Origin of the sequence: Blautia sp. HCP3S3_B11 (genome assembly GCF_052064435.1) — a bacterium.
GTDB lineage: Bacteria > Bacillota > Clostridia > Lachnospirales > Lachnospiraceae > Blautia_A.
In genome coordinates, this window is record NZ_JBQHVP010000004.1 from 1 (window position 1) to 115,343 (window position 115,343).

Here is a 115,343-nt window from a genome sequence, read left to right on the forward strand (position 1 = left end):
TTACCGGTTCTCTCCCCAGTTCTTTTTCCAGTTTTTCCCTTGCGCTATAAATCTTGACACAATTTTCTTTCAGGCTCCTGCTTACTTTTAATATTCCATCATCCCGAAGATATCTCTTAATCTCACCTGCGATCATCGGTACTGCATAAGTTGAAAATTTCACTTCAAATGAAGCATTAAAATGGTCTACTGCCTTAAGCAGGCCAATACTTCCTATCTGAATAAGATCTTCCATTTCCACCCCGCGCCCGACAAATCTTTTCGCCACACTGTATATCAATCCTGTATTTTCTTCAAACACTGTATCTCTTGCCTTTTTATCTCCCTGTTGCGATTTTATGATCAAAGCAAGAGTATGATCCATTATTACCTCCCGATTGTTTTTTTCATATGAACCGTTGTTCCATCCCCCACCTGTGATTCCACATTCACCTCGTCCATAAATGCTTCCATAAAGGTAAATCCCATCCCGGACCTGTCCTTCTCCGGCTTGGTAGTAAACATCGGTTCCATGGCTTTCGAAATATCTTCTATCCCTATTCCTTTATCAATTACATCAACCCATATGATCCGCCCCTGCATTCTGCACCGGACTTCTATTTTCTGCACTTTTCCTTCATAGGCATGAATAATACAATTTGTAACAGCTTCTGATACCGCAGTTTTCAGATCTGACACCTCTTCCAAAGTAGGGTTTAACTGAGTACAGAAAGCTGCCACAGCTACTCTTGCAAGTCCCTCATTTTCAGGCCTGCTGTCAAATACGATCTTCATTTCATTGGTATTTTCCATAATATCTGCCTCCCCCCTCATCTAAGTACCCATTAACATATTTCCACAAACTTATATACTCCGGACAAATGCAAAAGCTTCTCAATATAAGAATTCACCCCTGTCGCCTGTATGCAGTCACCCCTCATTCCCATCATCCGGTATCTTCCCATGAGCAGTCCGATACCCGAACTGTCCATAAATGTCGTTCCAGAAAAATCAAAAGTAATTGTCCGGATATATTTTTTTCTGATAATCTCATCAGAATCTCTGCGGATCTCATCTGTTACCATATGATCCACTTCTTTTGGCAAATGAATAATCAGACAGTTTCCCTGTATTTCAAATCTGTTTTCCATAAAACTTCTCCTCTCTATAACACAAAAGAGATGCATATATTACATGCATCTCTTTTGTATCTTTCCATATTATGATATCAGGGTCAAAATATCTTTTGTCCCTAACTTGATATTATCAGTAACCTGCATCGTCATAGGAACTTTCATCATAGTTTTCACTATCATAACTTCCATCATCGGAACCGTCGTCATAACTTCCGCTATCATAAGAGCTGTCATCATAGGAAGTGTCATCATAATTTCCACTGTCATAAGAACTCATATCATAGCTTCCTTCATCTGTCACATCCGAAGAAGAATCCCCTGATGTATCTACACTATCTCCATTGTCATTAACATCTGTACTGTCAGTTCCATCTGCTGATGTGCCATCCGTAGTTTCTTCGATTCCAGTCGTTCCCGTACTGTTACAGATAGTATTATAAATTCCCTTCAGATCCGCTGACAGCAGATCCGCATAGACATTCTGAATCTTAAGCGCCGCTTCATCCATATTCTGCTGCTGTAACGCCGCATATGCCTCGATCAGAGCTTCATAACTGCTGCTCTTTTTCTTCTCTTCTTCAATCTGCTTTGATGCCGCCTCTACAGTATCCCCGGACTCCTGCGCCTGACTCTGCGCTTTCGTCAGCTCTGCTCCCTGACTCGACACCGCATCACTATATTTCACGATCTGCTGATTCGCTTCTCTGTATATTCCCTGACGTATCGCAGGAACAGCCAGAAGATAAAACGCCAGTAAGCCTGCCGCAAATCCGGCAATCAGAGTAAAGAACAGAGACACGCTCGATTTCTCTTTATACTGCGGCGTGCGGATTACCATATCACTCTCACTGCTGTCCACCTGTTTTTTACTTCTTTTATTCTGGCGGTCCAGACGTGTTGATACACCGGTCTGTTCATCAATCTCACTTAAAAATCGAAGCGTCGTTGTATTTGTTTTATCAATCTTCGCAGCTTTCCTTAAAGTCCGCCTTGCCTTGTTATATTCTCCCTCTTTGATCTGCACCAGTGCAAGAAGGTGATAGCCCTTTATCAGCTTTGGATTCTGTGTAAGAATCTTCTTCAGCCTGATAGCCGCCATATCCTCATGACCTTCCCGGCAAAGATTCAACGCATCATTATATTTTCTGATCGTCTCATTGATTGCTTCAAGTTTATTGGAATTCGCCTGCAATTTATCAATATATTCCGATGCCAGATTTCTGGACGGCTGCAGATTCTTGCTGATTACCCATTCACTGAGTGCAGCCACAACTTCTCCTGTCTCAAAATACACCAGTCCAAGAAGATTTCTTGCCTGAATATTATGCTTATTATACATGAGGCTCTGCTTCAGACAGCTGATTGCCCCTGAAAGATCGCGGACACTGGCTTTCTCCAGACCCTCGTTATAGCACTTTCTGGAAAGATAATCTACCTTCTTCTGAATCAGTACATTACATCCACATTTCGGACAGTAATCCAGATCCTTGTCTATCAGGAACGCACCGCAATTCATACAATTCATGTGTTTCTCCTTATTTTACCCGTCTTCCGCTCTTCGCTTCCCGGAGAACCTCCTGAAGAACATCCAGAATATCTGTCAGTTCTCTGTCATAGATTGCGCCCTCCGCATCTGCCACGTCCAGACATGGTTCAAATTTCTTCAGTTCCTCTTCATAGTCTATCATTTCTTATTTCTCCTGATAATGTCTTTAATCTCACCAACAAGATACAGTGAACCCACGCAGAAAAGCATGCCATCTTCTCCCTTTGCTTCTAAAGCTTTGGAAAACGCCTGGTTAATATCCTCCACAGCTTCCACTGATGCAGTTCCTGCCTCCGTAAAAAGTTTTGCAAATCTCTCTGCCGGAACTTCACGGTATCCGCCTACAGAAGTCACCACCACATGGCGGAAAGTGATTCTGCTGCAGATCGTATGTATCATATCCGTATAGTCTTTATCATCTACCGCTGAGAAAAGTAACGTCAACGGACATTCTTTCTGGAAATGTTCCGCTGTTTCCACAAATTTCTCTACTCCATCTTCATTATGCGCACCGTCCACGATCACGCCAGGAAGTACTGTTTCCATTCTTCCCTGCCAGCGTGTTCTGGCTATTCCCTCATGAATCTTATCCACAGACACAGGAATCACACCCCGCAAAACTTCTATCGTCTTCAGGGCAAGCACACTGTTCATTACCTGATATTTCGCAATAAACGGAATTGAGAAAACTGTATCCCCATAATACTCATTTCGGAATGAAAAATCAATGCCTGCCGAAGTATTTCTGATAATTTCCGTATCTGTTCTCTTTACCTCATAAGCCGGACTTCCCATTTCTTTCGCCTTTGCAGAAATCACTTGCGCTGCATCCGGATCATTTCCATCATAGATTACCGGAACACCAGAAACAATAATTCCCGCCTTCTCTCCTGCGATCTTGGCAACTGTGTCACCCAGATACTGCATATGATCTAGACTGATAGAAGTAATGACACAGGCAACCGGATTCTCCACCGCAGTCGTTGCATCCATTCTGCCGCCAAGGCCTGTTTCCAGAGTTACATAATCCACTCCTGCCTCTGCAAAAATCACCATTCCCATCAGAAACAGCATTTCAAAATAAGTCGGATGATAGCTTCCCTCTGCAACCAGTTCATCTGCAAGTGCTTTTACTTTCTCAAAAGCTTTCAGAAATGTATCATTGTCAATATTTACTTCATTGATCTGGAATCTCTCATTGATCTCAACCAGATGAGGAGAAGTAAACAATCCACAGGAGTAACCCGCTTCCCTGAGAATAGATGTCAGGAATGCGCAGGTACTTCCTTTTCCATTTGTTCCCGCCACATGGATAACTTTAAATTTATCCTGTGGATTTCCAAGTCTTCTTAAACATTCTTTCGTGTGATCCAGACTGTTCTTCTTTGTAAATTTCGGAGTTTCATCAATATAAGCAACTGCTTCTTCGTAATTCATAAAAAATTCCACCACTTATCTATAATGTATTTGAGGTATCCAGGCTCCCAAGTTCAAAAAGTCGTTCGTGCCTGCACGATAAGACTTTTGAACTTGGGACCCGCCGGGATAATCCCGTAACTTTTCTAGTTACTCTAACATTATATAATAGTGGTGGAAGATGTCCAGTACCAATCGTAATATTTTATCCGACAAAATCTGGTTTCGCTGTTATTCCGTATCGGTATTGTTATTTAATTTCCATTTATTCTCTGAATAAAGCGCATAGCAGGAACGGTCATAACTCTTACTTAATGGTTTTCTTGTCGAACTGTTACTTCGCTGGATTACCGCCAGCCTGTCAAAATCATTCAGCTCTGTACCCGTAATCATCAGCGTAGTCGGATTGACATAAACCGTATCGTACCATTCTCCGTTCAGTTTCACTTCACTCGACGGTGTAAATTCCGTTCCCTTGATGTAATATGTATGATCTGTCTCCGAAATACGCTGAATAGAATCCAGTGTCACATCATAGATTCCCATACGCATTCTGGTGCGAAGATAAGGACTCTCACCTCCGTAAGAATAACGTTCTCCGTACAGCAGGTCATACTGTAAGGTTTCCAGATCCACCTGATAATTCTTGGTATTTCTTCTTGCCTGATGATAACGGAAAATCGTTCCCTCATGGATTCCCACACGGTCCATGACTTCTGCGGCCATCTGGTAGGCAGCCAAGTTTTCATTCTTCTTCTGAAGTCCAAAATTATCCCACATGACATATTCTGTCTGGAACAGATACTTATTATCCAGATCCTCGACAGTCAGTCCCATGGTCGGAAGATGGTCACCATACATAACCAGAACAACGTCCTCAGGATAATCTGCAAGCTTGTCTGTCAGCTCTTTGACAAAATTATCCATCTCATGGATCTCATTTACGTAATATTCCCATTTATTGTTCTCTTCCTCAGTCGGTGCACCGGAAACTGTGATCTCAGGATCCTCCAGAATCTGCTCATCCGGATATGCACCATGTCCCTGTACGGAAATAGTATATACATAATCCGGTCCCTCAGTGGAATCCAGACATTTCAGGATTTCATCTGTCAGAACCTCATCCTTTACCCAGCCATTTGGATTCTTCTCATTCTCTCTTGCCATGTACTCTTCGGAAGTAAAAGTATCAAATCCGAGATTCGGGAAAATAGATCTTCTTCCATAGAAGTTTGCTTCATTATTATGAACCGCATGAGTGGTATAACCCAGATTCTTCAGTACGTAAGGTGCACTCTCACAGGTAGTCTCTCTCAGAATACTCTTATAAGGATATTCCCCGGGTCCGAAATAATGCATACTCATTCCTGTAATGGATTCAAACTCTGTATTGGCAGTACCTGCACCGACAGAGGGAACCTTATAATATCCTGAAGAATATTCCTCCATCAGCTTACGGAATGTCGGAATCGGGTCTTCTGAAATATTCAGGTAATTAACCAGCGTAGGATCAAAGAATGATTCCAACTGCAAAAACAGAATATTCGGACGCTTTTCTTCCTGCGTTTCCGGGAGATTCTTTTCCGTCTTCTCAATTCTTTTGATTTCTTTCTCAGAATAATCTCTCGGACAACTGATTCCCGTATTAAAAATCGTAGTTGTCAGACAGTAAGGATATCCATAATCCTCATATGCAAAAGCAATATTTCCAAAGTAATTGGAAAGCACCCTCTTCTCTAACGCCAGCTGTGTACTTCCTACAAAAAGAGCAACTGCCAGCAGAATCAGAGGAATATTATAGCGGTATTTAATTTTGTTCTGATACTTCGGTCCTTTAATAAGCAGAATCAACAGTAAGATGACAAGAATCCCAAACAGGATGCAGACTGCCACAACACCTGCAGCAGGCAGGTATTTATTGGCAATCTTTAATGCATCTGTTATCAGATGCAGATCCGGCCCGGTAAAAGGTGTAACACGGTTCAGCAGAAGAACACCGTTGATAATGGCCAGTATCAGCCAGAACAACGTAACCAGTACTCTCCAGAATACTCTCCTGTGAAACAGATAAACAATCAGTGACGAAGTGAAAATGAAAGCTGCATTATACGCAAAAACCAGCGGTTTCTCAGTCATATAATTCCAGGCTTCTATAAACGAGTGACGGCAGATTGCCTCCATAACAAAATATCCCGCTGCGCTGGCAAGTACATGGAGTAAAAGGGAGATTTTGTTACAAATCTTATACAATTTCATCTAAACACTCCCTTATTTCTTAAGCTGCTCTAACTGTCCTTTAACCTTATCCATCATTTCTTTATATTTCGCAAGTTTGTCTTTCTCCGCATCCACCTTGGCAGCAGGTGCCTTGTTTACGAAGTTCGGATTATTCAGCATACCTTCACATCTTGCGATCTCTTTTGTGAGACGTTCTGTTTCTTTTGTAAGACGTTCAATCTCTTTATCTTTGTCGATCAGGTCTTCCAACGGCATATATACAACCGCATTGGAAACAACTACTGAAACTGCATCTTCACTGATTCCGTTCTTGTCTGTCTGTACCAGAATCTCTTTTGCAAATGCAAGATTTACAAAGGATTTCTTGCTGTTCTCATACATTGCTGCTGTTTCAGCATCCTTTGCCACAATATGCAGGCTTGTCTTGCGGTTATTAGGAACATTCATCTCTGTTCTGGTATTACGGATACCTCTTACAACCTCTTTGAAGCCCTCGATTGCTTTCTCAGCATCCGGGAAGTTTCTCTCTTCTCTGTATACAGGCCATTCGGAGATCATAATAGACTCTTCTTCAGGAAGAAGTGTGCAGTAGATTTCCTCTGTGATAAACGGCATATACGGATGAAGAAGCTTCAGACCTTCTGTCAGAGCTGTTCTTAATGTCCAGAGTGCATCATTTGCAGCCTTCGGATCTTCCTCTGCCTTCCACAGACGAACCTTAGCCATCTCAATATACCAGTCGCAGAGTTCATCCCACAGGAAGTCATAAACCTTCTGTACTGCAATACCAAGTTCATATTTTTCCATGTTCTCTGTAGCTTCGCGGATCACTGTATTTAAGTGAGACAGAATCCATTTATCCTCTGCACAGAGATCATTTAAGTTCTCCGGCTCTGTCACTGTCTTGCCTTCCAGGTTCATCATGATGAAACGGGAAGCATTCCAGATCTTGTTTGCGAAGTTACGGCTTGCTTCTACCTTTTCCCAGTAGAAACGCATATCATTTCCAGGTGCATTACCTGTCATCAGAGTAAGACGAAGAGCATCTGCGCCGTATTTATCAATAACCTCCAGAGGATCTATACCGTTTCCAAGAGACTTACTCATCTTACGTCCCTGGGAGTCACGTACCAGACCATGGATCAGTACATGATGGAACGGAACCTGATCAGTCTGCTCCAGAGCAGAGAATACCATACGGATAACCCAGAAGAAGATAATGTCATATCCTGTAACAAGTACATCTGTCGGATAGAAATATTCCAGTTCCGGTGTTTTCTCCGGCCAGCCAAGTGTGGAGAATGGCCATAATGCAGAACTGAACCAGGTATCCAGTGTATCCTCATCCTGATGAAGATGTGTACATCCGCATTTCGGGCATTTCTCAGGCATTTCTCTTGCAACTACTACTTCACCGCACTCATCACAGTAATAAGCCGGAATTCTGTGTCCCCACCATAACTGTCTGGAAATACACCAGTCGCGGATATTCTCAAGCCAGTGAAGATACGTCTTGTCAAAACGGGACGGAACGAATTTCAGATCTCCGTCATCCAGAGCTTTGATTGCAGCCTTTGCCATCTCGTCCATCTTTACAAACCACTGTGGCTTGATCATAGGCTCTACCGTTGTGCCGCAGCGGTCATGAGTTCCAACGCTGTGGTTGTGAGGAACTACTTTTACCAGAAGTCCAAGTTCTTCCAGATCTGCTACCATTGCCTTACGTGCTTCGTAACGGTCCATACCAGCGTATTTTCCACCAAGCTCGTTGATGGTCGCATCGTCATTCATAATGTTGATCTCTTCCAGATTGTGACGGCGTCCAACCTCAAAGTCGTTAGGGTCATGAGCAGGTGTGATCTTTACACATCCTGTTCCGAATTCTTTGTCTACATATTCATCAGCGATCACCGGAATCTCTCTGTCTGTGAGAGGAAGCTTCAGCATCTTGCCGATGAGATCCTTGTAGCGCTCATCTTCCGGATTTACGGCAACAGCAGTATCACCCAACAGGGTTTCCGGACGTGTAGTTGCGATCTCTACGAAACGTCCCTCTTCCCCTACGATCGGGTAATTGATGTGCCAGAAGAATCCATCCTGATCCTCATGCTCAACCTCTGCATCAGAGATGGAAGTCTGGCATACAGGACACCAGTTGATAATTCTGGAACCTTTGTAGATATAGCCTTTTTCATATAATTTGATAAATACTTCCTGTACTGCCTTGGAACATCCCTCATCCATTGTGAAGCGTTCTCTCTCCCAGTCTGCAGAAGCACCCAGTTTCTTCAACTGATTGATGATCTTTCCGCCGTACTCCTCCTTCCATGCCCATGCATGTTTTAAGAATTCCTCACGGCCGATATCGTGTTTGTCGATACCTTCTTTTTTCAGCTTGTCGATAACCTTAACCTCTGTAGCAATTGCTGCATGGTCAGTTCCCGGCTGCCATAATGCTTCATAGCCTTGCATTCTCTTGAAACGGATCAGGATATCCTGCATAGTTTCATCCAGCGCATGTCCCATATGAAGCTGACCGGTTACGTTTGGCGGCGGCATAACAATAGTAAACGGTTTCTTGTCCGGGTTTACTTTTGCATGGAAATATCCATTGTCCATCCATTTTGTGTAAAGACGCTCTTCGATTCCCTTAGGATCGTAGGTTTTTGCAAGTTCTTTGCTCATAATGTCCTCCTGATATTCTATATCTGTAATAAAAGTATCTGCGAATCACTCCGCTGTAAAGCAGCCCACGGCTCTATAAGCTTATTCGATTAAAAAACGCCCTTTACACGCATTATACGTGCAAAGGGCGATATAAATCGCGGTACCACCTTAGTTTGTCTCTCATTCCCTTAACGCGGGATACGTGAAAGCCTACCATGCGCGTATATGAATCTCAGTATTATCATACCACTCACTTCAGCCTCCCGGCTCCAAAGCTACCTTCAGCGCTTCTGTTCCCGGGAAACCTTCCAGCTTATAAGCTTCCCTCTCTGTGGGGCATTACCGCCTACTCCTCTTTTTCACAGCCTTTTTCTGGATTCTACTATAATGAAAAAAGGCTCTTTTGTCAAGAATGTTTGCGGGGATTTCACAAATATTATCTGTACCAATTCCACGGAAGTACATGATTGACAAAGTTTCCTGCGCCCATTTCAGTCCTTGCTTTGCTGCTTTTCCTCTCACACAATCTGATTACTTCACTTAGAAGCTTCCAATCACATCGGCATTTAATCTCTTAATAATTTCCACAGCCAGCTTCACACCGTTTTCGTAATCTGCGTAGGCAGAAATTCCGTAGTGGGTGTGTGCATAACGAACCGGAACACCGATAACGATGGTGGGAACGCCCTTGCCTGACAGGTGAATGTTGGCGCCGTTGGTGCTTCCGCCGGAGCGAACCGCATCCTGTACCGGAATGCCAAGTTCCCCGGCAAGCGCCAGTGCATAGCGCTGATACCGCGGATTGGTGATCATGCGGGCATCCACGTGGCGAAGCATCGGTCCTTTTTTGATGGCCGTCTGAACCATGTAGGCTTCCACACAGGTATCGTCTGCAGGACAGCCCTCAAACACAATGGCGATGTCCGGATTCACGGTACGACAGGTTACTTGAGAACCGCGGGTGCCGACCTCTTCCTGAGAACAGCATGCACCGACCACATCCACAGCCAGCTCTTCTCCCTGCAGCTCACGCAGAGTGCTGACAATGGAGGCGCAGCCGAGACGGCAGTCGAAGCTTTTTCCCACCATCAAATCATGCTTTTCATCGTAGGTAAAGGTTACATCCGGCACAACCGGCTCGCCGATACGGATATGGAACTCATTTTCCGCTTCTTCCTTAGACACTGCGCCCACATCTACCGTAATGTTTTCGAATACCAGCGGAGCCTTGCGCTCTGCCTCCGTCATATAGTGAGGAGGCTTGCTGGCAACGATGCCGGGAATGTACTCGCCCAGCGCATTTCTTACCCATACCTTATGGGCAGGTACATTGCTGGTCACCCAGCCGCCCAGGGGGATAATGCGGAGGTTTCCGTCAGGACGGATTGCCTGTACCATGAAAGCAACCTCATCACTGTGTCCGTCCAGCTGTACCACCGGACGGTTTCCTTTGTTTTCTTTGCGGTAAATATAAAAATTGCGAAGACTGTCTTCTCTGAGTTCTCCCAGTCCTTCTGCATGTCTGCGGATCTGCGCCACCACATCATCCTCAAATCCCGGTGCGCCGTTGGCATTGGAAATATCCGCAATCAATTCCAGATTCTGTCTCTTATCCATTTTCATCGAGCCTCTCTTATTTTCCTAATACGTTATTATGAATTACCTTTTCTAAATCTACTTTCTTGAATTCTTCTGCAAAATCCACAATATAATCCGCACAGGTCTGCAGCATTTCCTGTCCCCATTCAACGGTTGCTTTCTTCGGATGGTCTGGTCCGATCCAGCCATTGTCGGTTACGTTTGGTGTGCTGCGAAGCACTTCCACTTCAACACCTTTGAATTTCACGGTACGGAAGCCCGTAGCCACCAGATTTTCATTTAAGTCCTTTAATTTCAGAGGCTCCTCTGTGAGCTCGCTGTAATCAATCAGGTCAGGATTCACGCCCATGATGCCGGCTGTCTCTTCTGCGCCGCCATGGCCGCCCTTCCATTCCGGTTTCATATCCCAGGCCATCAGCCACCAGTTCAGCATAACCACCAATGCGCCCTTTTTCTCAAAATCCAGGCCCACACGCTCGATGGTCTTAATGTTTCCGCCGTGGCCGTTTAATACCAGGATTTTGCGTGCGCCATGGTTGTAAAGATTCTCAACAACCTTGTACAGCAGGTTATATAACAGCTCGGTTCCCAGGTTAATGGTTCCCGGATATGGCTCCAGGCACTCGCAGGCGCCGTATGGAATTGTCGGAGCAATCAGAACGTCACTTTTCTCTTCAATTAATTCAAGAAGACGGTCCGGAATCAGGGTATCGGTTCCCAGCGGCATATGTCTTCCGTGGCATTCAATACTTCCGATGGATACGATCACCATATCGTTTTCTTCAAAATATTTCTGTGCTCTTGGCCATGTAATATTCGCTAATCTCATGTCTTTGTTCTCCTTTGTCTTTGCTTTTTTATTTCATAATCGTTTGGCACTCTGCCAAGCAATTATTTACTTTTTAAATGAGGATGTCCTAAAATAAGACACCCCCACTCATTTCTTAATTCAATTATTCGGCAACTTTAACCTGATCCAGCTTGTGGTATCCGATTGGGTCGACCACGAAGTTCTCTACCTTGTTGCTTGCGCCTACTAAGATACTGCTGTAGTAAAGAGGAGCGTTGTTGTTGATTTCTTTTAATTTTACTGCCAGATCTGCGTAGATCTTTTCTCTGGCTGCAGAATCTGTATTGGAACGTCCTTCCTCAACTAATTTGTCAACATCCGGATCTGCAAGGAAGGAACGGTTTCCTGCAGCTCCCTGCTGAGAGGAGTGCTCCAGAGAGTAATAGGTATAGTCAGCATCGATGGTAGATGTTACCCATCCCATGAATCCCATGTCAAAGTCTCCGGCAGATGTCTTGTCGATGAAGCTTCCGAATTCCATAACCTCTACTTCACAGTTAATTCCAACCTCTGCAAGCATAGCCTGGATTGCCTGACATGCCTCTGTACGTTCCTGGTTGTCGTTTACACAGATGCTTGTGTCAAATCCGTCTGCATAGCCGGCCTCTGCAAGAAGCTCTTTTGCTTTTTCAGGATCATATTCGTATGCTCCCGGGCTGCTGTAGCCGAATACTGCCGGTGCGATGATAGCATCTGCCACCTGACCTGCACCGTTGATGATGGTATCTACCAGTAACTGACGGTCGATTGCCAGGTTGATTGCTTCACGAACACGGATATCATCAAAAGGTTTCTGTTTCATGTTCATGGTAACATAATAGCAGGACAGTGACGGAGCTTCCAGAAGCTGTAAGTCTGCATTGTCTGCAACTTTGTCTTTGTCATTTGCAATGATATCATAAGCCAGGTCGATTTCGCCTGTTTCCAGAGCGATGGTTCTCTGAGCTGCTTCCGGGATAACCTTCATCTGCAGGTACTTTGTTGCCGGAGCGCCTGCATAGTAATCGTCAAATGCTTCCAACTTCACAGAGTCACCCTGTTTCCACTCAACAAATTTGTATGGGCCGGAACCAACCGGATGGGTCTTGAAGCCTTCTTCGTCAGCTTCCACAACTGCCTTCGGAACGATGGCGGCAAACGGTACTGCCAGGTTTCTAAGAGTCGGTGCGTATGGAGCATCGGTTGTTACGGTTACAGTGTAGTCATCATTTACTTCTACCGTATCAATAAAGTCGACTACGTAAGAAACTGCGGCAGAGTTGATGGCTCTTTCCAGAGAGAATTTAACGTCCTCTGCTGTCAGGTCAGAACCGTCATGGAACTTGATTCCCTGTCTGATCTTGAATACGTAGGTCTTATCATCGGTCTGCTCCCAGGATTCTGCAATCTGCGGCTCAACCTCATTGGTCTCAGGGTTAACGATGGTCAGAGTATCAAAAATATTGTTTGTTACCTGAACTGCCGGTGTTTCTTTTCCCTGATGCGGGTCCATGGAGGTTACGTCAGCGCCCTGTCCCCAGACAATCGTGTCTTTGTAGCCGCCTGCGCTCTCCTGTGTGCTTTCTTCCGTTGTTGCCACAGCGTCTTCCTTTGGTTTTGCAGCGCCATCATCCTTTTTTCCGCCGCCGCATGCTGTCATAGAAACTGCCATAGTAGCAGCCAGTAACAGCGCCAGTGCTTTTCTCACATGATTTTTCATAGCTCTCTCCTTTTCATTCTTTATTTACATAAAAGCCATTTTTCTGACTTTCGTGTACTTATTTATCAAACTCCCCGATTCGCATACAGGATACGAAATGTCCCGGCTCCACCTCTGTCAGATGGATATCCGGACTGCCGCACACCTCCGTCGCATAAGGACAGCGCTTTGCAAAACGGCATCCCGGCTCCGGGTCAATAGGGGAAGTAATCTCACCCTTCATCATAATTCGTTCCATCGGATAATCCGGGTCCGGAATGGGAATCGCTGACAAAAGTGCTTTTGTGTAGGGATGTACCGGATTCTTAAAGAGCATCTCTGTGGGTGCCATCTCCACCATCTGTCCCAGGTACATAACCATAATCTGGTTAGAAAAATGCTTTACAACCGATAGGTCATGGGTAATGAACATATAGGTCAGATCCAGCTCATCCTGCAAATCCTGCATCAGGTTCAGAATCTGTGCCTGAATGGACACGTCCAGAGCGGAAACCGGCTCATCGCATACGATGAATTTGGGCTTCAATGCCAGTGCACGGGCAATTCCGATACGCTGTCTTCTTCCGCCGTCCAGCTCATGGGGGTAGGAGTTGGTCAGACGCTCTGCCAGACCCACCAGATTCATCAGCTCATGGACTCTTTTCTGAAGTCCTTCCTTATCCTTCTTGTCGTAAATCTTCTGAATCAGCAGGGGCTCCATAATCGCCTCGCTGACAGTCATTCTCGGGTTCAGGGATGCGAAGGGATCCTGAAAGATAATCTGCATTTCCCTTCTTAATTCCTTCATCTTATTCTTATCATAGGAAAGAATGTCATTTCCATCAAAATATACTTTACCGGAGGTCGGCTCATGCAGTCTTAATATGGCTCTTCCCATGGTGGATTTTCCGCAGCCGGACTCTCCAACCACGCCTAATGTCTCTCCCGCGCGGATACTGAAGGATACATCGTCCACCGCGTGAAGGACACCTCCGGGAGTATTAAAATATTTCTTCAGGTGTTCCACCTTCAGCAGTTCTTTGTTCTGATTTTCCATATCAATGCTCCTTTACTTCCGTGGCTTCCGGCAAAATGCAGCGTACCATGTGCTCTCCGCCCACAGACTTCATCTCAGGCACCTTCTCCATACAGGCAGCGGTTGCATATTTACAGCGGTCTGCAAACTTACAGCCCTTGGCCAGATTGGTCGGGTCCGGCATCAGTCCATCGATGGCCTGGAGACGCTCTACCTGCTCTACCAGGTTCGGGATGGATGCCATCAGTCCCTTGGTGTAGGGATGGCGGATATCCTTGTAAACCTCGCGGAGTGTACCGTATTCCACGATTTCCCCGGCATACATAATCGCCACATAATCACAGGTCTGTGCCACAACACCCAGGTCATGGGTAATCAGCAACATAGAGGTATTATCTCTCTTTTTCAGATTCTGAATCAGATCCAGTACCTGTGCCTGAATGGTAACATCCAGCGCTGTGGTCGGCTCATCGGCAATCAGAAGCTTCGGCTGGCATGCAAGAGCAATGGCGATGATTACACGCTGCTTCATACCGCCGGAAAACTGATGGGGATATTCTCTGCCGCGGGCTGCGGGGATACCGACCAGCTCCAGCATCTCATCCGCTTTTTTGACAGCCTCTTCCTTGGAAAGCTTATTATGCTGCAAAATAACCTCCATAATCTGGTCTCGAACGGTCATAACCGGATTCAGGGATGTCATTGGATCCTGGAAAATCATGGAAATCTGTTTTCCTCTGACCTCGCGCATCTCCTGAACACTTTTTTTCAGCAGATCCTCTCCGTCATAGAAAACCTCTCCGCCCTTGATTTTTCCCGGAGGATTGGGCACCAGCTGCATAATACCCTTTGCAAGGGTGGTCTTGCCTGCGCCGGTCTCTCCCACCAGTCCCAGTGTCTTGCCTGTATGAATCTGCAGGCTGACACCGTTTAATGCCTGTACCAGACCGTCATCGGTCTCATAATGAATGACCAGGTCTTTTACATCTAATAAAATATCTGACATGTCTTCTTCCACCTTTCCGATTAATTCTTCAGTCTCGGGTCTAATGCATCACGCAGACCGTCACCCATGACATTCAGTGCAAGGATGGTCAGCATAATTGCAAGTCCCGGAATAACGGTGATGTGCCAGGAGCTTCGGATATAGCTTCTTGCTCCGGAAAGCATCGCGCCCCACTCCGGTGTCGGCGGCTGAATACCAAGTCCCAGGAATGACAGACCGGCGATGGAAAGAATCGCACCTGCCACGCCAAGGGTTACCTGTACTATAATCGGCGCCATGGAGTTCGGAAGGATGTATTTGAAAATAATACGGAAATCACTGGCACCCACAGCCTTTGCCGCTTCAATATATTCCTGTCCCTTAACGGTGAGAATCGGCGCGCGGACGGTTCTGGCAAAAGTCGGCACATAGGAAATACCGATGGCCAGCAGCACGTTCACCAGACTGGTTCCGAAAGCCGCTACGATGGCGATAGCCAGCAGCATGGAAGGAATTGCCAGAAAAACGTCCATGATACGCATGATAACGTTATCTAATTTGCCGCCGTAATAGCCGGCAATGGCTCCGAGCAGACCTCCGACGATACAGGAGAGTGCAATGGATAGAGCTCCCATAAACAAAGAGGAGCGAATCGCCCAGAGAATACGCATCAGCATATCTCTTCCGAACTCATCCTGTCCGAAAATATGCGCCGCACTCGGCGGTGCAAGACGCTCTCTTAGGTTCTGCTTAATAACATAAGTCTCATAAATAGACGGATTCACCGCATCAATGATAATGGTGGCAATGGCAATGACAACCAGTGCCATCAGGAAAATCATTCCCGCAACCGCCAGCTTGTTTTTCTTAAAACGTCTCCAGGTCTCCTGCCATAAAGTACGCTGTTGGGAGGATGGCTGGACTTTTTTTGCTTTACTCATCTGGATACTCCTCCTTATTTCTTCTTATACAGTGATTTGATTCTCGGGTCTACGAAGGCGTATATGATATCTATCGTCAGGTTGACGATGGAGAACATGACCGCCATGAAAACAACCGAGCCGAGAACCATCGGAATATCCTTTGACTTAATGGAATCGACCATCAGTCGTCCCAGTCCTGGCCAGGAGAATACGGTCTCCGTCAGCATGGCGCCGCCAAGCAGTGTACCAAACTGCAGACCGACTGCCGTAACGATGGGAATCAGAGCGTTTTTGAGCATATGACGGAAGGTGATGGTACGCTCGGATACACCTTTTGCTTTCGCCGTATCTATGTAATCCTGATGAATAACCTCCAGCATGGACGAACGGGTCATACGGGTAATGGTTGCCGCACAGCCGGTTCCAAGGGTCAGTGCCGGAAGCACCAGGCTCTTAAGCAGCTCGACTCCACCCTCTCCCATACCCTGAGAAGGCAGCCAGCCAAGATTCAGAGCAAAGACAATAACCACCAGAAGACCAAACCAGAAGTTCGGCATGGAAACACCGATCAGCGAGAGCACCATCGACACATTATCCACAACGGAATACTGCTTCTTCGCCGAAATGATGCCTGCGGGGATACCGATTATCAGGGCCACCAGAATACCGGCCACCGCCAGTACTGCCGTATTTGGGAAACGCTCCATAACCTGATCCCATACACTTAAGTCATTCTTATAGGATGTTCCCAGGTCTCCCTGTACCATGTTGACAACGTATCTGCCGTAACGGACAACCAGCGGATCATTGAGTCCCAGCTCTTCTCTCTTCATCTCCAGGGCTTCCGCAGATGCCTGATCTCCGAGAATCATTGCAGCCGGATCACCCGGTGACAAATTCAGGATGAAAAATACGATGAATGTAACACCCAGAAGCACTGGGATCATCATCAATAGTCTCTTCAAGATATATTTGTACATCTTTTGTTCCTCCTCTTGTAAATTCTTGTGAAAATGTTCCAATGGCAAAACACATATGTCCTGCCCTGGAATACATTTTCCTAAAAAAAAAACGGCACATTCACCCTATCTGCGCCATTGCTTTACCTTATTATAGTAACATATCCGAATTTTGTCAATCTTTTATGTAATTATTTTCATTTTAATTACATTGTCAACAATCTCGTTTACACTTTGGCATATTTGTGCTATAATGTGATTACTAGAAATACACATTTTGAACAAATTGCACAGGAGGCATTTATGAGAGAAATTGGCGGATATTTTCCTTACATTGAAGAACCAGACAACAAAAATCACTATCTTGATGGGCTCTGTCCGCCGGAAGGCGATCTGCGTTTTCTGATGTCCGGACGCTGTGCCAACTATCTGGCACTGGAGGATTTCAAAAAACAACAGCCCCATCCGGTAGCGTATGTCCCCCTTTATACCTGCGAAACTGTCATTGACCCCTTCGTCAAGGCAGGCTATGAGCTTATTTTCTATGATTTCACCAAAGATATGATACCGGTTTTCGATGAATCGGTGCTGGATAAGATTCATCTGATATCCATCTGCGGTTATTACGGCTTTTCCGGCTATGACCGGGAATTTCTGAAGAAATGTGAGGAGCGCGGTATCTGTATCATCGAGGACACCACCCACTCTATTTTCTCCGCGGACGGCATTTACGAGGGATGCACCTACGTTGTGGGAAGCATGCGCAAGTGGCTGGGCGTTTCCTGCGGCGGCTTTGCCATCAAGAAAACCGGCAGCTTCACTCCGTTGATTCTTCCTCCCCACGAGGTCCATCTGAACATGCGCCGTCAGGGCCTGGCGGTAAAGACCGATGCCTTCCGTCATCCGGACACTGTGGCTGCCTCCGTATCCGAGGACGCCTCCAGACTTCTCTGGGATGCCGAGCTGCTTCTGCGTAAGGTTTACGATATCCACGGCTCCGATTCCGAATCAGTGGACATTATCGAATATTATGATTTTGACGCTCTCAAAAGGCAGCGCCGGGAGAACTATCGCTATATGCTGGAGCACTGTCCGAAATCCGATGCCTACACCATTGTATTCCCTTACCTGGACGATGCCACCGTACCAAGCCACTTCACCCTCTACGCCGCAGACCGCGGAAAATTTAAGGAATACCTGAGCCAAAACGGCATCCACGCCACCTCCTACTGGCCGGTGGGTCCCTATATCAATCTGGAAGGACATACGGACTGTGCCTATATTTATGACCATGTGATCTCCATCCCCTGCGACCAGAGATATACCGCCGAGGACATGGCATATATCTGCCGGGTGCTTAAGGACTTTTAACACCGCAGGATATTGATCTTCCGCATTTAACTTAAAAAGGACACCGCCGCTTTTTTTAAGTGACCGTGTCCTTTTTTTTAAAGTGTCTTCTTCAGAAGTCTCCTTCTCGATTCGATTTTATATATCCGCTCTCCGGTCTGTACATAGTGATTTCTCAGGCACAGCACTGCGCTCTCCAAATCAATGCCGCTGAGCTTCTCCAGCAGAAGCTTATGAGCCTCATAATTATCCCCGCGCCGGTAATTGCCGAAGATTTCCTCCGCAGTCTCTCCCTCACGCAACTCAAAGGTATCATTGACCTTCAAAAACATGGCGCCGTTTAACGGGCTTAAGCTCTCCCACATCCGTACCAGACGCTTCATATTCCCCGCGCTGACGATTTCTCTGTGAAACAGCTCATCCATCTGCACCATCTGCAGAAGATTCTTATCCTTCTGGGCGCGCTCCATCCCCTCCAGATAGCTTCTCATGGTTAAAAGGCTGGTATCCGGCAGCCTTCCCCCCGCCTGGCGAAGAGCCATGATTTCCAGATTGCCCCGCAGAAAGAATACCTCATAGGCATCCTCCATAGACAGATTCGTCACGCGGCAACCCTTATTGGATTCGTAGGTCACCAGACCTTCAAATTCCAGAATTTTCAATGCCTCCCGCACCGGTCCCCTGCTGACCTCCATACATTTTGCAACATCACTCTCAATAATCCTGCTGTCTGCCTGCAGCTCGCCGTTTATGATTTTTGCCCGCAGCATATCTGCAACCTTCTCCGACAGTATCTTTTTTTCGCCATTTTTCATATATTTATCCCCTGTCCTTGTAATGAGGACTAATGTCTCTCTGTATGATACAACCTTTTTGTTGTTCTGTCAATGTTTAACAATACTTTTTTCCTGTATTTGTGCTTTTTGTATGCTTTCCGGTGGAAAAGACCAAATCGCCTGCACGGTGGCAACTTCTGTAAAGGTAACCGGTCTGAAGGCTACTGCTTTATCCAAAGGCAGAATCCAGTTAAAATGGACCGGTTATCCTACCAACTACAAAAATGGATATTCCAGATATGTGATCGAGTACAAAACCAGTGCCAAGGGTGCCTATAAACGCCTGAAGTTATCCGGAGATTCCAATGGAAGCTATACCCTGAAATCCCTGAAAAAGGGTAAAACCTACTACTTCCGTATCCGCAGTTATGTAAAGGATACCAACAGCTATGTCAAAGCATACAGTTCTTATTCAAAGGTATTGAAAATTAAAGCAAAATAATATAAAATAGCCATACTGGAAATCAGAAACAGTGGAACAGGACGAAAGACAAGCTTCCGATCATTGGAATCGGTGCCGTATGTAATACAGACGGTACCTGGTATTCCCAGAACAATTTACCAGAGAAATTTCAGAAGCTGATGAATAAACATCACATTCTGGAATACAATAATCAATTTGATCAAAAACATAAAATCACAGAGTATTTTTCCATTGAAAAAAGGCCGCAATGAATGCGGTCTTTTTTGTAAAAAGGGATTTTATCTGCTATATTATTTACAGAGCTTTTTAAACTCATCTGCTACGAACTGAACTTTCGTACCGATTACAACCTGAACAGAATTTTTACCAGGTCTGATCACACCGGCAACACCGGCTGATTTGATTTTCTTTTCATCAACAGCTGTATAGTCTTTGATTTCCAGACGAAGTCTTGTAATGCAGTTATCGATAGATGCAACGTTTCCTTTTCCGCCAACACCTTCTAAGATAATTTTTGCAACTTCTGTAAAGTTATCGTTTGCAAGTTTTACAGTTGTTTCGTCCATATCATCATCTTCTCTTCCAGGAGTCTTCAGATCAAATTTAAGGATTGCAAATCTGAATACTACATAGAATACGATAAATGCTGCGATTCCCAGAGGAATGATCAGCCATGTTTTCTGTGCTGCAGGCAGAGATGCGGAGAACAGAAGGTCTGTTGCACCTGCTGAGAATGAGAAGCCTGCACGGAATCCCAATAATACTGTGACAAATGTAAAGATACCATATAATAATGCATAAATAACATAAAGTCCAGGAGCCAGGAACATGAAACCAAATTCGAACGGCTCTGTAACACCGCAGATAAATGCACAAAGTGCTGCGGAAGCTACCAGACCAATAGCAACTTTTTTCTTATTGTCCTTTGCACACTGGATCATTGCCAGAGCTGCACCAGGAATACCAAACATCATACATGGGAAGAAACCGGACATGTACATTCCAAGGCTCCAGCTTACATCTGCAGATGTTTCACCTGCCGTTTATTCCACACTTTTCAGGGATTCTACCATGTCAATCTTCTTTAATTTCTGATGCATAAACAGATTTACGATCATGGAGAATCCAATTGTCAGCAGTCCGCAGTACAGGAAACTGACAGGATTAATATTTCTTCCAAACATAACCGCATCCACTTCCACAGTACGGATAATATACCTGTGCAAAAAGATTCCGAATACAGCACCTGCCAGCACTCCTATGAAAGTAAGGATAACATTCTCCCTGTATACATAAGCAGAAACCTCAGTATCATAGAATCCCAGTACCTTCAGAGTTGCCAGTTCTCTCTGGCGCTCCGTAATGTTGACATTGTTCAGATTGTACAGAACCACAAAAGCAAGCATTCCCGCAGAAATGATCAGCACTATGATCACCGTATCCAATGCCCCCAGCATTCTGTGAAGCTGAGCCTCCAGACTGCTGGTATAGCTGATGCTTAACGCAGCCGGATGCTTCAAGATCTCATTTCCCACCTCAGATTCTGATTCTTTGTACTCCTCTTTTACCGTGAATACAGTTGCAGAATAGTTCGGCTTCTCCCCGAAGGTCTGTTCATAGACATTTCCTGTCATATAAATATAATGTCCCATGTAATTCTCTGTCACTGCTGCGATCTTTGTCTCATAATTTTTTCCATCCTTTGTGATAGTCATGGTATCCCCGACTTTCAGTCCTGTCAGAGTTGCCGTCTTCTCACTGATCACTGTACCTGCATCCGTCAGCTTATATTTCTCTTTTGTCTTTCTGTCCTGAAGAGTTACATCCTTATTAAAGGTCTCAAGATTCTCAGGCACATACACATATACGCTGATATTGGATTTATTTCTGGGAACACTCATTTTGGTAAACTGGACATGGGTATATCTCTCGATCTGGCTGTCATTCTTCAGAAACTCATCCAGCTCCTGTCTCTCCTTATCTGTGGCATCCTCATCATCAATGATCGTTCCGGTGTAATGCTGAAGCTCCTGATACTGCCGTCTGGCAATATCCATAATGGAATCCCTGAGTCCAAAGCCTACCAGCATCAGCGCCATACTTCCTGAAATACCGAAAATCGTCATAAAGAAACGTTTTTTATATCGGAAAAGGTTTCTCAGAGTAGATTTCCATGTAAAATTCAGATGCTTCCAGAAAAGCGGGATCCGTTCCAACAGGATTCTCTTACCCTCTTTGGGAGCAGGCGGACGCATCAATGATGCCGGGGTTTCCGCCAGTGCCCTGTAGCAGGAGAAAATGGTGGCTCCGACGGTACACACAGTTGCCGCACCTGCCGCTATCATTGCAAATTTAAATTCATAACGGATCTGGATATTGTTCATCATTCCCTTGTACATAATGCCATACCCGTTAATAATAACCAAAGGCAGGATCTTCTCTCCGATCAGAATTCCCAGAATACTGCCTCCCACTGTGGCAAGAAAGGCATACAGCAGATATTTGGAGGCAATCGCATACTTTCCGTATCCCAGCGCCTTCATTGTACCGATCTGGGTTCTCTGTTCCTCCACCATTCGTGTCATGGTAGTCAGACTTACCAGTGCAGCCACCAGGAAAAAGATAACAGGGAAAACCTGTCCGATACTTCTCATTCTGTCTGCATTATCCCCATAATCTGAATATTCCGGAAGATCATTGCGGTCCGTTACCATCCATTCCGGCATACTGATATCATCGATCTCATCCTGAGCATCCTGAATCTTCTTCTCACCATCTGCGATCTCTTTCTCTGCATCCTTCTTGCCGTCTTCGTATTCCTTTTTACCTTCTTCCAGATCCTTCTCTGCTTTCTTGATGTCCTTTCTGGAATCCTTCAGCTTCTGCTCATTCTCTGAGATTTCCTTCTCGCCATCCTTCAGCTTCTGTTCATTGTCGGCAATCTCTTTCTCGCCGGAAGCAAGCTTCCCTTCATTCTCCTGGATCTGCGCTTCTCCTGAAGCAAGCTCTGCCTCTTTCTCCTCTAACTGAGCCTGGCTGGAATTTAATTTTGCTTTTGCAGCATCAATCTGTTCCTGTGCTGACTCAAGCTGGGCTTCTTTTTCCTGAATCTCTTTTCTGGCTGGTTCCAGTTTCTTCTCCTGGGCCTTCACCTCTTTCCAGCCTGCATCAATCTTTGCCTGTGCATCGGGAAGTGCGGCCTCCTGCTGGTTTAATTCCGCTTCCTTTGTATCAAGCTGGGCAAGTCCGCTCTCCACCTGGCTTAAACCACTCTCCAGTTCACTTCTTGCTGCTGCGATCTGGTTTCTGGCTGCTTCCAGCTGGGCTGCCTGACTGTCCACCTGCTCCTGATAAGTGGAAACCTGTGCTGCCAGAGCTGCCAGGTCTTCCTCGGAATATGTGCCTGAAGCTTGTGCCTGCTCATACTGTGCCTGCAATGCTGCAAGCTGACTTCTGGCACTCTCTAACTGGGTCTCTCCTTCGGAAAGCTGTGCCTCCTGCTGCTCAATCTGCGCAAGTCCCTGATTACAGCTTTCCTTTTTGGCATTTAAGTCCTGTCTGGTTGCTGCGATCTGCTCTCTGCCGGACTGGATCTGTGCCTTGCCATTGTCAAGCTCCTGCTGGCTCTGGGTAAGCTGCGCCTTTACATCTGCAATCTGCTTCTCACCGGCACTTAACTGATTTTTTCCATCCTGCAGCTGTGCCTTGCCCTCATCAAGCTTTGCCTGGTTCTCGGAAACCTCTGCCCATCCGGCATTCAACTGTTCCTTTGCAGATGCGATCTGCGCTCTGCCGCTGGCAAGCTGCTCTTTCGCACTGGCAAGCTGGGATCTGCCATCCTCTAATTCCTTCTTTGCGTCTGCAAGCTGGGCTTTTCCGTCCTCCAGCTCCTTTCTGGCATCTGCAAGCTTTTTCTTGCCATCCTTATATTCTTTCTTTCCGTCTTTTAACTTCTTTTCGCCGTCCTCCAGTTCCTGTCTGGCATCCGCAAGCTTCTCATCAGCTTCCTTCTTTCCGTCTTCCAGTTCCTTTCTGGCATCTGCAAGCTTGTCATTAGCTTCCTCTACAATCTCATCATATCTGACCTGACACCGTTCTGCCTCAATCCCCTCCACTTGCTCCTGCGCTCTCTCTATCAGGGAATCATAAGCATCTGTATAACTGATCAGATTCTGTGCCCCATGAGCCTGCACATAGATCTGTGTATAAACCTCCTGATCAAAATCCTCAGGAAGCACATAGGCAAATCCATTAACCTCACCGGAACCCAGAGTGGAATTTCCGCGATTATAGGATATGTAGAGAGGACTTTTGCCTAAACCCACAACTGTGTAATCTGTCTTTTTCAGCAGTTCGCTGTCTCCATCCTGTTTCAGGGTAATCTGATCTCCCACCTGATATCCATTGCTCTCAGCAAAAATGCAATCAAGGAAAATCTCTCCGCTTTTTTCCGGTACTTTTCCCTCTGTCACTGAGATCCGGTTCATGGTTTGATTCACAGCTTCCACATGGAGTACCTTCTGCTTCTCGCCTTCTCCACACATTACATCTGTTCCATAAGCACCTTCTGCATTCTCTACTCCGTCCACTTGCCTGATGGCAGACACATCATCCTCCGTCAGTCCCAGAGTTCCCACTACTTTGATATCCATAAGATTGGTTTCATCATAATAAGCATCGCCTGAGAAGCGCATATCTGGCGACGAAGCCTGTATCCCGGAAAAGAATGCAACTCCCAGGGCAACGATCATAAATATAGAAATAAATCTGGCCTTACTTTTGCGTATCTCCATCCAGAAATCTTTATGCATTGCTTTCATATTCATCACCTACCTACCATTCTATCTCCTCAATCGGTGTAGGATGGTCATTCATCGTCATCCTGGAAACCTTACCGTTCTTAATCTTGATCACACGGTCTGCCATAGGTGTCAGCGCCGAGTTATGGGTAATGACAATTACCGTCATTCCACGTTCCCTGCACATATCCTGCAAAAGCTTCAGGATTGCCTTACCAGTCTGGTAGTCCAGTGCACCTGTAGGCTCATCACACAATAACAGCTTGGGATTCTTCGCCAGCGCCCTGGCAATGGAAACTCTCTGCTGTTCACCACCGGAAAGCTGTGCCGGGAAATTGGTCAGTCTGTCCTTCAGTCCCACTTCCTCCAGAACCTCCCTGGCATCCAACGGATTTTTACAGATCTGCAATGCCAGTTCTACGTTCTCCAGCGCTGTAAGATTAGGCACCAGATTATAGAACTGGAATACAAATCCAATATCATTTCTCCGATAACCGGTAAGCTGCCTGCTGTTATATCTGGCAATATTCCTTCCATCCACCAGAACTTCTCCGCTGGTAGCCTGATCCATACCCCCAAGAATATTCAGCACTGTCGTCTTGCCCGCACCGCTGGGACCAACGATCACTACAAACTCTCCCTTGGCAATCTCAAAGCTGATCTCATCCACTGCAACGATCTTTACTTCTTTGGTTCCATATATCTTGGAAACCTTATCCAGTTTTACATATGCATCTGTCATCTCACTCATCCGCATTTCCCCTGTAATTTTATTTTTGCTACACCGGTAATTTTATTTTGTTACAATTATTAACGATTCTTTTGACCCCGATTTATTTCCGTATTCATTTACAGGCAGGTCAAATTCTGACCTGCCTGGTAGTCTTAATGGTTATATTTATTGTAACACATTATACTTATAATTCAAAATAAAATATTCATAAACAAATGCAAAATCGTTACCGTCCGCTCCGTTCTCGGCAACACAAAATCACTCAATCCACGGAATCTCATAATTCCAGGATTTACGGATATCGTCCAAGATTTTCATAATCCTTATTGTCTCTGCATGAGGCATTTCCGGACACTCCATTTTTCCTTCCTGGATTGCTTTCATGCAGGATTCTACCTCATATTCATATCCTGAGATCTGTTCCGGCACAACATAAGAAGCCACTTCTTTATGGTCGGTATCAAACACTGTAATCTTTTCCGGATTATTGATATTCTGCACCTGCATATATCCTCTGGTTCCGAAAATACTTCCCATTCTGTCTGAGATTTCTCTTGCTCCACACTGAAGGGTTGCCATGCGGTCTCCCTCAAACACCATGGCAATGCTGTCCAGAATATCCACTCCATTCTGAAAGATTGCGGTAGCCTTTACATCCTTTACCTTATCGCCAAGCACCATAGCGGCAAAATTGATCGGATATACGCCTACATCCAGAAGAGCACCTCCCGCAAGCTCCGGTTTACGGATACGTTCCACATGACTTACTGTATAGCTGAGATTCGCGGTAACTGCCATAACTTCTCCGATCACACCGCTTTCAATAATATCGTTGATCATCTTTCTGGACGGCATATATCTTGTCCAGATTGCTTCTGTGATCAGAAGCTTTTTCTCTTTTGCAAGATCAAATAATTTCTGTGCCTGCTCTGCATTTACAGTAAATGCCTTTTCACAAAGCACATGCTTTCCTGCTTCCAGACACATTTTCGCATGCAGATAATGGTGTGAATGAGGGGTTGCGATATAAACCAGTTCAACCTCATCATCTGCCAGCATTTCCTCATAGGATCCATATGCTTTTTTTACTTCATATTTCTGTGCAAATACCCGGGCACGTTCCAGATCACGGGCAGCAACCGCATACGCCTCCACATCTTTCATTCCTGCCACTGTTTTCGCCATAGTAGAAGCAATGCCTCCTGCTCCCAGAATACCTAACTTCATTTTATTGTCCTCCCATATTTATAGCAGATAAAATTATCCACTTCGCTACTTGCTCTAATTTTACAGCATCATCGCCCGGAGAACAAGTTTATTCCGTTATATGTTTATCCCATATCATTCATTTATTTTTTCAGTTTCTCTTTTTTTCGTTTCGTCATCAGCCCTCCGATCCGTCCGGTCTCTTTCGCAGACAGACTTTTCCATCCATCACTCAATACCCTGTCCAGCAGTCCCATTTCCTCTGCAATTTCATACTTCATTCTGACCTCCGGCAATAATTCTCCATCAAGATAAGCTTTTATTTCCTTCTCTTTATCCAAAACAGCCCACACTCCTTTTCTTTGGAGTATGGGCTGTTTTCTTAATTTTTATACTGTATTTCATTCAAGAGGATATTCGCAATCCGCTTCGCTGCCTGATTCGGTTAAACTTCTGTCTATTGCAGATTGGATTCTGAGATTCTGTTATCTTTTGGGAATAATAATTGCTGCAATGATATATGCCCAGATTCCCGCACCGCCAAAGCAGGTAAGGATCACCCATGCCAGACGCACCAGCGTAGGGTCAATATCAAAATATTCTGCGATTCCTCCACATACACCGCAAAGCATACTGTTTTCTGATGATTTGTATAAACGTTTGTCACCCATGTTCCATTTCCTCCTTAAACCCAGATTAGTCGAGCAGATAAAATCATCCGCTTCGTTACTTACTCTACACCGAATGACTTCCTGATTCGGTTAAATACCACTTTTATTTCTGCACGTCAGAGTATATGCTCTTCAGGATATCTGCAAATCTCTGTGCTCTTTCCCGGAGAAATCTACTGATATATTTCCCATACCGCACTCCAGATCCAGTTTCCTGTCTGCGCCTTTATTGGAAATGGTTTTCTCCCGTCCAAGTCCACTGTAGGAATCAGAACCTACATCCAGATTTCCCACTCCACATTCCAGATCATAATTATAATCCTCCTGCGTACCGGTCAGTGTCAGATCCAGTTCACCCAGACCACATTCTCCATCTGTCTTCCTGGCGCTCAGATCTGCAAATGTCATACTTCCGGTTCCGATTTCCAGATCTGCCTCCCTTGCAGTCACCGGATTCTTACTTTCAAATTCCCCGGCTCCCATCTCCACACTCAGCTTCTCTGTCTCAATATCTCTGTTCAGATAAACAGTACCTGCACCCATCTCAATCTCCAGCTCCTGAAGCTTAACATCTTCCGGATAGGAAATATGCACCTTTCTGGTTTTAGACAGCTTTTTCGTGCTTCTGACCTTAAGAGTATCCGAACTCTCCTTCACTGTCACATTCTTCCCACTGTCATCATAAACTCTGACACAGAAACTGTCACCCTCTTCCAGAATCAGCTCATCGTACTTCAGCTCTATATCCAGCTTTGTGGGCTGATACTTCAACTGATATACAGTGCTATCTTCCTCATTCTCATCAACAGCGCGGGCATAATCCTCACTGTCGTCACAGTCGTCGCTGTCATCATAATCATCGCTGTCATAGTCATCGCTGTCATCATAATCACCACTGTCGTCATAATCATCATCGTCATCATAATCATCGCTGTCATCATAATCATAATCCCCGTCTGCCACCAGAAGCACCCTTTTCAGGCTTTTCACCCCTGTCAGTTCCGACATACTGGCTCCCATAACACCACCGGCAGCTGTCAGCCCGATTCCCACAGCACCAAAAATCCCCGCTGCGATCAACATTCCTTTTGTAAACTTCTTCATTTAACCTCCTCCTTTCTCTTTCTGTAAAGCACCCTGTTAAAAAAGTCAGTAATCTTCCGAAACCATTTCGGCACAATGCGTACTGCGATGCTGATCAGTCCTAATATCATAAGGATTGCCAGAGCAATCATCAGACATCCAATTCCTATGGTCATGATCCCGGTTCCGGTCATTACAGCCAAAAGCCCTGCTCCAGCCACAACAGCTGCGATTCCGCCAACCAGTAAAACCACAGCACCTATGCCCAATCCAACGATCAGCCAGAACGGAAGCAGTAAAATTCCAACTGCAAATGTCAGAATCCCACCAACAGCCCCCTTAACAAAAGGAGAAATAAAAACCAGCAGGATCACCGCAAGGATCAGCACCGCCTGATTCCCCTTTCTGAAAAAACGCTTCCCTGTTCCCGACTCTTCTCCATATTTCTCAGGCATCTGTCCTCTCTCTTTAGTCCGGGCATCCTCATAGCCATGCTCCGTATATTCTCCATACTCATAGCCTCCTGCCGAACCTTTCAGATCCGCCTTGATGATCGCTGCAACCTTCTCTGGACTTCCAAGTTCCCTGAGCACCGAAGCTTCATTCTCAGCTCCTGCATCATCGAAATAACTATTATAAAAATCAAGGGCATCCTGCCTCTCTGTCTCGGAAATATCAGCAAGCAGCTTCTCCAGCTCCTGCATAAACCGCGCCCTGTCCATCATCCTATTCCTCCCTCAAACATCCCGCTTATCTTGGATGCATAAATTTTCCATTCAGCTTTATAAAACTCCAGCTGCGCAGCACCTCTGTCCGTCAGCTTATAATAACGCCGGTTACGTCCCGCATACGCCATATCGTAAACCTCCAGACAATCATCCTTCTGCAGCCTCCTGAGCACCGGATACAAAGTAGACTCCGAAACATCCAGAACTCCACGCACATCCTGCGTGATCTTATACCCGTAAGTCCCTTCCTTCTCCTTAGAAACAACCGCCAGAACAACCGCATCCAGAAGCGCAGCACCCGTATTAAAAACCATATGCTCACTCCCTCGTTTCAATTATGCCCTGCATAAATATCATTATCTCTGCAATCCTGCCGTATGCTATATACTATACAGAACATTAATATTGTTTTGTTAACTATATTATATGATGTATAATATCATTTTGTCAATACTATTTAGCAAAAATCCATTATCATTTATAATTACCATGATATCTATCTATAAACATTCGACTAAACTACAGCAAAGGAAACTTACCCAATTATGAACAAAAATACAACACAACTTCACCCCGCATTCCTCTCTCGAATGGAAGAAATGCTCGGCAACGAATATCCAGCTTTCATCTCCAGCTTCAATGCCCCCCGAACCTACGGCCTGCGCATAAACACCTCCAAGATCACCTGCGAAGGCTTCGAAAACCTGTCTCCATTTCCAATCCGCCAGATTCCATGGATCAAAAACGGCTACTTCTACGATGAAGACATCCGCCCCTCCAGATGCCCATACTACCAGGCCGGCCTCTACTACCTTCAGGAACCCAGCGCCATGACCCCCGCCTCCCGCATCCCCATCGAGCCGGGTGACAGAGTCCTGGACCTCTGCGCAGCCCCGGGCGGCAAGGCAACTGCAGCAGGCGCAGCACTTCAGGGACAGGGACTTCTGGTAGCAAACGATATCAGCACTTCCCGCGCCAGAGCCCTCCTTCGCAACCTGGAACTCTTCGGCATCCCAAATGTCTTCGTAGCAAACGAAACACCTGCAAAGTTAACCAAAGCATTCCCCGAATTCTTCGACAAGATCATCCTGGATGCTCCATGCTCCGGAGAAGGAATGTTCCGTAAGGAAGAAGCCCTTGCCAAAGACTGGACTCCCGAAAAATCCATGGAGCTTTCCGAAATCCAGAAAGAGCTTATCCTCCAGGCAGCCGATATGCTCCGTCCCGGCGGACTGATGCTTTACTCTACATGCACATTCGCGCCTGCAGAAGACGAACAAACTGTTTCCTGGCTTCTGGAAAACCGTCCTGACATGGAACTGGCAGAAATGGAAGATTATGAAGGCTTCTCCCATGGAGTTCCTGAATGGGGAAACGGAAATCCTGAACTTATCAAATGCATCCGGATTTTCCCACACAAAATGAACGGAGAGGGACACTTCCTTGCGCTCTTCCGTAAAAAAGGACAGGCAATCAAGGAAAGCTCCCGTCCTCACACAAAACCGGACAAAAACGCATTTCCACTGATTGAGGAATTTCTGAACGAAATCGGTCTGAAAATCCTCTGCGGCCAGCCGTTTGACTGGGAACGTGTGGAAATCCGCGGTGATAAAGCCTACTATCTTCCCCCGGTTGCCCACAACTTCCGTGGCATCACCTTCTTAAGAAACGGTCTCTATCTCGGTGACCTGAAGAAAAACCGCTTCGAGCCGTCTCAGCCACTTGCACTGGCAATCCGCAAAGATGAAGCAGAAGCAGTCATCTCTCTCTCCGCTTCTGACGAAAGGATCACCAGATATTTAAAGGGCGAAACCTTAAATATCGAACCCGACGAAGCAGCTCACAAAAAAGGCTGGCATCTCCTCTGTGCAGATGGATATCCCATTGGCTTCGGTAAACTGGTCAACCAGATCCTGAAAAACAAATATCCGGCAGGGTGGCGCGTATAACACGCGCTTATCCCTGCCGGATATTTGAATTCACAATAATAAATTTTTATTCCGCTTACAGCAATATCTCTTTCTGCAATGTAAACGAATAAATGATCTTCTCCTTCACTTTTTTCCCTGTCATCCGCTCCAATGCCCGGGCATAATCCTCAAGCTGCACATGATACAGATCGATCAGCTTCTGTTCCTGCCCTCTCCTCACTCTATCCGTTTTATAGTCCACAAGAACAATCTCTTCCTCTTCCATAAAATAGGCATCGATAATTCCCTGCACCAGCACTGTTTCGTTCTTCCAACCATCATCGAGCATAGAAGCATTTCTCTGGATCACAAAAGGCTGTTCTCTGTAAAGATGTTTTTTCATGGCAGCCTTCTTCATTCTCTGCCCCAGTCTGGACTCCACAAACCTCCTGATATCCCGGATCCGAATACATTCCGCTTCCTGCTCTGTCATTTTCTGGCTCTCCAGAAGTCTCTTTAACTGAGCCCGAAGCTGTTCCTCTGTATCTGTTTCTGCATAATCCAGACATTCCATTACTCTGTGGTAAGCAGTACCTCTGGCAGCCCCCTTATACTCTTCCTGCTTCTCTGCCATAAATGCGGGAACCGGCGCTTCCTGTTCTTCCTCCTGCTCTTCGGCAGACACACTGATATTCTCTTCCAGTTCACTTTCATCATGCCAGCTTCTCTTTTTCAGATCCGAAACACTGACTTTAACCGGAATATCTTCCAGATATTTATACGGATATACAAAGGAAAATCTCTTCTCTATCTCTTCCTTCACAGCCTCATCATACACTTTATTTTCATCCCAGTTCTTCAGATATTCCTCCTGCATCTGGTTTCCTGCCTGGATGAGAACTGCCTTTTCTGTCATCTGACGGACAGTAATCTTTTTTATCACAAACTCAGAGATATCATCGTAAATCCCCGGCTGTTTCTTCATGAGGATTCCATATTCCCACAGAAGTTCACTCATGGCCCGATGCCGCACCAGTGCAGGCAGTACAAAAGCCCAGTAATTCTTTGCTTTCATTCTGGTTCCCAGTGGGAGCAGTTCTTCTTCCTCATCCAGAAAACGCGACAGCGACAGCATCTGCTTTTCCAGCTTTCCGACTGTTCCTGTAAGGATCAGTTTCTCTTTTGCTCTTGTCATGGCAACGTAAAGTACCCTCAGTTCCTCTCCCAGACTCTCCTTCAGAAGCTGTCTTCTGATCACCTGCTTATTCAGCGAAGATGCAATCACCCGTTTCTCCGGTATGATAGCATCAGCCCCTATTCCCAGTTCCGGATGAAGCAAAAGACCTGCATTCATATCCTGAAAATTAAACTGTTTTCCCATACCGGCCACAAATACTACCGGAAATTCAAGTCCCTTACTCTTGTGGATCGTCATGATCTCCACTGCGGTATTGCCCGCTCCTGTCAGATTGACTTCTCCATAGTCTACCTGATATGCCTGTAGCTGTTCGATATAACGAACAAAGTTAAACAGACCCCTGTAGCTTGTCTTCTCATAGTCCATAGCTTTCTCCACAAGCATGGTAAGATTTGCAAAACGCTGCTCCCCTCCCGGAAGTGCCCTTGCATAATCTCCATACCCGGTTTCTTTCAGCACATAAAGGATCAATTCGTGAACCGGCGTATATGCAGCCATATTTCTTACCTTTTCAAGGAGACTCAGAAATCCTTTTAATTTAATATTCAGAGAGTTCTTTTCATCTGTTCGCAGATTACTGTTTAACCATTCAGATTTCAGCTTATCCGGATCCAGTTCTTTTTCGGGGATTTCATTTTCTCCTGCATATGCCGAAACACTCTCATAGAGCAGACCATCAGGATACCGTATTCTAAGCTCTGCCAGTTCCTGTGAAGTGCATCCGACGATCGGTGAACGAAGCACTCCCATAAGCGGAATATCCTGCAGCGGATTGTCACACACCTTCAGATAATTCAATACAGTCACAATCTCGGTTGCAGAGAAATATCCGGTTCTTGATGTACAATATACGGGAATCCCCTGAGATGCCAGCACTTCCCTGAAGGTTTCTGCCCATCCATAGGCAGTGCGCAGCAGGATTACAATATCCCCGTATTCCACAGGCCGGTATTCCTTCGTCTCTTTATCTACAATCTGTTCTTTTCCCACAATTTCTTTAATTCTCTGTGCAATGGCCAGTGCTTCCAGTTCCTGCCCTGTCTGATTTTCCATTTCCCTGCGGTTTCCCGATGCACCTGCGTCTTCATAGTCCTGTACATCAGACAGTTCTTCTCCGTCTTTCTCTATCAGAAGAACCTCTGTCTTTACAAATTCCTCTGACTCTCCTTCCGGAAAAGAAGCTCCGGGATAAAGGGCCGCATCTTTGTCATAGGTAATCCCTCCCAGGTCTTCCCCCATGATCTGTCGGAAAATAAAGTTTACACTCTCCAGAACCTGTTCCCTGCTCCGGAAATTTTTGTGCAGGTCAATTCTCTGCTCCTGTGCTTCTTCTGTGGAATAACTTTTATATTTTTCCATGAAAAGCTCCGGCCTTGCCAGACGGAAACGATAGATACTCTGCTTTACATCTCCTACCATGAAGATATTTTTCTTCTGGTTGATCCACCCGGATACTGCTGTTGTCAGAAGCTCCTGCACTAAGTTACTGTCCTGATATTCATCCACCAGGACTTCATCATACTTTGCGGAAAGTTCTCTCGCAGCCTGAGACATATGGATTTCTTCCCCTTCTTTCGTCATCAGTATCTGCAAGGCAAAATGTTCCATATCCGTAAAATCCAGAATATTCTTTTCTCTCTTTGCCTCTCCAAACTGTTCTTTAAACTGTACCGTCAGTTCAACTAACATCTCTATAGGACCTCTGATATATCTGATCACTTCCAGAAGTTCCTTCTCTGTACTCTGGAAATATCGCTGCCCCAGTTCCTTCAGAATCCCCTTTTCCTCATCCCGGATATCTTTCACTCTCTGCTTCTTCTGTTCATCTACATCCGCAGCCTTCTTTGTGCTCAGCCGGGCAAATGAGGGTTTCATGAGTATTTCTGCAGTTCCATTATAATCTCTTTTCTCTGCCAGCTCCTGCAGACTTCTTATAAGAAGCAGATCACTGCTCAATGCCTCATCATACAGATACGGACCATCCTGCTCTGAGCAGATTCTTCGAGCCTCCTGCACCAGAAGCTTCGCTTCCTGCAGTTCATCCTTCACTGCATCCCAGAGCATTCTCATCCACTCAGTCTCTCTTAACTCTTCCAGGGAATCAATCCTGTAATCATCCATACATCCGGACAGCCATTCCTGCGGAAAAGGATTGCTCATAGCCATTTCATATAATTTCTGTATCAGGTTTCCCAGATTTTCATCTGACTTTCCTGTTGCAAAGCATTCCACGAATTTCTGAAACTTTTCATCTTTTTTGGCATAATATTCTTCAAGCAGTGCTTTCACAACATCTCCTCGCAGAAGCTTCAGTTCCCCCTCATCTGCCGTCCGATATCCCGGATCCAGTCCGATCAGATGAAAGTAATTCCGGATAATATAGGCACAGAAACCATCAATAGTTGTAATCTGTGCAGTATGAAGCAGGGTTGTCTGTCTCTGCAGATGCTCATTATCGGAATCCTCACAGAGTGCTTTTTCAATAGCTGCCGAGATCCTCTCTTTCATTTCACCTGCTGCCGCTCTTGTAAATGTCATGATCAGCAGTCTGTCAATATCCACAGGGTGTTCTTTATCTGTGATCTTACTCAGGATACGTTCTACCAGTACTGCCGTTTTTCCGGATCCGGCTGCCGCACTGACCAGAATATTTCTGTCCCGCAGCCGTATAACCTCCTGCTGCTCCTTTGTCCACTGTACGCCCATCTTATTCTGCCTCCCTGTCAAATGCTTTCCATAATTCCTCATCAGAAAAGTTTTTCAGTCTGCGGAATTCATATCCTGACAGCCTGCGGTCAAATCCGCATACCGTCATATACGGACAATAAGTACACGCATTCTTTTTTCCGAGCTCATAGGGAGAAACCTCTGCATCTCCCTCCAGAATAGAACTTCTTATCTTCTCAATCTTCGTCCTTACATACCGTCCAAGCACTGCGAACTGTGTTCTGTCTGCCACAGAAGAATTTTTGCGAAAGCTTCCGTCCTTATTAAATGCGACAGGAATGGAGCCAAGGCTGCTGTCCATCCTGTACACAAGCTCCGGATCTGCCTGAACCAGCCCATTCATCTTCAGTTCTTTCATAAGACCTGCACTGACTGCTTCCACATCCGCATCTATCTTCTCCTGGATCATAGGATCCTTGATATTGTAATAGAAAACTCCCGCAGGAATAATCTCCTTATCCGGATACTTCTTCTGCTCTACACGCAGAGCACCATCCAGATAGATCATCAGCTGTAACTGCAGGCCATGATACAGATAAACCAGGTCAAAGGATGTATTTCCGGTTTTATAATCAATCACCTTCACATACACCTTATTCTGATCTTCCATAATATCTACTCTGTCAATCCGTCCTCCCCCGAAGGTTACCTCAAAGCCTTCCGGCTGAAATTCTCCCTGTTCCAACTGTTTCTGAAGTGCCCATACCGTCCTTCTGAGGATTCTCCTTGTTCTCTCGATCATATATTCATTTCTGGCACTGCTTTTGAGCACCGTGTTTCCATAATCTGCCACAATATTATCCAGACACCAGTCCGCAATCTCATTCCGTTCCTGTTCTGTCAGCTCTGTCCATTTCATGCCTCTTTTTCGCACTTCTTCTGCAAAGCTTTCCAGTGCTTCATGCATAACATTTCCCATATCCATAGGTTTAAACTCATATTCCACACGCTCGGTAAGCTTCATTCCATACTGAAGGAAATGTGCAAATGCACAGGCTGCAAAACGTTCCAGTCTGGTAGCACTGTAAGGTGAAACCTCTCCGTATAATGCCTTCGCCACACTCTGGCTGATAATGTCCTTTGGTTTTCCGGCAAAAGCCGACTGTACCAGCTTCTGTACTCTGCTTCTGTATTCCGGATTCCGCAGATACCAGCTGTAAAGCTCTCCAAACACTGCATCCGTCTCATCTGCCTGCTCCAGAATATCCTCATGCTCCTTCTCTGTCTCCTGTGCCAGCTTCTCCAGAAACAGATCAATCCCAGCTTCCGGATTTTCCGGATAATAATAATTGTTTATAGAATTTTTATGGGGTCTGACCCCGGCTCCGCCCTCAATTTCCAGCTTCGGATACAGACTGCGTATACTCCCGATCAGATATGCCGGGCTTATGCCTTCTCCTTTTGCATTTGTATCACTATAGGAGAGGATCAGCTTTTCTCCCGGTTTCGTCATATTCAGATACAGATAAAACCTCTGCATATTCATCAGTTCTTTAGGCCCTGGTGCCAGTTCCACTCCCTGCTCCTGAAAGAAATCTCTGTCAAGCTCTGATAAGATTCCGCCTGTCTGTGTGCTCTTTGGGATATTTCCCTCATTCACGCCAACAAAGAACAACGCCTTAATCTCCTTTAAGCGGGATCGTTCCATATCACCCACCATTACCTGATCTATGCTCGGCGGAATCAGCGCTACTTTTGCCTGAGAAAGTCCTGATTCCAGAAGCTGTCGGAACTCCTGTCTGTTTACCGTTTCTTCGCCAAGAATCTCAACCATCTTATCCAGCAGGTCCATCACAATTCCATAAATCTGGTTATATTCTTTTTCCATTGCTTTATCGCCTGACTCTTTAAACTTTCGCTCCTGTCGTTTCAGTTTCTGCCAGACATTGCTTTTTTGGATAAACTCATAGAGAATCCGGCAGTATTCTTCCACTGTCTTCTTTCCGGAACCAAATCCCTGTGCAAGTTCCCTTACTTCTTCCGCAAAGATTTCTCTGATCTCATTCAGTTCCTGTATCTTCTCCGCTTCCATTCCTCTGTATACACGAACCCATTTTTCAGACCATTTCTTATATCCCCGGATTCCCAGCGCCAGCACGTAATTCTCCAGTTTATCAGCCTGTTCTCTGGTAACTTCTGACATCCCGCATCTGAGATAACGGAAAACACTCTCATAAGGAAAGCCCTGTACCACCATCTCTATGGCAGCACGCAGATACTCCACAAAAGGATTCATCAGTACCGAGTGCTTCTCGTCAATAAAATATGGAATATCTGCCTCCTCAAATACCTGTGCTGCAAGTCTTGCATATTCTTCCAGATTTCCTGTGATCACTGCAATCTCACCATAGCGGTATCCGCAGGTACGCACAAATTCTGACATCCTTCTGGCAGCCTCACGCATTTCTTCCAGGGGGGATGGGGCAGTAAATATCTTTATCTCCTGCTGCTCTTTGGAATATACGCCCTTTCTGTAGCGGAAGATATTTTTCTCCAGAAACTGTAAGGCAGGTGCATGTGCAAACCGGGACTGTCCGGATGGTTTCAGATACACCGGATCCTCCAGATCTCTGGTCAGCCCTGCAAGTGTCCGTATCATCTGTTTGCTCATAAAGAAAAGCTGATAAGGTTTTCCCTGAGAAAAAGCATCCTCCCGTTCGTCCATAGTCACAGTAACACTTATGCGGTCAGCAATGACCAGAAGTTCCCTGAGCACATTGACCTGAATTGGCGTGAATCCGGTAAATCCATCAAAGAGAAATTCCGCTCCCTTAAGTTTTTCGGAAAAAGGAAGCTGTTTAAGCAGGACATCCATCACCTCTTCCCCTGTCATATAATGCCCCTTCAGGAATTCCCTGAATGACTGATAAAAGATTCCCATATCCTTAAGCTTCATTTCAAGTAATGGCTGATCTTTGGCCTTCTCTTTCATTTCTGCCAGATTCTCTTCTCTGATATCATACTGCATAAATTCTGAAACCAGAGACTTCACCTCATCCAGATATCCCGGCTTATTCATCTGACTTCCCAGATAGGCAAGTTCCTTTCTGTGCTGCTGCACTATTTTCTGCAGCACCATGCTTTTTCCCGTATCTTCCAGAAGCTTTCTGTTATCTCCGCCGGTTTCTTCAAATACACGGTACGCAAGACGTTCAAAGCTCAGGATGTCAATATTCAGGATTCCTTTTCCCGGATGCATTTCCACCAGCGTCTTCTGTGTCTGCATGGTAAACTGCTCCGGAACAATAATATAGTAATTTCTCTCCGGGTGTTCCATGGACTCCCGGATTACTCTCTCATATGCAAAATAAGACTTTCCGGCACCGGAACTGCCGATAATAAACTGTAATGACATTCTTCTCTCCTTACTGTCGGTTACTCACATTCGTTGTTTCAGTATATCATAATTTAAGCACTTCTGTAATAGAATATACAAAACCATCCAGGAGGCGTGTACCATGAGTGCAAAAACAAAAATCATAGTCCTACATATGAAGGAAGTTATATACACCGGCATTTTCCTTCTTCTTGCTGTCATCCTGGCTATTGTACTTTTTTTCATGTTTGGACCCGGTCAGAAAAAAAGTGCCTCAGCCGATGCCAAAAGCCTGTACAAACCGGGAATTTATACTTCCTCCATCGACCTGAATGAAAACACCTTTGACCTGGAAGTAACCGTTGACTCTGACAGGGTAACTTCCATCCGTCTGGTAAATTTAAGTGAAAGCACCGCAGCCATGTTTCCTCTCATGGAACCGGCTCTGGAATCACTGGCCAGCCAGATCTATACCTCCCAGTCGCTGGAAAACATCCAATATTCCGAAGATCAGAAGTATACTTCCATGATTCTTTTGAATGCAATTGAAACAGCACTGAAAAAAGCGGAGAACAACTGATCGTTCTCCGCTTCGCCATGCAAAATCACGCGGATAAAATCATCCACTCCGCTATGCGATTCTAAATATCCATATTTTCAAGCTGCTCCAGCCATACTCCTGCACTTGCATCACTTGGCATTCTCAGATCACCTCTCGGTGAAACCGCAACGCTTCCCACCTTCGGGCCATCCGGAAGGCAGGAACGTTTAAACTGCTGTGCAAAAAATCTCCAATAGAAGGTTTTCAGCCATTTGAAGATTGTCTCCTTATCATACATTCCTTCAAAAGTCTCACATGCCAGCCTGTAAATTTTCTCCGGTTCAAATCCTGCACGAAGCATATAGTACAGATAGAAATCGTGAAGTTCATAAGGTCCCACCAGATCTTCTGTCTTCTGTGCGATCTTGCCATCCTTAGGCGGCAGAAGCTCCGGGCTTACCGGTGTATCCAGAATATCAAGAAGAACTTCTGTCAGCTTCTCATCTTTGCAGGTATCCGCATAATAACGTACAAGATGACGCACCAGAGTTTTCGGCACTGAAGCATTCACGCCGTACATGGACATATGGTCACCATTGTAGGTTGCCCATCCCAGAGCCAGCTCAGACAGATCTCCTGTTCCCACCAGAATCGAGCCATCCTGATTTGCACTGTCCATCAGGATCTGCGTTCTCTCTCTTGCCTGGCTGTTCTCATAAGTCACATCATGCACAGACGGATCATGAGCAATATCCCTGAAATGTATATTTACTGCTTCTTTGATATTGATCTCACTTAAAGTCGCACCCAGACACTGACTTAATTTGCAAGCATTCTGATAAGTTCTGTCTGTGGTTCCAAAGCATGGCATGGTAATACAGTGGATATCCTTTCTGTCCGCACCGGAAAGGTCAAAGGCTCTTGCGATCACAAGCAGTGCCAATGTGGAATCCAGACCTCCGGAAAGTCCCACTGTTGCCTTATGGCAATGGATATGATCCATACGTTTCTTAAGTCCCATTGCCTGGATATTCAGAATTTCATCACAGCGCATATCCCTTTCTTCTTTTCGTGAAGGTACGAAAGGATACTGCGAATATTTTCTGGTCAGCTTTGTCTCTTCCACATTCAGATGGAAGCACACTTTAATGTGATCACTGTCGTCAGCCGGCTGATAAGTAGTCAGTCTTCTTCTCTCATCGTTCAGCCTCTGCACATCAATCTCACTGTATACAATACCATTGTGGAAACGTTTTCCTTCCGCAAGGATCACTCCATTCTCTGCGATCATATTCTGGCCGCCAAAGACCAGATCCTGTGTGGACTCACCTTCTCCTGCATTTGCATATACATATCCGCACACCAGACGTGCAGACTGTCCGGAAACAAGATCTCTGCGGTAGCTGTCCTTTCCGACCATCTCATTGCTGGCTGACAGATTCACGATCAGATTCGCTCCTGCCTGTGCATGGAGAACGCTTGGCGGCAGTGTCACCCATAAATCCTCACAGATCTCTGCTGCTGCCACAAGCTCCGGCTCCTCCTCACAGATAAAAAGAATATCTGTTCCGAAAGGAACTCTCTTTCCCTCAATATCCACATATTCCAGACAGCCAAGACCTGATGCAAAATGGCGCTGCTCATAAAATTCTCCATAGTTTGGAAGATAAGTTTTCGGAACCAGACCAATGATCTCGCCTCTGTTTAAAACTGCTGCCACATTATATAATTTTCCATGATTTCTGAAAGGCACACCTATAAAAACAAGGGCATCCACATCAGCAGTTTCCTTTGTGATCTTCAGCAAAGTTTCCCAGGCGCTGTCGAGAAGACGTCTCTGCAGGAAAAGGTCCTGACAGGTATAGCCTGTGATACAAAGCTCCGGAAAAGTCATAACCTTCACATGTTCTTTCTCCATCTCATGGATCAGTCTGATAATCTCATTTCCATTGGCATTGCAGTCTGCAACTGTGATATAAGGTGTTGCGGCTGCTGTTTTGATATAACCGTTTTTCATTTTCTCCCTCTTCTTCCCTGTGCTCCGGCAGATCTATCTGTCAGTACATTGGCGTCTCTTATTTACATTTACGCAGGATTTCTTTCAGTTCTTCCACTGTAAATTCATAATTCTTATTACAGAAATGGCAGTTCATCTCAATGGACTTACCTTCCTGGATCATTTCATTGAGTTCTTTTCTTCCAATGCTGATCAGGGCTTTCTCCACTCTTTCTCTGCTGCAGTTACAGTAAAATTCCGTAGGAACTTTCTCATTGATCTCCATGTCAAAGCCCTCCAGGACTTTCTCAAGCAGACTCTCAGGAGTATGCCCCTCTTCCAGAAGATTTGTGACAGATGTGATTTTCTGCACATTTTCCTCAAGCTTCGCAATTGTGCTTTCTTCCGCAAACGGCATCAGCTGCACGATAAATCCGCCAGCCTGACGTACTGTATTGTCTTTATTCATAAGAACTCCAAGACCAACTGCTGACGGTACCTGTTCACTTGTAGCAAAATAATAGGTAAGATCTTCTGCGATCTCGCTGGTCTGAAGCGCAACCTGTCCAACATAAGGCTCTTTCAGTCCCATATCCTTGATCACGTTCATAAATCCTACACCGACAGCACCTGCAACATCCAGTTTTCCCTTGCTGTTTGCCGGGATACATACATCAGGATTTCCCACATATCCCTTTACACGACCTTTGGAATCTGCTGTCACAGTAATTCCTTCCAGAGGACCTCCTGCCTTAATCTGAAGTGTGAGGATGTCCTTATCCCCCTTCATCATGGTACCCATCATGGCACCTGCTGTAAGAAGACGTCCCAGTGCTGCTGTGGCTACCGGGCTTGTATTGTGATCCTGTCTCGCTGTTTCTACTGTTTCTGTAGTAACTGCCGCAAATGCCCGAATCTGATCATTCGCTGCAATTGCTCTGATAATATAATCGTTCATTCGTTTATTACTCCTGTTATTTCTTTCATATTATTTTCATTTTGTCCATGGCTTAACATTAGAGCGTGTCTGAAAAAGGCTTTCTGCAAGATGTGCGTCACAATTTGTGGGATATTTTGCCCGGATGAGGGCGCCGTAGTGGGCTACGGCAACTGAATTCGGGTGAAATATCCCGCAAAGTGGGGCGTGCAGATTGCGGGAATGATTTTTCAGACACACTCTAGGTCAAATCAATAGCAATCCCCGTAAATAATGCATTAATTAAGAGACCTGCTATAATCGCATCAATCCGCGCGATGTGTCTCAGGTTTCTCCGGAATCCTTCCATGATATCCGTTCTGTGCACTTTTTCCATGCTCTCTTGCAACAAAAGTCAGACGTTCACAATTCTCATCACCCGGATTATGAGTATATGCATCACAGACTGCCACCAGTTCCATTCCTTCTTTCACAATCATAGCCTTGATTGCTTCTATGGAATATGCTTTCTGTACATGTTCCTCCTCACACTTCTCATACAATCCGTCTTCTCTTGGAAGAAAAAGTGCCAGTTCATATACATTCAGGGCATTTTCCCTGTCATAACTGTTCTCCCAGATAAAGCTTCCGTCCTCTCTATCCTCAGCAATAGTCGTATCACCGATCACATCCCGGTATTTATGGATCGTATTCATATCAAAAATGAACAGTCCGCCCGGATCCAGATAATTATTTACCAGTGCAAAAAGATACTCCAGATCTTCCTCGTCCGTCAGATAATTCATACTGTCACAGACACTGATCACAGCACGAACCGTACCATATAACTCAAAATCCTGCATATCCTGCAAAAGATACAGAATATCATGACCGGATTCCGCCCGCTTCTCCATAGCCTCTGCAAGCATCTCCTCAGAATTATCGATACCGATCATATCATATCCGGCATCTGCAAGCATCTCTGTCACAGTACCTGTTCCACATCCCAACTCCAGAACCAGACCATCCCTGATCCCGTCCTGAGCCAGTGTTTCTATAATATAGTCTGCCCATTCACGATAGTTTACATTATCCATGAAAACATCATAAACACTGGCAAATCTTCCATATGATTCCATTCATCAGCCCTCATTATCTACCTGTTTTACTGTTCACAGCAACACATATTTTCTTTGCTATTCTACCACAATATCCATTCTTATGTAAATAACAGGTTGTTCTCTGTCAGCGCAAAAAAGGACGACTGTTTTTACAGCAGCCGTCCTTTTCAACTTTTCTGTTACTGATTCTTAGGCATATAGCGGACATACGCCGGTTCTCCATGATAGTAATAGTCAACGCCGTTCTCATCATAAACGTCCTCGCCATTAGCAAAATCATAGGTATTTCCGTCATCATCACACCATGTACCGTCACCGTTCGGATAAATTACAAGCGGATATCCGTCGGAGTTTCTGTAAATAGTTCTTGTCTGATCTGTATCATAGTCCGGATCATCTGTTCCTACAGGTGTTCCGTCTGCATAATATCCATTGGAAGAACCATCGTCATAATCATAAGATCCGTCACTGCTGCCATCAGAAGTATAGTCTGATGAACTGTAATCTGATGAACCGCCCGATGAAGTATCACTGTAAGAACCGTCTGTGCCTGCTGAAGAACTTCCATCTGATGAACTGCCGGATGCTGTTCCGTCTGTACCTGCAGCCGCTGTTCCTGTAGTTCCTGAAGTGCCGTCTGCAGTTGTACCTGCTGTAGTTCCTGAAGTTTTTCCTGTTGCTGCTGCTTTCAGTACAGAATCACCGGAAATAGTGAATGAATCAACAGAAGTCTTGATTCCTGCCAGTGCTTTCTCATCCTTTACAGAACCTGCAACACTGTAAAATTCTGTTGTATTATCTGTGAAATATTTATTTACAACATATTTATAGTCACTCTTATCAGTGAGGTAATGAACTGTATAGCTGTAAACATTTACACCGCTGACTTCCTCTGATTTATAATCCTGGATCTCAAAATCTGTACCTTCTACAAGATTATCTGCCTTTACAAGTGCAGAGGCTGTATCCTGTGAACTTGGAATGATCGCCACAGACATATCCTCCTCACCAGAACCATGCAAGATCAGGAGTTTGCCCTGTTTCGGTGACTCGAAGCTTAACATATCGTCAGAATCTGATTTATTCGCCCATGTCGCATCCGGAAGTTTAATGGATACTGTTTTGTTCTTAGATGTATAGGTAGTATTCTGGGCATTGGCCGGTGCAGGGGTAGGAGTTGCTTTCGCTGCTTTGGTTGGCTCCGGTGTAGGAGTTACCTGTACCACACTTGAATCCTCGTCACTGCCGCCTCCAAAGTTACATGCAGTCATGGAAACAGATAATACAGCTGTTAAGGCCAATAACATTAGTACTCTTTTATTTTTCATAATATCCTCCTTAGAATAGGTATATAGTCTTCAGGTAATATTTGATATCAGGTCAGGAGAGGAAGCCTCTCTCTGACATTATTATAACTGTTCCGTACTTTATAAAATATGGTGTCAGGGACAAAAGGTATTTTGCTACTAACATTATATATTTTACAGTTTCATTACATAGATGTCAATGTCGATTTCTCAGCCTTCTGCGATTTGCATAGTCTGTCATAACGCCATTTTTCTGCTTCATCATACCATTTATCTTTTTTTCTCTGTAACTGAGAGATTACTTGTTACTGTTCACACACCACTATCCCGCGAGGTGTTTTGGCATGAATATGCCAAAATCCCGAGACATACAAGCCAAAATTCCATTGCCGCAGGCAATCTGGAATGAATTTTGGCTACGTTACTGTGAACGGAGTGAACAGTAACGATTACTTTTTATTTTTCCACTTCATACATATGCAGTTCATGAAGGGCTCTTGTTGCAGCGATATATCTCGCCTGACGCACAAGCGGTGTCTGGTCTTTCTGCGGAAATACTGCAAATACCTGATCAAATTCCAGGCCTTTTGCCAGATAGAATGTCGTAACTGTAAGACCTTTCTTAAAGCTTGTGCTGTTTCTGTCCAGATAAGACAGGCGTTCTTTTACATCAAATCCTTTTTCTCCCAGAATTTCCTTCAGAAGAAGCCACATATGTTCTGCTTCTTTCTCTGTACGCAGGACAGCCGCTGCTGTTTCATATTCTTCTTCGCCGAGTTTCAGAGTTTCTGCAATCTCTTCCGCAGCATGGCTCATATCTGCAAATATTTTCTCCTCCACCGGAGCACCATGACGTTCAAAGAGTTCCATATCTTCAATACCCGCAAGCTGATTTGCATAAGACGCAATCTCTATGGTGTTACGGTAACTCTTATTCATAATGATCTTGTGGATATCCCTCCCGAAAATCTTCGGCAGAAATTTCAGCACATCCTGCTGTTTATCATCCATAGTCTGTGCCTGGTCACCCAGGATCGTCATTCTGCAGGAGAAAATCCTCTGAATGATTTCATACTGAAGCCTTGAGTAATCCTGCATCTCATCTACCACCAGATGCTTGATATTGCTTCTTCCCTGCTGGCTCTGCAAACGATATTTCAGATAAAGAACAGGATAAACATCCTCATATTTCAGCTTTCTTTTCTCATAAGAAACACGCGGAAGTCCTTTGTATCCGTTCTCTTTCAGGAACTGACTGTAGATCACATAAAGATCTCCGGTCACATACAGCTTCATGAATTTCTCACGGATCAGGTCTTTCTCATCATCTGCCAGATCACGGTCCCGCAGAGTTTCCACCTCGTCAATGAAATAATCTGCAACTGCATCCATCCTTGAGAGCAGTGGAAAATCCTGAAATTTGAAATAAAATAATTCAATGATCTCAGACTCTGTCTTCACAAAGCCATTGTATTCCACATCCCGGAAATTCATCAGCCGGTCTTCCAGTTCCACCAGATAGCGTTCCATAAGATTTATAAATTCCATGGACTGCTTTTCCTCTACCAAAGAAGCTTTCTGCGGAAAACGGATTCTGCGTTCAATCTCATCATAGCGGTCTTCGCAGTCAGAAACTGTATTCCGAAGCTGCTTATAAGCAAAAAGATCAAAGCTCATTTCCTTAATATTCTCTTCTCCCAGTTCGGGAAGGATGTGGGAGATATAATCGGAAAACACTCCATTTGGTGACAGGATCAGAATATTGGAAGACTTCAGATTCTGTCTGTCATGATAGAGAAGATAGGCAATCCTGTGAAGTGCAACGGAAGTTTTCCCGCTTCCTGCCGCACCCTGGATTACCATGATCCTGTCTTTGGTATTTCGAATGATGGCATTCTGCTCTTTCTGAATGGTACGGATGATGTTCTTAAGCTGGACTTCTCCATTACTTCCCAGTTCTGCTTTCAGGATCTCATCATCAATTTTTACATCACTTTCAAATTCATAGATCATTTTTCCATTGCGGATCTTGTACTGCCACTTGGAAGCAACCTCGCCATGGATTTCACCCATGGGAGCCTCATAGGAAGCAGGCCCTTTGTCATAGTCATAAAACAGCCCGCTTACCGGAGCACGCCAGTCGTATACTAATGGAATATGCCCTGCTTTCTCTGCAAAATTTCCAATTCCAATATAAAAGATCTCCGGTTCGTCCTCTCCTTCGTAAATGAAATCCACTCTTCCGAAAAATGGAGAATCTGCCATTCTGCGAAATCTCTGTTTCAGAATCAGCTGCTCTTCATTTGCGGAAATCTGGCGGAACAATGCCTGCTGATTATCATAATTCTCATAACCATACTGGTCCATCTCTGTATAATTTTCCCAGTAATACTCATGCATTCCCTCAATCTCTTTCTGGCCTTCCACCAGAGAAAGACTGATCTCTGTGATACGTTCTTTTAATTTTTCCAGCACATAGCCCAGATATTCTCTGCCGTTTTTCTTATCTGTCATATTGTTGATATCCTCTGATATTTGCAACTGTTCAGCAATTTCACAGTTACAATACTCCTTATTATTGTTATCATTTTCTTCTGTTTCTATGATAAAATTTATCATTTTTCGTAAGTTAGTTTTTAATTATAACATATTACCCTCTGACAGAAAAGACTAAAATCCCTCAGCCGGTATCTGTGAGATCCTATATCCACCGGATATATTCTCTTTCACAAATACCCCTGAGGGATTGTAACTTTATATTTTAAGCAGTTGCCTTATTCTCAAACTGGCTGTTATACAGGTCTGCATAGAAGCCTTTCTTAGCCAGAAGCTCTTCATGATTACCCTGCTCGATAATGTCACCGTCTTTCATAACCAGGATCAGGTCTGCATCCTTGATGGTAGAAAGTCTGTGTGCGATCACAAAGCTGGTTCTGCCCTTCATCAGATTGTCCATGGCTTTCTGGATACGCACTTCGGTTCTGGTATCTACAGATGAGGTTGCCTCATCCAGGATCAGGATCTTATTATTGGCAAGGATTGCCCTGGCAATAGTGAGAAGCTGTTTCTGTCCCTGTGAAATATTGCTGGTTTCTTCATCCAGAACCATGTCATAGCCGCCCGGCTGCTGCATGATAAAGTTGTGCACATGAGCTGCCTTTGCTGCTGCGATCACCTCTTCATCTGTAGCATCCAGACGTCCGTAACGGATATTTTCCATAATGGTTCCTGAGAACAGCCAGGTATCCTGGAGCACCATTCCAAACATCTCTCTCAGACTGCTTCTGTTAAAGTCTTTGATGTCGTAACCGTCTACCTTAATACTTCCGCCATTGAGATCATAGAATCTCATAAGCAGTTTCACCATAGTTGTCTTTCCTGCACCTGTGGGACCTACAATGGCAATCTTCTGGCCATCCTTCACATCTGCTGAGAAGTCATTGATAATGATCTTATCCGGATTGTAACCGAATTTTACATGTTCAAACTGTACATCTCCTGTAAGTGTATTAACATCTACAGGGTTCTTCTCATTCTGACTCTCTTCCGGCTCCTCCAGGAATTCAAATACTCGTTCGGAAGCTGCAGCAGAGGACTGTAACAGGTTGGTGACCTGTGCGATCTGCTGGATTGGCTGTGTAAAGTTACGGATGTACTGGAAGAAGGACTGGATATCACCGACTTCAATACTTTTTTTGATTACAAACACGCCGCCTAAGAGAGCTACCATTACATATCCAAGGTTACCTACAAACTGCATGATGGGCATCATCATTCCTGAGAAGAACTGAGATTTCCATGCAGATTCATAAAGCTTCTGATTGTCTTTTTCAAATTCTTCTACTACATCATTCTCTTTGTTAAAAACCCGGACTACATTATGACCGCCGAAGTTCTCTTCGATCTGACCGTTTACTTTACCCAGATAGCTCTGCTGATCCTGGAAGTATTTCTGGGAATGCTTCATGACAGTCTGGATGATGAACATGGAAACCGGCAGGATCAGAAGTGCTGCCAAAGTCATCCACACGTTAATGGAAAGCATCATAATAAATACACCGATCAGAGTTGTCACTGATGTGATCAGCTGCGTCAGACTCTGGTTCAGACTCATCTGCAGAGTGTCCACATCATTGGTGATACGGGAGAGGATCTCTCCGTTTGTTCTGCTCTCATAATAATTCAGAGGCAGTCTGTTGATTTTCTTTGAAATATCTTTTCTCAGATTATAGGTAACATCATTGGAGATCCCTGACATTACAAATCCCTGTACAAAGGAAAAGCATGCACTTAACACATATAATCCAAGTGTCCATAACAGGATCATCCCGATCTTTCCGAAGTCAATTTCACCGGTTCCGTTTACCTTGGCAACCAGGCCGTTAAACAGCTCTGTGGTCGCCTTACCTAAAATCTTAGGCCCTACAATACTAAACACAGTTCCCGCTACTGCAAAAATAAACATCAGTATAAAGCGGAATTTATATCGTCCCATATAACGGAAAAGCTTAGCCATGGAGCCCTTGAAGTCTTTCGCCTTTTCGCCGGACATCATACGTCCATGTCCTCCCATAGGACCTCTTCTTCTCTGTTCGCTCATGCCAGTTCCTCCTCTGATAACTGAGATCTTGCAATCTGCTGATATACCTCACAATTTGCCATCAGTTCCTTATGAGTTCCAATACCTGCCATATGTCCGTCGTCCAGTACAATGATCTGATCTGCACCAAGGATGGTACTGATCCTCTGGGCAACGATTACGGTAGTTGCGTCCTTGGTGTACTCCTTCAATGCCTTTCTTAACTGACTGTCAGTCTTAAAGTCAAGGGCAGAGAAGCTGTCATCAAAGATAAAGATTTCCGGATCCTTTGCAATGGCTCTGGCAATGGACAGACGCTGTTTCTGTCCGCCCGAAACATTGGTACCTCCCTGTGATACAGGGGATTCATATTTCTCCGGTTTGGTATCAATAAATTCTGTAGCCTGTGCAACCTCTGCTGCTTCCTTTACCTGTGCATCAGTGATCTCCGGCTTACCATAGCGGATATTGGAATCAATAGTACCCGAGAAAAGTACACCCTTCTGAGGCACATATCCCAGTTTGTCACGAAGTTCTTTCTGAGTCATGTCGCGGACATCCACACCATCTACTTTAACAGAACCCTTTGTCACATCATAGTATCTGGGAATCAGATTGATCAGGGTACTCTTACCACTTCCAGTACTTCCGATCACTGCGATTGTCTGACCTTTCTTTGCTTTAAAGGAAATGTCTGTCAGTACATTCTCACCTGCTTCCGGGTAAGCGAAGGATACATGGTCAAATTCAATCTCACCTTTCACATTTTCTGACGGATGTACCGGAGTTTCCGGATCCTGAATAGAAACCTCTGTTTTCAGAACCTCATCAATACGAAGTGCTGCAACATTTGCTCTCGGGAGCATAATGGACATTGCAGTGATCATCAGGAAGGACATAATGATCTGCATTGCATACTGGATAAATGCCATAACATTACCAACCTGCATGGTTCCGTTGTCTACTGCATGGGCACCACTGTAAATAATAAGTACAGATACACCATTCATGATCAGCATCATAATGGGCATCATAAAAGTCATACATCTGTTGACAAACAGGTTTGTTTTTGTCAGATCCAGATTTGCTTTCTCAAAACGATCTTCCTCATGCTTCTCACGGCTGAATGCACGGATAACAGGAATACCTGTCAGGATCTCACGGGATACCAGATTCAGTCTGTCGATCAGAGTCTGTAAGATAGTGAATTTTGGCATTGCCACCTGGAACAGCACAAAGATCACAATCAGGATCAGACCAACTGCCACACCAAGGATCCATGTCATGGAAGAATCTGTGTTTAATACCTTGATCACTCCACCAATACCAAGGATCGGCGCGTACAGAACAATACGGAACATCATTGCCATAACCTGCTGTACCTGCTGCACATCATTGGTGCTTCGTGTGATCAGGGATGCTGTGGAGAATTTGTGATATTCTCTGCTGGAGAAGCTCATAACCTTGCGGTAAATGCTGTTTCTCAGGTCATGACCAAGTCTGCCTGCCACTCTGGCCGAAATAAATGTGACGCTGATTGCTGCCAGCATGATCACCAGTGCCATGGCAAGCATTCTGATACCTGACATCAGGATGTAATGCATCTGAATGGCATCCACATCTTTCCCCAATGCTTCATATTCTGAAGCAACAAAGGAAACACCAGCCTGTGTCACAATAGACTCCGGCATATCTTTCAGCTTCTCATCCATCTGACTCATAATCTGCTGTACTGCTTCTTCCGGCATCTGTGCCAGTGCTGTCAACGGGTCTGTTCCCTCCGGAAGGCCCATCTGTGCAACCATTGCCTGCCCCTGCTCACTGTCTTCGGAAAAGGCAGCTACCATCATCATTGCCTTTGAGAAATCCTCATTTAAATTCTCTCTGGTTTCTTTGGAAATATCATCGTTTAATACCCAGGTATCATCTTCCTGTGTATAATTCTGTGAAACTTCCTTTTTCTGATCCTCATCCATAAAAATCTGAAGATTCTGCAAGGTTGAATCCCGAAGCTTATCCGGCACACTGTCTTCAATACCTTTCTGCTGGATACCTACATTAATGATCTTGGAGGTATAATCCGGCAGGGAAAGATCACAGTACGCCTGCAGAAACAGAAGTGCTATGATCAGGACAATGTATCCCGCTGATTTCTTCAGATATTTCATCAGTTTAATCATTGCTTGTTTCCTCTTTTCCTATTTTTAATATTTTTCTCAATCTGTTCCACCATGTATTTTTCAGTTTCTACCTGTTGACAGGTATCTCCGAAATATTATCCAGAATCTGCCCAAAAAACCTTCGTAAAAGACATAGCTCCGCTTCGCTGAAATTGCTGAACATCACTTTCTCCACAGCTTTGCTTTCCTGCAGGAGCTCCTCCACGATTTTTTTTCCGTTTTCTGTCAGATATACACGCATAATGCGTTGGTCTTTATCATCACGTCTCCTGCAGACAATGTCTGCTTTCTCCAGACGCTGGATACTTACATTTACAGTGGGCGGTGTTACACCCATCCACTCTGCGATCTCCTTCTGGCTGCAGCCGTTATTTCTGTATACGATCATAATAATCGGCATCTGTCCCTGCTGGATACCGATTTCCCGTATACGCTGCATACATCTCATGCCATATTGGCGGTTGATCTCCATAAAAAGCGCAGGCATGCTTTTCTCTTCTCGTTTCTCTTTCTCATTCTTCTCCTCTTCCGGGCACCACATAGCTTCACTCCTTTCCGGCCTCTGTCCTCTTTCAGGTCTGATATTGTTCTTTAATTAGCCTGACTAATCATATATAATATACTTTTAGACAAAAAATGCAAGTATTTTTTGTGCAGTTTATAATTATTTTAGATTTATCTTTGATATTTCCAATTTGTAAATATTCAATTTTATTTTGCCCGGCTAATATTTTTCATCTCAGGTCGAGTAAAATTTCCAGTATTCTTCAAGCTCTATCTCTGCATGACTTCTTTATAAAATTCTATAAACACATTAATTGCCGGAGACCGCCATTTATTTTTGTGGAGCAGCAACTGTGTCCATACAGTTACCGGGCAGCCGGCAACATCCAGTCTTTTAATCTGTCCGTCTTTCACATATTTCTCCGAAATAAAATCCGGAAGAAAGGAAAGCAGGCTGCTGTTTTTTACCAGTTCACATATCTGGAGCGGATTTCCGATTTCAAGAACCGGACGGATTTCCAGTGATTGGGACGCAAGGGTTTCATTCAGTATTTTTCTGTAGCTCATGGCTTGTTCTGTTAACACAAACTCATTCTGAGAAATTTCACTTAATTTCCATGAACAGCCTGCAACAGGATTATCAGCCGCTGCAATAAAATGTACCTGTTCTTCCTGTTCCGCACAAATAATAAAATCCGAATCATAAATATGCCTGTCCAGAGTAAAAACCAGATCTGTTTCGTTCTTCCGCAATTTATCAAACATCTGCTCTGTACCGTTTTCTGTTATCTCCACTTTTATTTCCGGATACTGATGATGAAAACGCAGAAAATCATTTTTAAAATATCTGCTGCAGACAGAACTGGACATAGACAACCGAATCTCGCCTTCAATGCTTTCAGCCGAATTCAGCGAATCAAACATTTTCGCCTGTGCCTTCAGAATATTTCGAGCCTGCTGCAAAACTAAAACTCCCTTTTCCGTAAGATTGATTTTATGATAATAACGGTCAAACAGCCTGACATCAAGTTCCTTTTCCAGTTGTTTAATCTGTGAAGAAACTGTAGACTGCGTATATCCCAGTTCTTTTGCAGCAGCCGAAAATCCGGAATATTCACATACTGCAATAAAAGTTTTTAACACATTTGTATCCATAGTTCATTCCTTCCCATAACTTTCCAGTATTTTTCCATTGAAACATTGAATCGTTATTTTTTATAAACGATATTTTCAATAATATACAACAAAACAATCAATTTTACAAATATTGTTTTTTATCTTATAATATCCCTTATATGAACTTCTGAAGGGAGCGTTATCTTATGAAACGTGAACAGCTTGGAAGCCGGCTTGGCTTCATTATGCTTTCCGCCGGCTGCGCCATTGGCTGCGGAAATGTATGGAAATTCCCGTGGATGTGCGGGCAAAATGGCGGCGGCAGCTTTATGCTGATCTATCTTCTGTGTCTGGTCATCCTGGGAATCCCGGCTCTTGTGTTGGAATTTTCCATCGGAAGAGCGGCTCAGACAAGTCCCCTTTTCATGTACCGTAAGCTGGAAAAACCAGGACAGAAATGGGGGATTTTCGGCTGGTTCTGTCTGCTTGGCAACATTGCCCTGATGGCATTTTACACTGTTGTCTGCGGCTGGATCATTTATTATTTTGTACAGTTTCTCAGAGGTAAAAATGGTTCGCTGGGATTTTCATCCATGATCTCCTCTCCCTCTGTGAATGTATTCTTCTTACTGGTCACTGTAGTCATTGCATTTTTCATCCTTTCCTTCAATCTTCAGGGAGGACTGGAACGTGTGACAAAATATATGATGTCTGCACTGCTGGTACTGATGCTTGCTCTCGCTGTGCACAGTCTTTTTCTGAAAGGCGCTGGTGAGGGAATGACCTTTTATCTGAAACCGGATTTCTCAAAGATTGATGGTTCGGTGATCGTAGGGGCAATGAACCAGGCATTCTTTACTTTGTCTACAGGCATGGGTGGTATGGCTATCTTTGGCAGCTATATTGGTAAAGAACATTCCCTGATGGGGGAAGCCATTCATGTGATCACACTGGACACACTGGTTGCATTTCTGGCAGGAGTTATTATTTTCCCTGCATGCTTCACCTTTGATCTGGAAGTAAATGCAGGTCCGAGCCTTCTGTTTGATACAATGGCAACAGTTTTTAACAACATGTCCGGAGGTCGCATCTGGGGTTCCTTATTCTTCCTGTTCATGGTATTCGCAGCCATGTCAACCGTCCTGGGTGTGTGCGAGAATATCCTGGCAATGATCCGTGAGCTTACCGGCTGGTCCCGTCCAAAAGGCAGCGTGGTCTGCGGCACAGGCGTCTTTCTTCTGGCACTTACCACAGCCCTTGGTTTCAGCGTTTTCCACTTCCAGCCATTTGCCGAAGGAACTACCTGGCTTGATTTCTGGGATTTTATTGTTTCCAACAATATTTTACCCCTTGGCTCTCTCATCCTTGCACTCTTCTGCTGTAATAAGTTCGGCTGGGGATGGGATAACTTTATCAGAGAGAGCAATACCGGTAAGGGCTTAAAGGTACAGAGCTGGATGAAACCGCTCTTCCGGTTTGTACTTCCGATTATAATTGCCTTTATCTATATTTATGGAATGTTCACATTCAACTGGAAATAAAAAAGAAAAATAAGCTCCGTGGGTCAAAACTTCTATCCACAGAGCTTATTTTTTATCCAACCATCATTTTTAATTTTAGTGAACCTTCTGATCCAGCATTCTTTGGATCAGCTCAATTGTATCCTTCAGTCCATAGTTGGCGCTGTTAATACACAAATCATAATTCTCCGGTTTTCCCCATTTCTCACCGGTATAAAATTCATAATATTTCTTATGCTGCTTATCCATCTGTTTCAGGAAACGTACTGCCTGCTTCAGATTCATATTACGGATATCCATAACGTGCTGCACACGAACCTGGAAGGGAGCACTGATAAACAGGCTGATATGCGGAATGTGATTATTCTTCAGAATCATATCTGCACAGCGTCCCATAATCACGCAGTCTTCACTTTTTGCCAGTTCACAGATCAGATCACTCATATTGAAGAAAACCGCATCCTGCTTCGGAAGTCCGTGATAACGGTTGAATTCCCTGAACCAGGTTTTCAGATCTGTATGTTTTTTCTTTCTGTATTTATCAAATCCTTCAAAACTGCCGGCATCGCCTACTGCATTTTTATCTGCCTGCAGACGCTTCATAACCTGATCAAAGATCTCTGCATCATAATAGTTGATCTGAAGCTGATCTGCCAGTTCAAATCCGATATCATTACCGCCACTTCCCTGTGTACGGCTGATACAGATGATCAGATGATCATTCTCTGAAATCTCGTTCTGGCATCTTGCGATCAGATTATTCAGACTGATACGCTCCTTATCTACAATATCTGTCCGTCCAAATGTATCCGGAAGATTTTCGATCTCTTTCAGAATACTGTCATACTCTATCATAAGACGTCTTCTCTCGCTCTTATCCCTGATAGTACGGGCCATGTTACTGATCAACGCCAGTTCACTTCTGAGCAGATGTCCGTCCGGCTTGGTATACATCAGTGCTGCCAGATGACGGATGGTTGTTTCTTTCTGTCCTGTAAATGTACGTCCCAGAGAGGAACCCACACATTTATAAACTTCTTCATCCAGGTTATAAATGCGTATTGCAAGTTCTTTGCATTTTTCCTGATTGTCCTGCATAATGATCCTCCCTCCTTATAAAAAGAATACAAACATATCAATAATAAACACCGGAACCAGAAAGGCAATAGACCAGAGCATATATCCGAAGAATGACGGCATCTTCACACCATTCTCATCAGAGATTGCCTTTACCATGAAGTTAGGGGCATTTCCGATATAAGTGTTGGCACCCATAAATACCGCACCACAGGAAATGGCAGACAGAATCTTGGTGGGTACAGTTCCCAGTGTAGTTGTGATTCCATTGGTAAATGCCAGTGTTCCTGCTGTTGTGAGGAATACCAGATAAGTCGGTGTATTATCCAGGAAACTGGAAAGCACACCTGTTGCCCAGAACATCTCTGCCGGTTCAGTAACTCCCAGATTTGGTCCTACTGCTTTCAGAAGCATCAGTGCAGGCTGCATGGTGATAAAAATACCGATGAATAAAACTGCAACCTCCTGGATCGCACCCCATGTAAAATGGTTTCTGATACGGATCTGCTTATCTGTTGTCTTAAAGGAAAGGAAGGCAGCAAGCAGAATGATCACGATTTCAATCAGTGCCGGGAATGTCAGGGTTACTTCTCCAAAGAGATGAATACCTCTTACATTGCCTGCAGCATCCTGGAATGCGGACATTCCAGGAAGTACACCGCTTAAGATTACCGCGCCAACGATCATCACAAGGAAAATGATATTGTGCAGTCCATCCAGACGGAACTGAGTACCCGGTTTACGGATATCCGGTTTACGTCCATTTGCAATATCTCTTCTGTAAGAACGTTTATCAATCTGATAAAACACAAACAGAAGAATGACCATATTAAAGATCAGTACAGGGAACAGATGCAGACTCCAGAAGAAAGGAACACCTCGCATAAATCCCATTAACAGTGGCGGATCTCCGATTGGTGTAAGACATCCACCCATATTGGAAACCATGAAGATAAAGAAGATCATAATATGTCCTTTTCTCTTTCTCCATGAATTCATTTTAATTACCGGACGTACCATCAGCATACTGGCACCGGTGGTACCGATACAGCTTGCCAGAAGAGTTCCCAGCGCAAGCAGACCCACATTAACACGGGGGGAACCTGCGAAATCACCCTCCATGGTAATATTACCTGATACGCAGAACAGGCCGAATAACAGAATGATGAATGTAAGATAATCATTCACAATACAGTCCAGAACTGTCTCTGCAGTCTTTCCGGCTCCATAAACGAAAGCAAATGGAACGACCATCAGAATGATCCATAAGGCAACAACCAGTGGCTGATGAGACTCCCACCACTCCGCTTTTACCAGAGGCATCACTGCAATACATAACAAAAGCCCTGCAAAGGGAATGCAAAGCCATACAGGTACTGTAGATGGTGCTTTACTGCCTTCTGCCGCAAGTACACTCAACGGACAAGCCAGAAGAACTGCCAAAAAAGCACCCAGTACGGTCACCAACTTTTTCAAAACTGCCACCTCCATATTGTATTTTCGTACAGCGCGATTATCATTCAGGAGATTTTTTTCATATACGTGTTTCTTCCTATTTAATATGCGCTTGTTTTTTTACAGATGCAATTATAACATACAGCATCCAAAAATCAATTGTATGGATAATGAATATTTATGCTTTATTTTGTACTTTTTTAGATATTTTTCACATATTTTATACTTTCTTTTGTTTTATTCTTAACGATTTAATCTTTTTTACTAATACTTTTTGGTCTTATCTTATATATTTTTGCAAATTGTACTGATTTCAAAACACACTTGTCTTTCCGGTGCTTACAGAAGGTACTTGATTTTATACAGAAAAATGCTCCCCAACAGCAATTCCCGCTGTCAGAGAGCATTTCGCATATTTCCTATATGAACTGATTGGTTGCCTCATCATACTCATAGTCGATGGAATGCATCTTCGCCACCAGTTCGTCTTTCTTCAGTCCTCTGCATGTGCAGAGTGCTTCCAGGGAATCATAGTAATCCCTGAGCTGAGTATTCACATAACTCAGCAGAATCATTGGATCTTTAGGTATCATTTAGTTTCCGTCCTTTACCGTAACAATGAATTCCCCATTCTGAACATCCAGTACCAGAGTATCACCTGCGTGAACATCTCCGGACAAAATCTTTCTCGCTGCAAGAGTCTCTACATATTTCTGCAGATAACGTTTCAGCGGACGTGCACCGTATACCGGGTCATAGCCATTTTCGATAACCTGATCCTTGGCTGCATCTGTCAGTTCCAGGGAAAGCTCCTGGTCTGCAAGACGTTTGTCAAGCTCGCCGACCATCAAGTCTACTATCTTACCAATATTGGATTTTGTCAAGGGCTTAAACATAATTATTTCATCCAGACGGTTCAGGAATTCCGGACGGAAATGACCTCTCAGATCATCCATAACCTGGCTTTGAGCCTCAGGTTTGATCTCCCCATTCTCATCAATACCATCCAGCAGATACGGAGAACCGATGTTGGAAGTCATGATAAGAATTGTATTCTTAAAGTCAACTGTACGTCCCTGAGAATCTGTGATACGACCATCATCCAGTACCTGCAACAGTACGTTAAACACATCCGGATGTGCTTTCTCAATCTCATCGAAAAGTACGACACTATATGGTTTACGGCGGACTGCCTCAGTAAGCTGGCCGCCCTCCTCATATCCTACATATCCCGGAGGCGCTCCGATCAGTCTGGATACAGAATACTTCTCCATGTATTCACTCATATCAATTCTGACCATATTCTGTTCATCATCAAACAGATTCTCTGCCAGAGTCTTGGCAAGCTCTGTCTTACCTACACCTGTAGGACCAAGGAACAGGAAGGAACCGATTGGTTTGGTCGGATCCTTGATACCGGCTTTGGAACGAAGAATTGCATCTGTAACCCTCTTCACACCTTCATCCTGGCCTACAACTCTCTTGTGGAGCTGATCTTCCAGAGTAAGGAGTTTCGCTCTCTCGCCTTCTGTCAGTCTTGTCACAGGAATACCGGTCCATCTGGAAATGATCCTTGCGATCTCATCATCAGTAACTGCCTCATGTACCAGACTTCTGTCACTTTCCTTCACACTCTTCTCTTCGATTTCCAGCTGCTGCTGTAATTTCGGAAGCTCACCGTACTGTAACTGTGCAGCCTTCTCCAGATCATAGTTCTGTTTTGCTTTCTGGATCTGCTTATTCACATCCTCGATCTGCTCACGAAGCTTCTGCAATTTCTCTACAGAATGCTTCTCATTATCCCACTGTGCTTTCTGTGTATTAAAGGTATCACGAAGCTCTGCCAGCTCTTTCTGAAGTGTTTCCAGACGTTCCTTACTCAGGTTATCTGTCTCTTTCTTCAGTGCAGATTCCTCAATCTCCAGTTGCATGATCTTACGGCGCTGTTCATCCAGCTCTGAAGGCATGGAATCCAGCTCTGTCTTGATCAGGGCACAGGCCTCATCCACCAGGTCAATGGCCTTATCAGGAAGAAAACGGTCTGTGATATATCTGTGGGAAAGTGTAGCTGCTGCAACCAGCGCACTGTCTGTGATCTTAACACCATGGAAGACCTCATATCTCTCCTTCAGACCACGAAGGATGGAAATGGTATCCTCCACTGTGGGCTCATCCACCATAACCGGCTGGAAACGACGTTCCAGAGCTGCATCTTTCTCAATATACTGACGGTACTCATCCAGAGTTGTGGCACCAATACAGTGAAGCTCACCTCTGGCAAGCATAGGCTTCAGCATATTGCTGGCATCCATAGCTCCATCTGTCTTACCTGCACCAACGATCAGATGTAACTCATCAATGAAAAGAATGATGTTTCCTTCACTCTTCTTTACTTCTTCAAGGACTGCTTTCAGACGTTCCTCAAACTCACCTCTGTATTTGGCACCTGCTACCAGAGCGCCCATGTCCAGGGCAAAAATCTTCTTATCCTTCAGACCTTCCGGCACATCCTCTGCCACGATTCGCTGTGCAAGGCCCTCGATTGCTGCAGTCTTACCTACACCAGGCTCACCGATAAGCACCGGATTGTTCTTGGTCTTACGTGAAAGGATTCTGATGATATTACGGATTTCCTCATCACGTCCGATCACAGGATCCAGCTTCTGGTTACGTGCCTTTTCGACTAAATCCTCGCCATATTTATTCAAAGTATCATAAGTAGCTTCCGGATTGTCACTGACTACACGCTGATTGCCTCGTACTGTAGAAAGTGCCTGCAGGAAACGCTCCTTAGTAATGCCAAATTCCTGAAACAGTTTCTTCATGCTTGGACTTGGATATCTCAACAAAGCAAGGAATAAATGCTCTACAGAGACATATTCATCACCCATTGCCTTGGCTTCATCCTCTGCACTGACCAGAGCCTTGTTCAGATACTGTCCGAAACGAAGCTCACCGCCAGATACCTTAACCCTGGCATCCAGTGCCTGATTCAGAGAATTTCTGAAATAATCCTTATCTATCTCCATCTTCTCGATCAGTTTAAGAATCAGGCTGTCTTCCTGTTCCAGCAGAGCATATAAAAGATGCTCCTCTTCAATCTCCTGGTTGCCAAACTGATAAGCAACCTTCTCCAGATCCTGGACAGCCTGTACGGATTTCTGTGTAAATTTACTGATATTCATAGGCTAACCCTCCTCTTATATGAGAAATATCTCTCCCGAAGGAGAAATATGTTGTTTTCTTTGTTCTGCATGTAATATAACACACGTTGTTAGCACTGTCAAGAGGTGAGTGCTAATTTTTTTTTCAACTCCTCTAAAATTTTTATTTGCAGTTTTTGATTTCACTTAACGTTATATAAGTTCCTACGAAAAGATGTTTCTTATGTGTTGTACTGTTTCAGGAGTGCATCTAACAGGCGGTATGCTTCTTCACGATAATATTTGGAATGCTTTGCATGAAGCTCGTCCAGGTTGATGTTTGCAAAGATTTATGAATCGTATTGCTTTTCACACAGGAATAAGTATAATATAAGTATAATACATGAAGAAAAGGATGTGGAGGAGTAAGGAGTATGGAGCGTTTTCGACAGCGATATGGGATTGCTCTGACGAAAAAGAAATTGCGGGAGATCATCCTGATGCTGATGGCCTGGGAAGCGGTGTTTGCCTTTTCTTATCTGGGATACATTGAGCTTCCGGCCATTTCCACCACCACGTTGCACATTCTTGTGATTGTGGCGGCTATGATGCTGGGGGCACAGGGGAGTGTGCCGGTGGTATGCGTTTTTGTGGTCACGTCCATGTGGATCGGCACCTACAGCCTGTCCCAGCTCGACCGGATATTTTCTCCCTTTGCCAGCGGAATGCCCCTTGGATCCATAATGCTGGTATTTGCTCGCGTGCTGTTTGCGGCGGGAGCCGGTTGGCTCTTCGACCTTTATTTTCGGAAGCCTCGCAGGTATGTCTATCTGGGCATTGCGGGGATTGCGGCTGCCAGCACCTTTCTTCATGGGCTGTGCGTTTTTGCCGCGTTATATTGCAGCTTCCCTATGCTACGGCAAATGATTTTAGAGAATCTGTTTTCTTATCCCATATTTCGGGACTGGCTGTCCTATGTCCTGGCGATCATCGCCTGCTGCGGCATCCATTGGGTTCTGACTAGGAAGTCGGTGAAAAACAGATTGTCGCAGCTATGCGACTGTCCTCCGGCAATGCAAGAATCCGGAAGCCGGAAGCAGCTGATCTATTCGGAAACCGTTGCGGTAGTGGTGGGCATTCTGTGCATCCTGTTTCTGCGAAAGGCCATCTTCAAGGAGCTGTACCTGCAAGGCATAGATGTCAGCGAAAACCTGCACCAAAATATCACCGCCTTTTTGCTGCAAACGCTGGTGGCTCTGTTGGCGCTCTTTAGTGTTGTCAGCGTTCTGATCCAATGGATTTACGAGTATTATACGGCACAGCGGATTCGGATGAACAAAAAGCTGATGGAGCAGCGTATGAAAAGCTCCGTAGATGTTCTGACCGGCGTATTCAGTCGGCTGGCGTATCATGAGTATCTGGAGCAGTACGCGGATTCCGTTCCGGCAGATCTGACCGTCTTTCTCATGGACATCAACGGCTTAAAGGGTGTCAATGATGCCCTGGGGCATGAGGCGGGGGACGAGCTGATATGCGGCGCTGCCCAATGTATCACCCAGGCGGTGAGGGATCGGGGGAAAATCTTCCGCATCGGTGGGGATGAGTTCGTGGTGCTGGGTCAAATGACCCAAACCCAGGCGCAGGAAATTCTGGCGGCGCTGCAACGGATTGCGGCGGCCTGGTCCGGGACGAAGGTGGGGACGCTGAGTATTTCCTCCGGGTGCGCCTTTGCCGGCGACCATCCGGATTTGTCCGTAGAGCAGCTTACCAAGGCAGCAGATTTGTCCATGTATGCCCAGAAACAGGAATATTACCGGGCAAAGAAACTGTCCTCTGGCACACCCGTCTCTAGTGGGAACGGGGTGCGTCCATAAAAAGAAAAGGGATTTCTGCCATCCGGGCAATCAGTTGCCGGGGCAGAAATCCCTTTTTACGTGCCCAGCGAGGGCACGTTCTCTACTCGATTACTGTGCTCAGGAAATTTAATGGTGCCTGGCAGCATTACGTCTGAGCATATTGTCAGCACACTAATCTCTTGGCGTTAAACCTACATACATATCTTTGTACTGTTTTGCACTCTTTTCCCAGGAAACATCTTTATTCATATCGCGGATCACCATATCATCCCAGGATTTTCTGTTCTCGAAATAGAGCGTCTTTGCTCTGTTGATCGCATCGTAAAGCAGCCCGCTTTCATATCTGTCAAATGTAAAACCGTTTCCTGTATTTTCAAACATATTATAAGGCTGAACCGTATCTTTGAGTCCTCCGGTCTCTCTTACAATCGGAACTCCACCATATCTCATGGCTATAAGCTGTGTAAGTCCACATGGTTCAAATCTTGATGGAACCAGAAGTGCATCACATCCTGCATAAATATTGTGAGCCACATTTTCATTGTAAGCAATATATGCACAGAAATTGCCTTTATATTTGTTTTCATAATAGCGGAATGTATTTTCATACTGAGAATCACCAGTACCAAGAACAACCACCTGCGTATGTTCATCCATAATTCCCGGGATTACGTCATTTACAAGATCAAGACCTTTCTGGTTGGTGAGACGTGAAATAAGTCCGATTACCATCTTATGCTCATCTACATCCAGCCCCAGAGATTCCTGAAGAGCTTTTTTATTAATCTTTTTATTCTTTATCGCTGACTTCTCATCATAATCAGCAGCTAACAGCTTATCAGTTGCAGGATTCCAGATATCCGTATCAATACCATTCACAATTCCCAAAATCTTATTGTTGTGATATCTTAAATGCTCTGCAAGTCCCTCTCCATATTCCTCTGTCTGAATCTCCCAGGCATAGGTGTTACTTACAGTTGTAACTTTATTGCTGTAAGCGATGCCACCCTTTAACATATTGGCATCCAGCCAGTTCTGGATCATGCAGTCCTTATTAAATACATAATCAGGAAGTCCCGACCAGTATTGAATCTTTTTTCTGTCATAAATACCCTGGAACTTCAGATTATGTATTGTGAGTACTGAAATTGCACGTCCTACATCTGTATCCTGAAAACAGGTTCTCAGATAAAGTGGTACTAAAGCTGCCTGCCAGTCATGACAATGTACTACATCAGGAGTCCAGTTCAGATAATTAAGGGCAGCAAGGGCAGCTTTTGCAAAATAACAGAATTTCGGAATGTCATCTATGAGATTCGTATATGGATTTCCCCAGGAGAAGAACTCATCATTATCTATAAAATCATAGACAACCCCATCCTCCTGATATTCCATAATTCCCACATAATACTGCTTTCCATCAGAGCAGAGATTCATATCAAAGGAACCCCTGTATTCCATCTTTTCCTGAAATTTCTGAGGAATACATTTGTATCTTGGAATAATGACCTTAACATCAATGTTTAATTTTGCCAGACTCTTTGGCAGGGCAGACATTACATCTCCCAATCCGCCGGTCTTAACAAATGGATAACATTCTGATCCAATGAAGGCTACACTTCTTCGCGGTCCCAGATCAGGCTGTCTCGTTGGAATGTTCTGTTCATTCTGTTCAACAGATGGCTCCTGAACAATTACGGCTTGCTTAACAGAAACATTCTCTACTGTTGGAGCAACAGTCTTAACAGCTTTTTGAGGACTGTTTTTTGCACTGCTTTTTACGCTGTTTCTTGCATTGCTCTTTGTATTACTCTTTGCATTGTCTTTGGTACTGCTTTTGGTACTGCTTTTGGTACTGCTTGTTTGAACTGTTTTTTTTCTCATATCATTGATCTCCCTTTTGCATTTTACAAAGTCCGAAATTTATTATGCCTTAACTAAAATGTCCTCCGGTAAGTTCCTGATAAACATTCATTTTGCAGATATTTATCATTTCCTGTTAATTTCAATTATAACACAAAATGCGCAAAGTAACTATTATTATCTGAAATTCTTCCATCACTTAACTCTTACCTGAATGATACAAGCTGGTTTATTCCTTTTCATTATATCTGCCTCTTTTATTTTACAGATACACTACATAGAAAAAGGGATCTTCCACTCAGTCAATTTGAATAAAAAACATAATCTGTTTTTATTTCACGCATTCCATAATTATCATCTCACATCTGTCATATCCAAGCTGTGAGCTGTTCAGGCACAGTGTGTAATTGCTGGCTTTTCCCCAGTTCTGATCTGTGTAAAAGTTATAATTTGTTCTTCGCCTTTTATCTGTGTCTGCCATCATTTTCACAGCTTCCTTCTCTTTTACATTGTATAAACCAGTGATACGCTTTATTTTTTCCGGCATGTCCCCATGAATAAATACATTCAGCACATCGTCCCGGTCTTTCAGTATATAGTCTGCATTTCTTCCAATGATCACACAAGGCTCCTTCTCAGCCAATTGTGAATTACTCGGTAACTGAGTTACCAGAGCATCTGAATTAAGGCGGGATACCGCCTTTTTTCAGGGTGCATCCATGGCACCACTACTGTTTGCTCTTTAGAGCTATACAGCTACTTTTATTATTTCCGGTGTCTTCAGTCCGGTTACGGACAGTTCTCTTTTTACTCCGGATACGGAGTGATATTTTCTCAGGATATTATATGCCCCTACGGCATCTGCGTTATAGGTTCTGTTTCCATCTCTGTACAATCCTCTCTCTTTCCGTTTGGACGGCTCTGCATATCTTTTCCCCACTTCCGGTGACAGTGGGCTGCACTGGCTGGTATAACTTTCTTCCTGTTTTATGAAACGGATTCCATATCTTTTCAGCTTATATTCCAGCATGATATAGATCCTGTTATACGGCAGACTGTGAAACTTCTGGTTTGTCCTGTGTCCCAGGTCTTTTTCTCTCCGGATGTTCCGGATATCCCCTGCAACAACACAGGTGATTCCTCGTTCCCGGCAGTATTCTGCAAGATACCTTGTGACCTTGTGCAGATAGTCCGTTACTGAGTCTTGTTTTCTCTTATATAACTTCCTGATATGTTTTGATGTGACCGGATATTTTACTCCCTTTCCGGACTGCTGCCCATACCACTGGGCCTGCACCCTTGCGATCTCTTTATGGAAATATCTTTCCAGTGCAAGGTACTTCCTGCCCAGGATAAACGTCTTCCCATTTCCAGAATCATAACACGTCATAAGGTTGTGAAGCCCCAGATCAATAGACAGTTCATGTCCGTTCTGTGGAAGTTCTTCCTGGTCAGGAACCTCATAAACAACAATAATTTTACAGCTTCCCTTCTCCGGCGGATAGATCCGCAGCTGTTTGATCTGGTCCATGCCCCTGAAAATCTTATTTTCAAGGTAAAGAAAGTTTTCATGGATCTGATATGTTTCTTCCATATATTTTTTTAATGTCTTTGGAAGGGACAGGCGGACTCTGTCCGTATCCCGCTTATGCACGATCCCCATCTGCATATAGGTAATGGGGATACTTTCCTGCTTAAACCGCGGCGGTCTGGGAGTCTCAATCCCCCCGGATCTTTTCAGGGCATAGAAAGACTTCCATGCCTTGTCCAGCAGCCTGCAGACTTCCTGGGCGGTCTGGGACGGGAGCTGTTTATACCACAGATCCTCTTTATGGGCTTTTTTCTGATAGTACCAGTCAGGATACTGCTCCATCCCTGTTTCTTTGTAATGCTGACGCTCGTAATTACAGACATTCCAGAGCTTGGATGCTGCATAGCACATATGCCCGATGAGGTTCGCATATTCCCGGCTGACCTTTATGGATGTTTTCTTTGACAGAAGCATTTCCTCTCCTCCATCGTATCAGTACGCTTTGCTCTGATGTTCGATGTACCTGCGGATATTTTCTTCCGATACAGATCCGACCGTTTCCACATAATAGGAATGATTCCACAGCTCCCCTTTCCAAAGCTGGTTTCTTATTTCCGGAAAACGTTCGAAAAGCTTCCTGCAGATATGCCTCGACCTCCGCATTTAATATCTTCCGCCGGTATTTCACTGACCATACCATATGGTAATTAATATTACACACACAAGTGCGGTAATGTATAAGATTTTCTTTCATACATATATGATACCATGATATCAAAAATTTCTCAATAAAATATCGAACATATTTTCTTTTTTATAATGCTGGATACAGCTTTTTATAGGGAGAAATTGAATGAAAACCGTTTTGTTATTTTTATTTATTATGAGTGCAGATATGCACAGTTTGCGCTTTCATCTCGGTAATTGAATTGCCGAGGATTCCCGCTTATTATCCTAAAAATGTATCTTCTGTTTTTGGGCATTATTACTATGTATTTACCTATAGTAATTTTAACTTCCGATCTACACCCTGCATATCTTTGCTCTGCTATAGGTTTCTGTTATCTGTAATTATAACTGATTTCTTTTCATTTGATAATTCACTTTTCGGCACCAAAAAGTGCCCCCTGTATAGCAAAAGTGACGGCAGATATTGCCTGAAAAACCACCTGGGAAAAAGTTTCATTTTGATACTTTATATGTTAAAATGAAACATATCGTATCAAGTGAGGGGTTTTACAGATGTCTAAAAAGAAATATAACCTGAATACAATTTACATCTCTGAGCGTCTGCAGGAGAATCTGAAGCCGATTTCACAATCTGCATTCACTGCTGTGACCGCTCCTATGGGTTATGGAAAAACAACTGCTATCAACTGGTATCTGGACAAACAGAGCAAAAACGGAAATTCCTGTGTGATCCGGATCAGTATTTATTCTGATAATCTGTCTGTTTTCTGGCAGAGCGTTCAGAAGGCATTTGCCTTCGCTGGGCTTGATTTTCTGGATAATTATAGCTGCCCTTCAGATGCTGCCGGTGCCGGGATGCTTGCTGATGAGCTTTGTTATTCCCTGAGCGGTCAGACCTCTTACTACATTTTTATTGATGATTTTCATCTGCTGGGTGAACCTCATGTTGCAGATTATTTTTGTATGCTTGCCAACAGACTGCCTGAAAATATCCACCTGATCGTATCCGGCAGAAATGCTTTTCTGTCCGGAAAAGAAATTCTCCGTCTTGGCAAAAAATTATATCAGATCCATACAAGGGATCTGTGTCTGAATCGGCAGGAGCTTTCTGTCTATACCCATCGCTGCGGTGCCAGCCTGAACGAAGATCAGTTGAACACGCTTCTCTATTCCAGTGAGGGATGGTTCTCTGCAGTCTATCTGAATCTCTGTACCTTTTTTGAAAACGGACACTTTCCCGACCATACTTCTAACATTTATGATATGTTTTCCTCTGCCATGATCGCACCCCTTTCTGATGCGCAGCAGGAATTTCTCACTGTTATGGGACTTGCTGATGAATTTACCGTTGAAATGGCACTTTTTATTACAGGGAATCCGAAAGCCGGACAGATTCTTTCCCTTATGACCAGGCAGAATGCTTTTATCACTCCTTTGCCCGATGGAGTCAGCTTCCGTTTTCACCATATGATGAAGGAATGTACACAGCGTGCCTTTGCCATGCTTTCCCATGAAAAACAGACAGATTTCCGGAATCGTTACGGACAATGGTATGAATCCCGGGGACAGTTCCTGCAGGCACTTGCTGCCTATAACAAGGCTCTTAACTATGATGCAGCACTTGCTGTTATCCAAAAGGATGCAGGAATCCTCCTGGCTTCTCTTTCGCCGGAAAAGGTTCTCGCATTTCTTGATGTCTGTCCAACAGAAATCCTGAAGAACAGACCTCTGGCCCTTCTCGTATTAATGCGCCGTATGTTTACCTGGCATCAGATTCCCAAAATGCTGGAACTGAAGCAGCTTCTGACAGATACCATAGCTGAAGATAACACTTTGTCCGAAGATGAGAGAAAGAATCTCTCCGGAGAATGTGATCTTATTATGAGTTTTCTGATGTATAACGATATCGCCGGTATGAGCGTTCTGCACCGTCAGGCCAGTTCCAAAATGACCAGACCTGCCATCAGTATCCGCAAAACAGGAAGCTGGACCTTCGGTTCTCCTTCTGTTCTGATGATGTTTCACCGCAGATCCGGAACCCTGGATGCAGAACTGACAGCTATGAATGAATGTATGCCCCACTATTACAGGATTACCCAGGGACATGGACAGGGTGCGGAATTGCTCATGAATGCAGAGGCAGCATTTATGCAGGGGAATTTTTCAGATGCACAGATTCTGCTGGAGCAGACTTATTCCACCATTGCATCAAACGGACAGCACAATATTTCGCTCTGCTGTGATTTCCTTGCTGCAAGGCTTTCCCTTTTTCAGGAGAGTGTCACCTTTGTGAAGAACCCTGAAGTAAAGCGTAAGGAGCTTCTGTCTCTCCACAATATGATGTGGCTGAATATTTTTGACAGTACTTATGCTTACTACTATGCATTAATTAGAATGCCGGAAAAGATTCCTGCATTATTTAAAGACCATATGTTATCCACTGTCAGCTTTCTTTCTCCCTGCAGACCTATGATGGAAATGATCGAGAATCAGGTCTTTCTTTCACAGAAAATGTACGCAAAAGTTATAGGCAGAAGCGAAACGCTTCTGCCTGTCTGTGAGAAAATGCACTATGAACTTGTGTCTCTCCACGTTCAGATCCAGACCGCTGCTGCTTACGCAATGCTGGGCAAACATCATGATGCACGACAGCTTCTGCATAAAGCCTTAGGACACGCCATGCCAGATGGCTTTCTGATTCCGTTTGTAGAAAATTATAACTATATCAAGGACGTGCTGGGCAGTATTAATTCCATAACACCAGAGCCTTTCACAGACCGGATCCTTTCCCTTGGTTCTGTTTATGAACAACACTGCCTCCGCCTGTCCAGCCGTAATTCCAGACCTGAGATCCTAAATATGCTGAACAGCAGAGAAGCAGAAATCGCAGCTTTGATCACCGACCGTCTGAGCAACCGCGAAATCGCAGAGAGGTTATTTCTCTCTGAAGGCACTGTGAAGCAATATATCAACCAGATTTATTCCAAGTTGATGATCAACGGTGATACACGCACCAAAAGGAAACAACTGGCAGAGCTGATATCTTCCATAAACAAGGGCCTTACCTGACACTTTGAGAAAAAAAAGCAAGGAAATCCACATGACCAAAGTCTTGCGATTTCCTTGCGATTTGGCAAGAATTACAAATTTAAAGTTTTTTACTTATTTGCATTTCTGATAGTATTTAAATACTGTTGGATTTCTTCTTGTTCGGGCATTACTCGCAGCGCACCTTTTCTTGTAGTAATGATAGAAGCTGCTACATTGGCAAAATTTAACATTTCTGTCAGATCATCCTCTTTCAGTCCATCTATTCCATGCTCACAAATATAGTGTAACACACAACCACAAAAAGTATCTCCTGCTCCTGTTGTCTCTATCGTACTTTTCTGTAAAAATGGTTTTGCTTCTACCACTAATCCATTATAATAGGCACGACTGCCCGCCTTTCCCATAGATACAAGAATCATCGGAATCTCATATCTTTCTTGGATCCAGTTTACACCGGCAGTATAGTCTTCTTCTCCTGTCAGCCATTGGATCTCATTATCTGATATTTTCAAAATCCGACACTGTTCAAGACCATATAGTACTTGTTCTTTCGCCTCCTCCAGTGACTCCCAGAGTGGTGGACGCAAGTTTGGATCAAATGAAATAACAGCCCCTGCTTCCTTCGCAATACGAATTGCTTCTTTTGTCGCTTCCCGCACTCCTTCATGAGTCATAGACAAGGTACCAAAATGGAAAATCCCTGTCTCTTTGAGAATATCCTCGGGAATCTCAGTTTTATTCAGCATCATGTCTGCTCCCGGATTACGATAGAAGGAAAAATCCCTATCTCCATCCGGATATGTATGTACCATAGCAAGCGTAGTATGAATTTTTTCATCTGTACATAAGCCAATGTCATCAATTCCTGCTTCTTTTATGGCTGCTCTCAACTGATCTCCAAAAAAATCATTACCAACCTTACCAATAAATGCTGTATTATGTCCCAATTTAGCTAACATCGCAAGCACATTACAGGGTGCACCTCCTGGATTAGCTTCAAAAATCGGATTTCCCTGATTACTTTTTCCATTTTCAGTAAAGTCGATCAATAATTCTCCTAGCGCTGTTACATCATATTTTTTCATATATTACTCCTATCTGTCAGGATTTCTCATATCATCGTCTATATACTTTATCCAACAACGCTTTATTATAATAAATCATATTTCACTATATCAAGCTTAGCTGCACCATCAGCAAAGAAAGAAATCCCCTTTGCTTCCTGCTTTGTAAGAATAACCGCAGACATAACCTGCTCGCCGTCATTAATAAATACTTCCACACTAAACTTATCCAAAATCACACGCAGTTTTAGTTCATTGCTGTCACCGTTTACCAGACAACTGCTCTGATGAACCAGCGCCCGTTCGCTTCCTGAGAATTTTCTATCGATTTTTAAAACAGATTCATCCGGACGGAAACATAATGTAGAATGATATTTCTCATTCTCTGCAAAACAGAATTCAAATTTTTTATAAAGATTGTCTTTATCTGCCGGTCGTATCACAAGTTCCAGATCTACCGTTCGTCCTTCAATCTGATCCAGTGTGAGCCTGGTATCTTTTATCACAACATTGTTATACTCGACTTTGTTTGCACGCATGGCATTAAGTTCTCTGATCGGAACCTGATACAATCTTCCGTTTTTAACAGACAGTTCTCTTGGAAGACTCATTTGTGCGAACCATCCAGAGTCATTGCATCGATATGCAAGCGTATCCCAGTTCTGCATCCAGGCGATCATAATTCTTCGTCCATCCGGCGCAAGCAGTGTCTGCATTGCGTAATAGTCAATTCCGTAATCAACACCTTGACAAAACTGTTCCTTTAAAGTATGTGTCTCAGGATCCAACTCCCCAATAATACATAACGTTCCATTTCCATTATGATATTCTAATCCTTCCGGAAGCATATCCTGTGGACTTGTCAGAAGCACATATTTGCCGTCCAATTCAAAGAAATCCGGGCATTCCCACATTTTTCCATAACGATTTTGATTCTTTGCCAGAATGCTTACAAATTCCCATTCAAAGCCATTTTTACTTCTGTAAAGAAGGATCTGTCCGCTTCCATCAGCCGGACGACTTCCTATAACACAATAAAAGTTTCCATCGTTCCCTTTCCAGATTTTGGGATCACGAAAGTCTACTTTACTAGCCCCCTTGGGCAGATCTTTGGCTGTCAGAACCGGATTCTTATCATACTTTTCATAATCCTTACCATCTCCAACTGCCACTGCCTGTGTCTGAATATCCCTTACAGTTCCGTCTTCCAGTTTCTCCTGATTTACAGAAGTATACATAAGTAACTGTCTGCCATCCTCTAATTCTATGGCACTTCCTGAAAAACAGCCGAATTTATCATAATCTTCATCCGGTGCCAATGCAGTCGGAACATAGTTCCAATGCAATAAATCCTTACTCACTACATGTCCCCAGTGCATACTGTCCCAATGTGTGCTATACGGATTATACTGGTAGAACAAATGATACTCTCCTTTATAATAGGAAAATCCATTTGGATCATTCATCCAGCCAACATAAGGAGTTATATGAAAGGCTGGTCTTTCTTCCTCTTTGATCTGCTGTCCCTGTATAAATTCATATTTTCTTGCCTTTTCCAACATTTCGCTCATATAGTTTCTCCTGTCAAAATGATATCTTCTCTTATTTTTCACTGCTTAATGAATCCTGATACTGGTCAAAATATTTTTGCTTGATTGAAAGGTAATCGGAAAGCCCGTACTTCTCCATTTTTTTCAGATAAGAATCCCATTCTTCATCAATTCCTCCGTTCAGGATCCAATCTGCTTTCTTCTGTTCTGCATATTTCTTAATATCTGTATCATACTGTGACACTTTGTTTGTATCATCAATACTCATAAATACATTAGGATAAACATATTTGCTGTTCATATCCTGTAAATATGTCTCATGCATATTATCCAGACGCCATTTCGCATCTTCAGGCTGTGTTACATATACGTCATAATATTCATTTAATATAGCGAGAGGACCATTTACAGATTGCGCTTCACGTACTTCCACCGGCGACTGATCTCCTAAGTCCATATGCTTTAACATTTTTTCGCCATCTTTGTTTACAGACAGCTCAAAAATATTAAAGGAATCCTTCTCTCCATAGGTTCCCCAGTTATTTTGCGGAGACTGAAGGGGTGCATACATCTGATCTATCCATGCGGCAGCAAGTGCCGTGTTACGGCAGCTGGTAGTAAGCACACATCTTCCTCTGTCAAAACCGCTGGTCTCACTGTTGTTCTGTCTGGTGATATTTCTCATTCCATCCGGTCCGGTCAGTGCCGGAAGCATCACATAATCCGTATTGTTGTCTATATTAGCAATATCCCATGTGAAGCAAAGTCCATAACGGTGATTCTTTCCTTTTGCAACATAAGTAGACCATTCCTGTGTAAATGCTTCCGGATCGATCAGATTCTCTGTCACAAGTTTATGCAGCCATTTGATACCTTCTTTGTATCCTTCCTGAACCGTTGTATAAATCACCTTACCTTCATCTGTTACAGCAAAATGATCTCCTGTGTCCCCATAACCATCTCCGAATCCATTTATTAAGATTGAAGGATCCTGATCTCCGTTATTGATAATAAATGACATCGGTATTACATCACCTTCAATGGAAAACTCTTGTTTCAGATCATCTGCATGATCTCGAAATTGAATCAGTACCTGCTCCAGTTCATCTGTTGTGGTTGGAATCTCAAGACCAAGATAATCAAGCCATTTCTTATTAATATAAGGAATATCTCCAATGGCCTGAATTGCTTCTTTTCCGGAACCAAGCTGTTCAATCCACGGAAAAGAGTAAATATGTCCATCCGGTGCTGTACACATGGTTCTGTATTCCGGGTATTTTTCAAACACAGCCTGAAGGTTTGGCATATATTTGTCAATCAGATTTTCCAGCGGAATAATTATTCCCTGCTTTGCATAACGCAACAGATCATAATCACTCATGCCTGCATTAAACAGTCCATCCGGCAGATTTCCAAACTGAGCCAACGCCAGATTCTTTTTATCTGAAAACTGATCTGATACAAAGCAGGTCCAGTCAATATGAACATTTGTCTGTTCTTCCATTCTCTGGAAAATCACTCTTTTATTTGGATCCTGTGTTGAAGTGGCCGGTGCACTGGTAATAAAAGAAAGCTCCTTTGTTTCTTTCAATGGAAACTGTACATCCGATACCGGTGTATCCGGATTAATCTCAGCATCAAGCCTCTGCTGTTTTCCACACCCCATTATACTTACCATCATTGTTAAAGAAAGTCCAAGTGCAAGCAAACTTCTTACTCTGTTTTTCTTCATATCTGTATCATTCCTTTCTTTAGCCTTTTACCGATCCAACCATAATTCCTTTATCAAAATATTTCTGGAAAAATGGATACATCACTAAAAGTGGTAAACTTGATACTACAATTGTTGCATATTTCAACTGTTCTGCTACCTTTGCCATCTCTGCTGTGCTTTGGATATCTGCAATCATTCCCGGCTGTGGAGTATTCTGCACCAGGATTGAACGCAGTACCAGCTGCAGTGGCTGAAGATTTGCATCGTTCAGATAAATCATCGCATCAAAGTAGCTATTCCACATTCCGACAAATGACCACAGTGCCAGTACTGCAATAATCGGTTTACATACCGGCATCATAATTTTGAAAAAATGCTGAATTTCATTAGCACCGTCAATTGCAGATGCTTCTCTTAATTCTGCCGGAATTGACTGATAATAAGTTCTTGCAAGAATCATATTCCAAACGTTAAATGCTCCCGGAATCAAAACCGCCCATACTGTATTTACCATATGCAGCTGATTGATCAAAATAAATGTTGGAATCATTCCTCCCCCAAAAAACATTGTGATCAGAAAAATCAGATTAAAAAATTTTCTTCCCACAAATTCTTTTTTAGACAGAGGAAAGGCTGCCAGTAATGTTACAAAAACTGAGATCACTGTAAATGCAAATGAATACAGAAAAGAATTCAAAAATCCGCGCCAGATCATCTCATTCTCCAGTACTCTTCTATAAGCATCCAAAGTCCAGTCCTTAATATCAGAGCTCAGTCCCTGATTATTCAAAACAGTAGGATCCATAAAAGATGCAAGCACTACATATATAATTGGAATCGCAATAGAAAGTACAAACAGTCCAAGAATCGTGAATCCAATTCCAAGGATCAGACGATCTGTCCTTGAATATTTTCTCTTCTTTTTCTCCATCTTCTCTTCCTCCTATAATCCCTCTCCATCATTCAGCTTCTTTACAACCCAGTTTACAAAAATCAACAGAATTACATTTACAACTGAATTAAACAGACCTACTGCCGTAGAATAACCATAATCACCGTTCAAAAGACCGATGCGATATACATATGTAGATAAAATTTCTGATGCCGGCAGGTTCATATCTGTCTGCAATGCATATGCCTTCTCAAATCCAATGCTCATAATATTTCCTGCCTGCAGGATAAACTGAATTACAATAATGTTCTTAATCGCCGGAAGCTCCACGTACCAGATCTGCTGCAAAAGGTTTGCACCATCCATAACTGCCGCTTCTTCCAACTCTTTGCTCGCATTAGATAATGCTGCAGTATACATAATAGATGCCCAGCCTGCAGTCTGCCAGATTCCACTTGCTATATAAATAGTACGGAAAGCAGATGGCATTGTCATCCAGTTTGTGCTAATCCCAAGCAGCCTGTTCAAAGGTCCTACCGGTGATAACAGCATACGAACCATACCACAGAGTACTATTACAGATATAAAATTCGGCATATAGATCAGAAGCTGTACTTTTTTCTTGATCCCTGTTTTTTGAATACGATTCATAAGTAATGCCAGAATAATCGGAACCGGAAATCCCCATAATAATCCATAGATACTCAGCTTTAATGTATTCATCAGATAGTTCATAAAATCCGGTGATGATAAAAAACGTCTGAAATATTCAAGTCCAACCCATGGACTTCCAAGTACTCCCTTGATTACATTATAATCTTCAAACGCAATCAAAAGCCCTCCCATCGGGAGATACTTAAAGATGATTGTCAGTAAAAGTCCCGGCATTAAGAAAAAAAGATATAACTGCCAGTTTTTCTTCACATACGTAACCTTATTTCTCCACGTCTGTTTGCTTACGGGCTTTACCTGGTTCTGCACTGTTTTCATGCACTTTTTCCTCCATTCCTTTCATACATTGTTCACGGAACCGGTTAAGTAACCGGTTACTTTATAATCTGATGTTACTACATCACACACTCTCTGTCAACACTTTTTCTCATTAAAATAACCGGTTACGTAATCGGTTATTTTAATATTGCCTTTTTGTATAATAATTGCTATACTAAAAAAAATATTTGCATTTATTTATAAGGAGAATAAGTTTCTATGTCAAAAAAACAGGTGACATTTGCAGATATTGCAGCATATACCCATTTTTCAAAAACTACAATATCAAGATATTTCAATCATCCTGATTCCCTTACACTTGAAAATCAGGAAAAAATTTCTCAGGCCCTTGATACCCTTGGCTATAAAAAAAATAAACTTGCAAAAGTTCTGGCGAACGGAAAAAGTGAATTTATCGGGATCATTGTTCCGAATCTTTATCTGCATTATTATTCTGAAATGCTGACACAGCTGCTGTCCAGCTACAGTGATTATCACTACAAATTTCTCGTCTTTAGCAGTGAACATGGGGCTGAAGAAGAACGGCAATATATTGAAGAGCTCCTATCCTATCAGATTGAAGGTCTCATTGTTTTAAGTCATACGCTGTCATCAAAACAATTATCCTCCTATCAGATTCCCATCGTTGCCATTGAACGTGAAGCAGAATATATCAGCAGTGTTACCACTGACAACTATATGGGTGCGCTTCAGGCTACCACTCTGCTGATCCGTGATAAATGTGATATACTGATCCACATCAATGTCAATGTTGAGAAAGCAATTCCTGCTTACGACCGTATTCGCGCATTTAAGGAAACCTGTGAAGAATATCAGGTTCCTTATGATATTGATCTAAGTGTAAGCGGTAATTCTTATCAGGAAATTTTAAATGAAATAAGACGTATTTTTACAAGAATAGAAGAGAAATATCCCAATCAAAAAAAAGGCATTTTCCTTGCCAACGATACTTATGCAAACATGTTTCTTAACCTGATTTTCCAGAAATACCGAGAATTACCCTCTTTCTATGAAATCATAGGATTTGATAATTCTCCCATTGCCAGTGAGGCAATTCTCCCAATCACAACCGTTGGTCAGCAGATTGATATTATTGCACAGACTGCCATGGAGCTTCTGGTTCAACAGATGGAAGAACAAAAAAAACGTTCCCCTAAACCACTGGAAAAGCCTGTCCATAAACAGATTGCTCCGATATTGATTCGCCGTAATACAACCAGTTAAAACTAACTTATTTTGGCAAAAAGGCTATTGCACTAATTACTCAGTGCAATAGCCTTATATTAAATCTTATCATTCAAGCGGATATTCGCAATCCGCTTCGCTACTTGCTCATAACCGATTCCCTCACCTTTTCCACTGATAACGGTTGTTGTCATAATACACTAAATATTGATTGTAATTATCTTATTCCATATGATCTTTTTCAGTTATTTTGCGAATAACCCGGCATGGATTTCCAGCAGCCAGACTATATGGAGGAATATCCCTTGTCACAACACTTCTGCTCCTATTACACATCCCTCTCCTATGGTAACACCACCACAAACAACCACATTGGATGCCAGCCAGCAATTATCTTTTATAGTAATTGGTTTCGCATAGTGAATTAAAAACTTTATCCTCACACGACTGAAGTCGCGTGCTTCCAGACGCTTTAGGCGTCAGACTAAATATCGGCGGATACGCCTGTAACTTAGGCCAGCGCAGTTATGCGCATTTTTCCATGCCAGATATGGCAGGTTCCCACATTGCAGGTAGTCCGCTGTATATCTGCCTGCATTTATGCTGCCTTTAAGATTTCCATTTGTAAATGAAGTTCTTTCAGATCTGCATAAACACATGAGGTTCTACGCTTTACCGAAGGGACTTTTGCCTCCAGCAAAGACCTTTCCGTTACCGGAAGGGGTTTTAAAAGTTCTCTGATAAAATATCTTGCTCCGATATTATACGATGCCGACAGGTCACAGTTATATCTTTTTCCTGTCTGGAATACACAAAGACTGTGATTTTTCGGGTCACGGGACACACTTCCGGAGCCATCGTATGCAAGCCTGCTCGTATTCCATGCGCAGACTCTGGATACCCGCATTCCTTTTCTGTGTGCCTGATGCTCACAGTGTTTCTGGATATCCCGTTTTCTCCACAGATGCAGTTTCTGTTTTTTCTTTCCGGATATCTTTCCCTGCATTTCCAGATACTCGAATACGATTACATCTGCATGGTTCTCTTCTGCATTTTTTACAATCGCACCTGCAATTTTTCTTCCCAGCTCTATGTTCAGGCGTTTCGTATATGCCCATCTTCCCCGTGACTGCGCAGAGCTGTGTTCCCTCTGGAATCTTCGGATTCGGCCCAGTGTGCGGTACATCCGGTCTTTTTCACTGGGATGATTGATAAATTTTCTCCCCAGGACAGTTCCGTCTGCCCGCATAATGGTACAGACCGCATCGGTATTGATTCCCAGGTCCACACTACAGATGATCTGTTCTTTTACCGGTGTCTTCGTAAGTGTCACTTCTTCCGTATAAGAAAAACGCAGGAAATATTTATGGTGCCTTTTCTCCAGTGTCGGGGCTGATGCCTTTTTCCCCGACCAGTTCCTGCGCAGATATTCCATATCTGTGTGATTTAAACGCACACAAAACCATTTCCAGTCATGACCATCATACAGTTTCAGGTATGCTTCGTCTTTTCCTTCTTTTCCTTCTTTTTCCTCTCGGTACATGACATCACGATAAAAAACAGGCATGGCATGATTCTCATACGCCAGTCTGGGTTTCCCTGCTTTTTCTCCTGACTTTTCCCACAGATCCATCCGTGTTTCGTAAGAAGATACACTTCCCAATGCATGCTGGATTGCGGCTCGCCTCAGGTAGGACGGCATCTTCGGAAAGCGAAGATCAAAATCAAAGCGTGCAGGATTCTTTTTTGTAGTATGCACCAGATGCTCTGCAGCATTAAACCGCCTTTTGGCATCCGGTATCTCTGCCAATTCTTCCCACACCTGCTCATATATTTCTGTCAGGTAACAGACCGCAGACCGGTAGATTTCCAGTGTCTGGCGGACTGGGATATTCTGTTTTCGTAATTCTACGCCATAGCTGGATACGGTCTGCATCTCTTTTCCTCCAACAAATCATTTCTTCTGTCAGGCTTTTTTCTTTTCTTTTTCCTTTTCTTTTCTTTTTTCTTTTCTTTTTTCTTTTTTCTTTTCTTTTTCCTTTTGTCCTTCGATGTAGGCAAGCACCTGGTCTCTGCTCCTGTCACTGACCATTATGGCACAGTAAGACGGATTCCACAGATGCCCACCCCACAGTTCCTTTTTTAACTCCGGATACGCAAGAAACATCTGGCGTGCAAGATTTCCTTTCATGATCTTGATCATATCTGAAATATAAAACTGAGGTTTACAGTCCACAAGCAGATGGATATGATCCGGCATCACCTCCATTGCCAGGATCTGAAATTTATATTCTTCTGCAAGATTCTGTAACATTTCTTTGCATTCTGTATCGATTCCGTTTTTTAAAACCTTTTTTCTGTATTTTGTACACCAGACAAGATGATACTGCAAGGAATAGACATATCCCCTACCATATGAAAGTTTGTTTTTATCTATATTAAATATATCTTTTTCCATATAAATATTATACCATATGTATTGGTTTATGTAAACATTTGTTCTGTTGTTTAGTAAAAAAATTTGCGCGTCTAACTCATCACTGAAAGTAACGAGAATGCGACGCGCAGTTATTCAAGATTATAAAAATTTGGATAAATCCTTATTTTTACTGCCCGGTTTATCTTTCTCACCCTGACTCTCTATATACAGATGGATTGTTTCAACAGGTGCTATATTCAAAGATTTCTTTTGTTCTCTCTGACATCTTATCGTCCAGCATCTTTCTGCTATATTTCATAACCAGAATCAAACAAAAACACTGAATGAGAATTATTATCTAAACTCATTATGTACACTTATTGCTTATTTCGACCGTCCAATTTTTAAGAGCATATTGTTCTTTTTCTATTATAATATATTTATTGTATTAGAACAAGTATTTTCGTGATTTTTTATGAATTTGAGCAGATATACTGTTACTGTTCACACATCATCCAATGCTATCTCATATCCCTGATCCGCATAATGTTTCATGATCTGCTGCAATATCTGGTAGTTTTCTATGTCTGACCTCTCTGTTATTTCGAAGCTTTTCCTGAAATAAAGAAAGCTCCTGCCAGTGAGGTAAAGGGAACCGTCAGGATTACTCCCATACTTGCGGAAATCCCCTGCATCAGTTCAATCCCTATAGAATACATATTGATGATCTGATGATAGGAATAGTTATATGCAAAAATAAATACCAGTGTGTTGAGAGAGCCACCTGCAAAAGCAAGAATCAGCGTGTTTGACATAGTTCCCATCATATCTTTTCCAACATTCATGCCGCTTTTAAACAAGTCCCACATTCCAAGATCCGGACGTCTGCTGTATATTTCCTGTAAAGTAGAGGCAATAGACATTCCTACATCCATTACTGCTCCCAGTGATGCGATCAGGATCCCTGCAAACAGAAGTTCATTTATTTTTATAGCGTTTTTTTCTTCCAGGTAAATCAGCTCTTCAATATCACTTACATTATATCCTGTGATCTGAGTTACTTTTCCAAATATCCCCGCAAATATAACAGCCATTACAACACCGGTTACAGTTCCTGAAATTGCAGTTAATGATTTAACAGAAATTCCGGAAATCAGATAAATTGTTACTACAGTGGTTATAACGGCAACAACTACCGCTGAAAAGATTGGCGAAACACCTCTGTATATCATCGGAAGAAACAGAAACAGCACACATACAATGGTAAAGCCCAGCCCCATTACAGATGCCGCACCTTTTTTTCCACCGATCAGGATAATTGCCAGAAGAAACACTGCAATCATAAAATATAAGGAAAATTCACGGTCAGCACTATATACAGATGCAATGACTTCACCCTGTGATTCACTGACCAGTGCAATGACTTTCATACCCTTTTTACAGGTTGCACCAAACAGATAGCTGGAAGAACTGATTGCTTCCACTTTTTCGTTCTTAAATTTGCCGGAACAGAGTCGCAGCCTGACTGTCTGATTACCTACTCTGTTTCCGTTTTCTGTAAGGTTATCTGAAATAACCTCTGTTACTACTGCTTTCTCAAAGGTTCTGCCCTCTGTAGAAAGAAGTTCTGTTTTTTCGATCTTATTATATTGCATCAGAAAAATGAGGAAAAGGATGCCTGTGATCACCAGGCACCCTCTCCGAAGGAAATTTTTGTTTAACATTATTTTGCTTTCACCTTAATTGTTTTGCTTGCTGCACCATACACGTTCTTGTCTGAAACTTTGGTAAATGCTTTTACTCTTACATAGTAAGTTTTTCCTTTGGACAGATTTTTAAGAGCATATGTAGTTTTTGCTGTACGGTAAGTAGTTACCTTTTTGAATGAAGAATCTGTGGAAACCTGAATTGCATAGCCGGAAACTTTTCCACCTGCTTTTCCGATCGTAACAGTGGCTGTTCCGGATTTTCCGGCTTTCACAGTTTTTAACACTGCTTTCTTTGGCACAATCTTAAATGTTACTGTCTGTGTTCCTGTATACTTTCCGATTCCATTGATGGTTGCTTTTGCCAGACCTGTATTTTTGTTATCTGTATAGGTAACTGTGTAGTCTTTTCCTGCCTTTAAGGTCTTTCCATTCAGAGTTACTTTAAGAGCCGGCTGGATCTGTTTTCCTGTATAAATCTGATTCTTCACTTTCCCTACAGATGCAGATTTAATATCTTCTGTCACACCTTTTTTAATCGTAAAGGTTTCATCAATTTTCTGGTCATTATCTGTACGATAAGTATTGATCGTAAATGTATTATCTGTTACATCAATAACAGAATAAGTCGGAACATCTTCCTGCCATCTGTTTGCAATATAGCTCTGCATTCTTGGTACAAGATCATAATACTTGCTTCCTGATGAAGAGTTTGCTGTCATATAGAGAATACCATCCGGATTTACAACTGTCTCACCCTTTTCTGTATCCTCTATCGCATCCTTATCCATGACTGCATTCAGATAATTCAGATAAGCCACATCAGCCGGTTCCTTGGAATCTGTGGAAATATTTGCCGGTGCTTCATATCTTGTAGCCGGATTTTCTCCTGCATCCATATCCTTGTCCAGCTCTGCATCAAACTCATCATCCGTATATTCTACAGTTTTATGTCCACCCTCAAGAACATGAGTACGGGAATATGCATGATCGTGTCCTGTAAGAACAACATCTACATCATTTGCTTCAAAATAGGGTACCAGTGTATATCTGAGGTTTGTAATCTCCGGTTCATTGGAATGCTCTGCAGAACCATAAATATCCTGATGTAAAGTTACGACTCTCCAGGTACAGTTTGGATTTGCAGCAATCGCCTGTTCCATAAACTGTTTATGTTCAGCAGCATTGGTATCCTGTGTATTGAGCATCATAAACAGAGTGTTTCCATATGTGAAATAATAATCTCCACCAACAACTCCGTTAGAACCCAGGTCGCTGCTGTTTGGTGTATTAAAATGATATGTGTAGTTTGCATTATCTGCGTCATGGTTTCCAACAGTTGTTGCAACAGGAAGGGATTTCAGCACATCTGGGCTTAAATATCCGGTATACTCAATCTCGCTGGTCATTTCACTTTTTCCCGGAGATTTCTTCTTTGTTGTCTGGATCTGGTCACCTGCTGATACCACGAAGCTTGCATTTCCGCCTGTTTTATCCATAGCTTCATTTAATGTGGTGTTCCAGTTAAAGGAATCATTTCTGACCGCATCGGACTGTGCCTGATAAAATTCTGCTGTATCAGAGCCTTTCAGTTCATTGGAAGATCCGATCTGCGGATCACCTACGAAAATAAAGCTGTAATTATTTGTTGATTTTGTAGCATATTCTGCAGGTTCTGTGTAGGTTCCATCCTCTTTTTCATAGCTGTAATAGTACACAGTATTTGCACTCAGACCTGTGGCAGTTACTTTATTGGAAACATATGCCTCATTTGTCTTTGTATTTGTAGTTGCATCTGTCTGCTCTGCAACATACACTTTTGCATTTTTCATATTTCTGCCTTCACCGATGATCAGTTTCGGCGCAGCTGTATCAGCCTGTGCTCCAAGGATATCCGCTACCATTGCAGCAATTGCACGACTTTCATCACTTTCTGTATCAAAATCAGGAAGGTTCTCATCTGAGTTTGCTTCTGCTGCGAATTCCTCTGAGTCATTCTCAGAAGTACTAAATGCTGCTACGTTTTCTCCTTCTTCCGCATTAAATGCTGCTATGCTTTCTTCTGATGCTATATCCTCTTCAGCTATTGCAGTTTCCTCTGCTATATTTACTTCTGTTGCTGCATTTGATTCTGTCTCTTCAGCCTGTGCTGCTTCCACTGTTTCACCTGCTGCTGAAGTATCGGCTTCTGTTCCTGCAAAGACAGATTCACTGCTGTCACTGAAAGCATCACCTGACTGAGCGGAGAACTCCTGTGCAGCCTGTTCTTCTTTCTCTTCTGCTGTGTCAGAATTGTCTTTTTTAGAATACCATGCGAAGTTTAACTGGCTAAAGTCAGAGCCCGGAGTAAGTGAAACCTGAGTCCAGTCATTCTTAACAGCTTCCCACTCTGCTTTCCAGGATTCCCAGTTCCGGGAAATTCCCATTCCGCCTGCAAGAGAAGCAGCATCTGTTTTTCCGTCCGGTGCTGCACTTGCAAATGCCGGAGTAACCGCTCCTGCTGTCAGTGAAACTGATAAAATACCTGCCATAAAACTTTTTCGCCATAAGTTGTTCATTTTTTCATAATCCTCCTGAGAAATGAATGTTTCATCACACGATCACAGATCGGGTGTTCATTACATTGGAGAGTATAGAAACATTGAGAAAAAAGTTCAATAGACTTTACTGAGGTTTAACTATATTTAACATAGGTCTTACACTACTGTTCGCTCCGTTCTCAGTAACAGCTGACACCAAAGTACATCCTGCAGGAAATTCGACTCAAAGTGCTTTCCTCGGACAGGTTCTGACACATTCCATACACAAAATACATTCTGTTCCGTTTTTCCGTTTTCTGGAGTTATCGGTTATATCAACATTCATCGGACAAACTTTTTTACATTTTCCACATGAAATACACTTCTCTTTGTCACACTTAACCCTGACTACAGAGAAATAGCTCATAGGTTTCAGAAAGATCGTGACAGGACAAATATACTTACAGAACGCTCTGTTATCTTTGAATAGGAATGCCAGAATAATCCCCACAATATAATACAGAATATTCCCCACGATAAAAGCTATAAACATGATTTTCTCCATATTCTCTACGTGATTCAGAAAAAGTAGCACCACGAAAGAGAACGAAAATGCAAATGTAATATACCGGATGAAACCTATCTTTTTTCTTGCAGCCTGAGGCTTTTTATATGGTAAAAAGTCCAACACCATAGCTGTCCAACAGGCATATCCGCACCATCCTCTTCCAAACAAAAGTGGTCCGAATATTTTTGTAACAACATAATGGATCGTAGCTGCTTCAAATACTCCGGTAAACAGATAATACCAAAAACCTTCAATCTGCATGTTTTCCCGGCATATAAGCCCCAGATAAATCAGCATATACAAACCAACCAGAAGTTGAACGATCCTACGTGCATGCTTATAGTTAAACTGAAAAAGCAAAAGCCCAACAGTAATCGATGTTCCAATATAACTGAAATTTAAAAGATAAAACAGATTATCTTTGGTAAGCCATAGTGTAACAGCCACTATTTCAAATACTATCCACATTCCAAAGGGTGCCAGCCATTTCCGTCTCATATTCATACTCATTTTCTCCAACATTGTGCCCCTAACCTAATATCTACGAATTGCTCCGCTGCAAAGCAGCTCCCACAATTCCCATCATATCTCAATATAAAGTATTTGTCTAATGTTTCTATTAAGCAAATATTTGTCATACCAATTTGCCATAAGTACCAGAATATCAGGATTTGCGAAGGCAATTTATAGTAGATTTTGGCATATACATTTCGATTTTTTTTGAGTATAATAATTCCGAAAAAGTACTTTGACAGTAAATAAATGCAACATCATTGCACAGGAGGCATGGGATATGATTATTACAATAGCAAGACAGTGCGGAAGCGGCGGACATGAAATAGGAAAAGAACTGGCTTCCAGACTTGGACTGGAACTCTATGACAGAAAGAAGCTGGAAGAAGAGCCAAAAAACTTGGAAAACTTGATATTTCCGATGCAGCAGACATGATCATAAATTATATCAACGCAAAAAAATATCCGAACAAAAGCACCTGTAGACCAAATCATACTGTAAAAATCAGGCACAAGTTTCCGAAATATAACTTGTGCCTGATCTGCATTGTTTTCTTTTAATATTTACTGCTTGATTGATGGGATTCATCTATCGGATATCTCTATAAATTCGCAGATAAATTTCTCAAATATACTATACAACGTATCAATATTCCAGGATATATTCCATCTGTCTTTCTTTGGTTTTCATGCCCATTTTTTCATAGAACTTTTCAGCTGAAGTATTTCCTGCCCATACGTTCAGTGTTACTTCATAACAGCCCATTCGCTTTGCTTCATTTTTTACATATTCAAACAAACTCTCGCCGATATGCTGTCCTCGTGCCTGCTGATCAACACATAGATCATCTATAAAAAGAGACATAAACTGTACCATATTAGTTGAAAAAGGCTGTTCCTGTAATTGGCAAAATGCATATCCCACACAAACATCTTCCTCGTTCACTGCTACATATATGGGTTTTTCTTCTTTTTCTAATAGCTCTGTCAATTGGCTTACAGTATATTTTGTGGTGTCAGGAATAAATATATCAGGCCTTATATCTGCATGGATTTGTAATACCTGTCCCAACAGTTCAATTATTCTTGGAATGTCTTTTTCTTCTGCTTTTCTAATAGTCATTTTTATCCTCCAGCTAACAGATTATTCTCAATTTACACTACTGGCTTTGCCGGTAATGGTCTGTACTTTGCAGTATAACAATCACACTCAATCCGAATGACACTGACAATTGAAACCAGCCGCTCATTAAACTCAAAATCCTTACCCGTTTGTATTTTCATTAAGGCACTCATGGCCTTAATTTTTTCTTGTGGTGCTTCCACAATCTCCGCAGTTCCAAATCCATCAAAAGAATAATAACTACACCCATATTGGCAGGCTACTTTACCTGAAAATGGTTGAACATCACACTCAATCTGAACACAGCAGTCTGAATTGTTTCTGATAATGTCAAGCTTACGGCCTTCCAAAGCACCGTGCACATAAAATACAAGTTTATCATTTTCCATAACATAACCGTAGTTCATAGGAACTATGTATGGCTTTCCCTGATCTACCAGCCCAAGGTGCAAGACCTTACCAGAATCAAGTATATGTATGATCTCATTAAGATCTGTTACTTCTCTGTCTCTTCTACGCATAAAAAATCCTCCCATCGTACCTCTGATATTTTCATTTTTTTCTTCTCCGGATAACGGATTATTCCATAGTCAATTTAATCATAGCACATACCTTCCTGCTTGACAAATACATTGCCATGCAATAATTGTGGATATGGGATTATGCAGAAAGTAAAAGAATTGACAGAGAATGAACATATTCTGGGACTAGAGCGTGTTTGAAAAAGGCTCTGGAAAGTCCTGGAAAAAATAATTTTTTTATGGTCAGATTTGTGATATACTTTATGTATTACTTACAGACTCCCGGGAGGAGACGGCTATGCAAAATATAATTCCCGATGAAAGATATTCCGTGGCTGACGAGGCCATTTTAGGTGCTTTTTTCAAATTGGTAAAAGAAAAGAAGCCTGACAGGATTACTGTATCCGACATCACTAAAACAGCAGGTATTGCCAGAAGTACTTTTTATAATCACTATCAGGACATCCCTTCACTGATCACTGCAGTTGAGGATAAAACAATTCATGACGTTTTTTCCATGATGGAAAACTTCCAGCCCAAAAATGACCGGGATATCTGCAGTTCCTATTTTCTGACTCTGTGCCGGTACACTATGGAAAATCCTTTTCTGTCCGGTCTTTTGAGTACGCCTCATGGAAATGATCTGTTTGAAAAAATGCTGACTATGCTCCATCATTATGTTACAGAAACTACATCTAATTCCAGACCTGCCAGGCATACAAAGGAAGAAGTTTCCTATGTGATCACCTGCGCCATCGGCAGTACTATCGGCGTTCTCCACAAATGGAGCCGGGATAATTTTAATCTGGCACCGGAAGTAATCGCTGATATTCTGTCTGAGATTTTTCTATCCGGTATGCTTCCACTTTTATCCTAGTGTGTTTTCCGCAAAATATAAGCCTCTGTTTTATTCCAGAGGCTCATCAATCAGGACATCCTGTCTCCTGATTTTCTTTGTTGTGTTGCGGATAAACGGATTTTTGCGGACAACCAGTCCTGTAATACGGCGATAAGTGGGCTGATTTTTGTTATATTCATCCAGAAATGCCTGAAGCTGTGTTTGAATTGCCTCTGCATCCAATGCTTTCGCTTCTACAACTGCCTGCTCCGGATAAATACGGGCAGTCAGGCCATTATCCTCACCTGTCACAATAACTTCGCCTACCAACGGATTCAGCGCCAGCTTATTCTCAATCTCCTCCGGAGATACATTTTCACCGTTGGACAGGATGATCAGGTTCTTCACACGTCCATTGATAAACAGATAACCGTCTTCATCCATATATCCCTTGTCACCTGTATGCAGCCATCCATCCTTTAAAGTCTCTGCTGTCTCATCAGGCATCTGATAATATCCTTTCATAACGCTGCTTCCCTTTACCAGGATTTCACCGTTTTCAAATCTGATTTCTGCATTTTCAAGGGGTTTTCCGATAGAACCCTTTTTATGATTTTCCGGTGTATTATTGCTGATAACAGGGGAACACTCTGACATTCCATAGCCTTCCAGTACTTCAACGCCATATTCTGCAAAACGGTCAATATAATACGGATCCAGATGTGCACCGCCTGTAAAGATAATGCGCAGTTTTCCGCCGAATACCTTTTCTGCCAGAACTGCCTTCGGGATTGACGGATCAGCGGCAGCCAGTCTCTTATAAATAGTTTCGATCATCATTGGAACCATAAGCATAATATCCGGTTTGAAAATACTCATATTCCTTACCATATGGAGCAGGGAATCATTGATGCAAAGAGTTGCACCCAGAGAGAATCCCTTCAGCCAGTCCATAACCAGGCAAAATGCGTGATGGATCGGAAGCACACTGAGCACGGCAGTTCCCGGTTCTGCTGTGATATTTACTGCCTCAACATTGGAAGCCAGATTGTTCTGTGTCAACATAACACCCTTGCTCTTTCCTGTTGTTCCGGAAGTGAAAATGATGGTCGCAATATCCTCTGCATCCGGGCAGACAAAATCTGCTGATGCGCTCTTTCCTGCATTTCGAAGTTCACCAATACCATATGCCTTTGCCGGTGCATCTTCTACCTCTTCCTGAAGCATCCACACTTTCTGAAGTTTCGGGCAGTTTCCAAGAAATGCATCCAGATATGGCCTAAGCTTCGGACTTAAGAAAAGAGCTACGGAATCAGAACGGTTAAGCAAATCGATCAGATCCTCACAGGGAAGTGCGGCATCCAGCGGTACTGCTGTGGTACATCCTGTAATGATTCCCAGATAGCTTTCCATCCACTCTACTGAACTGGTTCCGATCAGTGCAATGTGCTTTCCCTCAAAGCCTTCTGCAAGAAGACCTTTTCTGGTGAAACCTACATTTTCCATCAGTTCGCCATAGCTTCTTTCCATGATTTCCTTTTTATTGAGCCATTTTACTGCTTTTACTTCGTCAAATTTACGTGCACTTTCTTCTAATATATTTCTGATCAGCATATCTGTCCCCCATTATTTTCTGAACTGTTCAATTGTTCCAAAAAAGATTACTGAAGTTCTTCCAGCAGATTTAAGGCTTCACCGAGAGTTGTGATATTCAGCACTTCGCTCTCATCAAGTTCAAGATCAAAGGTATCCTCAAGCTCACCTAAAAAGGACATAAAATCCAGAGAACTGAACCCCAGATCCTCGCGAAATCTCATCTCATTGTTCATTTCTTCCGGTGCTACCTTGCTGTACTGTGCTACGATATTTTTAAATTCCATTTCCTGATTCATTGCATTTCCTCCTGATATTAATTTAACGGATAAAATCATTCGCTTCGCTACTTGCCTGATTCGGTTAAACCAGTTCCATAATTTCGCCGATGCTCATATCCGGCTCTGCGATTCCCTTAAAAAGAATACGCATCATATAATAATAAAGCAGCTCCATATCATGTTCCTCCAGATGAGCAGTCTGGTAATGATAGGAGAAGTTCATACCTCCATCTTCTGTATGGGATACGGTCAGATACATCTTCTTGGTGGCTGCACCGTTTGCAAACCATTTTGCATGCTGACGGATGGTTCCAAGCATTTCATTCTCCACCTTCACAGTCATTGGCTGATAAGTCAGATAACAGCTCTCATATCCTGTATGCTCCGGTGTATTGTATCTCTTTCTCATCTCATCCATAATAAGTGCCGGATCATAGTTGCTGTGCATGTATATACGATTCTGCATATTCTGGATCTCATAAGCAGCAGAAAGGAAATCTGTCTCCGGTGCGATCACTGTTCTGCATGGGAACATGATGGTTCTGCTTCCTCCTGAAGTCCACTCATCATGAGTAGAACGTCTGGATATAAAGTTCTGGATAGTGATATCTTCCTGTCCGTTATTCACTTTTGACAGATAAGTACGGATACCAAGCAGAAGAAGATTTGTCATGGACAGCTGATGGTTCATACAAAAATCAATCAGATTTTTAGTTGGTTCCGGCTCCAGATAATAATCCTTAACTGCTACAAACAGATCCTTCATCTCAATGTCAGAAGAACGAAGTCCGGGATTTCCATGACGTTTTCTCGCTTCCTCCAGTACGGACGGTCCCTGAATATCAGAATACAGAGGTTCGCCCAGTGCATCCAGCTGGTCATCCCAGAACTTCTTATCTTTTGCAAAACGTTTCTCGTTGCCTGCTTTTGCCAGGTCTTTTTTCAGTACTGTCTCAAAATCTGCCAGTTCCTGCGGATAGGCTGTTCCATATTTATAATAGGTATATAACTGAAACAGATCACCGATCATTACTACCAGACCACAGGAATCGATCAGTCTGTGATCCATATGTACAAAGAAACCATTATATCCTTCCGGCAGCTTCAGCATAGTAAACTCGCACATGGGAATGTCATCACCGTCAAAGGTTTCGTATGCCCACTGTTGCATCAGCTCGTCTGCTTTTGCAAGGCTTCCCATTCCTGACAGATCCTTGAATCCGATATCCCTTGGATCCTGTTTTACAAGGTACTGCTGTACATTTCCGTCTTTATCAGGCTTTGTAAAACGGATTCTGGTGCATCCGGAACGTTCTGTTTCCATCTGAATGCATTTTTTTAATAATCCAAAATCCAGTTCAGCCTGTACAGATGCCACAACACTGACACCGGATACCTGCTGTGTACCGTAATCCATGATCCAGTTGTGGTGCATTTTCTGTGCTGCTGTTAAAGGATAGTAGTTTGTCATACTTTATTTAACCTCCATCACCCGTTTTTTCTCTTTTCCCGGGTACAAAAACATTACATACTTGTTCAGTAGCCCACAGTTATTTTAAAAATAATGTACTGGCAGCTACAACATTACTTTTTTATTACGTGACAAAAATAGCACAGATTTTTTCCAAATACCAGTACCCTCAGCACTTAATAAACACTTTACGTAAAATTGACCGAGACTTATCATGCATTTAACAAAACGCATCTGATAAGTCCCGGTCAGGGATTGTTGTCATTCGTAATCGCCTTTGGCGGTTGAAAACAGTCACATTATTTTTCAGAATTACTGCCATCATATTTCTCAAAAAACTCCATCACTGTACGCTGATACAGTTCCGGATCTGCATAGGCACTGCACAGATGCCTTGCTCCCTGTACAATGACCAGTTCCTTTGGTGCTTTGCACAGCATATAGTTCTGGAATGAATTGTTCGGGTACACATAAGTATCCTTCTCTCCATGAAAGAAAAGGACAGGTCTTGTATTCCTTTTCATAGCTTCTGTGGTATCTGCATCTTTCATACAAAATCCTGCCACAAAATGGCACAGACAGTTCATTTCCTTCAAAAGCAAAGGAATATAATGCAAATGAAACCAGTTGTCAGCCATATCCCGCATCTGTCTTTCCATAGACTGAAAACCACAGTCTGCGATCAGCCCTTTCACCTCTGACGGAAGCCTGTATCCGGATGCCATCAGTACAGCGGCTGCTCCCATAGACTGTCCATACAGATAGATTGGAAGCTTCTCCTTATTTCTCTCGGACACATAAATTGCCCAACGCTGCACATCCCATTTTTCCTTTGCTCCAAAGGTAATATATTTTCCTTCACTTTCTCCACAGCATCGCTGTTCCATAAACAGAAGATTACATTGATGCTCATGGAGATATTTTGCCATGAATGACAGGGAACCAAATCTGCTGCCCCGATAGCCATGGCTTAATATGACAAACCGCTTTGCATTCTCTGCAGGCAGATAGAATCCATGGAGTTTTAATCCATCCACACTCCGGATATAGCAGTCCTGCATCTTCTGAGCTTCGCACCATGCCCTGCTCTCCTCATATTCCTTTGCGTATCCGTTTCTGGGATGATTATCTCGTATATGGGATAATTCAAACCATTTTTTTCTTTCCTTTTTCCTTCCCCCTCTTTTGCAGCGGACCACCATGTTAAAAAAACGCCAGCCAATTTCCATAATCCCTGAGAAAAAAAGCAATACTACTGCTGACAACTTACAAATTTTTTTCTTCATCTCATTTTCTTTCTATAAATTTTCTCATAAATTCTTCATACCCACAAGGTTTTCCCCAGAAATATCCCTGGGTAAATTCCGGGCGCAGCTTTCGGATTTTGAGCCATTCCTGAGCATTTTCCACGCCTTCAATACAAATCTTCATATCCAGATTATGAATCATGGTGCAAAACTGATTCAGCAGATAATATTCCTGTTCATCTGCAACTGCTTTCACAGTGAAGGAGCGGTCAATCTTAATGATCTCCGGTTTCAGCTCGCTGAGATAATGGAAGTTCGAGTATCCGGTTCCAAAGTCATCCAGTGCAAGACTGATTCCCATCCGCCTCAGTTCTGTGAGAAAATGCTTCTCATTAATATTTTGTTCCAGAAGATCACTTTCTGTCAATTCCACGATCAAGGCTCCCAGTGGCAGCCCTGTTCTTTTCATCTCCGCACTGATATCCTGGATCACATCAGACTTGGATGCCTGCACCTGGGAAATATTAATACTCACCCGGAACTTAGGAAGTACTTTTCGGATTTCATTGCATTTCCCCATAACCTCTCTCATCATCCAGCGGCCAGCAGGAATAATAAGTCCTGTTTCTTCCAAAATCGGAATAAACTCTGCCGGTGAAACCATTCCGAATTTTTCAGAAGCAAAACGCATTAAAGCTTCTGCTCCATAAGGCACCTTTTTATCTTCCGCAAATACAGGCTGATAAAAAGCCGTAAACCCCTGGAGTCCATTGTTCACAGCCTCCCGCAGTTCCTGGGTAATCTCCCTCTTCCGAAGAAATTTTCTGTAGGTTTCCCTGTCAAATATATAACAGCGGTTTCTTCCCAGCTTCTTGGCCTCATTCAAAGCAAAATCCGTCAGCTTCAGAGCTTCTGAATACTGGTCTCCCCCTAATGTCCCAAATGGCACAATGCCTCCAGAAACCGTATACATAACCTTAAACTTGTTAGCTTCAATGAATCTGTCTATTGCCTCTCTCACTTTATCATAAAGCTTCTCTGCATCCCTCACCTTGTCAGAAGAAACATCCAGGATCAGAAATTCATCTGCCACAAGCTTGTACACTTTCTGTCCTTCTGACAGGCAGCCGGAAATACAATCAGCCGTTTTCCTAAGTACAAAGTCACCGTACTCCTGTCCGAAGTTATCATTTATTTCCTTAAAATGATCGATTCCTATACGAAGCAGATATCCTGTTTCCAAAGGTGTATCCTGTTGATTCATATACTGCCGGAATCCTGTTTCTCCCAATAATCCGCTTATATTATCGGCCTTCTGTCTCTCTCCGATCTCGTTGATACAGCCGATCATATAAAGAGGTTTCATGTTATCATCCCGAACCAAATAACCTTTGCAATGAATCCAGACCGGCATTTTTTTCAGATCCAGCCATCGATACTCCATGCTATGGGTACAGCGGTCTGTTTTAAGAAGATCATCAAATTCCTCTTTCAGTTTTTCATAATCAGATTCATATACAAATTCTTTATGATTTGAAATTACATTATGAAAACCATTTTTCGGAATGCAGAAACGGTCAAGGGCCTGGTTTGCTATGTAATAAAAATCTGTCCGAAAATCAACCACATACGGGTAATTATCTGTAGTCGGACTCAGAAGATCGATCATGCTGCAAAGCTCATCCAATGGCATTCCCTGATATTTTTTCTCCTGCAGGATTACCTCATCTGTAATCTCCTCTGTGGAATGCTTTTCCATACGGGAAAGCAGATGTTCCAGATCAGTTGACCGCGCAATCTTCTTCCTGCGCTTCTGACGATACAGCATGGTATCACTTCGTCTTACAATATCTTTAAAGTCAAAATCTATATCTGGCTGATAATAGGCATATCCTGCTGATATGCTAAGCGGATAATCCAGCTTATGTATTTCCGCTGTTTTCTTCAAAATCAGCTCCAGTGTCTTCAGTCGTTCCGGAATCCTGTCCTTCTCATCACTGTGAAATACATACGCAAACTCATCGCCACCGATTCGAAAACAGTTCTTGACATTTTGAAATGCCTGACTGATACACTGATAACACAGTTTCAGTGCCTCGTCTCCTTTTTCATGTCCAAAATTATCGTTGATCACTTTCAGGTTATCCAGATCAAAAAGTACTACACCTGTAGTGCGCAGTTTTATTTCACCTTCATCCAGATACTTCACCATATTCTCGTAAGCATTTCGGTTCATGGCTTCTGTGAGCATATCCATATTGGCTATTTTCTGCAGATAGATCACCTTTTGTTTCTGGATATATTGATCGTAATATTGAGAAACCTGAATCCAGATCAGCATAATAATAAACAGCATGATTCCTGTGGAAAGCAGAATGGATGTCTGTTCAAATCTTCTTAAATAATAAAGAAACATTTCTGCCATTCCAAATCCCATGGCCACGTACATAGGATACTGGAATTTTTTGGCTACATCATTTTCTTTTTTTCTGGCTTCGTAAAGAATGATCGCAACTGTGTAAACCGCATTGGCAACCATAATAACATGAGTTACAGAAAGTAACCGGGACATATCAATAATTCCTGTACACTGAAGTAAAACATCGACTGCCATATTTGCAAGATAAAGGCTGGAAAAAACTAATGCAACTTTGTGGTACCTGCTTTTGCAGATATCATATAACAGGAAATTAAATGGTACCGGGAAAAGAAAGAGTGAAAAATAATCCACAAAATATAAGGTTCTTCCATCCGGAATCAAAAACTGCACAAAACCACATTGTACCAGTGTCCATACTGCGACCAGCAATGAGAAAAATCCAAGGTTTAAAAAAATCTCAATTTTTGCTTCTGTCTTGTCTCTTCTTTTTCTTGGCGCTGCGCCACAATAGAGAATCAGGCAGATAACAGCGGCAAACAGGATTCCACAGCTGATTACCAGAGTTCCAAGACTGTCCGTCAGGATTTTCAGAATACAATCGCCTCGTGTTCCATATACAAGGCTGACTTCATTTCCATAATAGCCCTCATATACCGGAATAATTCTGACCTCCAGACTTTTGCCTGCGCTGTCTCCCGGAATATCCACAATGTGCCAGCAGCATCCAGGTGTTTCCATAAATCCCGGAGCATCCGGTTCATTTCCGTATTCATATATTTTTTCTCCATCCAGCCAAACTTCTGCAATGGTGTGGGTGGTTTTAAATAAGATGGATCTGGGAATATCGAAGTCTTCAGGCAAAGCAATATTCTCTGATTTGATTTCTCCTTCTTTCAGTTCTTTTGTTTCGCACCGGATCGTATTATCCCAGAACAATTTTTCCCTGGTCGTACTCTGGCTGAAGATCCAACCTGAAAAACAAATGGCAAACAGTCCAAATGCGAACAGGGTGATCCATAATTTCTTTTCTATTTTCATAGCCTCTTCCTTTTCCAATATGCCTGCATTCTGAGACATATCCAATATAATTTCATTTGTATTTCTGCATTTCGCTTATTTCATTGTATCATAGATTTCTGAATAATTGTTAGTAATTTTTGACACTTTCTTTTTGGATAAATCCATTTTTTCTCCCAGGATATAAAAAAGACCATCTACATTTTTGCAGTAAATGATCTTTTCATCACTAATGTTCAAAAATCTCCAGGATAATATTGTTATCTTCCAAGTCTTCCCTTAAAATCTGCGTAACCAAACTCTGTAAGCCGTAACATAGTGTTGTCAGCACGTCTGAGCCAGATATCCGGCAGTGGCATTCCATTAAATGTATTATTCTTACAGGTAGTATAAATGGCCATATCTCCAAACATAAGAAGATCTCCATACTGGGGAATCTGCCTGAATTTGTAATCTCCGATCACATCTCCTGATAAACAGGTAGGGCCTCCAAGCCGAACCGTAATCCCCTCTTCTTTCAGTTTATCTGTACCAAGTAATGGCGGACAATAAGGCATTTCCAGTACATCCGGCATATGACAGGCAGCACTGGCATCTACAATTGCAATCTGTGTCTCTCCATTTTTCAGAACATCCAGTACACTGGTCAGGAAAAATCCAGCATTTAATGCCCACGCCTCTCCTGGTTCCAGATAAACTTCCACATCCCAATCATTCTTTGCCATCTGAATACATCGTTCCAGTCGTTCAATGTCATACCCTGGTCTTGTAATATGATGACCACCGCCAAAATTGATCCACTTTACCTTAGAAGCCAGATCACCGAAATGCTTCTTTACAGAGACAAGTGTTATCTCCAGATCATCAGAATCCTGTTCACAGAGAGTATGAAAATGAATACCATCCAGCAGATCCAGAAGCTCCGGATTTTTCCCAATTGCTTCATCCCACTGAATTCTTGTTGTACCCATACGGCTTCCCGGTGCACAGGGATCATAAATCTCGTGCCCTTCCTGGGTAGAACATTCCGGATTGATCCGAAGTCCCACACTCTTTCCTGCTTCCTTTGCCATCAGTCCAAACCGAAGAAGCTGAGACGGAGAATTAAACACAATGTGATCTGCATAACGCAGCAGTTCTTCAAATTCATCTGCCCGATAACCGGCGCAGAATACATGGACTTCCTTTCCAGGCATTTCTTCTGCACCCAGCCTTGCCTCAAACAGTCCGCTGGCCTCTGTACCTGCAAGGTATGGTTCAAAAAATCCATAACAGTCATAGTTACTGAATGCCTTCTGCGCCAGAAGCATCTTACATCCTGTTCGTTCAGCCACTTCACCGAGAAGCTTTGCGTTTTTTATAAGTGCTTTTTCATCCAGGATATAGCAGGGAGTTTTTATATTTCTAAATTCCGGCGGAATGACTCCGCCGGTGGCTGTAAATGGTGCTCTTTTATCCAGTTCTTCCATTAATCTACCAGCTCCGGATCATGGCTTTCGCTGCGTGGCAGACCGTAACGGTCAAGTGCTTCCAGGAACGGATCCGGATCAAATTCTTCTACTGTATACACACCTGGTCTGATCCATTTTCCGGTCAGCATCATAAGTGCACCGCACATTGCCGGAACACCTGTTGTATAACTGATTGCCTGACTTCCAACCTCATGATAGCATTCCTGATGATCGCATACATTATAAATATAATATGTTTTTTCTTTTCCGTCCTTTGCACCTGTAAAAATACAGCCAATGTTTGTTTTACCTTTTGTACGTGGTCCAAGACTTGCAGGATCCGGAAGCAGTGCTTTCAGGAACTGAATCGGAACAATTTCCTGTCCATTATACTGGATCGGTGTTGTAGAAAGCATTCCCACATCCTCAAGACAACGCATGTGATCCAGATAACTCTGCCCAAAAGTCATAAAGAAACGAATCCTTTTTACGCCCGGGATTGTTTTTGCCAGAGACTCGATTTCCTCATGGTGAAGCAGGTACATATCCTTATCTCCCACCTGGTCAAACTTATATTCTCTCTTAATAGTCATAGGCGGGATTTCCACCCAGTGTCCGTTTTCCCAGTAGCTTCCCGGTGCACTTACTTCACGGAGATTGATTTCCGGATTAAAGTTTGTGGCAAATGCATATCCATGATCTCCGCCATTGCAGTCCAGAATATCAATCGTATCAATCTGGTCAAATTCATGCTTTAATGCATGGGCACAGTATGCCTGTGTAACACCCGGATCAAACCCACAGCCAAGTAAAGCTGTAAGACCTGCATCCTCAAATTTTTTGCGATATGCCCACTGCCAGGAGTAATCAAAGTAAGCGGAAAAGCCCTCTTCTTTACAACGTTTCTCGTAAATAGCACGCCACTGTGGATCATCCGTATCTTCCGGCTCATAGTTTGCGGTATCCATATAGTTTACACCACAGGCCAGACATGCATCCATGATCGTCAGATCCTGATATGGAAGTGCAATGTTCATTACCAGATCCGGCTTATAATCATTGATCAGTTGGATCAGCTGATCCACATCGTCCGCATCAACCTTGGCTGTGGTAAGAATTGTCTTTGTCTTTCCCCTTAATTTTTCTGCAAGGGCATCACATTTTTCCTTTGTACGGCTTGCAATACATAATTCTGTAAATACCTCATCTGCCTGACAACATTTCTGGATTGCTACACTGGCTACTCCTCCGCAGCCGATCACAAGTACTCTGCTCATAACTTCTTCTCCTTTTTCCTTATATATAACCGTTTCTTCAACAGTTTTTTATAGTGTTTATATTATCTGTATCCTTCAGATTTATTTTGTAATTGCCAGAAGCAGTTCCCGAAGTACCTTACATGCTGTTGCAGTGGAAACACCACTTACATCCAGCATAGGTGCCAGTTCATTCACATCTGCACCTACCACATTAGTCTGAGAAACTGTCTGTATTGCTTCCAGAAGTTCCAGGAAGGTCACACCTCCTGCCTCCGGAGTTCCTGTTCCCGGAAAAGCTGACGGATCCAGACAGTCCAGATCAATTGTAAAATATACCGGAACCTTTTTTTCTTTCAGTTCTCTGACTGTCTCTTTCAGTCCATCAAAAGTAAAGGGATGAAAATCCGTATGCTTCGAAGCAAACTGAAATTCTTCTCTCTCCCCGCTTCTGATGCAGAACTGGTGGATACGGTTATCTCCCAGAAGCTCATAGCATCTTCGCAGCACACAGGCATGACTTAATCTGGCTCCCAGATAATCCTCTCTCAAATCTGCATGTGCATCAAAATGTATGATATGAAGATCCGGATATTTATTGAATACAGCACGTACAGCTGCTAATGTTACCAGATGTTCCCCTCCCAGAAGCACCGGGATTTTTTCTGCTTTCAATATTTCCTCTGCCCGCTTTTCAATGTCTGAAAGAGCCATTTCACTGCTTCCGAAACAAAGCTCCAGATCACCACTGTCAAATACTCTGATATCCATAAGATCTTTGTCCTGATACGGACTGTAGGTCTCCAGTCCAAAGCTCTCATGACGCATGGCAGACGGGCCAAACCTGGCACCTGGACGAAAGCTTGTTGTGGAATCAAAGGGAGCACCATAAAGAACAACAGATGCCTCCTCAAAACTGCTTTCACAGCCGATAAAGGTTTCTACATTAGACTGAATCATAAGTTATCCCTCCACTTCCTTCAGCATATCTTCCAGAAATGCAGGAAGATAGAATGCTCCTTTATGGAGTCTTGTTGTATAGTAACGTGTACGAAAATTTAATGCATTCCATGCTTCCGGATCCAGATCATCAACAGGATGATATTTTTTACTTGCGAATCCAAATAACCAGTAACCTGCGGCAAATGTAGGGATATGTGCCTGATAAACACGGCTGATCTGGAATGTACTGGCAATTTTCTTATGACTGCGCTGCATTGCATGTGCGTCTTCTGTATAGAAGGGGCTTCCCTGCTGATTAACCATAATTCCATCATCTTTTAATGCATTATAACAGTTTCCGTAAAATTCACGGGTAAACAGTCCCTCAGAAGGGCCAAAGGGATCCGAAGAATCCACAATAATAAGATCATATTTTCCCTCACATCGCCGAATAAATTTCAGCGCATTTTCGTAATGTAGATGTACTCTTCTGTCATCCAGTCTGCATGCATTTTCCGGAAGATATGCGCGACAGGCTTCCACAACCAGAGGGTCCATTTCTACCAGATCGATATGTCTGACTCTGTCATATCTGGTCAGTTCACGGACAACTCCGCCATCTCCTGCACCGATCACAAGAATATCCCTTGCTTCTTTGTGGACTGCCATGGGCACATGGGTGATCATCTCATCATAAATAAATTCATCTCTCTCTGTGAGCATTACATTTCCATCCAGAGTCAGCACACGTCCAAATTCAGGTGTTTCAAAAATATCAATTCTCTGATAATCACTCTGCTTAGAATAAAGCTGACGGTTTACCCGGATACTGTGCTTTACATCCGGTGTGTGAAATTCTGAAAACCACATTTCCATTGTCTTTACCTCCCTGCCAGAACATTCAGTCTCAAAATATCCGGATCCTCAGGTCCTGTCATATTGCAGCCCTTTGCTTTGGCATATTCAATATAATCCAGGATTTCTGCTGTAATCCTCTCTCCAGGTGCAAGGATGGGAATCCCAGGCGGATAACACATTACAAATTCACTACAGACCTTCCCTTCAGTCTCCCGGAGAGGCAGGCTGCATTTATCTGCATAAAAAGCTTCCTGTGGACTGGTCACCACCTGAGGATCAATATATTCCTGGCTCAAAAGCCCGGAGCCATCTGTCTGAAAACGTCTGCGGATTTCAGCAAGTGCACTTACAAGCCGCTCCACCTCCTGGGCACGGTCACCAATGGAAAGATAGGCCAGAATATTTCCAATATCACCGAATTCTATCTGGATATCATATTCATCCCGCAAAATATCATAAACCTCGATCCCTGCAAGTCCGATGTCCAGCGTATGTACACTTAATTTCGTAATGTCAAAATCAAAGACTGAATTTCCATTGACCAGTTCTTTTCCAAATGCATAATAACCGCCAATGGCATTAATTTCCTCTCTGGCATATTCTGCCATATCTGCTACCTGATGAAAAATCTGGCGGCCTCTCTGTGCAAGATTTCTTCTTGAAATATCAAGGCTGGACATCAGAAGATAGCTTCCTGATGTTGTCTGCGTCAGATTAATAATCTGGCGAACATATCCTGCGTGTACAGCCGGTCCTGTAAGGAGAAGGCTTGACTGTGTAAGGCTTCCACCGCTCTTGTGCATGGATACAGCTGCCATGTCTGCACCTGCTGCCATAGCAGAAACCGGAAGACCACCGCCAAAATAAAAATGAGTTCCATGGGCTTCATCTGCCAGACACAGCATTCCTGCATCATGTGCCATCTTAACGATCGCACGTAAATCACTGCATATTCCATAATAGGTTGGGTTATTTACCAGTACTGCAACTGCTTTGGGATGCTCTTTTATGGCCTTCTCAACCTGTTCCCTGCGCATTCCAAGAGAGATTCCAAGTCTCTGATCCACCTCCGGATTTACATAAACAGGGATCGCACCGCACAAAACAAGGGCATTTAAAACGCTCCTGTGAACATTACGGGGAAGTATGATCTCATCTCCCCGTTTACAGGCAGTCAATACCATTGTCTGAACAGAACTTGTTGTGCCTCCTACCATCAAAAATGCATGTGCTGCCCCAAAAGCATCTGCTGCCAGCTCTTCCGCTTCCCGTATTACAGATACAGGATGACAGAGATTGTCCAGTGGTTTCATGCTGTTAACATCCACACCTACACATTTTTGTCCCAGGAATTCTGTCAATTCCGGATTACCTCTTCCGCGTTTATGACCCGGCACATCAAATGGCACCACTCTCATTCGTCGGAAAGTCTCCAGAGCTTCATGTATGGGTGCATGGTTCTGGTTTAATTTAAAACGACTTCCTTTCATCATTCCTCCATTTCCAGTTTCCTTTGCTTCACCCCCCAATCAGCAATTTCACAGACTGAACAAAACAAAAAAACGCAGGTAGGGCACTCAGCCACAAACCTGCGTTTTGATCTGTATCTATATGTTTTATCAACAAGCATAAAAAAGCAGATAATACCTTCTTTCAGCATCATAAATAAAACTTCTGGATCATGCGTGTCAGAGTCTATATAGCAATTATACTTTTACTACTCTTATTGACCGTTTCACAAGTCTGCGCGTCCGGCGCATCACGGTTATCAAAGGAACCTACTTATAAAATTTGAGTTTCTAACTCAATCAATAAGGTAACCAAAGTTACCATAATCGGCAGTGGACCCGGCTGTCCGTATGGCCTTAACCCTCCCGGGTGGTCCAAAACAATTGCTTTGAAAAGACTCTGTCTATTACTCTGCATCTTCGTCTTTCAAAATCGCGTTTATCATAACATGTAAAAAACATACTGTCAATAATATACAGTTAAAATAATTGATAAGATTATGTAAAATGTTACTGTTCACTCCGTTCTCAGCAACACGCTTCGCGATGCACAGAATTTATGCTAGTCGCATAAATTCGCGCGGTATGTCTCGGGTTTTCTGTGACCTTCGCTCACCAAAAACACCTCGCGGGATATTACCAGTAAACAGTAACGTAAAATTTATCTGCTATTCTTCCGTTTTCTTCTCATTTAAGCACATCTGTTTTTATCACAACGCTATCTCAAAAAAATCTCTTATATCAACAAAGCTAACGTTCCAACAACAATCAGCAACAGTCCTGCTCCTGATTTTAATGACAGCTTTTCATGGAACACCACATATGAGAATGCAATGGTCACAAGGATACTCAGTTTATCAATCGGAACTACCACACTGGCCGGACCTGTCTGAAGTGCTCTGTAATAACATAACCAGGAACCGCCTGTTGCAAACCCGGAAAGAATAAGGAACAACCAGCTTTTTCTGTCAATATTCTTAACCGTATCCTGCTTTCCGGTCACAAATACAACAATCCATGCCATCACTAATACAACAGCTGTCCGGATCGCAGTTCCGAGATTTGAATTGACATCCTGAATTCCAATCTTTCCCAAAATAGAGGTAAGACTGGCAAAAACAGCAGAGCCGACTGCATAAAGCAGCCACTTCTTATCTTCTTTTTTCTCCTGTGTTTCCTTTTTCTGTATCATCAGATAAGTGCCAATCCCGATAAGTATCATTGAAACAAATTTCAGCCACGTTATTTCTTCCCCGAGAAAAATAAACGCCAGGAGCATCGTTATCACTGTACTTGATTTATCAATTGGTGTTACTTTATTGATATCTCCGATCTGCAGTGCTTTGAAATAGCACAGCCAGGATATCCCCGTTGACAGTCCTGACAAAATCAGAAAGATCAGGACTTTTTCTGAAATATCTCTGATTCCGCTTTGTGCCCCGACCACGAATACCATAATCCATGAAAAGATTAGTACTACGCCGGTTCTTAATGCTGTCGCAACATTAGAATCTGTGTTTCTGATTCCGCATTTTGCCAGTATGGCAGTCAAGCCTGCAAATAGCGCAGAACCAAACGCAAATAACAGCCACATATTATCTTTTCTCCACAACAATCATCGTTTTAAACGCTTTCCGGCATAATCCGCAAAATTTCTTTATCTGTTTCTTTCATTCCTTCTTTGCCGATCTGTCCTACACAGTTGATGGTTTCGCCAGAATCATTTACCTTCGAAAGAACTTCCATATTCAGAGATGGGGCTCCGGCTACTGCACCAAGGACTACACCTGCTTCAATTCCAGTCAATCGGATAAAATCATCCGCTTTCGCTACTTGCTCATAACCGAATAACTGCTTCACAGTTTATTCGGTTAAAATCTATTTTTCAGTTCCTGAATCAATTCATAATAATCTCTATGTTTCATTTTCGGAAACGCCTTAATAATTCTTCCCTGTCCAACAATTGTATGATTAGTAATTGTTTTTGAAAGCTCATCAAATTCTTTTTGAAGTTCAGCTTTTTTCTTGCGGAGCATTTCCAAAGATTTATCTTTCTTAAGTTCTGCCGAATCACGTAATTCAGCCCTTGCCAAAGCTACCTGAACTTTCTTTTCTCCTACAGCCTGTGCTGTTTCTATTGTTGTAGTTGCCAATGTATCACTGATTTTGTCGCTTATGATTCTCATATCTGAGCGGATTTTATCCAATTTAGTAAGCTTTTTATTTAATCCCCAGATAACTGCTACTGTTACAATAAAATCAGCCAGATAAACGCAATATAAAATTGCCAGTACAACCCAGCCTAACATGGAATCCGCATACGGTGACGTATGATTTTCTACATATTTCTGGAAAACCTTCACAACAAGAACAATTGCCAGTCCCCATATCAACGAGAATTCCAGGCAGATATATCCATGGAAATTTAAAGGTTTGTCCGAATAATCCCACCATCTTGCATGGAAACATACATCTAACAGCCATCCCGCTATCAGCTCTACTACTGTAGCTAAAATAACCCCAAATATAAATATCATACCATCACGCATCTGATAACCACTGCTTTGAAGCGTATTTATCATCGCAAAAACAGAGATTACTCCAAACCCGTACACCGGGCAAACCGGGCCATTTAAAAATCCTCTGTTAATAACTTTTCCCAAAGTTACTGCATGGAAAATCACTTCAACAACCCAGCCTCCAAAGGAATACACCAAAAAATACCAGCATATTTGATAATAAGTCATTCCACAAATCAATTTTTGTTCCTCCTTCTTCTGTCTTTATTTCTCTGCCATCACTACCTTGCACTCCTTTTTGTAGCACGCAATACCATATTTCAGGATATTTCGCATGCCATCATCCCACAACTTTGCCTCATACTTCTTTTCTTCAATTTGCTTAAGTGCTTCTTTACAACTGGTTTCCAGATCTCCATCTTCGGCATATTTCACTTCAATCACGATGCCAACTCTGTTTTCAAAAATTTCCGCCAGAATATCGCTATAACCAATTCCTGATTCTGCATTAGAGATAATTCTCCATTCCTCCCGATGCGACAACAATCCCAATAGAATTCCATGATAGAAATTCTCTTTTTTTCCACAAGAAACTGCTGTGTCACAGATACTGATGGTCGTCCAGAGATATTCATTCAAAAGTTCCTCAATCACGGACACATTTCCAATAGGAAAAGCATTACAGAAACAATCCAGCTTCGAGGTATCCTTTCTTACAGTATCTTTAAACCATTCCCGAATCTGCCGGATAAATAGATTACGGATTTCTTTATTGGGGATGGCAAGATGAAGTCGACCATCTTCTGCCCTTCCCCGAGATGTCAGATAACCGGTAGTAAAAAGAACGCTCCACAGATTCTCAATTGTACTATCTCATATTCAGGCTTTTTCCAAAACGTCTCGGGCGGGTAAAAAGATTCACTTTTCCCCAGTTATGCAAAAGATCTGCAATCATCCGTGTTTTATCTACATAATAAAAATCCTCTTGAATAATTTCATAAAAGGACTCTATTCCAACCGGCAATTTTTTCTTATTTTTCATTTCACACACCCTCTCGCCCGGAAGATACATTTACATTTTCGTATGTCAATTTCTCATCACCTAAAGGTAGTAAATTCCCGCACACGGCAACCTAAAAGACTTGTTTATGGAACGATTCTAACATTATTATCTGAAAATGACAAGTTCATTCATCAGACCTTTTTCGGCAACAAACCAGATACCACCTCTGCATTTCCTGACAGAAGTGGTTTGTAAACCTTGCAATCGTCTTATAGAAGTTCTATAATATCCTCGACTGTTGGCAGATTTTCAAACACGCTCTAGTATGACTCACGCTAATTAGCAATCTGATTCATGCTGGATAAATTTTCATCTACAAGGCGAAGGAATGAGGCGTAGCGGTGGCTACGCCGATTGACGACAACGCAGTAGATGGGAATTTATACAAATGAAGCAAGTTGCTAATTAGCGTGAGCCATACTAGGAAACAGACACCTGCCAGCCAGGTTAATTTCACAGAAATGCAGGGGATAATTTTATGAACATCAGTATACTTCTCATGCAGCAGATCGTGCAGCTTTTTCTTATGATCTTCATGGGATATTTAATTGTAAAGACGGGACTTGTAAGGGACGACGACAGCAAAGTTTTATCAAAGATTATTCTTTATCTGATCGTTCCCTGCGTAATAATCAACGCTTTTCAGGTTGATTATACTACAGATACCGTAAAGGGACTTCTGATTGCTTTTGCCGCATCTGTTCTGACTCAGGTGGTTCTTCTTATCGTTATTTCCGCAGCCGGAAAACTTTTACATCTGAACGAAGTGGAAGTCGCTTCCGTTTACTACTCCAATTCCGGAAACCTGATTGTACCGATTGTCACCTTTATTCTCGGACAGGAATGGGTACTGTACGGATGTGTTTTTATGAGTGTACAGCTTGTTTTTCTGTGGACTCACTGTAAGAAGATCATCAGTCGTGAAGCTTCTTATGACTGGAAAAAAATTCTGTTAAACATCAATATGATTTCCATATTTATCGGTGTTATACTTTTCTTCACAAAAATCCGCCTGCCGGAGATCATTGGAAATACACTTGCTTCCGTTGGAACTATGATTGGTCCTGCCAGCATGATCGTAACAGGTATGCTCTTTGCAGGAATGAACCTGAAACAGATATTTGCAAATAAAAGAGTTTATTTTATCACTTTTTTGCGCTTGATAGCTGTTCCTTTGATTGCTCTTGTGCTGATAAAGCTCAGCAATCTAGCTTCCTTTTCCGCTGACGGCAATAAGATCATGCTTATCGTCTTTCTGGCGATCATCACTCCATCTGCCTCTACAGTAACGCAGATGTGTCAGGTTTATGGAAATGATTCCAAGTACGCCAGTGCAATCAATGTTATGACCACTTTGTTGTCAATCATTACAATGCCGGTTATGGTTATGTTATTCCAGATGATCATGTAAACTCAAAAAATCATCTTTCTCTATTCCAGTATGCTTGATAAATTTACAGAGTCTGGAATCACAGGAATTCCTCTTAATCCGCCAATCCACATTAAGATTGGTATGATCTGGAAAAAAGGGAAATATATCAGCGGAGATATGCAGACGTTTTTGAACTTTACAAGAATGTATTACAGAGAACATCCATTGACTTAATCTCACCAACTACAATGAACGAGAATATACCTCAAAGTTGTCATACTGCTAAGGATAGATGCATGTGACAGTTCTTGTAGATAAGTGTGAGCACTACTGAAATAATTTTATATGAAATTACTATATGCCTATATCTAAAATACTCCCTTTCAGGAAACACCAACTATTACCTGAAAGGGAGTATCTGTTGATTCTATATAAACACAAGCAAAAGTGTACCTGCCACAATACAGAGCAGTCCACATGCGGATTACTTTGACAGTTTTTCATGAAATACTATCCATGAAAATAAAATTGTAACCAGAATACTAAGTTTGTCCACCGGTACTACCACGCTGGCAGGTCCGTCCTGCTAGCAGTTGCCACATCTGAATCTGTTTTCTTAATTCCACATTTTGCAAGAATCGAAGTAATTCATGCAAAAAATAAAGAACCTACTGCATATAATAGCCGCATTCTTACAGTCTTCTTTACAATTCCTCCACTTTACAGGAATGTTCTTTTGTTTCTTTATTATAACTGATTCCTACCGCCAGAATTCGACCTGTATATTTTGATTTTTCTGATATTTTACCTCTGAAACGTAACGCATATTCTTTTTCTTTAATCTGCGCAATTGCTTCTTCCGGTGTATGATTTACTTTCAGTTCCAGTATAATACCATCCTGATCATATCTCACAGGATAAAAAATAAAATCTACATATTCTTTTCCTGCCTTATCTTCCCGTTCGACTTTATACTGATCCCGTGCAGCCAGATACACAAGATTAATGATTGCGGACAACTCCGTTTCATTATTGTAAGATAAAATAGGTGTTTCTGTATTATGTGCATACTGAATGATTTCTGACATCGTTTTTGTATCTCCTGCAAGTGTAGCCTGTAACATCTGTGATGATATATTTGCAAGACGATACACATATCCTAATGACTTCTCTTTCTTCATCATTGCCGCATAACTGCCCATAAGTTCTTTGTTTGGAATAAACACCATTCCACAGTCATAGGTCAGAAGTCCATATACAACCATTGCTGAATATATCTCTTCCTTTGTGTTTAATTCCTGCGCTGTAGCTGCGTATTCCTGTATACCTGATGGTATTTTTTCTCCTGCAAACATCAATGCCAGATCATTCTGAATTTCGTCTACATTATATCTGATATATGTGAAAACTGAATCATATTTTCCTGAACTTACCCAGTAATTAGATATCTGATTGTCCGTTAAAGCGCACACCACCGAACGCGGATTGTATAGCCTGTCCCCTGCAGCAGTATGATATCCATCATACCATTCTCTCAGATCATCCCGGGTAATCTTCGGCTTTTTTGTTCTTTTCAGATAGCGCCGATAAAGCATATCTACTTCTTCATCTGAAAAACCAAAATATTCACTGAACCGAACCCTGGTTGCCATATTATATTCCAGAAACATATTCAATTCAGAACCGTCTGAATATTTTGCAACCGGAAGAACTCCTGTCATATACGCAAGCTCCACATAGCTTTGCCCCTTTAATAATAGTTTTAAAAAAAGAAGGTAATTTTCCCTGTCTTTTTCTGTAACAAAAGACATATGAAAAACTGCATCCCATTCATCCATTACAAATATAAACTTATGTCCTGTCCTGTTAAATACCTGAGACAGGATATCCCATACTGCGGTATTTGTTTCCACATTTATTTCAGGATATGCTTCTTCTATATCTCTGATCAGTCCCTCCTGAATTCTGTCTATATAAGCCCGGTAACTGTTACACTCTCTCGGCATTTCGCTAAAATCAATATATATAACGTCATGCTTTCCTGCCTCTTTTTTATACTGATCATATTCTGAAATGTGAAGATTATCAAATAATGAATTCTCACCTGTATTTTCAAAAAAAGCAGCTATCATATTCGCCATAATTGTTTTTCCAAAACGTCTCGGACGGGTAATACAAAAAAAACGCTGTTCCTGCTGCAATGCAGGAATCAATTCTTCAAGTATTTCAGACTTATCAACAAAATACGTTCCATTCATAACCATTCTATATTTGTCATATGGCTCTTTATTGTTTAAAAACTGTCCCATCAATGCAACCTCCCGTCTGTTAATAATATGAGTATATTCTTTTTTTATTTCCGTGCAATATTATCATTAACGGTAGTCATAATTTCTTACTTGTTGACAAAGAAACACGTCTGTGGCATCTTATTTTCATTTTGCTTTTATTCATCCTATTTATCATCAGCAAGATAATGTTCCAGGTCTTTTTTCACATCTTCCAGTGTGATTGACCGCAATTCTCTCTCCATTGCTGCCTGAACTCTCTGTAATTTGTCATCCAGTACATTATGGATATTTCTTCCTACCGGACATTTTTCATTTGGATTTTCGTGAAAATGGAATAGTGTGTTATCCTCCACACATTCCACTGCCCTGTAGATATCCAGAAATGTAATCTCTGAAAGCGGCCTGGTAATCGTCGTTCCACCGGTTCCTCTTGCAACCTCGATCAATCCTGCATTTCGAAGCTGTAACAGGATTTTTCTGATGATAACCGGATTTACATTTGTACTCTTGGAAATAAAATCACTCGTCACCTTATAGTCATTTTTAAATATATCCACACATGCAAAAATATGAATTGCCAGTGTAAATCTGCTTGATATCTGCATAAATTAAACCTCCATTTGCTGTTATGATAGGTCATTTGTGTTGTAATGTCAACATTTACATCTGGTTTTATTCATAATTTACTTAAGTTCCACCACTCTGGTGCACACTTTCTCCACCAGTTCCGGACTGTGGCTGACTACGATCATACCAATTCCTCTTCTCTGGGTTTCTTCCATAAGGAAATGCCAGATCTGGCTTTGAGTAATGAGATCGAGCATTGTACTGATTTCATCTGCCAAAAGAAATCTTGTTCTTTTTCCAAGCGCTCTTGCAATACAGAATCTCTGCAATTCTCCCCCGGAAAGTTCCGTTGGAAAGCGATTCATCCAGTCATGCTCTATTCCCAATTTCTTTATCAATTCCGTCTCTACCTGATCTCCTTCTTCAAAAACATTTCTCATCCGAAGTCTCGGATTCACCGCCTGCTCCGGATGCTGCCAGATCATCTGTACCGGGCAGTAGCCTTTACACGAATATAATGATTTTCCATCCATCAGCACTGTACCTGTCTCTGGTTCTTCGTATCCCGCAAGGATCTTACAGAGAGTTGTCTTTCCAAATCCACTCGGTGCCAGAATTCCCACACGTTCGCTGCTATCTACCTGCAGACTGAACTGATCAAGTATTTTTCTTCCGGATTCTTCATAACGAAACGAAAGATTTTTTGCTTCAAGTATCATAAATGCACCTCACATAACCATTCCCTGACTGGTGCCACGGAACTTCTTCCTTACATTTATCTGTACATTTACCGCAACGTGGTGCAAACGGACAGCCCTGCTGCATATCCCTTGCATATGGCTGAACTCCGTCTATATAGTGAAATCCATGTTCTGGCATGGCACGCCATAATGCCTTCGTATACGGATGGCGCAGAGTTTCTTCCTTCGCAAAATCCTCTGCCGGTGAATCCTCAATCGTATATCCTGCATAGAATACCTGAATCCGGTCCACAGTCTGCAATGCCAGCTCCAGATCATGCGTAATCACCAGTACCGCAGCTCCCATATCCGCAAGTTCCCTGAAATGTTCCATCGCCCGTCTGGCAAGTTTTGGATCCAATCCGGGCGTCGGTTCATCCGCGATCACCAGCTTCGGAGTTTCGATCAGAGCTGTTGAGATCATGACTCTTCTTGTCATTCCCCCCGACATTTCAAACGGATACTGTTCCTGAACATTCTTACCCAGTCCATACTTTTCAAAAATAGAATCCAGTTTTCGCTTTTTTTCCGGAGTTTTCTTTCCCTTACAGATCTGCTGCCCCACTTTCATAAGTGGATCCAGATAAGAAGTACTCTGCGGCACCAGAACAATCTCTTTCCCACGAAGCTGCTTTATCTTCTTTTCGGTAAGATTTTCTCCGCAATAATAAACCTCTCCCTCCATCGTAGCATTGTATGGCAAAATTCCCATGATTCCATGTGCCAGAAGGCTCTTTCCGGAACCCGATGATCCAACAACAGCTACCATCTCTCCTGCATGAACTGTGACGTTCAGATCTCGGATTACCGGAAGCTGTATCTGCTGTATTCCCCTCTGATACTGACAGAAAGATATCTGCATATGATTGATTTCCAGAATTTTTTCTCTCTCCAATTCACTGCCTCCTCTATTCATGCGCACTGGCCGGATCAAGCAGCCTGCGGAGATTTTCACCTGTAGTGTAAAAGCACACAACTGTAAGAATTAACATGATTCCCGGAAAGAGTGCAAGCCACCATTTACCGGTTGCCAGATATTTCATAGCTTCTGAAAGTATAATTCCTATGGCAGGCTGCTCATTTGACAGACCAAAACCAAGAAATGTAATGCTGGATTCATGAAGGATCGCATGCGGGAAAAGCAGCACCAATCCTACGATAAACTGTGGAAGCAGATGTGGAACCATATGCTTCATGGCAATATATAAATTACTTTTTCCAAGCTTTCTGGCTGTTTTGATATAAATCTGTTCTTTTAACTGAAGCACTTCTCCCCTGATCAGTCTTGCCAGAGAAGTCCAGTGCGTCAACGCGACACCCAAGATCACGCCTTTGAGTCCTCTTCCACATGCCACACAGATAAGAATCAGTAAAAGCATATGAGGAATTCCCATGATCAGGTCAATAAACCATGTCACGATCGTATCTGCTGTTTTTCCCATTGTTGCTGACACAATCCCAAGGATAAATGCCATTACAGCACTAAATGTTGCTGCACTGACTCCTATAATAATACTGATAGATAACCCTCTTACTGTCCTTGCAAACATATCTCTTCCAAGCCAGTCTGTTCCAAATGGATATTTCAGACAAGGCGGAATATTCTTTCTGGAGAAGTCTGTTACCTTCGCAGCTTCGCTGCAAAAACTTCCACCGATACAGACCGTTGCAAGAAATACGACCGCTATTACCAGCCAGATCACCAGTGTCTTTCTGCGATTCCACCTGCTCCTGATATCTTTTCCTGCCAGACTTTTAGCTTCGTGCTGTCTGTCTTTTAAGGATGCAGTTATATTTTTCATCTTCCCACACCCCCTTTGCGAACTCTCGGATCAATGACTCCATAAAGAATATTGGCGATCAGATTTCCGCCAAATACAAACAACGCACTGATCATGGTGATTGCCATCAGGAGTGGCATATCACTTCCAAGTCCCGCACTGACTGCTGCCTGCCCAAGTCCCGGATAGGAAAATACCTGCTCTACCAGAACCGAGCCACCAAAGATTTCACTGATAGAAGCAAACTGCAGTGTCATCGCCGGTCCCAGTACATTTCGAAATCCATGATTTCTGAAAATTTCCCAGTTACTTTCCCCTCTTGCCCTGGCAAAAAGTACATAGTCACTGTCACAGATGTCTATCATTTTTTCTCTTGTATGCATGGCAATATTAGAAATTCCCGTGATTGATAACGTCAGTGCCGGAAGAATGGCATGGCGCACACGATCCAAAAATGTCACCCCACTGGCTTCGACCCCAATCGGAACGCTCAGTCCAATAGGAAGAATTTTCAGCCATACACCAAAAATCATCAGAAGCAGCATGGCGATCCAGAAAGCAGGTGTACTGGATATCACCAGACAATAACCTTTTATTATTTTATCAATTGGTTTTCCACGTTTCATTCCTGCCAGTGCTCCAAGCAGAAATCCTATCACTCCGGAAAGGATCCAGGCAATAATCATCAGAAACAACGAGTTTGCAAGTTTGACTGCAATCACCGTTGTTACTTTCTGACGATAAAGGAGAGATATTCCCATATCTCCCCTTACAAAATCTTTAAACCATGCAAGATAACGCTGCACTGGCGGCTGACCTACGCCCCAATACTCTTCAAGCTTCGCAATCTGCTCCTGACTCATACTTCCGAGGGCAGCCTGTCCCACATTGGCCTTTAACGGATCAATGGGGGAAGCTGTCATAAGTGCAAATGCAGCAATACTCACAACAAACAGCAAAAATACCATCTTGATAAAATTCTTTAATATAAATTTTCCTGTTATTCTGTTCAAGATATTCTTACTCCCATAATTACTGTGCCAGCAAATTGATTTTTCAAGTAATCTTATCGGCACACTACACTTATTCCCACATCCACTGATCTACATTATTTACGATTGACCAGCCATGTCCATGTGGATGAATCTTCTGATCTGCAACCTTAAGGCCATTCTTTACAAAGTACAGATGATCGATGTTGCAAAGCCAGATCCACGGGATATCTCCTTCCTGAGTAATTCCTGTTTCTCCATCCCACTGTGCCTTTTTCCAAAGATCATAGGAACTTTCCAGATCACTGGATTCGAGAGCTTCATCCATGTATTTGTCAACAGTCTCGTTGGCATATGGTGAATATTCTGCCAGTCCTGTTTTTTCCATAGTATGATAAATATTATAAAGTTCCATCGGTGTATGTGCTCCCCATCCCCATACAAGAGGTTCCGATTCTGCTCTGGTATAAGCTGTATCCCAGTCAACACCCTCTGTGGTCACTTCGATTCCAAGTTCAGAAAGCTGGTTCTTGGTGTCTTCTGCCAGTGCCTGGCGAACGGAATCAGATGCCGGGTAAAGCATAGTAAATTCTGCACGGGCACCATCTTTTTCACGGATTCCATCATCGCCAGCCTCCCATCCTGCTGCTTCGAGAAGCTCTTTTGCCTTATCCTGGTCATATTCTACTTCTGCTTCTTCATTGTACCATGGCATTTTGTCACATACACTGTACGCTGGTGTTCCATATCCATTCAGTACATTCTGGATCATTTCATCACGGTCGATACCAATGTTGATCGCACGTCTGACTTCTACATCACTGGTAAAATCATTTCCATAAGTTACTCCGTCAATTTCCTCTGCTGCCGTTGCAGGAAGATTAAATCCTCGGTTATCAACTGTCTGAACGCTGAACAGATCATAACCATCTACAGACATATCGGAATAGGAAGCAGCTGTATGTGCCACATCCACTGTACCGGACTGAGCAGCTGCCAGTGCCGCATCCTCTTCCATGAAAAGTACGGTTACTTTTTTCATCGTTGGTGCTTCTCCATAATAATCTGGATTCGCCTCGAAAATTACCTGCTGTCCTTTATCCCACTGTTTCATAATATAGCGTCCGGAACCGATTGGATTCTGTCCGTAATTTTCATCATACGCATGTTCCGGAACAATTCCAACGATTGCCATGGTGTAAGGCCATACCGCAAACGGTGTATTCATATGGAATTCCACCGTTGTATCATCTACTGCCACTGCTTCTTTCAGCATGGAAAAGTCATTGACAGAGCTGTTATCACGACAGTTATTGTAGGTAAATGCCACATCTTCTGCGGTCAGTGGTTCCCCATCTGTAAACTTTACGTCATCACGGATCTTTACCGTCCAGGTAAGACCGTCCTCACTCACTGAATAATCAGTTGCCAGATCCATTCCGATGGACAGATCCGTATTCGTAACGGTCAGGGTACTCTGGATCAGAGGCTCATGTACATGTTCTCCTGCTCCCCATCCGTATGCCGGGTCAAAACCTGCTTCCGGTTCTGATGTCGTCGGCATAGTCACGATCACTTCATCTTTTGCTGCACTTTCTTCCTGAGCAGCCCATGCAGTTGCAGATCCTCCCACAAATGTTGCTGTCATACATACCGCTGTCAAAATTGCCAGTAACTTTCTCTTCACTATCTTCGTTCCTCCTTTTATTCTTCATTTGCGCACAAATGAGTAGCAGAGTCAGTGTAACATTTTTTACCATACTGCATAAGCACCCCAGGGGGATATTTACCCATTCATATATTGCATGGTTTCTCGCATTTTTTTCATGTCTGAAAATCCCCCCGGCAGGCTTGTTCTTTCGTATCATTTTGTTAAAATATAGTCAGCACAGCGAGATAAAAGCTTCCACAAATCAGTTTTATATTCGTTGCAGCCGGCGCAAAGATTTGTGCCGGTTACCAAGTAAAGTGCACAGACCTCCACACAATGTGCATCATCGAAAAAGTCATAAAACCATAAAAAAGTACTTCTATCCGCAAGAAGTACTTTTTTGTGTAAATATATACTTGTCAAACAGTCTATAGAAAATCAATAAAATGTATTGAAAAATTATTCTCGTTGTCTATCAGCTCCAAAATAACAAACTGCTACATTTTTACAATACCGAGTCAATTAATTTTTTCGTATAGTCCATCTTCGGATGATTAATGATCTCATCCGGTGTTCCACTTTCTACGGTTTCTCCATGATAAAGTACAAGGACACGGTCACAGAATGCCTGAACAAGTGCCAGATCATGACAGATTAAAAGAAAAGAAAAATTTTCTTTCTGCTTCAGTTCCATCAACAATTTCAGGATCTGTTTCTGCACCGTTACATCAAGAGCACTGGTGGCCTCATCACAGATAAGCACAGACGGCTCGACTGCCAGTGCTCTGGCAATGGCAGCTCTCTGACACTGACCTACGCTTACCTGATGTGGATAGCGGTCTGCATATTCTTTATCCAGTCCGCATCTCTCCAGAAGTTTTTCAACTCTCTCACGGGTTTCTTTACGGCTCAGTCCCATATTCCGAAGGCTCTCGCCGATTCCATCTCCTAATGTACATCTTGGATCAAAGGACTCCATCGGCATCTGAAATACCATCTGGATATCTTTGTAGACTTCGCGGAGTTCTTTTCCTTTTACATTCGTGATATCTTTACCTTTCAGAATCACATTTCCTTCCGTAATGCTCTGCAGATGTGTGATCATCTTTACGATCGTACTTTTACCAGAGCCAGACTCTCCCACAATTCCAAGACATTCTCCCTGTCTAAGTTCAAAGCTGACATCATCCACCGCAGTCATTGATTTTTTTCCAGATATAAACACTTTTTTGAGATGCTGTGCTTCTAAAATTACATCACCCACCTTTTAAATCCTCCCTGGCTCTATTTTTATTCTGCACCGCGCTTCAAATGAAGCACAGAATTCATCAGCTCCTGAGTATAATCATCCTGCGAATAATCCAGAACCTTTTCGGTCTCCCCATAGTCCCTGACCAGACCATTTTTAAGCACCAGAATCCTGTCGGCCATCTTTCTTACCACTCCGATATTATGGGTTACCAGAATCATTGCCGTATGATATTCTTTTCTCATCAGGAGAAGTTCTTCCACTACCTGCTTCTGCACTGTCACATCAAGGGCACTGGTCGGTTCATCTGCAAGAAGTAGATTCGGATGCATGATCATGGCTGTACAGATACCCACACGCTGATTCATTCCACCCGAAAGTTCAAAAGGGTAACTGTCCAGTATACGGTTTCCGTCCTCCAGACCGATTTTTTTCATAAGGGAGGCGGCACGCTGACGTATTTCTTTTATTGTTGTTTTCTCATGTTCGGATACTGCTTCATGGATCTGCACGCCAATTGTCCGTACCGGACACAGGGCCGCCTTACAGTCCTGAAATACCATACCGATCTCTGTTCCCAGATATTTGCGGAGATTTTTCTCACTCATCTCTGTAAGATTTTCTCCTTTATACCAGATATCGCCTCTGGTAACCATACCTTCTTCTCCCAGAAGGCCCATGATTGCCTTGATGATCGTACTTTTTCCACTGCCGGACTCTCCCACGATTCCAAGGATTTCCCCCTGTTTCAGTTCAAAACTGACATCACTGACTACCGGTTTTCCATTATAACTGATAGTCACATGCTCTACACGAAGTAAAGAATTGTTCATATACACTTTATCTCCTTAGCATTTCTACCGTCATCCTGTTACAAACTATTTCATTCCCGGAAAGATTACTTTTACAAGAACATCCCCAGATTCATACAGTCAGCATAAACCTGAGGATGCAATGATTTACGAGTATATCATCGGGCACACAATAAATTTTAATCTTTTTATTTCACATCCAGATCTGCCGTAATTTCATAATAATCACACGGATGAGCT

At 43.0% G+C, this 115,343-nt stretch carries 87 protein-coding genes, 9 pseudogenes and 1 other annotated feature (1 of these 97 running past the window's edge); of the genes and pseudogenes, 12 read left to right on the plus strand and 84 right to left on the minus strand.

Going from position 1 to position 115,343, the window contains the following annotated elements; genetic code table 11:
- The 15 genes from ACTNC0_RS03705 to nikB all read right to left on the minus strand — a co-directional run.
- Positions 1 to 364, minus strand: a 364-nt coding sequence (locus ACTNC0_RS03705) for a sigma-70 family RNA polymerase sigma factor (RefSeq protein WP_441086382.1), incomplete at its 3' end; no start/stop codon positions are given.
- A 2-nt stretch (positions 365 to 366) separates the two neighbouring features.
- On the minus strand, positions 367 to 792 hold the full coding sequence (gene spoIIAB / locus ACTNC0_RS03710; RefSeq protein WP_441086383.1) for an anti-sigma F factor: 426 nt from the start codon (positions 790 to 792) through the stop codon (positions 367 to 369).
- A 32-nt stretch (positions 793 to 824) separates the two neighbouring features.
- Positions 825 to 1,130: an anti-sigma factor antagonist gene (locus tag ACTNC0_RS03715; RefSeq protein ID WP_117675281.1), complete on the minus strand. Its 306-nt coding sequence runs from the start codon at positions 1,128 to 1,130 to the stop codon at positions 825 to 827.
- 115 nt (positions 1,131 to 1,245) lie between these two features.
- Positions 1,246 to 2,640, minus strand: coding sequence for a tetratricopeptide repeat protein (locus ACTNC0_RS03720; protein ID WP_441086384.1), 1,395 nt, complete (start codon positions 2,638 to 2,640; stop codon positions 1,246 to 1,248).
- A 10-nt stretch (positions 2,641 to 2,650) separates the two neighbouring features.
- Positions 2,651 to 2,803, minus strand: coding sequence for a hypothetical protein (locus ACTNC0_RS03725; protein WP_181977667.1), 153 nt, complete (start codon positions 2,801 to 2,803; stop codon positions 2,651 to 2,653).
- The gene (locus tag ACTNC0_RS03730) at positions 2,800 to 4,098 is read right to left on the minus strand and encodes a bifunctional folylpolyglutamate synthase/dihydrofolate synthase (protein ID WP_441086385.1); all 1,299 of its coding nucleotides are present in this window, start codon (positions 4,096 to 4,098) and stop codon (positions 2,800 to 2,802) included. Before ACTNC0_RS03730 ends, ACTNC0_RS03725 begins: the two co-directional genes overlap by 4 nt.
- A gap of 210 nt (positions 4,099 to 4,308) precedes the next feature.
- A complete protein-coding gene (locus tag ACTNC0_RS03735) occupies positions 4,309 to 6,333 on the minus strand; it encodes an LTA synthase family protein (protein ID WP_441086386.1) in 2,025 nt (674 codons plus the stop codon).
- Between the two features lie 12 nt (positions 6,334 to 6,345).
- A complete protein-coding gene (locus ACTNC0_RS03740) occupies positions 6,346 to 9,000 on the minus strand; it encodes a valine--tRNA ligase (protein WP_025579947.1) in 2,655 nt (884 codons plus the stop codon).
- Positions 9,001 to 9,120: 120 nt separating this feature from the next.
- Positions 9,121 to 9,354 (minus strand) — a binding site (T-box leader).
- A 168-nt stretch (positions 9,355 to 9,522) separates the two neighbouring features.
- Positions 9,523 to 10,599 (minus strand): M42 family metallopeptidase, encoded by a 1,077-nt coding sequence (locus tag ACTNC0_RS03745; RefSeq protein WP_118572133.1) that lies wholly within the window; start codon positions 10,597 to 10,599, stop codon positions 9,523 to 9,525.
- 16 nt (positions 10,600 to 10,615) lie between these two features.
- A complete protein-coding gene (locus tag ACTNC0_RS03750) occupies positions 10,616 to 11,410 on the minus strand; it encodes a creatininase family protein (RefSeq protein WP_055057295.1) in 795 nt (264 codons plus the stop codon).
- Positions 11,411 to 11,534: 124 nt separating this feature from the next.
- A complete protein-coding gene (locus ACTNC0_RS03755; RefSeq protein WP_441086387.1) occupies positions 11,535 to 13,130 on the minus strand; it encodes an ABC transporter substrate-binding protein in 1,596 nt (531 codons plus the stop codon).
- Between the two features lie 58 nt (positions 13,131 to 13,188).
- Positions 13,189 to 14,166, minus strand: coding sequence for an ABC transporter ATP-binding protein (locus ACTNC0_RS03760; RefSeq protein ID WP_186994514.1), 978 nt, complete (start codon positions 14,164 to 14,166; stop codon positions 13,189 to 13,191).
- Position 14,167: 1 nt separating this feature from the next.
- Positions 14,168 to 15,151 (minus strand): ABC transporter ATP-binding protein, encoded by a 984-nt coding sequence (locus tag ACTNC0_RS03765; protein WP_055057292.1) that lies wholly within the window; start codon positions 15,149 to 15,151, stop codon positions 14,168 to 14,170.
- A 20-nt stretch (positions 15,152 to 15,171) separates the two neighbouring features.
- Entirely contained in the window at positions 15,172 to 16,071 is a 900-nt protein-coding gene (locus ACTNC0_RS03770; protein ID WP_055057291.1) for an ABC transporter permease, read from the minus strand.
- 14 nt (positions 16,072 to 16,085) lie between these two features.
- Entirely contained in the window at positions 16,086 to 17,033 is a 948-nt protein-coding gene (nikB, locus tag ACTNC0_RS03775) for a nickel ABC transporter permease (protein WP_055057290.1), read from the minus strand.
- Positions 17,034 to 17,315: 282 nt separating this feature from the next.
- Between nikB and ACTNC0_RS03780 the strand changes: the two genes are divergently transcribed.
- Entirely contained in the window at positions 17,316 to 18,383 is a 1,068-nt protein-coding gene (locus ACTNC0_RS03780) for a hypothetical protein (RefSeq protein WP_055057289.1), read from the plus strand.
- Positions 18,384 to 18,460: 77 nt separating this feature from the next.
- Here ACTNC0_RS03780 and ACTNC0_RS03785 read toward each other — a convergent pair whose 3' ends face one another.
- Positions 18,461 to 19,177: a GntR family transcriptional regulator gene (locus tag ACTNC0_RS03785; RefSeq protein ID WP_055057288.1), complete on the minus strand. Its 717-nt coding sequence runs from the start codon at positions 19,175 to 19,177 to the stop codon at positions 18,461 to 18,463.
- Positions 19,178 to 19,289: 112 nt separating this feature from the next.
- On the opposite strand from ACTNC0_RS03785, the gene ACTNC0_RS03790 reads away from it, so the two are divergent.
- Positions 19,290 to 19,640, plus strand: a complete 351-nt coding sequence (locus ACTNC0_RS03790; protein WP_055057287.1) for a fibronectin type III domain-containing protein — start codon at positions 19,290 to 19,292, stop codon at positions 19,638 to 19,640.
- 272 nt (positions 19,641 to 19,912) lie between these two features.
- Here the strand turns inward: ACTNC0_RS03790 and ACTNC0_RS03795 are convergent.
- The 9 genes and pseudogenes from ACTNC0_RS03795 to ACTNC0_RS03835 all read right to left on the minus strand — a co-directional run.
- Positions 19,913 to 20,662: pseudogene (locus ACTNC0_RS03795) on the minus strand (glucose PTS transporter subunit EIIB); the annotation flags it as partial.
- A gap of 3 nt (positions 20,663 to 20,665) precedes the next feature.
- Entirely contained in the window at positions 20,666 to 24,442 is a 3,777-nt protein-coding gene (locus ACTNC0_RS03800; protein WP_441086388.1) for an FtsX-like permease family protein, read from the minus strand.
- Positions 24,443 to 24,455: 13 nt separating this feature from the next.
- Positions 24,456 to 25,172: an ABC transporter ATP-binding protein gene (locus ACTNC0_RS03805; protein ID WP_022381281.1), complete on the minus strand. Its 717-nt coding sequence runs from the start codon at positions 25,170 to 25,172 to the stop codon at positions 24,456 to 24,458.
- Positions 25,173 to 25,412: 240 nt separating this feature from the next.
- Positions 25,413 to 26,381, minus strand: coding sequence for a Gfo/Idh/MocA family protein (locus tag ACTNC0_RS03810; protein ID WP_441086389.1), 969 nt, complete (start codon positions 26,379 to 26,381; stop codon positions 25,413 to 25,415).
- A 122-nt stretch (positions 26,382 to 26,503) separates the two neighbouring features.
- Complete coding sequence (locus ACTNC0_RS03815; RefSeq protein ID WP_022380942.1) at positions 26,504 to 26,701, minus strand: small, acid-soluble spore protein, alpha/beta type; 198 nt, start codon at positions 26,699 to 26,701, stop codon at positions 26,504 to 26,506.
- A 144-nt stretch (positions 26,702 to 26,845) separates the two neighbouring features.
- Positions 26,846 to 27,031 carry a PspC domain-containing protein gene (locus tag ACTNC0_RS03820; protein ID WP_008706626.1) on the minus strand — a complete coding sequence of 62 codons (186 nt, stop codon included), beginning with the start codon at positions 27,029 to 27,031 and terminating at the stop codon, positions 26,846 to 26,848.
- Between the two features lie 132 nt (positions 27,032 to 27,163).
- Positions 27,164 to 28,135, minus strand: coding sequence for a hypothetical protein (locus tag ACTNC0_RS03825; RefSeq protein WP_441086390.1), 972 nt, complete (start codon positions 28,133 to 28,135; stop codon positions 27,164 to 27,166).
- Entirely contained in the window at positions 28,132 to 28,839 is a 708-nt protein-coding gene (locus tag ACTNC0_RS03830) for a DUF1700 domain-containing protein (RefSeq protein ID WP_441086391.1), read from the minus strand. The genes ACTNC0_RS03825 and ACTNC0_RS03830 overlap by 4 nt, the downstream gene beginning before the upstream one ends.
- Positions 28,836 to 29,156 carry a PadR family transcriptional regulator gene (locus tag ACTNC0_RS03835; protein ID WP_020993548.1) on the minus strand — a complete coding sequence of 107 codons (321 nt, stop codon included), beginning with the start codon at positions 29,154 to 29,156 and terminating at the stop codon, positions 28,836 to 28,838. The genes ACTNC0_RS03830 and ACTNC0_RS03835 overlap by 4 nt, the downstream gene beginning before the upstream one ends.
- Positions 29,157 to 29,387: 231 nt before the next feature.
- On the opposite strand from ACTNC0_RS03835, the gene ACTNC0_RS03840 reads away from it, so the two are divergent.
- The gene (locus tag ACTNC0_RS03840; protein ID WP_441086392.1) at positions 29,388 to 30,791 is read left to right on the plus strand and encodes an RsmF rRNA methyltransferase first C-terminal domain-containing protein; all 1,404 of its coding nucleotides are present in this window, start codon (positions 29,388 to 29,390) and stop codon (positions 30,789 to 30,791) included.
- Between the two features lie 55 nt (positions 30,792 to 30,846).
- Here ACTNC0_RS03840 and addA read toward each other — a convergent pair whose 3' ends face one another.
- Positions 30,847 to 34,656 (minus strand): helicase-exonuclease AddAB subunit AddA, encoded by a 3,810-nt coding sequence (gene addA, locus ACTNC0_RS03845; protein WP_441086393.1) that lies wholly within the window; start codon positions 34,654 to 34,656, stop codon positions 30,847 to 30,849.
- A 1-nt stretch (position 34,657) separates the two neighbouring features.
- The gene (gene addB, locus ACTNC0_RS03850) at positions 34,658 to 38,032 is read right to left on the minus strand and encodes a helicase-exonuclease AddAB subunit AddB (protein ID WP_441086394.1); all 3,375 of its coding nucleotides are present in this window, start codon (positions 38,030 to 38,032) and stop codon (positions 34,658 to 34,660) included.
- A gap of 103 nt (positions 38,033 to 38,135) precedes the next feature.
- Here addB and ACTNC0_RS03855 point away from each other — a divergent pair, with 103 nt between their 5' ends.
- Positions 38,136 to 38,573 carry an FMN-binding protein gene (locus tag ACTNC0_RS03855; protein ID WP_008706640.1) on the plus strand — a complete coding sequence of 146 codons (438 nt, stop codon included), beginning with the start codon at positions 38,136 to 38,138 and terminating at the stop codon, positions 38,571 to 38,573.
- Between the two features lie 61 nt (positions 38,574 to 38,634).
- Here the strand turns inward: ACTNC0_RS03855 and ACTNC0_RS03860 are convergent, their stop codons facing one another.
- The 3 genes and pseudogenes from ACTNC0_RS03860 to ACTNC0_RS03870 all read right to left on the minus strand — a co-directional run.
- Positions 38,635 to 40,551 (minus strand): NAD(+) synthase, encoded by a 1,917-nt coding sequence (locus ACTNC0_RS03860; protein WP_441086395.1) that lies wholly within the window; start codon positions 40,549 to 40,551, stop codon positions 38,635 to 38,637.
- A 58-nt stretch (positions 40,552 to 40,609) separates the two neighbouring features.
- Positions 40,610 to 41,488, minus strand: a complete 879-nt coding sequence (hslO, locus tag ACTNC0_RS03865; RefSeq protein WP_008706643.1) for an Hsp33 family molecular chaperone HslO — start codon at positions 41,486 to 41,488, stop codon at positions 40,610 to 40,612.
- Between the two features lie 36 nt (positions 41,489 to 41,524).
- Positions 41,525 to 41,641 (minus strand): annotated as a pseudogene (locus tag ACTNC0_RS03870) (DUF6783 domain-containing protein); the annotation flags it as partial.
- Here ACTNC0_RS03870 and ACTNC0_RS03875 point away from each other — a divergent pair.
- Positions 41,600 to 41,725 (plus strand): annotated as a pseudogene (locus ACTNC0_RS03875) (DUF6783 domain-containing protein). The pseudogenes ACTNC0_RS03870 and ACTNC0_RS03875 sit on opposite strands and share 42 nt — an antisense overlap.
- Positions 41,726 to 41,772: 47 nt before the next feature.
- On the opposite strand, the gene ACTNC0_RS03880 reads toward ACTNC0_RS03875, so the two are convergent.
- From ACTNC0_RS03880 to ACTNC0_RS03910, 7 genes are all read right to left on the minus strand, one after another.
- The gene (locus ACTNC0_RS03880; protein WP_441086396.1) at positions 41,773 to 42,585 is read right to left on the minus strand and encodes a class I SAM-dependent DNA methyltransferase; all 813 of its coding nucleotides are present in this window, start codon (positions 42,583 to 42,585) and stop codon (positions 41,773 to 41,775) included.
- A gap of 161 nt (positions 42,586 to 42,746) precedes the next feature.
- Complete coding sequence (locus tag ACTNC0_RS03885; RefSeq protein ID WP_441086397.1) at positions 42,747 to 43,895, minus strand: hypothetical protein; 1,149 nt, start codon at positions 43,893 to 43,895, stop codon at positions 42,747 to 42,749.
- A 435-nt stretch (positions 43,896 to 44,330) separates the two neighbouring features.
- Positions 44,331 to 46,388 carry a HelD family protein gene (locus ACTNC0_RS03890; protein WP_441086398.1) on the minus strand — a complete coding sequence of 686 codons (2,058 nt, stop codon included), beginning with the start codon at positions 46,386 to 46,388 and terminating at the stop codon, positions 44,331 to 44,333.
- Positions 46,389 to 46,635: 247 nt separating this feature from the next.
- Positions 46,636 to 48,474 (minus strand): ABC transporter ATP-binding protein, encoded by a 1,839-nt coding sequence (locus ACTNC0_RS03895; RefSeq protein WP_055057266.1) that lies wholly within the window; start codon positions 48,472 to 48,474, stop codon positions 46,636 to 46,638.
- Entirely contained in the window at positions 48,471 to 50,633 is a 2,163-nt protein-coding gene (locus ACTNC0_RS03900; protein ID WP_291809096.1) for an ABC transporter ATP-binding protein, read from the minus strand. Before ACTNC0_RS03900 ends, ACTNC0_RS03895 begins: the two co-directional genes overlap by 4 nt.
- A 67-nt stretch (positions 50,634 to 50,700) precedes the next feature.
- Positions 50,701 to 51,174, minus strand: a complete 474-nt coding sequence (locus ACTNC0_RS03905) for a MarR family winged helix-turn-helix transcriptional regulator (protein ID WP_291809093.1) — start codon at positions 51,172 to 51,174, stop codon at positions 50,701 to 50,703.
- 233 nt (positions 51,175 to 51,407) lie between these two features.
- Positions 51,408 to 52,292 (minus strand): LysR family transcriptional regulator, encoded by an 885-nt coding sequence (locus tag ACTNC0_RS03910; protein ID WP_441086399.1) that lies wholly within the window; start codon positions 52,290 to 52,292, stop codon positions 51,408 to 51,410.
- Positions 52,293 to 52,459: 167 nt separating this feature from the next.
- Here ACTNC0_RS03910 and ACTNC0_RS03915 point away from each other — a divergent pair, with 167 nt between their 5' ends.
- Positions 52,460 to 53,794: a sodium-dependent transporter gene (locus tag ACTNC0_RS03915; RefSeq protein WP_441086400.1), complete on the plus strand. Its 1,335-nt coding sequence runs from the start codon at positions 52,460 to 52,462 to the stop codon at positions 53,792 to 53,794.
- Between the two features lie 75 nt (positions 53,795 to 53,869).
- Here the strand turns inward: ACTNC0_RS03915 and ACTNC0_RS03920 are convergent, their stop codons facing one another.
- From ACTNC0_RS03920 to clpB, 4 genes are all read right to left on the minus strand, one after another.
- A complete protein-coding gene (locus ACTNC0_RS03920; protein ID WP_441086401.1) occupies positions 53,870 to 54,871 on the minus strand; it encodes an AAA family ATPase in 1,002 nt (333 codons plus the stop codon).
- A 15-nt stretch (positions 54,872 to 54,886) separates the two neighbouring features.
- A complete protein-coding gene (locus ACTNC0_RS03925; RefSeq protein ID WP_291809080.1) occupies positions 54,887 to 56,326 on the minus strand; it encodes a sodium:proton antiporter in 1,440 nt (479 codons plus the stop codon).
- Positions 56,327 to 56,724: 398 nt separating this feature from the next.
- Complete coding sequence (locus tag ACTNC0_RS03930) at positions 56,725 to 56,898, minus strand: DUF4250 domain-containing protein (RefSeq protein WP_008706656.1); 174 nt, start codon at positions 56,896 to 56,898, stop codon at positions 56,725 to 56,727.
- Complete coding sequence (gene clpB, locus ACTNC0_RS03935) at positions 56,899 to 59,490, minus strand: ATP-dependent chaperone ClpB (protein ID WP_026648727.1); 2,592 nt, start codon at positions 59,488 to 59,490, stop codon at positions 56,899 to 56,901.
- Between the two features lie 392 nt (positions 59,491 to 59,882).
- On the opposite strand from clpB, the gene ACTNC0_RS03940 reads away from it, so the two are divergent.
- Positions 59,883 to 61,322 (plus strand): diguanylate cyclase domain-containing protein, encoded by a 1,440-nt coding sequence (locus tag ACTNC0_RS03940; RefSeq protein WP_441086402.1) that lies wholly within the window; start codon positions 59,883 to 59,885, stop codon positions 61,320 to 61,322.
- Between the two features lie 153 nt (positions 61,323 to 61,475).
- On the opposite strand, the gene ACTNC0_RS03945 is transcribed toward ACTNC0_RS03940, so the two are convergent.
- The 4 genes and pseudogenes from ACTNC0_RS03945 to ACTNC0_RS03960 all read right to left on the minus strand — a co-directional run.
- Positions 61,476 to 63,188 carry a glycogen synthase gene (locus ACTNC0_RS03945; RefSeq protein ID WP_441086403.1) on the minus strand — a complete coding sequence of 571 codons (1,713 nt, stop codon included), beginning with the start codon at positions 63,186 to 63,188 and terminating at the stop codon, positions 61,476 to 61,478.
- A gap of 310 nt (positions 63,189 to 63,498) precedes the next feature.
- Positions 63,499 to 63,813: pseudogene (locus ACTNC0_RS03950) on the minus strand (AAA family ATPase); the annotation flags it as partial.
- 102 nt (positions 63,814 to 63,915) lie between these two features.
- Positions 63,916 to 65,172 carry an RNA-guided endonuclease InsQ/TnpB family protein gene (locus ACTNC0_RS03955; RefSeq protein ID WP_441086404.1) on the minus strand — a complete coding sequence of 419 codons (1,257 nt, stop codon included), beginning with the start codon at positions 65,170 to 65,172 and terminating at the stop codon, positions 63,916 to 63,918.
- A 45-nt stretch (positions 65,173 to 65,217) separates the two neighbouring features.
- Positions 65,218 to 65,452, minus strand: a pseudogene (locus ACTNC0_RS03960) (transposase); the annotation flags it as partial.
- 488 nt (positions 65,453 to 65,940) lie between these two features.
- On the opposite strand from ACTNC0_RS03960, the gene ACTNC0_RS03965 reads away from it, so the two are divergent.
- The gene (locus ACTNC0_RS03965) at positions 65,941 to 68,457 is read left to right on the plus strand and encodes a LuxR C-terminal-related transcriptional regulator (protein WP_441086405.1); all 2,517 of its coding nucleotides are present in this window, start codon (positions 65,941 to 65,943) and stop codon (positions 68,455 to 68,457) included.
- 89 nt (positions 68,458 to 68,546) lie between these two features.
- On the opposite strand, the gene ACTNC0_RS03970 is transcribed toward ACTNC0_RS03965, so the two are convergent.
- From ACTNC0_RS03970 to ACTNC0_RS03990, 5 genes are all read right to left on the minus strand, one after another.
- Positions 68,547 to 69,524, minus strand: coding sequence for a carbohydrate kinase family protein (locus tag ACTNC0_RS03970; protein ID WP_441032316.1), 978 nt, complete (start codon positions 69,522 to 69,524; stop codon positions 68,547 to 68,549).
- Between the two features lie 65 nt (positions 69,525 to 69,589).
- Positions 69,590 to 71,074 (minus strand): glycoside hydrolase family 32 protein, encoded by a 1,485-nt coding sequence (locus ACTNC0_RS03975; protein ID WP_441032314.1) that lies wholly within the window; start codon positions 71,072 to 71,074, stop codon positions 69,590 to 69,592.
- A 31-nt stretch (positions 71,075 to 71,105) separates the two neighbouring features.
- Positions 71,106 to 72,785, minus strand: a complete 1,680-nt coding sequence (locus ACTNC0_RS03980) for an ABC transporter substrate-binding protein (protein ID WP_441086406.1) — start codon at positions 72,783 to 72,785, stop codon at positions 71,106 to 71,108.
- A 19-nt stretch (positions 72,786 to 72,804) separates the two neighbouring features.
- On the minus strand, positions 72,805 to 73,698 hold the full coding sequence (locus tag ACTNC0_RS03985; protein WP_008706703.1) for a carbohydrate ABC transporter permease: 894 nt from the start codon (positions 73,696 to 73,698) through the stop codon (positions 72,805 to 72,807).
- A gap of 12 nt (positions 73,699 to 73,710) precedes the next feature.
- Positions 73,711 to 74,649 (minus strand): ABC transporter permease, encoded by a 939-nt coding sequence (locus tag ACTNC0_RS03990; RefSeq protein ID WP_119245727.1) that lies wholly within the window; start codon positions 74,647 to 74,649, stop codon positions 73,711 to 73,713.
- A 219-nt stretch (positions 74,650 to 74,868) separates the two neighbouring features.
- Between ACTNC0_RS03990 and ACTNC0_RS03995 the strand changes: the two genes are divergently transcribed.
- The gene (locus tag ACTNC0_RS03995) at positions 74,869 to 75,894 is read left to right on the plus strand and encodes a LacI family DNA-binding transcriptional regulator (protein WP_441086407.1); all 1,026 of its coding nucleotides are present in this window, start codon (positions 74,869 to 74,871) and stop codon (positions 75,892 to 75,894) included.
- Positions 75,895 to 76,077: 183 nt separating this feature from the next.
- Here the strand turns inward: ACTNC0_RS03995 and ACTNC0_RS04000 are convergent.
- The 6 genes and pseudogenes from ACTNC0_RS04000 to ACTNC0_RS04025 form a co-directional block, all read right to left on the minus strand.
- Positions 76,078 to 76,274, minus strand: a pseudogene (locus tag ACTNC0_RS04000) (sugar O-acetyltransferase); the annotation flags it as partial.
- Positions 76,275 to 76,453: 179 nt separating this feature from the next.
- Positions 76,454 to 77,791, minus strand: coding sequence for an IS200/IS605 family accessory protein TnpB-related protein (locus ACTNC0_RS04005; RefSeq protein WP_441086408.1), 1,338 nt, complete (start codon positions 77,789 to 77,791; stop codon positions 76,454 to 76,456).
- Between the two features lie 93 nt (positions 77,792 to 77,884).
- A pseudogene (tnpA, locus tag ACTNC0_RS04010) lies at positions 77,885 to 78,313 on the minus strand (IS200/IS605 family transposase); the annotation flags it as partial.
- A gap of 560 nt (positions 78,314 to 78,873) precedes the next feature.
- The gene (locus ACTNC0_RS04015; protein WP_441086409.1) at positions 78,874 to 79,998 is read right to left on the minus strand and encodes a YibE/F family protein; all 1,125 of its coding nucleotides are present in this window, start codon (positions 79,996 to 79,998) and stop codon (positions 78,874 to 78,876) included.
- Positions 79,998 to 82,538, minus strand: coding sequence for a metallophosphoesterase (locus tag ACTNC0_RS04020; RefSeq protein WP_441086410.1), 2,541 nt, complete (start codon positions 82,536 to 82,538; stop codon positions 79,998 to 80,000). The genes ACTNC0_RS04015 and ACTNC0_RS04020 overlap by 1 nt, the downstream gene beginning before the upstream one ends.
- Before the next feature lie 205 nt (positions 82,539 to 82,743).
- On the minus strand, positions 82,744 to 83,565 hold the full coding sequence (locus ACTNC0_RS04025; protein ID WP_441086499.1) for a 4Fe-4S binding protein: 822 nt from the start codon (positions 83,563 to 83,565) through the stop codon (positions 82,744 to 82,746).
- A gap of 295 nt (positions 83,566 to 83,860) precedes the next feature.
- On the opposite strand from ACTNC0_RS04025, the gene ACTNC0_RS04030 reads away from it, so the two are divergent.
- Positions 83,861 to 84,016, plus strand: a complete 156-nt coding sequence (locus tag ACTNC0_RS04030) for a cytidylate kinase family protein (protein WP_441086411.1) — start codon at positions 83,861 to 83,863, stop codon at positions 84,014 to 84,016.
- A gap of 210 nt (positions 84,017 to 84,226) precedes the next feature.
- Here ACTNC0_RS04030 and ACTNC0_RS04035 read toward each other — a convergent pair whose 3' ends face one another.
- Both ACTNC0_RS04035 and ACTNC0_RS04040 read right to left on the minus strand, forming a co-directional pair.
- The gene (locus ACTNC0_RS04035) at positions 84,227 to 84,703 is read right to left on the minus strand and encodes an N-acetyltransferase family protein (RefSeq protein WP_441086412.1); all 477 of its coding nucleotides are present in this window, start codon (positions 84,701 to 84,703) and stop codon (positions 84,227 to 84,229) included.
- Between the two features lie 32 nt (positions 84,704 to 84,735).
- On the minus strand, positions 84,736 to 85,224 hold the full coding sequence (locus ACTNC0_RS04040; RefSeq protein WP_441036810.1) for a pyridoxamine 5'-phosphate oxidase family protein: 489 nt from the start codon (positions 85,222 to 85,224) through the stop codon (positions 84,736 to 84,738).
- A 298-nt stretch (positions 85,225 to 85,522) separates the two neighbouring features.
- Between ACTNC0_RS04040 and ACTNC0_RS04045 the strand changes: the two genes are divergently transcribed.
- Complete coding sequence (locus tag ACTNC0_RS04045; RefSeq protein WP_441086413.1) at positions 85,523 to 86,101, plus strand: TetR/AcrR family transcriptional regulator; 579 nt, start codon at positions 85,523 to 85,525, stop codon at positions 86,099 to 86,101.
- A 30-nt stretch (positions 86,102 to 86,131) separates the two neighbouring features.
- Here ACTNC0_RS04045 and ACTNC0_RS04050 read toward each other — a convergent pair whose 3' ends face one another.
- From ACTNC0_RS04050 to ACTNC0_RS04120, 15 genes and pseudogenes are all read right to left on the minus strand, one after another.
- Positions 86,132 to 87,676, minus strand: coding sequence for an AMP-binding protein (locus ACTNC0_RS04050; RefSeq protein WP_441086414.1), 1,545 nt, complete (start codon positions 87,674 to 87,676; stop codon positions 86,132 to 86,134).
- Positions 87,677 to 87,723: 47 nt separating this feature from the next.
- Positions 87,724 to 87,954 (minus strand): acyl carrier protein, encoded by a 231-nt coding sequence (locus tag ACTNC0_RS04055; RefSeq protein ID WP_291818459.1) that lies wholly within the window; start codon positions 87,952 to 87,954, stop codon positions 87,724 to 87,726.
- A 64-nt stretch (positions 87,955 to 88,018) separates the two neighbouring features.
- Positions 88,019 to 89,407 carry a condensation domain-containing protein gene (locus ACTNC0_RS04060; RefSeq protein WP_118611177.1) on the minus strand — a complete coding sequence of 463 codons (1,389 nt, stop codon included), beginning with the start codon at positions 89,405 to 89,407 and terminating at the stop codon, positions 88,019 to 88,021.
- A gap of 299 nt (positions 89,408 to 89,706) precedes the next feature.
- Positions 89,707 to 90,693 (minus strand): alpha/beta hydrolase, encoded by a 987-nt coding sequence (locus ACTNC0_RS04065; RefSeq protein WP_441086415.1) that lies wholly within the window; start codon positions 90,691 to 90,693, stop codon positions 89,707 to 89,709.
- Position 90,694: 1 nt separating this feature from the next.
- Positions 90,695 to 94,072, minus strand: a complete 3,378-nt coding sequence (locus ACTNC0_RS04070; RefSeq protein ID WP_441086416.1) for an EAL domain-containing protein — start codon at positions 94,070 to 94,072, stop codon at positions 90,695 to 90,697.
- Positions 94,073 to 94,311: 239 nt separating this feature from the next.
- Positions 94,312 to 95,520: a carboxynorspermidine decarboxylase gene (locus ACTNC0_RS04075; protein ID WP_300334741.1), complete on the minus strand. Its 1,209-nt coding sequence runs from the start codon at positions 95,518 to 95,520 to the stop codon at positions 94,312 to 94,314.
- Positions 95,520 to 96,779, minus strand: a complete 1,260-nt coding sequence (locus ACTNC0_RS04080) for a saccharopine dehydrogenase family protein (protein ID WP_441086417.1) — start codon at positions 96,777 to 96,779, stop codon at positions 95,520 to 95,522. Before ACTNC0_RS04080 ends, ACTNC0_RS04075 begins: the two co-directional genes overlap by 1 nt.
- 81 nt (positions 96,780 to 96,860) lie before the next feature.
- Complete coding sequence (gene speB / locus ACTNC0_RS04085) at positions 96,861 to 97,718, minus strand: agmatinase (RefSeq protein WP_288788592.1); 858 nt, start codon at positions 97,716 to 97,718, stop codon at positions 96,861 to 96,863.
- Positions 97,719 to 97,721: 3 nt separating this feature from the next.
- Entirely contained in the window at positions 97,722 to 98,576 is an 855-nt protein-coding gene (gene speE / locus ACTNC0_RS04090; protein WP_288788590.1) for a polyamine aminopropyltransferase, read from the minus strand.
- A 5-nt stretch (positions 98,577 to 98,581) separates the two neighbouring features.
- A complete protein-coding gene (locus ACTNC0_RS04095) occupies positions 98,582 to 100,051 on the minus strand; it encodes an aminotransferase class I/II-fold pyridoxal phosphate-dependent enzyme (protein ID WP_441043026.1) in 1,470 nt (489 codons plus the stop codon).
- A 751-nt stretch (positions 100,052 to 100,802) separates the two neighbouring features.
- On the minus strand, positions 100,803 to 101,660 hold the full coding sequence (locus ACTNC0_RS04100; protein WP_441086418.1) for an EamA family transporter: 858 nt from the start codon (positions 101,658 to 101,660) through the stop codon (positions 100,803 to 100,805).
- 29 nt (positions 101,661 to 101,689) lie between these two features.
- On the minus strand, positions 101,690 to 101,926 hold the full coding sequence (locus tag ACTNC0_RS04105) for a hypothetical protein (protein ID WP_441086419.1): 237 nt from the start codon (positions 101,924 to 101,926) through the stop codon (positions 101,690 to 101,692).
- 11 nt (positions 101,927 to 101,937) lie between these two features.
- Complete coding sequence (locus tag ACTNC0_RS04110) at positions 101,938 to 102,825, minus strand: putative ABC transporter permease (protein WP_441086420.1); 888 nt, start codon at positions 102,823 to 102,825, stop codon at positions 101,938 to 101,940.
- Between the two features lie 24 nt (positions 102,826 to 102,849).
- Positions 102,850 to 103,458 (minus strand): annotated as a pseudogene (locus tag ACTNC0_RS04115) (PD-(D/E)XK nuclease domain-containing protein); the annotation flags it as partial.
- Positions 103,454 to 103,627, minus strand: a complete 174-nt coding sequence (locus ACTNC0_RS04120) for an AAA family ATPase (RefSeq protein ID WP_441086421.1) — start codon at positions 103,625 to 103,627, stop codon at positions 103,454 to 103,456. The gene ACTNC0_RS04120 and the pseudogene ACTNC0_RS04115, both read right to left, overlap by 5 nt.
- A 499-nt stretch (positions 103,628 to 104,126) precedes the next feature.
- On the opposite strand from ACTNC0_RS04120, the gene ACTNC0_RS04125 reads away from it, so the two are divergent.
- Positions 104,127 to 105,059: an AEC family transporter gene (locus tag ACTNC0_RS04125; protein WP_441086422.1), complete on the plus strand. Its 933-nt coding sequence runs from the start codon at positions 104,127 to 104,129 to the stop codon at positions 105,057 to 105,059.
- 445 nt (positions 105,060 to 105,504) lie between these two features.
- Here ACTNC0_RS04125 and ACTNC0_RS04130 read toward each other — a convergent pair.
- The 11 genes and pseudogenes from ACTNC0_RS04130 to ACTNC0_RS04180 form a co-directional block, all read right to left on the minus strand.
- Positions 105,505 to 105,606 (minus strand): annotated as a pseudogene (locus ACTNC0_RS04130) (EamA family transporter); the annotation flags it as partial.
- Positions 105,607 to 105,724: 118 nt separating this feature from the next.
- Positions 105,725 to 107,329, minus strand: coding sequence for an AAA family ATPase (locus ACTNC0_RS04135; RefSeq protein ID WP_441086423.1), 1,605 nt, complete (start codon positions 107,327 to 107,329; stop codon positions 105,725 to 105,727).
- A 146-nt stretch (positions 107,330 to 107,475) separates the two neighbouring features.
- The gene (locus ACTNC0_RS04140) at positions 107,476 to 107,916 is read right to left on the minus strand and encodes an Rrf2 family transcriptional regulator (RefSeq protein WP_441086424.1); all 441 of its coding nucleotides are present in this window, start codon (positions 107,914 to 107,916) and stop codon (positions 107,476 to 107,478) included.
- A gap of 78 nt (positions 107,917 to 107,994) precedes the next feature.
- Positions 107,995 to 108,597 (minus strand): ABC transporter ATP-binding protein, encoded by a 603-nt coding sequence (locus ACTNC0_RS04145; RefSeq protein ID WP_118136367.1) that lies wholly within the window; start codon positions 108,595 to 108,597, stop codon positions 107,995 to 107,997.
- Entirely contained in the window at positions 108,587 to 109,534 is a 948-nt protein-coding gene (locus tag ACTNC0_RS04150; protein ID WP_441086425.1) for an ABC transporter ATP-binding protein, read from the minus strand. Before ACTNC0_RS04150 ends, ACTNC0_RS04145 begins: the two co-directional genes overlap by 11 nt.
- Positions 109,527 to 110,420, minus strand: coding sequence for an ABC transporter permease (locus tag ACTNC0_RS04155; protein WP_441086426.1), 894 nt, complete (start codon positions 110,418 to 110,420; stop codon positions 109,527 to 109,529). Before ACTNC0_RS04155 ends, ACTNC0_RS04150 begins: the two co-directional genes overlap by 8 nt.
- On the minus strand, positions 110,417 to 111,403 hold the full coding sequence (locus ACTNC0_RS04160) for an ABC transporter permease (RefSeq protein WP_441086500.1): 987 nt from the start codon (positions 111,401 to 111,403) through the stop codon (positions 110,417 to 110,419). Before ACTNC0_RS04160 ends, ACTNC0_RS04155 begins: the two co-directional genes overlap by 4 nt.
- A gap of 79 nt (positions 111,404 to 111,482) precedes the next feature.
- Complete coding sequence (locus ACTNC0_RS04165) at positions 111,483 to 113,039, minus strand: ABC transporter substrate-binding protein (RefSeq protein WP_441086501.1); 1,557 nt, start codon at positions 113,037 to 113,039, stop codon at positions 111,483 to 111,485.
- Positions 113,040 to 113,547: 508 nt separating this feature from the next.
- Complete coding sequence (locus ACTNC0_RS04170) at positions 113,548 to 114,306, minus strand: ABC transporter ATP-binding protein (protein ID WP_441086427.1); 759 nt, start codon at positions 114,304 to 114,306, stop codon at positions 113,548 to 113,550.
- A gap of 26 nt (positions 114,307 to 114,332) precedes the next feature.
- Positions 114,333 to 115,124: an ABC transporter ATP-binding protein gene (locus tag ACTNC0_RS04175; RefSeq protein ID WP_441086428.1), complete on the minus strand. Its 792-nt coding sequence runs from the start codon at positions 115,122 to 115,124 to the stop codon at positions 114,333 to 114,335.
- Between the two features lie 167 nt (positions 115,125 to 115,291).
- Positions 115,292 to 115,343: the 3' portion of an ABC transporter substrate-binding protein gene (locus ACTNC0_RS04180; RefSeq protein WP_441086429.1), read on the minus strand. It continues 1,484 nt past the right edge of the window; the window shows 52 of its 1,536 coding nt (coding positions 1,485–1,536); its start codon lies beyond the right edge, outside the window; its stop codon occupies positions 115,292 to 115,294.

Coding starts and splice junctions, on each gene's coding strand:
- spoIIAB (WP_441086383.1), bottom strand. CDS start 792: ATGGAAAATACCAATGAAATGAAGATCGTATTTGACAGCAGGCCTGAA.
- ACTNC0_RS03715 (WP_117675281.1), bottom strand. CDS start 1,130: ATGGAAAACAGATTTGAAATACAGGGAAACTGTCTGATTATTCATTTG.
- ACTNC0_RS03720 (WP_441086384.1), bottom strand. CDS start 2,640: ATGAATTGTATGAATTGCGGTGCGTTCCTGATAGACAAGGATCTGGAT.
- ACTNC0_RS03725 (WP_181977667.1), bottom strand. CDS start 2,803: ATGATAGACTATGAAGAGGAACTGAAGAAATTTGAACCATGTCTGGAC.
- ACTNC0_RS03730 (WP_441086385.1), bottom strand. CDS start 4,098: ATGAATTACGAAGAAGCAGTTGCTTATATTGATGAAACTCCGAAATTT.
- ACTNC0_RS03735 (WP_441086386.1), bottom strand. CDS start 6,333: ATGAAATTGTATAAGATTTGTAACAAAATCTCCCTTTTACTCCATGTA.
- ACTNC0_RS03740 (WP_025579947.1), bottom strand. CDS start 9,000: ATGAGCAAAGAACTTGCAAAAACCTACGATCCTAAGGGAATCGAAGAG.
- ACTNC0_RS03745 (WP_118572133.1), bottom strand. CDS start 10,599: ATGGATAAGAGACAGAATCTGGAATTGATTGCGGATATTTCCAATGCC.
- ACTNC0_RS03750 (WP_055057295.1), bottom strand. CDS start 11,410: ATGAGATTAGCGAATATTACATGGCCAAGAGCACAGAAATATTTTGAA.
- ACTNC0_RS03755 (WP_441086387.1), bottom strand. CDS start 13,130: ATGAAAAATCATGTGAGAAAAGCACTGGCGCTGTTACTGGCTGCTACT.
- ACTNC0_RS03760 (WP_186994514.1), bottom strand. CDS start 14,166: ATGGAAAATCAGAACAAAGAACTGCTGAAGGTGGAACACCTGAAGAAA.
- ACTNC0_RS03765 (WP_055057292.1), bottom strand. CDS start 15,151: ATGTCAGATATTTTATTAGATGTAAAAGACCTGGTCATTCATTATGAG.
- ACTNC0_RS03770 (WP_055057291.1), bottom strand. CDS start 16,071: ATGAGTAAAGCAAAAAAAGTCCAGCCATCCTCCCAACAGCGTACTTTA.
- nikB (WP_055057290.1), bottom strand. CDS start 17,033: ATGTACAAATATATCTTGAAGAGACTATTGATGATGATCCCAGTGCTT.
- ACTNC0_RS03780 (WP_055057289.1), top strand. CDS start 17,316: ATGAGAGAAATTGGCGGATATTTTCCTTACATTGAAGAACCAGACAAC.
- ACTNC0_RS03785 (WP_055057288.1), bottom strand. CDS start 19,177: ATGAAAAATGGCGAAAAAAAGATACTGTCGGAGAAGGTTGCAGATATG.
- ACTNC0_RS03790 (WP_055057287.1), top strand. CDS start 19,290: ATGCTTTCCGGTGGAAAAGACCAAATCGCCTGCACGGTGGCAACTTCT.
- ACTNC0_RS03800 (WP_441086388.1), bottom strand. CDS start 24,442: ATGAAAGCAATGCATAAAGATTTCTGGATGGAGATACGCAAAAGTAAG.
- ACTNC0_RS03805 (WP_022381281.1), bottom strand. CDS start 25,172: ATGAGTGAGATGACAGATGCATATGTAAAACTGGATAAGGTTTCCAAG.
- ACTNC0_RS03810 (WP_441086389.1), bottom strand. CDS start 26,381: ATGAAGTTAGGTATTCTGGGAGCAGGAGGCATTGCTTCTACTATGGCG.
- ACTNC0_RS03820 (WP_008706626.1), bottom strand. CDS start 27,031: ATGGGTGACAAACGTTTATACAAATCATCAGAAAACAGTATGCTTTGC.
- ACTNC0_RS03825 (WP_441086390.1), bottom strand. CDS start 28,135: ATGAAGAAGTTTACAAAAGGAATGTTGATCGCAGCGGGGATTTTTGGT.
- ACTNC0_RS03830 (WP_441086391.1), bottom strand. CDS start 28,839: ATGATGGACAGGGCGCGGTTTATGCAGGAGCTGGAGAAGCTGCTTGCT.
- ACTNC0_RS03835 (WP_020993548.1), bottom strand. CDS start 29,156: ATGGTTTTTAATACGGGTGCTGCGCTTCTGGATGCGGTTGTTCTGGCG.
- ACTNC0_RS03840 (WP_441086392.1), top strand. CDS start 29,388: ATGAACAAAAATACAACACAACTTCACCCCGCATTCCTCTCTCGAATG.
- addA (WP_441086393.1), bottom strand. CDS start 34,656: ATGGGCGTACAGTGGACAAAGGAGCAGCAGGAGGTTATACGGCTGCGG.
- addB (WP_441086394.1), bottom strand. CDS start 38,032: ATGTCATTACAGTTTATTATCGGCAGTTCCGGTGCCGGAAAGTCTTAT.
- ACTNC0_RS03855 (WP_008706640.1), top strand. CDS start 38,136: ATGAGTGCAAAAACAAAAATCATAGTCCTACATATGAAGGAAGTTATA.
- ACTNC0_RS03860 (WP_441086395.1), bottom strand. CDS start 40,551: ATGAAAAACGGTTATATCAAAACAGCAGCCGCAACACCTTATATCACA.
- hslO (WP_008706643.1), bottom strand. CDS start 41,488: ATGAACGATTATATTATCAGAGCAATTGCAGCGAATGATCAGATTCGG.
- ACTNC0_RS03880 (WP_441086396.1), bottom strand. CDS start 42,585: ATGGAATCATATGGAAGATTTGCCAGTGTTTATGATGTTTTCATGGAT.
- ACTNC0_RS03885 (WP_441086397.1), bottom strand. CDS start 43,895: ATGAAAAATAAAAGAGTACTAATGTTATTGGCCTTAACAGCTGTATTA.
- ACTNC0_RS03890 (WP_441086398.1), bottom strand. CDS start 46,388: ATGACAGATAAGAAAAACGGCAGAGAATATCTGGGCTATGTGCTGGAA.
- ACTNC0_RS03895 (WP_055057266.1), bottom strand. CDS start 48,474: ATGAGCGAACAGAGAAGAAGAGGTCCTATGGGAGGACATGGACGTATG.
- ACTNC0_RS03900 (WP_291809096.1), bottom strand. CDS start 50,633: ATGATTAAACTGATGAAATATCTGAAGAAATCAGCGGGATACATTGTC.
- ACTNC0_RS03905 (WP_291809093.1), bottom strand. CDS start 51,174: ATGTGGTGCCCGGAAGAGGAGAAGAATGAGAAAGAGAAACGAGAAGAG.
- ACTNC0_RS03910 (WP_441086399.1), bottom strand. CDS start 52,292: ATGGATACAAATGTGTTAAAAACTTTTATTGCAGTATGTGAATATTCC.
- ACTNC0_RS03915 (WP_441086400.1), top strand. CDS start 52,460: ATGAAACGTGAACAGCTTGGAAGCCGGCTTGGCTTCATTATGCTTTCC.
- ACTNC0_RS03920 (WP_441086401.1), bottom strand. CDS start 54,871: ATGCAGGACAATCAGGAAAAATGCAAAGAACTTGCAATACGCATTTAT.
- ACTNC0_RS03930 (WP_008706656.1), bottom strand. CDS start 56,898: ATGATACCTAAAGATCCAATGATTCTGCTGAGTTATGTGAATACTCAG.
- clpB (WP_026648727.1), bottom strand. CDS start 59,490: ATGAATATCAGTAAATTTACACAGAAATCCGTACAGGCTGTCCAGGAT.
- ACTNC0_RS03940 (WP_441086402.1), top strand. CDS start 59,883: ATGGAGCGTTTTCGACAGCGATATGGGATTGCTCTGACGAAAAAGAAA.
- ACTNC0_RS03945 (WP_441086403.1), bottom strand. CDS start 63,188: ATGAGAAAAAAAACAGTTCAAACAAGCAGTACCAAAAGCAGTACCAAA.
- ACTNC0_RS03955 (WP_441086404.1), bottom strand. CDS start 65,172: ATGCTTCTGTCAAAGAAAACATCCATAAAGGTCAGCCGGGAATATGCG.
- ACTNC0_RS03965 (WP_441086405.1), top strand. CDS start 65,941: ATGTCTAAAAAGAAATATAACCTGAATACAATTTACATCTCTGAGCGT.
- ACTNC0_RS03970 (WP_441032316.1), bottom strand. CDS start 69,524: ATGAAAAAATATGATGTAACAGCGCTAGGAGAATTATTGATCGACTTT.
- ACTNC0_RS03975 (WP_441032314.1), bottom strand. CDS start 71,074: ATGAGCGAAATGTTGGAAAAGGCAAGAAAATATGAATTTATACAGGGA.
- ACTNC0_RS03980 (WP_441086406.1), bottom strand. CDS start 72,785: ATGAAGAAAAACAGAGTAAGAAGTTTGCTTGCACTTGGACTTTCTTTA.
- ACTNC0_RS03985 (WP_008706703.1), bottom strand. CDS start 73,698: ATGGAGAAAAAGAAGAGAAAATATTCAAGGACAGATCGTCTGATCCTT.
- ACTNC0_RS03990 (WP_119245727.1), bottom strand. CDS start 74,649: ATGAAAACAGTGCAGAACCAGGTAAAGCCCGTAAGCAAACAGACGTGG.
- ACTNC0_RS03995 (WP_441086407.1), top strand. CDS start 74,869: ATGTCAAAAAAACAGGTGACATTTGCAGATATTGCAGCATATACCCAT.
- ACTNC0_RS04005 (WP_441086408.1), bottom strand. CDS start 77,791: ATGCAGACCGTATCCAGCTATGGCGTAGAATTACGAAAACAGAATATC.
- ACTNC0_RS04015 (WP_441086409.1), bottom strand. CDS start 79,998: ATGTTAAACAAAAATTTCCTTCGGAGAGGGTGCCTGGTGATCACAGGC.
- ACTNC0_RS04020 (WP_441086410.1), bottom strand. CDS start 82,538: ATGAACAACTTATGGCGAAAAAGTTTTATGGCAGGTATTTTATCAGTT.
- ACTNC0_RS04025 (WP_441086499.1), bottom strand. CDS start 83,565: ATGAGACGGAAATGGCTGGCACCCTTTGGAATGTGGATAGTATTTGAA.
- ACTNC0_RS04030 (WP_441086411.1), top strand. CDS start 83,861: ATGATTATTACAATAGCAAGACAGTGCGGAAGCGGCGGACATGAAATA.
- ACTNC0_RS04035 (WP_441086412.1), bottom strand. CDS start 84,703: ATGACTATTAGAAAAGCAGAAGAAAAAGACATTCCAAGAATAATTGAA.
- ACTNC0_RS04040 (WP_441036810.1), bottom strand. CDS start 85,224: ATGCGTAGAAGAGACAGAGAAGTAACAGATCTTAATGAGATCATACAT.
- ACTNC0_RS04045 (WP_441086413.1), top strand. CDS start 85,523: ATGCAAAATATAATTCCCGATGAAAGATATTCCGTGGCTGACGAGGCC.
- ACTNC0_RS04050 (WP_441086414.1), bottom strand. CDS start 87,676: ATGCTGATCAGAAATATATTAGAAGAAAGTGCACGTAAATTTGACGAA.
- ACTNC0_RS04055 (WP_291818459.1), bottom strand. CDS start 87,954: ATGAATCAGGAAATGGAATTTAAAAATATCGTAGCACAGTACAGCAAG.
- ACTNC0_RS04060 (WP_118611177.1), bottom strand. CDS start 89,407: ATGACAAACTACTATCCTTTAACAGCAGCACAGAAAATGCACCACAAC.
- ACTNC0_RS04065 (WP_441086415.1), bottom strand. CDS start 90,693: ATGAAGAAAAAAATTTGTAAGTTGTCAGCAGTAGTATTGCTTTTTTTC.
- ACTNC0_RS04070 (WP_441086416.1), bottom strand. CDS start 94,072: ATGAAAATAGAAAAGAAATTATGGATCACCCTGTTCGCATTTGGACTG.
- ACTNC0_RS04075 (WP_300334741.1), bottom strand. CDS start 95,520: ATGGAAGAACTGGATAAAAGAGCACCATTTACAGCCACCGGCGGAGTC.
- ACTNC0_RS04080 (WP_441086417.1), bottom strand. CDS start 96,779: ATGAGCAGAGTACTTGTGATCGGCTGCGGAGGAGTAGCCAGTGTAGCA.
- speB (WP_288788592.1), bottom strand. CDS start 97,718: ATGATTCAGTCTAATGTAGAAACCTTTATCGGCTGTGAAAGCAGTTTT.
- speE (WP_288788590.1), bottom strand. CDS start 98,576: ATGGAAATGTGGTTTTCAGAATTTCACACACCGGATGTAAAGCACAGT.
- ACTNC0_RS04095 (WP_441043026.1), bottom strand. CDS start 100,051: ATGATGAAAGGAAGTCGTTTTAAATTAAACCAGAACCATGCACCCATA.
- ACTNC0_RS04100 (WP_441086418.1), bottom strand. CDS start 101,660: ATGTGGCTGTTATTTGCGTTTGGTTCTGCGCTATTTGCAGGCTTGACT.
- ACTNC0_RS04120 (WP_441086421.1), bottom strand. CDS start 103,627: ATGAAAAATAAGAAAAAATTGCCGGTTGGAATAGAGTCCTTTTATGAA.
- ACTNC0_RS04125 (WP_441086422.1), top strand. CDS start 104,127: ATGAACATCAGTATACTTCTCATGCAGCAGATCGTGCAGCTTTTTCTT.
- ACTNC0_RS04135 (WP_441086423.1), bottom strand. CDS start 107,329: ATGGGACAGTTTTTAAACAATAAAGAGCCATATGACAAATATAGAATG.
- ACTNC0_RS04140 (WP_441086424.1), bottom strand. CDS start 107,916: ATGCAGATATCAAGCAGATTTACACTGGCAATTCATATTTTTGCATGT.
- ACTNC0_RS04145 (WP_118136367.1), bottom strand. CDS start 108,597: ATGATACTTGAAGCAAAAAATCTTTCGTTTCGTTATGAAGAATCCGGA.
- ACTNC0_RS04150 (WP_441086425.1), bottom strand. CDS start 109,534: ATGAATAGAGGAGGCAGTGAATTGGAGAGAGAAAAAATTCTGGAAATC.
- ACTNC0_RS04155 (WP_441086426.1), bottom strand. CDS start 110,420: ATGAAAAATATAACTGCATCCTTAAAAGACAGACAGCACGAAGCTAAA.
- ACTNC0_RS04165 (WP_441086501.1), bottom strand. CDS start 113,039: ATGACAGCAACATTTGTGGGAGGATCTGCAACTGCATGGGCTGCTCAG.
- ACTNC0_RS04175 (WP_441086428.1), bottom strand. CDS start 115,124: ATGAACAATTCTTTACTTCGTGTAGAGCATGTGACTATCAGTTATAAT.